We start from the raw sequence: 115,343 nt of genomic DNA on the forward strand, positions 1-115,343 counted from the left end.
CGCCACAGGGAACAAGAGGAACACGTCTTCCCCCCGGACCCCAAACGGGCGCCCAGGGGCGTGCCGTTTGACAGGGTTTTTATCGGGGGCCGCGGCGGCTCGGGCGCGCCCCCGCGCCAGGAATTGGAACGGCTGGTCGCATCTGTAGCTCGTGCCGGTAGCTTTCGCGCTGTGCGCTACGCATTCTTGGAGCAGGGCAAGCCGGCGCTGTCGGCCGTGCTCGAACAGTGTCTCGCCGCAGGGGCCCGCCGCCTCCTGGTGGTGCCGGGTCTCGTGCCCATGGATCGCACGCTGCGCTGGTGGCTGCCCCTCGCGCTGCGCGACTGGCTGCGCGAACATGCGGATGCTGACGTGGAGGTCGCGCTCGCACCGCCGTTAGGCGATAGCGCCCACCTGGCAGACGCCTTTAGCGCTGCCGTCATGGATGCTCGCTCCTTTACGGATGTGCGTGAGGATCCCACGATAGAGGAGCGGCGGCGCTCCTGGAATCACTTACCCTCCCATCGGCATCATGTGCTCCTCTGCAGCGGACCGCGCTGCACGCTGGAGAATGCCCCGGCGCTGTGGGAGTATTTCGAGGCGAAGGTCAGGGAATGCCGGTTGCGAGGCAAGCAGCGCGTGATGATGGTCCGCACCGGCTGTCTTTATCCCTGTGATCTCGGTCCGATGATGGTGGTGCATCCCGACGGCACATGGTACGGCGGCGTGGACGAGACTGCCGTGGACCGCATCGTGGCGGAACACATCGTGGATGGCGAAGTGGTGCAGGAGTATGCGTGCACTCCCGGTGCACGCCAGCGCACCAAGACGAGCTTTGAAAGCGGCTAGGTCTTCACCGCGCGCGCGCGTCCTATGCATTGCGAAACGCAGAGCTTACCCTTTCTTTGCGCCTTGGCGACTGCTGCGCTTTCCTCTACCGTGATGGTTTCCGGCAGCGGAGGTGGAGGGAGCAGGCGATAACGCGGGTGGCGGCGAGGCTGGGATAGATTGCGATGGACTCGTCACTGGCGTACGGCTCGGCGCTCTCTTCGATGACGAGACCGGCTGTGGCTAGCATGTTCAGCCATGTGCTCAAGGTGTGGAAGTAGCGCGGGATGCGGAATTTCTTGTAACGCTCCTTCAATTCGTCAGGCGCCGAGCCGAAGATCCACTCCTCGATGGTGCCTTGCTCCGTCTTGAAATAGTCTCCGCACTCCATAGCGACGCGTCGCCCCTCTTCATCGAGCACCCACTTGAAGCGGGGTGTCATGAAGCAAGGGTGAAGAATCGAGAACTGGAAGAAGCCGCCCGGCTTCAAGACGCGCGCCACTTCCCGGATAGCGCGGTCCTGGTCCGGCACGTCCATCATGCTCATGGTGGCCATGACAAAGTCGAAGCCGGCGTCGGCCAGAGGCAAATCCACTGCGCTGGCGCGCAGATAGGTGATATCTAATGGCTCTTCCGTCTCTTGCTCCTGGGCATAGTCCACGAAGCGGCTGGAAATATCCAAGGCGGTAAGATGCGCGCCGCGTTGTGCGACCAAGCGGGTGTTGTGTCCCTCGCCGCAGCCGACGTCAAGCCCCTGCAGCCCCTCTACGTCAGGCAGCATCTCCATGTAGGCCGGCGTGTTGATGTGGTCGCGGTACTTGTCGTAGCCGAGGCGGGTGAGCGTGGTCCAGGCTTCGGCGTTGTCATCCCAGAGGTCGCCGACTGCGCGGTGGTCGAGGACTCTCTCGTTCTCGGACGTCATGGATTCTCCTCCAGGGCCGTGCCTCCACTGCGGTCAAGAAACACAGCGCGCGTTGAGCGCCGCTCTGCTCCGGTAGCGCAGGATTGAAACCTGCGTGAACCTGGTTGAGAGACACCTCAAGGTTGTGCCTTACTCTTGTGCGACCAGGCGGGGGACAAGCCCCCGCGCTACGCTGGATATTCTGTGGCAGGTAGGGGCGGTTCGCGAACCGCCTCTACTCGGTGCGCCGTCGGTAAGAACTGCGGTGGATGCTCTTGTGACAGGTGGGGACGGTTCGCGAACCGCCCCTACACGCTGCACCGTTGGTAAGAACAAGACTATTCAGACCAGCTGTCGGGAGCGCTCTATTTCTGAGAACGGCATCTTATACATGCAGCGAGGCGCGTCTTACGAGCATATCACAGGCGGGACACGACAGCCGGGCAAGAGCGTAAGAGCCGGAGGAAGCGAGATACTTATTCTCCATTCACGTAGGGAAGGACTGCGGAGATTCCTTTAGGACTTCTCGTTCTGATGCGGGGGGCAAGTCCCCGCGCTGCGGTGGATGCTCTTGCGGCAGGTAAGGTTGGTACGCGGCCTCTACTCGGTGCGCCGTGGGTAAGAGCTGCGGTGGATGCCCTTGCGGCAGTTAAGGGCGGTTCGCGAACCGCCCCTACACGCTGCGCCGTCGGTAAGAACGAGACTCTTCTAAGTTCGCGCGCCACGCAGGGCACTCCAGAAGCGTGCGATGTCTTCGCGCGGCAGGGCCCCGAGAGCGATTACCAGGCCAAGATAAACGAATCCCGCTAACGCCATGCTCGGCAGTGCAGGGAGAGAACTCGTGAACCACGCAACAGCAAACATGCCAACGCCGGCCAGCAACGGTCGCCATCCAGTGCTGAGAATTGGGATTATGATCTCCCTGCGGCGCGCGATGACGAAAAAGGGCGCCAGGAGTACCAGCTCGGAGAGCACCGTCGTCACCGCCGCGGCCGCGTAACCGTACTGCGGCACGAAGATGATGTTTGTTACCAGGTTGAATGCGGTGGCGAGCGCAAAGGCGATAGCGATCCATTTCTGTTGGTCAAGGGCAATGAGGACGTACTGTGTGATTGCATTGACATAACTCAGCGGAAGGAACCAGATGAGTATGGCAAGGGCGGTGGCCCCATGGGGCAGGAACTTGTCGCCGCCGATCACCCAGATAAAGGAAGTGGCGTACCAGCTAAAGCAGACTGTGCTGCCGACGGCGAGGACGAGCATGAATTGCAACGCCTTGGTAAAGATACTCTGGAGAGCAGCACGGTCGGTGGGGGCGATCCGTGAGAGCGCCGGGAAGAGCGCAAACACGAGCGCCGAGGGCAGCAGGGCAAAGGCTTCAACATACTTATACGCCGCTCCGTAGTACCCAACTTCCGTAATATCCCGTGTCATCGTCAACACCTGTATGTCGATGCGGAAGAAAACGATGTTGAGCAACGCATTGAGCATCAGCGGCACGGACGCCAGCATGAGCGTGCGCGCCAGTTGCCCGTCCCAGGGCGCGCGGGAGGTGCCTTCGTGAGGGAGCGCCCGGAGCAGCACGAAAGCGGTGACGACGTTGGCGATGAGCGCTGTTACGGCTAGTCCCACGTAACCCCAACCGAGAGCGATTGCCACTATGCCCAAGCCCACCGTGAAGAGTACCGTAGCGATCTGCACGAGCGCTGTGTAGTCCATGCGCTCGCGGGCGGCAAAGAGGGAACTGGCCGTACCGGCGGCGTTTGCCGGGATGAGCGCTACCGCGAGGAGACCCGCCGTCAGGATGGTGTTTGCCGGCGCGATGTCCACATACCAGATGCCCGCCATGATGAGGATCACGACAGGGATAGCGGCAATTGAGAGCAACAAACGGATGCGCTGCACAACCACAACATATGCCGAGGCAGCATCGGGGCGGCGGCTTACTTCCCGCGTCAGCAGCACGCCCAAGCCGAAGTCTGTGAGCGGGCCGAAAAAGCCGATCAGGTTGACGGCATGGGCATAGTAGCCGTAGTTTTCCAGACCAAGCACACGGAGGTAGTACGCGGCGAATACCCACATAAGGCCGCGCGCAATGACCATGGCCAGCAACGGTACGAGCGCGTTGCGGGCTATGCGGCGGAGAAATACCGGCCCCGCGTGGACTGCGGTTTCTGCCGAGACGGTACGTCCGGCCAGCCACCAGAACATGAGCAGCGCCAGCGACGTCAATGCCGCGCCACTGCCGAGAATGACCGCGAGGGGGATTTGCTGGATCATGAACCTGCAGGGTTCATCACTGTAAGAGCGCGTTGATCTTGCCTAGGACCTCGCTAACGACTTGTGGAGAAGCCTGGCAGGCAAATTGAGCGCGTATTACCCGCCAGTCGAGGCTCTTGACCTGGTCGGCGAGCACGACACCGGTGATTTCGCCGGTAGGAGGAAGCATGACCTCAAAGGGGTAGCCCTTGACTGTAGACGTAATTGGGCAAAATAACCCTAGGCCGGTCTTCTCGTTGTAGGCCAAAGGACTCAAAACCAGGGCGGGACGGTGACCGGCCTGTTCGCGCCCGGATTGAGGAGTGAAGCGCAGCCAGACAATCTCCCCTCTGGCAGGAACATAGTCAGCACCTACCATTCCTCATTGCCTTGGATCGGGCCGGTATCCTGTTCGGAGTGGAGATTGTCGTCCGTCACCTGATCCAGCATGTCGGCAAGGTTATAGGTCTCCTTGCGCAGGACAACGTGATCGCCACGCGAGATGATCTCGATTGCAGATCCCTCTCGAACGCCCCACTGTTGCGCAATTGCCTTAGGAATGCGAATGGCTAGACTGGTACCCCATTTGGATATGTGCGAGTTTCTGCCCACGGGTGCACCTCCCCTCATATATATATAATATATATCCAAGCCAGCGAATCGTCAACAGAAAGACTTTTGTAGATGGCAGACTTGCTGTGGGCCTACCCACTTCTCAAATGGGAATTGCCACCCCAAGCAGAGGAATTACAACAGAGGCTCAACCCCCTTGAGGGAGGCCTTCCTCGAGCGGATAGCCGTCTTGCTGCCAGCCAACGATGCCGGGTCCAAGGTTGTAGAGGTCCTCCAAACCCATGGCGGCGGCGATCTCGCAAGCAACCTGGCTACTCTGGCCGACTTCGCAGACGAAGATGATCTTGTCTTCGGCAAGGAACTCCCACGGCTTTTGCAGGAGTTCGGGCAACGGCGCCAAGGTGGAATCAGGAATGTGCGCTTTGGCGAACTGGTTGGGCATGCGCACGTCGATTACCTGGTAGTCGCCGCTATCGATCATCTGTTTGGCTTCCGCACTGTCGACTGTGCCAAAGGGAATGTCGCTATCAATTTGCTGCGCCATCGAGAGCCTCCGGAAAGTGAAACGCTACCGCATACATTCTATACGAACCGGTGTAGTTTGACATCGGTTTCGCACTATGCTACTTAGTTAATATATTATCTAAATAAAGTTACTTAGTAAAGTTTAGATTGCACGTATACATTCGTGGTTGTTGCAGCGAGAGCGGGGCTTTTTCGTGGCGAGATTAGTAGCGCAAGACGTGGGCGACGTTTCCTCCCCAGAAGCACGGATCGTGCTCGAGGGAGCCTCAAAAGTGTTTGGCTCGCGGCACGGCGACACGGTGGCATTCCAGGACGTGAGCCTCTCTGTGCATGAGGGCGAGTTGCTCTGTGTGTTGGGGCCGAGCGGGTGTGGCAAGTCGACGCTCCTTAACATTGTTGCGGGACTAGATCAGCTTTCCCACGGGAGCGTCACTGTAGCGGGCGAACCGGTAGCAGGCCCACATTACACACGAGGCATGGTCTTTCAAGACTATGCGCTCTTTCCTTGGTTGACGGTTGAGGAGAACATCCGTTTCGGTCTCGACGCGCGCAGGTTCAAGGGCGACAAGCAGACGATTGTTGCGGACCTCGTGGCACTCACCCGCTTGCAGGGATTCGAACGGGCGCGGCCGGCGCAGCTCTCCGGTGGCATGGCGCAGCGCGTCGCATTGGCGCGCGCGCTCGCCAATCAGGTGGAGATCTTACTTATGGATGAGCCCTTCGGCGCGCTCGACGCTTTCACGCGCATGGAAATGCAAGAGGAAATCGTGCGCATCGTAAAGGCGCAACGCGTCACCACGGTTTTCGTGACGCATGACATTGACGAAGCGTTATATGTTGGCGATCGTGTGGCAATCATGTCCGCGCATCCCGGCGAGTTGCGGCGGATCATCCCGGTGCCCATTGCTCACCCGCGCGATCGTGTTGACCCGCAGCTCGTGCGCTTGCGTGAGGAAGTCTTTACCGAGTTCAATCTCGCGCACACCCGCGAACAGTACTATCACATCTAGGGACTTTCAAATAATGCCGTACGTACCTCAGCCTACTCGCAAGCTCTATCAGGGAGTTGTCCAGGAACTCTGTTGTAAGTCTACTATTGCGGTCATGCACCGGGGGGCACGTCCGTTGGGGAGCAGGCGACGCAATGAAGTCCTGCTCTTGGGGGTTGCGAGTTCACTGCTCGCGGCTACCGGAGCGATCCCAAGTACGAGGTTATCTTGCAGAACAGTAGAAATAGACCCACTCTAAGGGAGAACTGAAAGTGTCAATGCAGATTACGCGGGCGCAGTTTCTGAAAACGCTTGGCGCAGTGGCTCTCGGCGCTGTTGCCAGTCCGCTGCTCGGCGCCTGCGGCGGTGACGAAGAAGAAAGCGCGAGTGGCGGGCCGGTGAGCCCCTCAAAGGTCGCGGACATACCCGTGAAAATTGGCTACTTGCCGATTACGGACTCCACGCCGCTCACGCTTGGATATGCTGGCGACTACTTTGCCAATGAGGGCTTGAATGCTGAAAAACCCGCGCTCTTCCGCGGCTGGTCGCAGCTTGCCGAAGCGTTCATGGCGGACCAGGTGAATGTGGCGCACTTTCTGATGCCGATGACGGTATGGATGCGCTACGGCATAGGCTTTCCCGTCAAAGTGGTTGCTTGGGACCACATCAATGGCTCGGCGCTGACCGTGCATCAAGAGGGCGGTATTGATAGCATCAAGGACTTGGGTGGCAAGCAAATTGCCGTGCCGTTCTGGTATTCGATCCACAATGTCGTCTTGCAGATGGCACTGCGCCACCACAACCTAGAGGCCGTCATTCAAGACCGCAATCGAGAGCTCGCCAGCAATCAGGTGAATCTCTTCGTGATGGCGCCGCCGGACATGCCGACTGCACTTGGTAACCGATCGATAGACGGCTATATCGTGGCGGAGCCATTCAACGCTGCCGGTGAGTTGCTCGCAAACGGGAAGATTATCCGGTTTACGGGTGACATTTGGAAGGACCATGCGTGCTGCGTGGCGGTGCTGAGCGAGAAATACATCGATGAGAACCCAGAGTGGGCGCAGCGTGTGCTGAACAGCATTGCCAAAGCTCAGCTTGGGGCGCTCAAGGACATTCCCGGTACGGCGCAGCTTCTGTCGAAGGACGGCAGTGGACTCCTGCCGCAGGCCGCCAATGTAATCGAACGTGCCATGAGCAAGTACGATTTAGAGACCTATGGCCCGCAGGGCACGAATGCCATTCACCATCCGGAGTGGGGCGCGTCACGGATTGGCTTCCAGCCGTGGCCGTATCCGACCTATACCATAGAGCTCGTGAATCAAATCAAGCAGACGAAGGTGGAAGGCGACACTAGTTTCTTGGGCGATCTCTCAGGCGATCACGCGGCGGAGGATTTGGTAGAGTATACGTTGGTTAGAGAAGCCTATAACGCCGCTGGCGGCCCTGCCGCGTTCAACGTTGCGGAAGAGCAAGCGTTCGAGCGCAAGGAGATCATCGGCATTGAGTGAGGCCATGCGCACGGAAGGACGGCTGGCCGAACCCGCTTGCGACGATAAGCGCTCCGGCTCAGCGACGGCGAGGAGCGTTTCGGAGCCGGCCGCGAGCCGTTGGTGGGTGCAAGTACGCAGCATAGGCCTACCAGTCATAGGCTTCCTCGTCATCCTGCTCTTCTGGCAGGTGCTTACGGGCGGTCTGCTGACTGACTCCGGCATCGTGATGGCGTTCCAACCTCGCAACGCCTTTCGCGAGCTCGTGGGCTTCTTTGTCAGCGGTGTCATTTACTCCCACATCGTTGCAAGCTTAGAGCGCATTGGGTTGGGATTGGCCCTAGCGGTTGCAATTGGGGTGCCGATTGGCGTCATCATCGGCCATTACCGGACTGCCGAACGCGCATCTTCGCTCGCTTTCCAGTTCATCCGCATGATTTCGCCGTTGTCTTGGATGCCGATTGCGATCATCGCGTTTGGTGTAGGGAGCAATCCCGTCATCTTCTTGATTGCAATTGCCGCGGTGTGGCCGATGATCATCAATACGGCTCATGGTGTGAGCAGTCTGGACCAGCGTTGGATTCGGGCAGCGCGCACCCTGGGCGCCAACGAGTGGAAGCTTGTGCGCATGGTCATCCTGCCTGCGATTGTCCCGGACATGCTAACGGGTCTCCGGTTAGCAGTGGGTCTTGCGTGGGTCGTCTTGGTGCCCGCGGAGATGTTGGGTGTTTCCGATGGCCTGGGCTACTACATTCTGGATACACGCGACCGCTTCAACTACGGTGAACTCATGGCCGTCATTCTCATTATTGGCGTTATCGGCTATGCGTTGGACCAGCTCATCCGCTCGCTCCGCGTGCACGTCTCTTGGGACCAGGAGGAGCGCTAAACGCATTGTCCGAGATGGTGCTTGATTGTTGCGCTAAAGAGCGGGGGACAAGCCCCCGCGCTACAGGTAGTCAATGAAGAATTCGCTGGCTCTGGCAAGCGAATTGCAATCAAGTCCGGTCGCGATTTGCCGTTTCCGGATGGTTCCGGCAAGTAACTAAGCTCTGAGATTGTCCCCTCTCCCTCTGGGAGAGGGCTAGGGTGAGGGTCGTCATGGAAGTGCCTTATGATGTTCACACCACCGATGTCCTCGTAATCGGCGGCGGGCTGGCGGGTTGCTGGGCTGCGATTGCGGCCACGCGGCAGGGCAGCCGGGCGTTGGTAGTGGACAAGGGATTCGTGGGAGGGTCCGGCTGTAGCGTCTTCGCGGGTGGCGTGGTGCTCTACCTAACGCCGGATGACGATCCCGCAGACTTTGTGCGTGAACATTGCCGCGAGAGTGAGCTTCTCATAGACCCGGCGTGGGTGGAATGGTTGGTGCAGGCCAACTACGAGCGAATTTCGGAATTAGATGGCTGGGGTGCCCCTTTTGACCGCCATGAAGACGGATCCCTTCACCGCCGCCTCATCTACGTAGGTTCGCGCGAGACGGTCTGGCGGCTTGGCTTGGACAGCGTCGAGTTGATGAAACTCATGCGCAAGCAGGTCTTGCGCACCAAGCAGGCGAAAATCCTCGATCATGCCGCAATCGTGAAGCTTCTCGTCCAGGACGGTCGAGTTGTCGGCGCGGTGGGCATCCGGCGGCAGGATGAGCGGCTCTGCCTGATTCAGGCAAAGTCCGTGGTGCTGGCAGCGGGAGGCTGTGCGTGGAAAGGGACGCACTTCGGCCACGACATGCTCTGTGGCGAGGCATATAAGCTCGCATGGGACGCTGGCGCGTCCCTAATGAATATGGAGTATGCCAACGGCTACATTGCCACCAACACTCGCTTTGATAGCCATGGACAGTGCATTCTCGCTGCCATAGGCGGCAAGTACTTGAATGGAGAGGGTGAACCGTTTCTCGGCAAGTATTCGGATAAGGTTCCCCCGGCAATTCACGTCATCGCCCGCGGTATGGCATCCGAAATTCGAGCTGGGCGCGGGCCGATTCAGCTTGACCTCTCCGCAGTTCCCGGCACAGATCGAGAAATGTGGTTGCACGCTTTCAAGCACATCGCGGAACTCGCCCGTCGTAGCGGGCAGGACCTTTTTGCTGAGCGCACGCAATGGCATCCGGGATTCAACGGTTCCGTGTCGGGCTCTGCGGGAATCCATATAACTGATACCTCAATGGCTACTCGCGTGCCCGGTCTGTACGTTGCGGGAGATGCGGCCACACGCGGCTACGTGGTAGGCGCATCCAGCGGCATCACGTTTCTCAATCTCGCTTGGGCGAACGCGAGCGGCTTTGCCGCGGGTGAGGGCGCGGGGAAGTTTGCACAGGGCGTTGCTGGGGATGAGATTTCTGCTGCGAAAGCGGAGGATGCCCTGGCGGAGGCGCAGCGACCCATGGAGCGCGAGAACGGCCTGCTCCCCGATGTTGTTTACGGTCACCTGCAGACCCAGGCCATGCCAACGGAAGTAAATATCTTCCGTGAAGGAGAGCGCATGCAACGGGCACTTGCGCACGTGCGGACTCTGCAGCGGGAGGCCGTGCCACGCCTCTTCGCGCCGGACTTCCACGAACTCGTCAAGTGCTATGAGGTCGAGGCAACCGCCCTGACAACGGCGCTCATGTACGAGGCAGCGCTCAAGCGGACGGAGAGCCGGGGGTGGCACTACCGTGAAGACTATCCTCAGCGAGACGATAGTGGCTGGTTACGGTGGATAATCGCGGAGCCGAATGCGAGTAGTGAGCCGATCTTTCGCTACACTCCCGTACCTCGAGACCGGCTAGAGAGGTTGGGAATTCTTGAACCAGCGGCGGCGGTGTAGTTTTTTATGCGCCCACAGCGCCTCCAGGACGGTTTGTCAACCGGTGTGACACCGCACAAGGCGCCATGTGGTTTGAGAATGCTGATTAATGTATTTTGGATAACAGGCTATGTGCCTTGCCAAGATGGTGTGGGCCTATCTCGCCAAGAAGCGGGGGACAAGCCCCCGCGCTACGGCTTGTTGGAGGGGGATTAGGCGTACTATCGGCAAGACAATGCTAATCGAACCCAGATGCTTGGTGGAATGTGGGGTCTGGGCACGCGGCTCAGGTCGCTTCGCGGCCCAATACTGTACGTAGTGGAGATCTCTAGTAGTGGCAATTGAAAAAGTGTACGAAGACCTCTGTATCGGCTGCACCCTTTGCGTAAAAGTCTGCCCGTTAGACGTTCTGCGTATGGATGATAAGAAGAAAGCCTATATCAGGTACCAAGATGACTGCCAGTCTTGCTTGTTGTGCGAGATCTATTGCCCAACGGATGCCATCTACGTTGGACCGGAGAATCCCCGCGAGGTGCCATTCACCATTGTGGAATTAGCACAGGTAACCTAACGGCTCTGTGGCGCCGCCGGCATTTTTCATTGCGCAGAGGCGGGTATTGCTCCCTCTCCCTGGGGAGAGGGCCGGGGTGAGGGGGAAGTGTAACGTCCCAGCAGGAGAACGCAGACGCAGGTTTGCAACCTGCGTCATTTCCCTATAATGTATGGCAATTGCGCGGATGTGGCTTGATTTTCAAGCAAACGTGTAGAATCATTGAGCTTGGCGCATAGCTCTATCGGTTTGAAAAGGAGAACACGCTCGTGAGTGAAGCATTCGATTTCGATACGTACATCATGGCGCACTACGAGAAACACCCCCCGCTGCTGCACTTTGCCGGCGAGAGTCGTGAGGAGTGGTACGTGTGGCAGCAGCAATTGCGGGCGCGGCTGCTTGACCTCATGGAGCCGTTTCCGGAGCAGGTACCGCTGGAGGCACGCGTCGTCGAGCATCGGGAGCAGTTTGGCGTCCATTACGAGAAAGTGGTGTACACTACTGCCGAAGACGTCCAGGTTCCGGCGTGGCTCTTGATTCCGGAGGATGTCGCGCAGCCGGCTCCCGGCATCATCTGCTTACACGGACACGGAATATACGGCAAGGATAACGTGGCGCATGTGGACTACGGTGAGGAAGATAGGGCCCGCGCGATCGAACGCGCTAACTATGACTACGGCCTGCAGCTTGCCAGGCGCGGTTTTGTGACCCTGTGCCCCGACGCGCGGGGCTTTGGCGAGCGCAGTGAAGACTTCCGGCGCTACGGCAACCGCGACGGCTGCAACGTGAACGGCATCAAGACCTTCCTCTTCGGCATGAACCTGATGGCGCTCAACACCTGGGACGACATGCGGGGACTTGACTACTTGGCGAGCCGCCCGGAAGTAGACGCGGACCGGCTTGGTTGCATCGGCCTCTCGTTTGGCGGCACACGCGCAATGTACCTTGCGGCAGTGGATGAGCGGGTGAAAGCGGCTGACGTGGTGTGCTATTTGACGACCTTCAAGCAGTATGCGCTCACCCAGGGCAACTTCTGCGGATCGCAGTTCGTACCCGGCATCCTCAAGTACGCGGAAGTGGCCGATGTTTGCGGCTTAGTAGCGCCGCGGGCGCTCCTCATCGAGTCCGGCATACAAGACGGAGGCTTTCCGATTGCGGCCGCGCGTGAGGCGTATGCACACTTGGAAACCATCTACGCGGCGGCGCAGGTATCGGAAAGCCTCTGGCTCGACGAATTCGACGGCGGGCACGAGTTCAGCGGTGCCAAAGCCTTCGACTTCTTCAACGCCTACCTTTGAGACGTAGGCCGCGTGAGACGTAGGCCGCGCGCGTTGTGGTGCAGCCGGTCACGGCGTACAAGCTGGCGCCGGTTCCCCAACCCCAGAATGCTAGGAGACGCGATTTCAGCGTAGACCGTCTCGTTGGTCTCCGTGTCTACGACAACGGCGCGCACTTTGCCCATTACGCGGTTGCACCGGTCGTAGACGCGCAACCCGCGCAGATCTTGAAACTGCGTATCCGGCCTGTCTGCTAACTCGCGCTCGAGGCGACGGAGGGGCATATATTGCCTTCCTTTCATCTGCTTCACTTTCTTCTCATATCCAGTATCTCCGAGGAAGATTAGAGCAACATGAAAGGAAGGTTGTCGTGAGATTAAGGCCGGTGATCAGAGCAGTCGGTGTGGCCGCGCAGCCGCGCGGACGGCAAGCGTTGGTTGAGGGAGCGCGCGCATACGCCCGCTGCGGCCGGGCCGATCCATTAGTGGTGAGAATGGCTTAGAGGGTGTGTGAAAAGGACGTCCGCTCACCCTTCGACAGGCTCAGGGCGAACGGATGGTGTGGTTAAGAGCTTCTCGCACATCTTCTTTAGACGGCTTGCGGAGTCTTGTCTGTGGGAGCAGTCTGTTCCGTCGTGTCGTCCACACGGAAGATGAACCAAGCGGCAATCGCCATCATGGGTAGGAAAGCTGCAACCGCCACTGGGCGGCCCCAATCCAGACCGTTGACGATTAATGCCCAGATGAGCGGGCCGATAATGGCGGCAAAGCGTCCCACCATGGCATAGAGGCCGTAAAACTGGCCGATGTGCTCTGCTGGGGCGAGACGCAGCATCAGGGGCCGGTCGGCGGCCCACGTGGAACCGAGCGCATATCCCCCGAGCGGCGCAATTGCCCAGAATAAGACTGGGGCGAGGCTGAAGAGAGGTATGGAGAATGTCAGGGTGATGACGAAAGACCACAGCCCGATCACCATCAGCAAGGACGGCTTTGGGCCAATCCAATCTACGACAAAGCCCCACGACAACCCGCCCAAAGTGGCCCCGAGGATGCCTAGCAGCAAGGCTATCTGCACCTCTGACTCGCTAAAGCCCACCTCATTGGTCAAGTAGATACCCATGAAAATGATGAAGGTATTCGCGGCGTCAGTATAGAAGACGCGACCAATGAGAAAACGTCGCAGGTTCGGTAGTTCACCCAAGCGGGCGAGCGTCTGGCGGAGATCTTTGAGCGCGCGACCGGCAGCCTGTTTCCCCAGTATGACGCTGCCGACTCGTGGCTGCTCACGCACCCAAAGAAAGCAGGGCACGGCAAATATCAGGAAGAGTACCGCAGTCAACTTGAAAACGAGCGGTTTTGCGTCGGGATTGTTCTCCAAGACGATGAGGCCCATGATAATGCCGATGAACGACCCCATGTAGCCTATACCGACACCAATGCCGCCCACGCGCCCCCGGTTCTCCGGCGTGCTAACGACCGGGAGCAGCGCGTCGTAGAAGATTAGTCCGGATTGATAGAAGACGTTGGCAACGATGAATATCAGGAGCGCAATGAATATGCCCGTGATGCCCAGCAGGAACGTCGCAAGGCAACACACAAGCGTCGTCGCAATGAGAAACGGCATCCTGCGAGGCGTCTGGTCCGAGAGCGCGCCCAAGAACGGTGCCACCAGGAAGACAACGAACATGGAGAAGCTATTGGCGAGTGCGTAATCGCTGTCCTTCCCGCCCATGTCGTTGACGATCCACAGTGAGAAATAGAGCGAAACGATATTAAAGGAGAATATCGTGTTGGCAAGGTCGTAGAGCACCCAACTTCCGACTGCGAGGAGCTTGGGACGTTCGGGCGCGGCGGCGGTCGCGGTGGCTGCCATAGACACCTGTTCTAATAGCTAGCTCTGCGGGAGAGCGGCGAAGCGTTTGAGAATACGTGTGGTGATCATCGTGCCGGCTTGGCGCTGGTTAGTTGCAAAGGCCTCTTAGCGCCGAAGCCGGATTGCTGTACTTCCGAAATCAGCCTTGGAGAATTCTTTGGCAACAATCTGTTTCTCATCTTCGGTCTTTGAATGCCAAGTTGATAGGAGTATAGCAGTTGCGTGGACGAGAGTCATTGCGCCGCCACGTAGGACAATGGCTAATCGATTGAAACCTCAAGTCCTGCAAGCAGTCTCTCTGCCAAGGCGGCCATCGTCTTCACGTGGCTAACATGCTTGGCGTAAGCGTCAAGCCCGACCCGGGTATCGATGTATTCCACGGCAAGAGGTCCCGAGTAACCGACCTGCACCAGCCCGCGGAGAAGTGCGGAAAAGTCCACGCATCCCTCGCCGGGCGGCACAAGGATTCTGTCAGGAGATGTGCCCGCGTCGCGAAGGTGGACGATGCGTGTATGGGGAAACGTAGCTGAGAAGTCGCGGCCCTGCCACGGGCCGGCGTAGAAATGCGAGGGGTCGAGGGCGAGGCCGAGATTCGGCGCCGACTCGCCCAGCCGCACCGCTACGGCCGGTAGTTCGGTGAGGCAACCGATGTGCGTCTCGAGACAGAGCGTGACGCCGTAGCGATCGGCGAGAGCGGCAAGTAGTCGCAATTCTTCTATCGCTGTTCCCAAAGGCGTGCCGTTTGCAGGCGCATTGATGCAGATTGCTGGGAGATCGTGGGAGGCGGCGAGCGCAGCAACGGCTGCAGTCTGTTCTTCCAACGAGACGCTGGCAGCCCGCTCGAGACCCACATTCATCGCGCTGAGCGCCACGCCGGCTTGCTCCAATCCCCGCTGCAGCGTGTCGCCAAAACTTTCACCGGAATGCACCAGATCCGATGCGCTCACGTGCGCCCAGGCCTGCACACCCAAATCGACATAACGAAAGCCTAATTGTGCAATGCGCCTTAGCGCTTCATCAAGCGGCAACTGTGTGAAGCAAAGCGTCGAACACGCGACGTGCAGCATGGTTGATCTTGCATCTCCCTAGGCAGGGCCTATGTTTTTTCTTCTCAATCGATCTACTGAAGACTACCGCTCAAGAGTTTAGCAGCGTAGCAGTGATCTTCTGTGGTATGCAATCTAAGATACCTAATCCTTGTGGATGGTAACAGGCCGCCCGGCGGGCACAGGTTGCAAATCTATGCTATTCACTTGTCCGTGTGATTGCGAGCATCTCGTTAGCGCCTTTGAGAAACTCGTACGGCACCGTCCGCACCGTAGCAAAGAAACCTTCGTGGCGGAGGGCATTGAGCGCCAGAGCGAGGTGGGGCGAGACCCGGCCATCCAGATCGAGTAGAGGAAAGACGCGGACTTCAGTTGCGACGCGGCAGAATTCGCGCAGGGCCGCAACATGAAAGGCTCCACTCAAGTGCTCGGAGTACAGAAAGAGAAAATTGGAACAGAGCGCAAGATCGAAGGCCTTGTCGGCAAAGGCGAGGCGGGGGAGCGCAGAGGCGACATAGCGGTTGCCTCGCTGGCTGCACCCAAAATCGCGGATGAAAACTCCCATGGCGGTCTGCCGCATTGCGCCGAGCGCCTCGATAGACGGTATGGTATCCCATACGAAATTGTCGCGCTTCGCAGGCATCTGGGCCATCATCATCGCGTACGTTTCGTCGAAGCCCAGCCGAAGATCCTGAGCGCTAAAGACATAGATGGGATCGCAGGACACGACCTGATGGCCGCGCGCTGTCATCTCCGCGTTGAAGCTTGCGGGGCCGTCCGCGCAGCCCAGGATGCGCTTCCCCAGGTCTTGCTGGCTAAGTGCAAACATGCCCACATACTCAGCCAGCGAGCGACCCCAGGGCACAACACGAGACAATTGCACGCCCATGCGTGCCCCTTTACGGTTAGTGTGTGTGGGCAGTAGCCTCGCGCATGGCGCTTACGAGTTCCGTCAGGGCCGCAAAACGTCGATTTGCGGGGGTCTCGTCCAGCACATTTATCAGGGCGCTCGCGCTCACCACACCCTCGGCGATCTGCGCTATCGTGGCAACGTGCTCGGGCCGCGACACCCCAAAGCCCACGGCCAGGGGCAGGTCGGTGTGCTGGCGCACGCGGCCGAGAAAGTCTGGCAGCGTGGCGGAGAGTTGCTCGCGGGCACCGGTGACGCCGGTGAGCGATACGCAGTAGACGAAGCCACTGCCGGCGTTGACGTTGGCCGCGATGCGGGATTCCGTACTCGTAGGTGCCAGCAGCGGGATGAGGTCGAGTCCATGCGCCTGGGCAAGGCCCCCAAACTCCTGTCCCTCTTCCGGCGGCAAGTCCGGTACGATGAAGCCGTCGAGACCGATCTCGGCGGCTGCGTCCACAACGCGCTCCAAACCGAAATGGAGGAAGGGGTTGTTGTACCCCATGAAGACAAGGGGGGTTGTGACTCCTTCCGCCCGCAGCTCGCGTACGAGGTCAAGCGACATGCGAAGCGTGGTGCCCTGTTCGAGAGCGACTTGCGATGCGTGTTGGATTGTTGCTCCGTCGGCAAGGGGGTCGGAGAAGGGAATGCCGAGCTCGACGATGTCCGAGCCACCGGCAAGCAGTGCGCGCACGACGTCCGCAGAATGGGAAGGTGTGGGATACCCGACGGTAGCGTAGGTGATGAGCGCGGCTCGATTCTCTGCCTTCGCTTGGGCGAACGCTGCACTAATGCGACTCACAGCGCCACCCCCAGTCCTTCGGCGACGATGGTCATGTCTTTGTCCCCGCGGCCGGAGAGATTGACCAAGACTATGTTGTCCGTGGGCAGTTCACTCGCCATTTGCGCGGCGTGGTACATGGCATGCGCAGGTTCCAACGCGGGAATGATGCCTTCGGCCCGGCAGAGGTGCTGAAAGCCCTCCAGCGCCTGCTCGTCCGTCACACCGACGTACTCCGCGCGCCCCAGGTCTTTCAAGTAGCTGTGCTCGGGGCCGACCCCGGGGTAATCCAGACCGGCGGAGATGCTATGGGGTTCGTAGATCTGGCCCTCGTCGTCCTGCAGCAGGTAGCTCTTGGCGCCGTGGAGCGTGCCGGGCGTGCCGGCCACAAGCGTGGCGGCGTGCTCGCCGCTTTCGATGCCGTGCCCGGCGGCTTCCACACCAACCAAACGCACGTCGGTATCATCCATAAAGGAATGAAAGATGCCTATGGCGTTGCTGCCGCCGCCCACGCACGCTACCACGACGTCAGGCAAGCGCCCAAACTGTTGCAAGCACTGTTCCCGCGCTTCGCTGCCGATGACGCTCTGCAGGTCGCGCACGATCGTGGGATATGGATGCGGACCCACCACGGAGCCGATGATGTAGTGGGTGGTCTCCACGTTGGTCACCCAGTCACGAATGGTCTCGTTGATAGCGTCCTTGAGCGTGCGGCTGCCGGACATGACCGGCACGACGGTCGCGCCGAGCAGTTTCATGCGGAAGACGTTGAGCGTTTGGCGGTGCACGTCAACCTCGCCCATGTAGACGATGCACTCGAGTCCGAGCATGGCGCACGCGGCGGCCGTGGCGACGCCATGCTGTCCGGCGCCGGTCTCGGCGATAATGCGGGTCCGCCCGATGCGCTTGGCGAGGAGCGCTTGGCCGAGAGCATTGTTGATCTTGTGGGCGCCCGTGTGCGCCAGGTCCTCGCGCTTGAGGTATATCTGCGCGCCGCCGATTTCCGCGGTCAGGCGGGCGGCATGGTAGATCGGCGTGGGGCGTCCGACGTAGCGGTCCAGCAAGGCATTGAGTTCCTGCTGGAAATCAGCGTCGTCATGTATGTCAGCGTAGGCTTCCTCCAATTCTTCCAAGGCCGGTATTACGGTTTCGGGAACGTAACGGCCCCCATAGGGGCCAAACTGTCCCCGCACGGTGAGTGGTGGTGATGTTGCCACTTGATCGCTCCTATTGTTTCGTGCCGTCGAGCGCACGAGGCGCGTCGGGGCATTGCGTGCTTGCCGGTTCTCGATTTGCCGCGTCTAACTGGTCACGGTCTGTGTAGCCAGCAGATTTGCGTAGTCTATATACATGGCGGCGCGGACGTGCTCCATAGTCTCCCCGCCCACGGCGCGTGTCTGCGCGATGCCGCCCTGCAGCACCTCTTGAACGATTTCGGGGTCATTTGCAAAGGCCTTGCGGCGTTCTCGAATGGGATCAAGCATCGCGTTGAGTGCCGCAACGAGCTTGCGTTTTACTTCCACGTCGCCGACGCGGCCCTTGCGATAACGGTCTTTGAGTTCGTCTACTTCGGCAACGTCCGGATTGAAAGCATCGTGGTACATGAAGACCGGGTTGCCTTCCACGTGGCCGGGGTCAGTGGCCCGCAGCCGCGTGGGGTCGGTATACATGCTCATGACCTTCTTCTGCACGGTCTCCGTATTGTCGCTGAGCAGAATCACGTTGCCCAAGCTCTTGCTCATCTTGGCCTGGCCGTCGGTGCCCATGAGGCGCGGCACCTCGCTCAGGCGGTGCGTGCACTCCAAGAAGACCCGGTCGTAGGTGCGGTTGAACCACCCCGCGATGTCGTTGGTGAGTTCGAGCAGCGGCAATTGGTCTTCGCCCACCGGCACGCAGAGTTCATCCCCGTCGGTATGGGGTGGCGGCGGCGTGAAGAGCAGTACGTCGGCGGCTTGCGAGACCGGATAGTTGTAGAAGCCGAGATTTCCCGCGCGCTCGCCGTACTGCGCCCGCTCACTCTTGATAGTGGGGTTGCGCTCTACGTATGCCATGGGCGTGAGCATGGAAAAGTAGGTGGTAAGTTCAGTCAGGTCTTGAATCTGACTCTGCAAGACAAAGAAGATATTCGACTGCCTGGTGGGATCGAGCCCAACGGCGAGCCAGTCGAGCACCATTTCGTGGACGGATTCGACAATACGCTGCGGATCGTCGAAGTGCGTGCTAAAAGCTTGCACGTCAGCGAGCAGGAAGTAACACTCATATTCGCCCTGCATGTCGACCCAGTTGCGCAGCGCGCCGGCGTAATGGCCGAGATGCGCGGCGCCGGTGGTGCGCATGCCGGTAAGAATGCGTTTTTGGGGTGGTCTTGGCACAGTTCTCTTTCCTCCTGGTTTAGAATCCTGTGATGATTTGCTTAGGAGTCTTTCTTCCACGTTCTGTTCGATCAAAATCCGAATCGAAACTTACGAGCATGAAGCCGTGTTTCTCAGCGGCTAGATACTGATAAGCGTCGTCAAAATCAAGTCGAAACTGTTGTCCCACGGCCAGCAAGTCTCGCATGTCAGACGTGTTTAGCCGGAGACTGGTGACTTCTCCCTGTTCAAGCGTGTCTGCGGTAAAGTCAGAGAATAGCTGGTCTTTACCAAGTCGCGTTAGTATGATGCCGATCGAGAAAATAGTGAAGTCTGTCAATGCGAGTAGGCTCGGCTCAATTGTGCTAAGAAAGTCCCGGACTTCCTCCGCTCTTTCCTGTTCCAGGAGAAGCTCTAGCCATACATTTGTATCGACAAGGAACACTAGTCCCCCCACCATTCAAGCGCTTTACGCTGGAGATCAAGTGAGGTATAGCGGTCGCGATATTCACGTAGTCCTCCAGCCCAGTTGAGACGGAGCTTGCCCTTGCGGCGCGGTTTGGCTTTCGTTTCTAGCAGAAAGCGCGCAAAGTCGTAGACTTCCTGCTGCAACTCTGGGGGCAACTCCTGAACCAACTCTTCAAGCCGTTTCATTGTGATTCCTCTCACGGTAACGAGGCGTCTCTTGCTTGGTGGATGAATGCGGCGATCCTGTCGGGGTCTTTGGCTCCATTGGTTTCAACGCCGCTGCTGACATCCACGCCCCAGGGCTGCGCCCGCGCGATGGCTTCTCCGACGTTTTCAGGGTTTAGCCCGCCTGCGATCAGAGTGGGGCGGTCGCGCGGCGCCGCGCTGGCAAGACCCCAATCCCAGGTTTGGCCGGTGCCGCCCGGCCCGTTGTCGGCGCCTTCCAGCAGAAAGGCTGTGGCGTCGACGTATCGATTCAACCGCTCGAAGTCCCCGACCGAGTGCAGATTGATGACCTTCCAATAGGGGACGCCCACTTCCGCGCAGTAGGCCGGGGACTCCTGACCACAGAACTGCACGTACTGGAGGCCGATTGCGGCGACTATGTCGCGCACCACGGTGGGCTTTTCATCGAGGAAGAGTCCAACGGTTGGCGGGCACGCGGATCCGAGCGACTGGATAATGTCCCGTGCCTTGTCCAATGTTAAGCACCGGCGTCTTCCCGTTACGAAGTTCAAGCCGAGGAAGTCCGCGCCGTGCGCTGCGGCCGCTTCCGCGTCGGCCGGCGCCATGATGCCGCAGATTTTAACTTTGGGCGAAAGGGAATTTTCCGAATCGCTTTGGGTTTCAGACTCTCGTAAGACTGTCATGCGCGATGCCCCTTCTGGATTCCGGCTTTCGCCGGAATGACGGCGGGTGAATCGCTAGACGGAGAAGTAACGCGCGGCGGTCTCGCGGCCTCAACAAGCGATGCAACTTTGGCAGCCGTGTCGGGAGCGGTAACGAGCGCTTCTCCAATGAGCATGGCGTCTACGTTCCAGCCGTGCAGTTGTGCCACGTCAGCGGGTGTATGGATGCCGCTTTCGCTGACCACTATGCGGTCGTTGGAAATGAGCGCGCGGAGTTCGGCCGTGGTTTCCAGGCTTGTCTCGAATGTGTGCAGGTTGCGGTTGTTGATGCCGATGATTGCCGCGCCGACAGCTAAGGCTTGCTCGGTTTCTGCCGCCGTGTGCACTTCCACGATGGCGGCCATCCCCCACTCCTTCGCGCAGCGAAGCAGCGTCCGCAGGCGTGGCTGCGGGAGGGCGGCGACAATGAGCAGCACGGCGTCGGCGCCCGCGGCACGGGCTTCTACGATGTGGTATTCGTTAGTCGTAAAGTCCTTGCGCAATGCGGGAATGTCCACGGTAGATCGCGCGGCCGTGAGATCGCTTAACGAACCTTGGAAAAACCGCTCGTCGGTGAGAACGGATAGCGCGCTCGCGCCGCCGGATTCATAGGTCTGCGCCAGTGCTGCTGGATCGAGATCAGGCGCAAACACGCCTTTGGAGGGCGAAGCGCGCTTTATCTCGGCGATCAAACGAATGCCGTCTTGGCGCAGCGCAGCCGTGAAGTCACGCGGCGGTTGCGTCGCTTCGGCCCTTTTCTCCAGAACATTGAGAGGCACGGCCGCTTGGCGCTCTGCCAGCTCGCGTTCTTTGTGCTGCAGGATGGTATCGAGAATCATGTGCCTGGCCCTAAGTACCTTTTCAACCGCAGACTTACTCTGACGTTTCACCCTCACCCTAACCCTCTCCCTCAGGGAGAGGGGATAACCGCGGAGCCTTGTTTACTAGTGATTCCACATTCGCATACGGTATCAGGCGAGACTTTGACTGAGGCTCGCAAAAGCTTCCAGTTTGGCGGCGGCCTGGCCGTTGTCGATAGCGGCGGCGGCCTGCTCGGCGCCTGCTTTCCAGTCACTCGCTTTACCACTTACGACAAGACCGGCGGCGGCATTCATGACCACCACGTCGCGGCGCGGGCCCGGTTTGCCGGCCAGCACGTTGCGCACGTGCTGCGCATTTTCTTCCACGGAGCCGCCGGCAATTTCGCTGACCGGAGCCGAGGCGAGTCCGAATTCCTCCGGCGCCAAGCGGTAGCTATTCACGCTGCTCCCATCCCATTCGGTCACTAACGTGGGACCGCTGATAGAGATTTCGTCAACACCGTCGGCCTCACCGTGCACAACGAGCGCGCGGCGCACGCCGAGAGCGCTCAGCGAATGCGCGATGTCTGTGGCTAAGCTTGGGTCGGCGACTCCAAACACTCTGTAGCTTGCCCCGGCAGGGGTCGTCAGCGGTCCGAGAATGTTGAAAATCGTGCGGATGCCGATTTCGCGGCGCAGCGGCGCGGCGAACTTCATCGCCGGATGGTACGCCTGCGCGAACATGAAGCCGATGCCGACCTGCTCGATGCACTGCGCCACCGAGTCCGGTCCCAACTCAATGTGCACGCCCAGGGCTTCTAAGACATCTGCGCTGCCGCAGGCGCTGCTCATGGCGCGGTTGCCGTGCTTTGCTACAGGCTGTCCGGCCGCCGCCAATACGATGGCGTTTGCCGTGGAAATGTTGAAGGTACCTGTGCCGTCGCCGCCGGTGCCGCAAGTGTCGGCAACCGGCTGGCTGACGGTAACCGGCAGCGCTCTCTCGCGCATCACCGCGAGGCAACCGGCAATCTCGTCGGCGGTCTCGCCCTTGGCACGGAGTGCCGTGACAAAAGCGCCGAATTGCGCCGGCGTGCAGGCCGCATCCATGATCTCGGTCATTACCTCAGCCGCTTCGTCGCGGGTGAGCGGCGCACCATCAGTGGCTTTGATCGTAGCTTCAACTATCATCCCTCTGCCCCCTTTTGCGCGGAAGCCGCTTGCGTTTTCCGCGAGTGGTGCCGCTCGACAATGTTGAGGAAATTCTGCAGGAGTTTCTTGCCTTCTGTGGTGAGAATTGACTCGGGATGAAACTGGACCCCGTAAATTGGGTATTCCCGGTGACGCACACTCATTATCGTCCCATCGTCTGCTCGTGCCGTCACGTCGAGGGCAGATGGAAATTGCGCGGGATCCACAATCAGGGAATGGTAGCGCGTCGCGACAAAGGGGTTATCCAGGTCTGCAAACAGGTCTCTACCGTGGTGGTGGATCATCGAGGTCTTGCCGTGCATCAGCGTGTCTGCGCGAATCACGTTGCCGCCAAAGACCTGGCCGATGCACTGGTGTCCAAGGCAGACACCAAGCAGCGGTATCTTGCCCGCAGCCTGCGTGATAAGGTCGTTTGAGATGCCGGCTTCATGGGGCGTGCACGGGCCCGGCGAGATGACAATGCCATCCGGCCGGCGCGCCATCACTGCTTTCACAGTGGTCTTGTCGTTGCGCGCCACTTCCAGATCGGCGCCGAGTTCGCCCATGTATTGCACCAGATTGTAGGTAAACGAATCGTAGTTATCCAGCATGAAGATCACGTTCCATCTCCTCCGCGACGTCAATCGCCCGCATGGTCGAGGCGGCCTTGTTGCACACCTCTTGGTACTCCTCTTCGGGATCGGAATCCGCCACGATACCGCCGCCGGCTTGGATGTAGGCCGTGTTGTCTTTCACGGTCATCGTGCGAATGGTGATTGCCATATCCATATTGCCGGAGTAGTCGAAATAGCCGACAGCACCGCCGTAAGGTCCCCGTGTCGTGCCTTCGAGTTCTGAGATTATCTCCATGGCGCGCACTTTGGGAGCGCCGGAGAGCGTGCCCGCCGGAAAACACGAGCGCAGGGCGTCAAAGGCCGTCTTGCCCGGCAAGAGCTCTCCTTCCACTTGTGAGACGATGTGCATAACGTGGGAAAACTCTTCCACCACCATGAGCGTCGGGACATGCACCGAGCCGGGGCGGCAGACCCGTCCGAGGTCGTTGCGGCCCAGGTCCACGAGCATGATGTGTTCAGCGCGCTCCTTGTCGCTCGCGAGCAACTCTTCAGACAGTGCCGCGTCTTCTTCCGGCGTGCTTCCCCGTCGTCGGGTACCGGCGATGGGGCGCGTCGTGACGTGAGATCCTTCTACCCGCACCAGCATCTCCGGTGAGGCGCCGACGATCTGCATGTCATCAAGCTGCAAGTAGTACATGTACGGCGACGGATTGATCATGCGCAACGCGCGATACACCGAGTATGGATGCACGCCCAACTGACGCGTCCAGCGCAAACCTAGTACAGCCTGAATAATGTCGCCCGCTGCGATGTACTCTTTCGCGGCGCGCACCATGGCATGATGCTGCGCTTCGCTTTTTGTGGGCACGGCTGCGCCGGAGCTCGTCGTGTCGCGCACGAACGGCACGGTACGTTGCAGGCGCGCGTGGATGGTTTCGACTCTTTCTACCGCGTCCTGGTAGTTCGCGGCGACATCTCCATGGGGTGGGACGTAGGAGATGATCGTGAGGCTGTGCTTGAAGTGGTCGAACATCACTAAACTATCCGTGAACATGAAGACCGCCTCGGGCACAGGCAAGGCATTCTCCGCCGGCAGAGGCACCCTGGGCTCGAAATAGCGTACGCTCTCATAGCCGAGATAGCCGACGGCGCCGCCTTGAAAACGCGGCAGGCCGGGCATAGCGGCGAAATTGGTCTTGGCAAGCTCTTCTTGAAGCAACGCTAATGGGTCCGAATACGTGCGAGTTTCGCTTTCCCCGCCCTGCTTGCAGGTTGCCATGCCGTTGTCCATGCGCAGGACGGTAGACGGATTGGTTCCGATGAACGAATACCGGCCCAGGCTCTCGCTGCCCTGGACACTCTCGAGCAGAAATGAGTAGTCGCCCTGGGCAATCTTAAGGTAGGCAGAGACCGGCGTTTCCAAATCCGCGGGAATAGTGAGTGAAATGGGCACTGTCAGCCCCTCTGCCGCGAGTGCGCGCACTGCGGCAAGGTCCGGCTGAATGCCGGCAAAAACCATACCCGGTGCGGTTTGCATGACTGCCATGGCATTCCCTTGTTCAGGCTGTTGCTTAAAAAAAGAAATCTCGTCCCTTTGAGGGACGAGAAGTATCTCGCGGTGCCACCCTTATTGGCTGCGTGCGCAGCCCGCTTCATTCACTCAAGCACTCCTCGCCTGCGCGGTTGCATGCTTGCCCCAAAGTCTACGGTAGGGGTTCCGTTGACGCCTAGTCGGCAACTAAACCGGCCACACTTCGCTTGGACGCGTTTCCGGATCAGCTATCTTTCAGGTCACAGCTCCCAGGCCCATTCCGCTGGCCGCGCACCGCCGGGATCCCACCATTCCCCGGCTCTCTGAAGGCCGCCTTAGCAGCGTACTCTTCCTGATCATCGCCTTTTTCATATTCAATTGTGAATCGTATTCTATGGTAGGTTCAGGCCTCTGTCAAGGGCTGGAGAGTACGATGGTTGGGGAAGGCTTCACAATAATCGTGGGCGTTGGATTCACAATGGGGGTCGCAATGGCCGGTGGCGGATACAAGAGTTCAGAGACTTTTACGACTCGGTAACCCTGCTCCTTTAGTTCAGTCAAAATGTCTGGGAGCGCCTCCAGCGTATGCTTGCTGCCGAGATGAGCGAGGATGATGACGCCATTCTGGAGGCGGTCGCGGATGCGCTGCTTGACCAAGGCAGGCGTCGCGTCATCCCGCCAGTCAATCGTATCGATAGTCCAGTAGATGCTCTGATAGCCTTCACGGGCTACCACGCGGCGGACATGGTGATTGCGTGCGCCGTAGGGGAAGCGGAACCAGGGCTTGGTGCTTACTCCCCCTACGTCCTTTATGATTTCCTCTGTGCGGGTGAGCTCCGCGCGGATGGCATCATCGTTCAGCTCGGTAAAGTCGGGGTGCGCATAGGAGTGGTTCCCAATTTCATGCCCATCGGCGATCATCTCGAGGACGAGTTCAGGGTGGCGTTCGGCGAACTGTCCGGTGATGAAGATTGTAATGCGCACCCCGTGCTCGCGCAGAATTTGCAATATTTCAGGAGTGTAGTCGGCAATTGCCCCACCGTCGAGCGTGAACGCGACGGCAGGGATGTCCGGGCCGCCGCGCACAATCTCTTGGGCGAGAACCTCATAGGGAAGCCCGGTGAGGTCCGGTGTGGGGTAAGGGACTGCCGTGGACATGACAATTGCTGGCTCAGCGCCCGCGGTTGGTATGGGCGCCGGCACAGATGGCGTCGGCACTGCCGTTGCGGGCGGAATCGTGCGCCCAAACGTCATTTGATCGGAATCGGTTTGCGCACAGGCGGCAAAGAGGAAGACACACAAGACCGTCCATTGCAAGCCCATGGGTGTCGGAATCCGCGACAGCAAGGCGGAGCATGACGGAAAGGCGAGAGAGTTGATTGAAAGCTGTAGGAGTTCTCGAAGTGTCATTCTTGAGGAGTGGCGAATAGGAAAAGCGCAAAGAGGCGCTGTAGAACGCAGCCAGAACCAATAAATGGGTCAAGACCGCAGACGCATGTTTAGCGTCTGCTCTAGTGTAATGCTAGACTGATTCTAAGCTCAAGAGGAGGTTTACAGTTACGATTATACTACATGAAGCGTTCTTGTAATGCAGTTCTTGTCTGCCTTTCGGATTGAGGGCAACTATATCTGGGCAGGGTAAGACCGTGCAAAGGAGTATGCAATGAGTCGTGCGGCGCTGCTTAGCGATCTGTGCGAGGCCAAGATAACCGCCGTGGTGCGCACCAAGTCCACCGAGGAGGCGGTGCGTATCGCGCAGGCGCTGTATGCTGCCGGTATTCGGCTCGTTGAGATTACGTTTACGGTTCCGGACGCCGCCGCCGTGATTGAAGTGGTTGCGAGGGAGAAACCCGCCGGTTGTCTGGTAGGCGCCGGTACGGTGACAACCGAGACCCAGGCAAGGGAGGCGCTGGCAGCCGGCGCGCAGTTTGTGGTTGGGCCCGTGAACCGGCCTGCGCTCGTGTCTCTGGCGCACGAGGCTGATGTGCCTTGCATCATGGCCGGTCTGACACCCACCGAGATTCTCGACGTGCATGAATCGGGTTCTGACATGGTGAAGGTCTTTCCAGTCGATAGCGTCGGCGGGCCGGGGTACGTCAAGTCGGTGCTCGGACCGCTCCCCGGGATCCCCATCGTCGCCTCCGGGGGCATCGGCTTCGACAACTATCGCGCTTACCTGGAGGCGGGAGCGGCTAACGTGGCGCTGGGCTCGGGACTCATGCCGCCGTCGCTCATAGCTGATGGTGACTACGCGGGGCTAACGGCATTTGCCCGGCGCTTCATGGAGTATTTGGACTCCGCGTAATTGCGCTCAGGCCAGAGGATGGGTGCACTGCATGTCACTCCTGTAAATGATGAGTAATTCGTTGGCAAGTTTGAGAACAGAAGCAACCTAACGCAGTACTAGACATGGCTAATTCACATGTCATTCCGAGCGGAGCGAGGAATCTAGGGTACATGCAACATGTCGCCAAATAGGCTCAACATCTTAGATTCCCCTCTTCGACGCGCTCCGATCAGAACGATATGTGTACTATTCATGTAGAGTATTGCGTTCACTTGCTATCATTCTCAAGTCTGTCAACGAATTACCTGACATTTACAATTCCAAACGAAGCCTAGCGAAGAGTAACTCGGGGTGCGGAACCTGGAGCGTGCGGCCGGTATTCCCCTTGGTCGAGATCACTAGACTGGCAGCGTCAGTGTAGCGCGGGGGCTTGTCCCCCGCTTCTGTAGGTGCGATAGAGGACCGACGGCATTGTCGCCGCTTGACGACGATTGCTGTCTTACTTTCCAATAGGTCGAACATGCCTGATATTCTCTCCCTCGGCGAGTGCATGGTGGAGTTCTTTGCAGAGGAGCCGTTAGCAGAGGCGCACAAACTGCAGAAGGCCTTCGCCGGCGATGCGCTCAATCTCCTGGCGGCGGCGTCGCGTATGGGAAGCTCGTGCGGCTTTCTCTCGCGGGTCGGCAACGATCCCTTTCAACCGTTCTTGCTCGATGGCTGGGAGTCTTTGGGAATTGATACCTCACACGTGAAGCGCGTGGAGGGTCGCAACGGCATATACTTTATCTCCATCTACGGTCAGGGCGAACGGGAGTTTACCTACTACCGGGCCGGCAGCGCGCCCAGCACCATGACCCCTGAGGACCTGGATCCCGATTACATCGCGCAGGCCAGGGTGCTTCACATCAGCGGCATCACACAGGCAATCTCAGAGTCGGCGCAGGCGACCGCGCTAGCGGCGGCGCGCGTGGCGAATGAGGCACATGTGTGCGTTTCGTTCGACCCCAATTTTCGGCCCGCGCTGTGGTCGGCGGCGGAGGCGCGGACCGCGGCGGAAGAGCTCCTGTCGCATGTGGACATCGCCCTGCCGAGCGGGCCTGAGGAGTCAGAGCAATTATTCGGCTGCGCGTCCCCCCAGGAAACGGCAGAATACCTGCATGGATTTGGTGCCTATGCGGTGGCGGTCAAGCTAGGCGATGCCGGTGTATACGTGAGCGCAGAAGGCGGAACGGGGACGGTACCTGCTTTCGCTGTCCCGCAGGTGGTCGACACGACCGGCGCCGGTGACGCCTTCGACGGCGCGTTCCTGCACGGGCTGGTGGAGAACAAGGATCCGCTGGAAGCAGCGCGATTGGGCGTGGTCACGGCCGGACTCAAGGTGCGCGGCAGAGGCGCGATCGCCAGCTTGCCGAGTCGGGAGGAAGTGAACCGAGCATTGCGCAGGGGCTCGGCGCGTCTTGGCGGAGACCGCTAATCAAAAGGAATCCACTGCGGAGGACGAGTTGCCGTGAGATAGTTCGTGCCGTGTATTTGCATCGTCACGTCGGCCTATAAATGTGATGCACCCGGATTCTTTGGAGTGCGGCTTCAGCGGGACGCTTCTGATTAGTGATGTAGTTCGTTGTGTCTGCGAAAACGCTAGGTTGTGTTAGCTTTTCATGTCAAGCGTAAGCGCGAGGTTATGATTGCAAGAAGGGCTACAATTCAAGCTGCTCGAGCAGTTCTGAGACGCTCAGGCCGTGATGGGCCGCGATGCCTTTGAGAATGTTCGATAGTGTCTTGGCCTCTTGATGGGCGTATGTTGGGGGATCACCTCATGATGTTCGCCATTCGTCTGCGTCGTGATCCGCACGTGAGAACCGCGTTGCCGGGTAGCCCTATACCCCAAACGCCGCAGCGCTTTCACTAAGCCCGCCCCGCTTACGTTGCGCGGCAATTTCATAGGGCAAGAACTTCGTCGCGGACGAAGTGGAGACGAATCAAGCCAGGTTGCTTCATGGATTCGTCGAAGTAGCAGTCGACGGCTTCTTTGACATTGTGGCGGAGCTCCTCAATCGTTTCGCCAGCCGTGTGGATGCCATATCCTAACGCGCTGGCCGAATATCCACCGTCGATTTCATCCTCGTTGACTTCAAAAATGATTTCGGAAATGATGTCGGCCATGATCATCTTCTCCTTCTGGGTACGTGAGTATCTACCGCTTTGGCTTCCTCCCGTCTTCCCCCAGCGATCTTCCACTTCTCAATCCAATCTTAGTATATCAGCCCAATTCTCCCCTGGCGGGAGCGTCGCGTGAAGCTCCGGAACGGCAAGCGCGATGCTTAGAGTATCGGCAAGTCGGCAAGTGTGAGAGTTTGCCACCAATGTCCGGCATCGAGCACGTGCAGCATGAACCTGGGCGTGCCCAGCGGCGCGATGGTGAGAGATGGGTCAGGCGGTGGAGACTTCGGATTGACAAAGAGCTCCGCGCCCGCCTGCAATAGGTGTTCCAGGGTAAGAGCTTGCTGCTCCACTGCCACGAGCAACGGCTGGCCGAGGGCAATGAGCGCGGCAACATCTTCTCCAGGCCGTGGCGTGCCCCGCACGTGCGCGAAGTATTCTGCGCCGTAGACAGTTTGCAAGTCGCCGTAGGGGTTGTCCGGGGGTCGGTATGCGGCGGCATAGAGCAGGGCGGGCGCCGGTACGTCTTCAACGTCTACGCCAAAGATGTCGCTCTTCACATTGAGGTAGTACGTCTCGCGGCTGGAGAAGAGCCGCACCTCGCAGCCGGTCTCGGCTTCGCCATGACGCTGAGCGGCGGCTTGCCACGACTCGCCCGCCGCGCACATGCCGCCGATACCCCAAAGAGGAAGAACGTGCGCGCCATTCTCCCCTTCCTGTGCATAGCTGGGATCGGGCAGCGTGAAGAGCAGCTTGTTGCGGCGCAAGCCAACAATTCCGGCAAAGCGTTGGCCGTCCGCGCCAAAGTCACGGAGTCGCATGGTCCCCATCTATGGGATTGTTCACTTACTGTGAGACTTTTCCACTTTAGCCCACTAATCGACCTCGAGCCACACTGCATGGGGACCTTTAACGTAGCGAATCACGCTAAAGGCTACTTGCTGTCCTTCACGTAGATTCGCCCATTCACTGGGATGAACTAAGGATTTGCGATTCATGTGTACTTCGCCTAATGAGTTACTCCTGACAAAGCCAAATGTACCTAGTATCCTAGATACAACACCTTTGAACCGTTGCGTGCGGTCTGAACTTAGGGCAGCTTTATAAGCATTTGGAATTATATGAATTAGATCCGCATTTCTATTGAGGCAAGCTAGAGTCTTTCTAAAGTCCCTACACTTCTCAACGAATTCACGATCAGAATCCCAACCCTCAGAAACCTGGGTGAAGCGAGAAATTGCTGACGAATAACCGTCGTACAGTCTGAGTACTTCTGCCAGTATTCTCACACTCACGCTTGCCAACTGTTGATCCCAACCGTAGGCACTTGCAGCTTCATCCGCTACGTGGACACCCTTGATGGCCAGTTCCTCTGCTGACTCAAAGTCGCCTTGTGAGATAAAGTGTTCTACACTCCGCCGGAGTGCGTCTGCATATTGAGTGCTGCGAATTCTCATTACATGATCTGGCGCATTCAAGTCTTCATAGTTCCAGACACATTCCAAGTCAACTAGCGCATCAGGTAATCTGCTGAGTCTTAAGTTTGCAAGCCCTCGAATGCTTTTCAATGAAACTTCATGTGCAGCTTCACTGTCCAACGCACTCTCCACTTCCTCCAGTGCCTTCTCATACTGACCATTATTTAGCAAGTAAGTGGCATAGTGATACCGATTAATGTCAGTGGCTTTGTATCGGATAGATGTCTCGAATGCATCTTCAATTTCATACATTGGCCGTTGCTCAGACTCCAACAAGTGTGCCTTTACCCGATGGACTTCCCACCAATTAGGAGTTAATTCTTCTGCCTTGCGTAATGACCTCATCGCAGCGTCTGGATTCTGACGGATAGTATTGAGTGCAAATCGAAGGTACGGAGCAGCGACCAGTTGATCGCTTGTTTCAAAGTCAATATGGTAACGATCATACCGATAATTGAGTTTCTGTTTCGCGCTCTTCTCTTTTTCAACCTGCCACTGACGAATCTTTTCCCGTGTCTTCTTTACAGTCGAATTGTTTGGCGGATGGTAGCGGGACAAATAATCAAAAACAAGGCTACCAATCTGATAAATTGCGCTCCCTTCATTGAATTTCCCTTCCAGAATGCTGGACTGCTGTAGCTCTTGTAGTGCTTCCAGGAAGGGGATATGCTTGGCATCTAGTAGTTCCTGAACTTCAGTCTGGCTAAGTTCCCTTCTTGCCGCCAACAGGGTGGAGATGATATTCCGAGCAAGCGGAGACAAGCCAGCATAGACGTTCTCCCAGCAAAAGCGCAGCGCTTGATTAAAGTCCTCATGTGCAAGCACGTCTTCTGGACTTGCCCCTTTGCCAACAGCTTGAACAAACCACTTGATGAGCAACGGACTATAGTGTAGTCGGTTGCAGTATTTTCTAAGCAAGTCCTCGCTAAGCGTTTGAAAGATTGTATAGTTGTATGCGTTCGCCAAACTTCTCAATAATGCGATTGAATCTCTTGTAGAGAGCCCAGGCATCGGGTAGCGAATTTCAATCTCCCCAAGACCGACCCTTGACGTTAGCAGTAGCTTAGAGTCGTGAGGGATTCCTATGGCTAGATCCCTGATCGCCGAGCCGAGTGTCTCTAGATTGTCAACTACTAAAAGGGTTCGGCTTCCTTGCAATTGCTCGAGTACCTTATCCCAGTTTGGCTCTGCTTGTCTCCGGATTGCTGTGTCTAAATCTACTAGCAAGTGATCCACTAGGTCGCTTGTCGTGTCAACAGCGTCTGTAACCTCGCGAATTCCGTCGGCCGTGAGATGCTGCGTCTTGAGTGACACCCAGACTATTCTATCCAAACCGAATTCAGGTTGATCCAGAATATCATGGCAAACGCGAAGTGCTAGGGCAGTCTTTCCTATACCGCCAGCACCTACTATAGTTATGACATTATGGTCGGATTTCAAGAGATTCGTCAGTTGTCGGATTTCCTTTTGGCGGCCTATGAATCCGGTGTCGCCGAATTCTGCCACTGGTAAATCGTGAAGAATAGCTGTCTCTTCGGTCCAAAAGTGTGGTATTGAGAAGCTCAGAATGTGTGCAGAATCTTGGGTTAAGTCGATGCTCTCGAAGAGTGGCTCCCAGATCAGACTCTGTGAATTCACTGGTAGCTCTTTGGCGATAGACATTAGTTTGGGCAGGTCTTCTAAGTCCAAAGTGCGAACTGGATGCATTACTCTATTGCGTATTTTGAGCACCTCTTGCTCAATAATTGTGGCCGCAGCAGCCTGGATGTCGGTCTGGTTAGCAGTTGGGAAACTGTGCTTGTGCCGGTTCAGCAAATCAACAAAGTCGCCGAGATCCAAGTAAATCAGCAAGTCCTCAGCCGTCACATCCTCTAGTTCCCATTCGGATTGCCCCATGTCCGCTCTTAGACGAGTCAATGCTCGCCTCTGCTCATCTGGCGACAAAAACCCAGGGGTATTGATGTCTAGACTCCGGACGAGATTCTCAAGGATTGACCGCTCCAATCCGACGATGATCTGATAACATTGGTTCCTTCGCACATCACTCAAACTTGGCATTGTCCAACACCTGTCGATATCAACTACGGGGTTTATCTGGCGTTTAAGGGAATAATGTAGGAAGCCAACAACTATTGCGTGACGATGGCGCGGATGCGTGCTGCGACGAGCTGCGGTTTGTCACCATCCAGGTTGAGCGGGTTGATGGTGATGCTGCCTTCCAGGGAGCCGTACTGACTCACGGCAATGGCCGGATCGTCGTCAAACAAGCGATTCACCAAGTCGATGGCCGATACGCCGTGCACGCCGTCGTCCAGTGAGACTCGCAGCGTGGGATAGGAAGCGCCGTCGCGTCCAACCACCTCGGTGGCGATTCCTGATACGCTGCTGAGATCGGCAGCGATGGATTCGAGGCGGCAGAGCCACTCTGCCCGCGCGGCGGCATGGTCGCGGTTGACGTAATTCTTCACGGCTGCGAGTAGGCCTGCGATCTCCTCCTTGCCCACTTTCATCGGGCGGCCGATGCCTTGGAGCGGCGGGCCGAGCAGGCGGCCGCTTCCCAGCAGTTGCTCGCGTAGGGTCCACGTCTCCACCATCACGTCCATGTCCTGGTGCTGTAGTGCCACGGATTGGATGAGGTCGCGCCGACCGACCAGGATGCCGGAGGCTTGCGGGCCCTGTATCGCCTTGCCGCCGGAGAAAGAGACGAGGTCGGCGCCCGTGGCGATGTAGCCGCGCAGGTTTTCGGCGGGCGGCAAGCCACCGGCCGCGTCCACGATGACGGGAACGTCATGTTTGTGCGCGACGGCGACCGTGTCTTCCAAGCTCACAACCCCTTCCACGGGCATGGCGACCCAGTGAACGGCGACCGTGCGCTCGTTTATTGCAGTCTCGATATGCCACGGCTCGGTGTAACCTCCAGTCGGGTGACCGATGTGTCCGACCTCAACAAACTTCGCGCCCGCCGTGCGCAAAGCGTGGTCGTACGCATTCCGGTGGAGGCGTTGGATGACTACCTCGTTCGGTATGTTCGCTGTTTCAGGCAGGAGGTTCATCTTGTGGATATCTAAGCCCGCGATGCAGGCGGCGGTACCAACCAGCAGGCCTGCCGCCGCGCCGGCGGTAACGTAGCCGGCTTCCGCCCCGGTGACTTCGGCGAGGTAGTTCCCCGCTGCCTCCTGGAGTTCCTCGATGCGCACGCTCCATTGCGCTGCCTCGCGCATGGCGTCGAGCACGTCATCGTCCATCGGTGTGCCGCCTAGACGGGTTAAGGTGCCGGCAGCATTGATCACACGCTTGACACCGAGATCTTGATAGAATTCACCCGCTGAAGGTTGCACATCGGACTTGCTGCCGCACGTCTCGCTGCGAAGACTACGGAGCTTTGCCACGTCTTCAGGGGTGAACCTCCAGAGAGAGTCCACTCTGTGACCGCCCTTACCCTCATATACCATGTAATTCACCCACCCAGGACCAACGTCGAGTTGAGCCGCGACCTGCAAGGTCGAGAACATCCCATCCTCTCCGGGTTCGTCGGCGGTAATTGACCAAATGGATTCCAACTTGTCCCGGTGATTGATGGCCTTAACATCATCATCGTCGAATGTCCATCGACCGGATTTGGGGTCTTGGCGGCCAATCCCTTTATGGTTCGCAATCTCATTGATCCGCTGTACAGTAAGGCTGAATTTCTCGGCCACTTGTCCAGTCGTATAGTTAGACATGGTAACTTCCCTTTGTAGCGATTCTCTCCAAAGTTTGGTGGCTCTCCTAACGCGGCGGTGTGGCGTCAGGCGAGAGCGGGCCAAGGGTGGCGTCGCTGCCGCGGTCGAAGTAGCCGCGCACCGGATTGTTGTGTAACTCGTTGCAGGCCAAGGTAAGGCGCTCGACAGCCAGATTGAAGATGCGTTCGCCCTTCTCCGCGCTGGCCACAAATGGATCGCCCATCACGCCCTCATCGGCTTCGCGGCGGCGTTCCGGCCACTTGGCGAATTTGCCCACCACCGGGTCGCGGAACATGGGCGCAAGGCCGTTAGGTGTGCGTTTGTCCAGGTCGACCATGTGGCCCCGCAAGTAGAGTTGCAGAGATGTCTCCCATTCGCCGCCGTGCCCGATGGTGTCGTCGCTGTCGCCCCACTCCTTGAGCTCGTCCTCCACCATGTGGAAGTACGTAATGTGCAGAGACCAGATGTCCTCCTGGGCGAGCTTGACGGAAGTCGTTTGCGTGGGAGCCACGTTGCCGCCGTGCCCATTGAGCATGATCATGCGCTCGAAGCCATTCGCCTTGATGCTGCGGCAAACGTCGCAGAGCACGGCAATGTATGTCTCAAGCGCCACCGTGATCGTGCCGATGTGCCCCATGTTGAAGTGCGTAAAGCCCGTCCAAACCGGCGGTGCCACGATGATGGGATAGTCGTCCGTACGGGTCGCGGCTTCAGCAGCGAGGTAGTAGGGGATGCTGATGTCGATGTCGGTGGGGCTGTGGGGGCCGTGCTGCTCGATGGATCCTACGGGGATAATAACGACGGGGTCATGTTTCAAGGCTTCGTAGAGCTCGTGCCGCCACATCTCTTGCCAAAAGACTTTCTTGTTCGTGCCGTTATAGGACCTGGTATACATCCATCGAGCCTCCCTGAATTGATGACAAAGCTACTACTTCAAGTGTGATCGTAGTTAGAGTACCATTCTGTGCCGGTGTCGGTGAGCCCTGCCGAGCGCAGGGTCGTTGCCTAGGCGATGGCCTCTTCCTGCGAAAGACAAAGAAACTGTTCGTACTCCGTCTACGCTGACGTTCTGTTCAAGGAAAGTATTCTGTTGGGGAAACAAGAATCTGCCACTGGCGCGAGCGCTCCGTTCGTGCTGAGCCTGTCGAAGTATGAACGGAGCGCTGCGTGTCGAATTGCCTATACGACACTATTCGGGAATGACCAGCATTCGTTGACACCCGACGCTACTCCGGCGCCGCCACGTCCACCCAGCCGCGGTCTTGCACCGACGTTCCGACCGCTTCCATGATCTCCTGCACGCGCAGACCGTCAACAAAGTCGGGACTCATGGTTTCACCGCTGCCCAGCGCTTCCAGGAAGTCCTTGACGATGTGAATAAAGGCTTCGCCATAGCCGATGCTGTGGGCGGCGGCCGGCCAGTAGCCGTGCATATAGTCGTGCTGGACAGAGTCCGAGGCATGGATGGTGCGGAACCCCGTAAGCGGTCCCGGATCGTCACCGCAGTAGTACTGCAATTCATTCAAGCGCTCGAAGTAGAAACGGATCGACCCCTTGCTCCCGTTCACTTCAAAGCCGAAGTTATTCTTGTTGCCACGTGCCAGCTTGGTTACTTCCAGCATGCCTTGTGCGCCGTTGGTAAACTGCATGAGGACCTGCGCGCAGTCGTCAACGGTCACCGCGCCGCTGCCGCCCTCAGGCGTGGGACGCTCCTTAATGTAGGTTGCAAAGTTGCCGCAAACGCTGCGCACGTCGCCGAGCAAATAACGTGCAATGTCGAGCACGTGCGAACCAAGGTCACCGAAGACACCAAAACCGGCGTATTCCTGCTGCATGCGCCAGCCGAGCGGCGTAGCCGGATCGGCGAAGCGTTCAGCCAGGAACCACCCGCGAAAGTGGTAGATGTCGCCGAGTTCGCCATCCTCGATGAGTTTTCTCGCGAGACGCACTGCCGGATAGCGCCGAAAGTGAAAGCAAATGGTGTTGCGTACGCCTGCCTTCTTCACGGCTTCCACCATAGAGCGCGCTTCCGGTACGGTCACGGCAAGCGGCTTCTCGCAGATCACCTGCTTGCCGGCTTCCGCGGCGGCAATGGCCACGTCAGCGTGCAGGTGGTTTGGCGTAGCGACGTCCACGAGGTCAATGTCATCACGTGTGACGACCTCTTGCCAGTCTGTGGATGATTCTTCCCAACCTAGTAGGTCCGCGGCATCTTGCACCGATTTGGCGTCGCGCCCCGCTATCACTTTGAGGCGAGGCCGGTACGGCACCGACGGAAAAAAGAGGTTTACGTCACGATATGCATGGGTGTGTGCTTTGCCCATAAAGCGATGGCCCACCAGGGCAACATTGATATCTTGCACAGGCTCATCCTTTCGTCAATTGGCGTTCGATTATGGTGCGGGGATTCAGCTTAGATTCTGTCGTCTGTATTGATTTCGTTGCTGCGTGTTCGGGCAGTGTCGTCTTGGTTTTTCATAGTGAAACAAAGGGGACGCCGGAGTGCCTGAATCTCTGGGAGCTAACCCGTTTGGGAGACACCCTTCATTGACGGGTGAAAGACAGTTTTCGCCGCTTTGCTACGGCATTGAGCGTAACCGACACGGCGGCGAATGGTCAAGGAGAGCTGAAGGATGACCCGCCGGATACCCCTGCATAGCTCGAAAGGATAAGGGAGATTGGGTTCAATTGACGAGATTGCCTCTTCGTACCGGCCTTCTCTCCAGGAGACCACTAAATGACTCCGTCATTCCGGCGAAAGCCGGAATCCAGTAGTTAGAGGGTAGCTTGCGATTGCTAGCTATGAAGCCAAAATTCACCCCTCCCCGCCTGGACTACCCCATCGCGGGGGAAAGGGGATTGCAGAGGCTCCCCAGGGAGTGCAGCCGGTCTGGAATTGCCGACCGAATTCAACCAAGGGTCTCCTCATTTCAGAGAGACCCTGGCTCAGCTGCTTCGGCAATGCGAGCGGTCCTCCAAGGGAAAAGCGTCATTAGTCACCACTATGTGCTTGTTACAGGATTGGGCGTATGGTCTAATGGGCTTAGTTACTGACGTAACGCCTCATGCGAGGAGTAATCGTTATGGCGAGTATCACCATCCAATTGAGCGCGCCGAATCTCGAACTTGCCTCCGTGCTCAAGGACGTGACGGGGGGTGTACTGCACCAGAATGGTCCGTGGCTTACGATCGAGGGCAAGAGGCTTGAAATCACGCGCTCTCAGGTCGAGCAGGCGTGGGGACGACCGCTGACTGAAGAGAAGTGGCGTTCGCTCACGCAGAGTCGCCGCGGGCATGTGGTTGAGGCTACCGATCAGGTGATTGTGGTTCAGGATCAGCCGGTAGCTCCACAGGCTACTGCCTCCACAGAGCGGTCGCTCAGTTTGACCCTGGAAGACGCTTGGCTGATGCAGCGGCTCGAGCAAGAAGCGAAACGCCGCGGCGTTAAGGTGAATCAGCTTGCTGCCCAAGCGATCGAGCGTTTCTTGCGTGGCGTGGAGACTAACGGATAGAGTATTCCGGGTAGGCCGCATAAGGCAGACGGATGCCCCATGCCGATGGTACCGCGTCGGAGAAGTCGCCATACTGTGCTGGCGAGGAATGACCGCACTCGGTACTGTCATTTCAGCGAAAGCTCGCCCCCGCCCGGGGGCGCGGAATCCACCTCTTCCGCGTGCCCTGGACTCCGGCGAAAGCTGGAGTGACGAGGAACGCGCGCCCTGGACTCCAAGGCCGTTCCATGCGCGGGCCTGCATTGCGCCAGCTTGTTGGCAGACTGGCCGGAGTGACAGAGAGTCTTGGACAGCTTCTAAGTACTTTGTCCGAGAGGATACTTGCTTCTTTTGCCAAGAGGCGGGGGACAAGCCCCCGCGCTACGACTTGCCAACGAGGAGCGAGCGAACGTTGGCAAGAGAACAACAAGCAAGCCCACGTACCTAGAAGCTGTCGCATAAGAGGGACTCGACATGGTGTTTCGTGCTTCGACCACTCGGCAAGCTCAGGATAGCCAAGGGCTTCGCGCAGCATTCAGCATGGTTGGATTGTTGTTCTTCCCGTTCGCCCTCGTATCAAGTGCGAGGCAGGCTCTGAGCCTGTCGCAGGGCGGATCTGCGCAGAGCTGAATATCTATGAGATGAGTACGAGCAAGGAGCCGTAGCCGTGTCCCAAGAAGCCAATGTAGCCTCCCCGAACGCGGTAGAGTCCGTGCGCTGGGACCAGGCGGCGCAACTGGAGCGATACCTCGATACCCTTGCCGTCCAGGCGTATGAGTGGCGGAGGGCAAAGTGGCACCGGGACTTTTCAAGCCTCCGGGCGTACGCGGAAGCCGTAGCGCCGAATCGTGAACACTGGCGCGATATGCTCGGTATATGGCCGGCGGCGGAAGAGCGCGTGTCCCTCGAGCCGGACCTCCATGTCGTGGCAGAGCGCAGCGATCATACCGTCTATGCGGTTACGTTTGGCACGCTGCCGGGCGTCCGCTCTTTTGCCCACCTCTTGGTACCTAAGCGCATCGAGGCGCCACGACCGGCAGTCATTTGCCAGCACGGCATGGGCGGCACACCACATTCCATCGCGGGTTTGGTGGATGAGGATGACGCCTATCATAAGTACGGCCAGCGGTTGGCGGAACGCGGGTACGTGGTGCTGGCCCCGCATTGCATCAACTTTGTCGATTGGCGCAATCGCCTGCACAACAAGGCGTTACTCGTTGGGCGCACCCTAATGGGTTTGGAGATTTGGCGGGAGATGCGGGCAGTCGACTTGCTGGAGACATTGCCCGAAGTAGACAGCGAGCGCATCGGTTTCTACGGGCTTTCCCAAGGCGGCAAGATGGCGCTGTGGTTTCCGCCGCTCGAACCGCGCATCCGCGCTACCATCATTTCGGCTTTCTACAACGAGCGCACCAAGAAGCAGCTCGTAGCATCGCCTCACTATCGACCCTTCATAAACACCAGCGAACAGTCGTACTTCGAGCCGGACTTCCTCACCGAGTTTTCGGACTACGATCTGGCATCGCTCATCTGCCCCCGTCCGGTGATGATCGAACACGGGCAGACGGATAGCTCCTACTACATCGAGAGCGCGCGCGAGGAGTTCTACCCGCTCAAGGAGATTTACGAGCGCTTGGGCATCGGTGAGCGTTGCGAGTGGGGTGAGTTTGACGGCCCTCACGAGATTCACGGTGTGGAGGCTTTTGACTTTCTCGATCGCTGGTTGAACGATGGGCAACCACCCAAGGGGCACGCCGCGCCTGATGACAAGGCGGCCACACCCCCGCCGCCGGTGTTTGTCAACGATGCTGCCCTGCAAGCCATGCGCGACGATACGAACGGGCAGCACGATCGGTACCTGGACGGCCTGGCCGATCAGGCATACGGGGTGCGGGAAGAGCGTTGGCAGCGGGACTATGCCAGCGCGGAGGCCTACACGGAGTCCGTAGCGGCGAACCGCGAGGCGTGGCTGGCGATGATGGGCGGGTTGCCGCCGGTAGAGGAACAGGTGCCGCTTGCCCCCGAACGCCGCGTGGTAGTGGAGCGTCCGGACCATACGGTCTATGCCGTAACGCTGGGCATGCTGCCGGGGGTGCGACTATTCGGCTATTTGTTGGTGCCCAAGTGCATTACCGCGCCGCGCGCTGCGGTGGTGACTCAACACGGGCTCGGTGGGGCGGTGCAAGCTGTCGCCGGCTTGCTGGAACAAGACGATGCCTACCACCGCTACGGCCAGCGCCTGGCGGAACGGGGCTACGTGGTCTTCGCGCCGCACTGCATCAATGGCACGCCGCGGCGCGTGCGTTTACATAACAAAGCTATCGTCGTTGGCAGGCGTTTGATGGGACTGGAGATCTGGCGCGAGATGAAGGTGATCGACTATCTGCAATCGCTGCCGGAGGTCGATCCGGAACGCATCGGCTTCTACGGTCTCTCCCAGGGCGGGACCATGACGCTCTGGCTGACGCCGCTGGAACCCCGCATCAAGGTCGCGGTGGTCTCTGCTTACTTCAATGAACGCACCCGCAAACTCAATGTGGAGTCCGAGCACTACCGCGCGTACGTCACGACGGACGAATTCCATCAATACTATCTCGGCCAGCTCTTGGAGTTCTCCGACGCTGATCTCGGGTCTCTCATCTGCCCGCGCCCCCTGTTCATCGAACAGGGCACGCAAGACCGGGCGGTCTACTACAAAGAGGCGGAGGTAGAGTTCGTGAGGCTTCATTCCCACTACGCACGGCTGGGTCTCGGCGACCGTTGTGTGCTGGGAGTCTTTAAAGGCAAGCACGAGATTTACGCCAAGGATTCGTTTCCGTTCCTCGACAAGTGGCTGGAGCACACGCCTAGTGGTCCAACAACATTGTATTGATGGGTAGGTGTAAGCAATAGCGAGAGGAAACTGCGCAGGTTGCAAACCTACGCTACCAATCAATACAAAAAATGCCGAACCACTAGGGCTTAGGGCAATAATCAGTTTAACCGCGATTGCAAACGAATGCTCTGGAAAGTCCGGCTAAGAATTCTGGAATCCTCAAATGGCGAGCGCGGACTATTCAGAATTCTAGTCAGTGAGAAATCCGACGGACCGCAGATGTTCCACGCTGCGGACGACGCGCTCCTGGCGCTGCTCCAGAGTCGGTTCCGGCTCGCCCTCAATGCCCTCGATCTCCAGGCTATACGGTCCGAAGAATCCCGCATTGTTGGTAATCTCACTTATGCGCGCGAAGTCAACGGCGCCGCCGTCTCCCATAGCCGTGAAGTACCAGTCCCGGTAGCCGCCGCGGCTGTCCTTGAGATGCATGTGCACCACGTAGTCCATGACCTGTTCGAGTTGCTTGTAAACATCCGCGCCTTCGTTGTAGAAGAGGATGTTGCCCGTGTCGAAATTGATGCGGATGGCGTCATGCTGTAGGGCCTGCATCGTGTCTAAGATTGCATCCGCGTTTTGGGTAATACCCGGGTGGGTTTCGAGGGCAATGGTGAGCCCGTGACTGGCCGCCACGTCGCCAATAGCCCCCATCTTGTCAAAGAAGTCTTTCCGGTCTTCTTCAGCCGGTTCGCCGCCCAAGCCGACAAAGTACTTGGCGCCAATGCCAGCCGCGAGGCGCATCCGTTCCGCAATACGGGCAAATCCATCCGGGTCCATGAGGTTATCGGACCCGTTCGCGCTGATCACGGTGAGACCGTTCGCGTCGAGCTCGCGCTTAAGGTTCTGAATCCCCTCGTCGCCGAGCTTTTCGCTGGCGACGACATCCTCCGGGATCTCCAAGACACCGCCGTGCTGTTTCATGGCGAGTTCGAGGTGAGTGATGCCGGCTTGCGGCGCGAGATCAATCGCCGCGCGTACGCCGTAGCGGCCGTAACAATTCGTAAAGACTTCCAGTAAGTTGCTGGGCATGATGTGCTCCTTTGCGAGAACTTACGTATGAGTGCATTTGCTCCGTGCTGACCTGCCCTTCGACAGGCTCAGGGCGAACGGAGAGGGAGTGAGTCCGCTAGAACAAGATACCCGCTGGAGCGAGTAGCCCGCTGGAGCGAGTAGCCCGCTGGAGCGAGAATCCTCCAAGAGCGAGATATCCGCTAGAGCAAGATGTCCGCCAAGGCATAGAGCCCGCCAAAGTAAGGAATCCGTTCGTGCTGAGCCTGTCGAAGCACAATTTGGCACGTTGAACCGGAATCTTGGCAACCACTCCAGCCACTTTGACTACTCCCTGTATCTACTTGTTGCGCGACGCCCTTTCGCGTACAGGGCTATTGTACCCGTCTGGCGCCACTCTCGCCGACAAGACTACGTTGCTGACCCTTCAATGTCCAGGCCGTCGCTGCTACGAGCAACGGGCGCATGGTCCGTCATTCAGTAAAGAGCGGACCGCCGCCGTCATTTGCGGCGAAAGCCGGAATCCATCCTCACCCCAATCCTTGCATGCCGTCCCAAGCGGGGGACAAGCCCCCGCGCTACGTTTCAGACTGCGCGTAATTGACGGATTCGGCGAGCCCTGTTCGATGCTTGCGCTCGGCATGACGCGGAATGTTTACATTGCCTAGTGGCGCACGTCAACGTTACTGTATTCAGTGCGGAATCCGGCGTGATTGGTCGCGGTATTGCGGCGGTCGGCAGTGGTCTCGACCTGTGGGTCTCGCACCGGCAGGTTGCCGTCTTCAAGGTAGGCTGAATCTCGTAATTGGTGCCTTTCCACGAGCTCGCTTTGCAGGTGCTGCTTCTTGGCTTGACAGCGTGTTTCGTGGGCGAGATTGTGCAACTCCGCCGGGTCTTCAGCGAGATTGAAGAGGTGTTCCGTTGGACCTTCGGGGTACCAAATGTACTTCCACTGCCCATCCGTAATCGCCAGGTAGATGCACGGGATGCGCTCCGCCTGCGGCCAACGGGGCCCGCTCATGCCTTCCAAATAGCAGCGCGGGTTCTCAAGTTTGCCGCGTGCCAGCGCGACCAAATCCTGGCCGTCCGTATCGTCCGGCGACTTACCGCCTGCCACGGCAACCAGCGTTGGCAAGATGTCGGCATGGGTGATCGGCGTTTCCACCATCGTGCCATGGCGTCGATTATCCCAATTCTGCGGCATACGCAAAATGAAGGGCACGTGCGCTGACGGTTCGTAGAAGAAGGTCTTGGCTCCGTTGCGGTGATCGCCGAGCATCTCGCCGTGGTCGGAGGCAAACATGATGAAGGTGTCATTGAAGAGTCCGCAGTCCTCCAAGGCGCTGATGAGGCGGCCGATGACGTGGTCGATCTGCGTGATCAGCCCGTAATAGACGGCGCGCGCCGCGTGAATGGTCTCGTCTGGGATGGAGTCAAATGCGCGCCGCTGTGCTTGCCGGTCGAACGAAATGGGGCAGTCCGCGTTGTCGCGCCACGCCCCAACCGCCGGTTCAGGTATTGGCGAATTCTGATACATCGAGTAGTACGGCTCAGGCGCGTCGAGCGGCGGGTGTGGTTTGGCGAACGAACACCAGAGGAAGAACGGGAGGGTGGGATCGCGGCGGACGCGGATGTACTCCACGCACTGTTCGGCGATCCAGGAGGTGAGTGTCATGCTTTCCGGTACGGTTGCGAGCGTTGGGTACAACTCATTCTGACCGATCCCGTGGTGCATCGGCTGCCGCGCGCTGCCGGAATGGCGCATGTCACGGTAGTAGTCATCCGGCAGAATCATCTCTTCAAAGCCATGCCGCACCCGCTGTGGGCCAAAGTGCATCTTGCCAATGGCGGCAGTCTGATAGCCACACGCCCGCAGATGTGTCGGGAGCGTCCCCTCCCTTCCCATCACATTCGAGGTCTGGTCGTTGTTGGCCACGCCGTGGGTGAATACCTGCGTGCCCGTCATGATGCCGACGCGCGCCGGTACGCAGAGCGGACAGTCGGCATAGGCGCGCGTGAACTGCACGCCTTGGTAGCCAAGGAGGTCTAAGTGAGGTGTCCGGAGAAAGGCAGGTTTGGTGTCACCAATAGTATCGAAACGTTGCTGGTCAGTGGTAATAAGCAGGATGTTGGGTTGAGTAGCGGACATGCGATCTTGTCCCCTCTTCTTCACGGTGTAGCAGTGGGCACTATCAACACAGTTTCACGGAACTACGTATGCACAATCGGCTAGAACTCATCCCTTAAGTGTCTCGCTCTGTGCAAATATGCCCTTCGACAGGCTCAGGGCGAACGGAAAAGGAAACAATCCGTTCGTGCTGAGTGCTGCGCGAAGCCTGCTGCGCGAAGCCTGCTGCGCGAAGCCCTTGTCGAAGCACGAAACGGCATGACGAATCTGTCTATGAGATAGCTTCTAGTCCTACTTTACAGGATTCGGCCCTGCAGTTTGCGGATGTGCCTGCTCGTTTGGTCGCAAGGGTACTCGAATTGAAGAATCCCAGCGAAACGGTAGCGGGGTCGGCATTTGCCGACCCCGCTACCCAGTCTCTTTTCTGCTACTGGTTTGCTATGCCGCTATCCTCCGCCCGAGAAGTAGGCGCTCATCTCGTCGGTGATGAGCTTCTGGAACCAATCCGCATATTCGCGGGTATCGATTTGACCAAGCTGGTATTGCTCGCGATAGCGCGGCCTGGCCTCATTGCGGATCTTCTCCCAGGCACTGTATTTCAACATGCCCCAACCGTGTGGCCGGGTCTGCTGTGCCTGGAGGAAGTACGCCCTGGGATCGATGCCAAGCTGGTTGCGGAACACTTCTTGGGAGACTTCTGAGTACGCTGGGTCTATGAACGGCGAGACGACGTGGCCGGCGGTGCGCGGGAAGCGTCCAGCATTCTCCGGCGTCATGAACCACGTGAACACTGTCCACACGGCTTCTTCCGTCCCCGCATTGCCGATCTGCAGACCGTGGTTTGAAATGCGCGCTGACCTGCTGGGACCGTCACCGTCGTAGGGCAACGTGCCGGCTGCCCAGTTGAAGTTCGTGTCCTGGTTGATGAAGGACACTTGCATACCGATCTTGCCGGTGACGAAGGTATTCATGCGCTGGCCGCCCTTCAGCTCGTTGGCTTCGTCCGGGTTGGGCTGCACGTGGTACTTGACCTCGGTCACGTCCCGCCAGAATTCAAGCCCCTGCATGATGCCGGGTGAGTTGATGAAGGCCACTTTCTTGTCATCGTCCCACGGGCCCTGGCCAAAGTAGGTTCCGGTGGTCTCGCCCGCCGCGTTGCCGCCGCCCAAGCTGCCGCCAAAGCCGAACTGCCCGTCGCCGGTCAACTTCTGCGCGTAATCGAGGAACGTGTCCATGTTCCACCACTTGGCACTCGTGTCCACCGGCGGCTCTTCCAGTCCGGCCTCGGCAAACATGTCCTTGTTGTAGGCCATGGCATCGGAGGACGTACTTATGGGCATGCCGCCCAACACGCCGTCGAGCACCCACTCGAACAGTGACGACTCAATGTACAGGTCTGCCGGCACGAGCTTGTCAGCCTTGAAGAACTCGGTCAGATCGAGAATGGCGCCTGCCTGGAACATGCGGTCCCACGTCAACCAGCCGTTGTGCACGAAGTCTAAGGTTACGCCGCCGGCGTGGGCGGTCATGAACTTCTCATATACGCCGCGCCAGCCACCGGCCTGACCTGCAACCTCAACCTGAATGTTGGCATGCTGCGCGTTAAAGTCGTCAAAGATGGCGATTTCTTTTTCCTGGCGCGCTGGGCTTTCCGGCGAGGCATAGACAATGTTCACTACTTCCATGGTTTCAGGTTGCGCGGCCTCCGTGGATGTCTCTCCATCCGCGGGCGCTGCCTCACCTCCGGTCATCTGTGCCGTTCCGCACGCAGCGAGGAGACCGACTGCCCCAATCGTGGCGCCGGTACCCATGAGACGTCGTCGCGTTACATGTAAGTCCGCCATCGCTCCACCTCCTGATAGCACTTCAGCCGTGGACTCTTTACAGCAATAGAGTTGTAAATGCAATCACATCGCTGTTGTGGGCAGTATAGTCTTTCAGCCAAACTCTTGTCAATAACAGAATTGTGAAATCTTTGTGAAGGAGCGGGTCAGGTCAAGATGTTTTACTCAGCCAGTCAAGGCGCCCTTGCCACAATTGGAAAGAAAGCGGCTATGGCGATTTCCCGGTTCCTATGTCGCCTTCCAGGAAGTCCACAAACTGGCGCGCCGTGCGGCCGGAGAAGCCGTTCTGCTGCTGTGCCCACGTGATGGCGCGGGCGCGGAGATCCGCCTCCTGAATCTGGAGGCCACGTTGCTCGGTGAGGGCCGCCACGATTGCAAGGTAGTGCGCTTGCGTAGGTGAGACAAAGCTGATGCGGATGCCGAAACGATCGCTAAGGGAAAAAGTCTCTTGCAAGGTCTCTTTGGGATGTACTTCATCCTCGAGGATGCCGGCGCGATCGGAAAAGTTCTCACGAATGAGGTGGCTGCGGTTGGACGTAGCGTAGATAACTACGTTTCGCGGCTGCGCCGCCACGCTGCCTTCCAGGATGGCTTTCAAGGCTTTGTAGTCAGTCTCATGGGGCTCAAATGAGAGATCGTCCACGAAGACAACAAAGGACTGCGGCCGCACCTGGAGTTCCATCAAGATGTCGGGAAACTCGTTGAGATGCTCCTTGGCAACTTCAATGAGGCGGAGCCCACGGTCACCGTAGCGGTGCAACAGCGCCTTGATGGAAGAGGACTTTCCGGTGCCGCGATCGCCGCTGAGCAACACGTTGTTGGCGCGGTACCCCGCGAGCAGGTGCTCAGTGTTTTGCATGAGAAGCCGGCGCTGGCGGTCGTCGCCGATGAGTTCCTCCAGACGAATGGGGTCTGGGTGCGGCACGCCCTGCAAGTTGCCGCCATGCGTTGAGCGCACCCAGCGAAAGGCACGGTAGCGGGCGAAGTCGCCGGTGCCATGCCGGCGGTAGTGTGCCGCAAGCAGAGGGACGGCTTCCCGCCAGTCTTGCAATGCCATGAGCTTCTCGCGGATGTCTAGCTCATGCCGTTCGCTATCGGTCGCGCCTGGCGACGTAAACTCATCCCACGCCAGATAGGGCGGATTTTCATCGGCTGCGAGAAGACCCGCTAGCGTCCGCCAGGCAACGGCGTTGAGATTGAACAACCGTTGGAGGATGGCAAGATCTTCTTCCGCGAGCGACCTCAGAGCAGTACTCAAGCCGGTAGGGCCAGCCAATGCGGCCCTTTGCGTGAATGCGTTCTCGGCCTCGAGTATGTGCTGTACGAGGAAGTCTTGCCAGGCATCGCCATGCCCCCCCGCCGATTTGCGTTCACTGTGCTGCGCGAGCAAACCGCTCAGCTTGGCGGCGGTCGCCGCAAACCGATGTGGCGGGTCTCCCGCCGCCACGCAGCGTAGCATGGCGCAATAGCACTGAAATATGTCGTCATGTAGGACATGGGTATACAGCGCGAGCCGGTCGAGGCTGTCGAGTACGGACTGTGCTTCCTGTACGGAAATGGGAGTGCTTGCGGCAATATCCACGTTGGATGGTCTCGACCTCATAGTGCTACGTGAACGTGCAGTAATCCTGAACTCGCCCCGCGCCGCACGTCGTCATGCTCTTGTCTCGAAGCCAATTCCAGGCCCGAGTCCTTTGGGCGCGTAGCTACAGAGTACTACGAAAGCGGCAGCCATTTCTCCGCCCAGCGCCACCAGGGATCCTGGGTCTCGACCATCCACACCATGAGACGCCGCAGGAGTTCGTGGCGGATGTCCTGGTACGCCGGGTCGTCGCAGAGATTTTCCAGCTCGTAGGGATCGCGCTCCAAGTCATAGAGCTCATCTATGGCGTGCGGATTGTACACGAACTTGAACTGCCTATAGCGGATCAAGCGCGAGGTGAAGAGTCCGACTTCGTCGCCGTGGAATTCGCAGCCCAACATGTCGCGCCAGGCGTCGAGAGTCGGGTCCTGCCAAAGCGGCTGCAGAGCTTCACCGTGCAGATTGTCGGGCACGGGGAGATCGGCGGCCTGCAAGATGGTGGGCATGATGTCGATGAGGCTGGTGAACTTTGTGGTGGTGACGCCGGCAGGAATGCACGCGGACCAGCGCATGATCAGCGGAATGTGATAGACCTCCTGGTAGAGCAACGGTCCTTTGTTGAATTGTCCGTGGCTGCCGGTAAAGTCGCCGTGGTCGGTATTGAAGATGATGAGGGTGTCGTCGCGAAGGCCGAGGTCGTCGAGCGTCTGCAAGAGTTTGGCAAAAAGAGAATCGAGAAAGCTGACGTAGCCGAAGTACTTAGCGACGGCGGGCTGCCAGTCTTCCCATGTGAAGTCCTGCACGCCCCGATGGAATTTGTGCCTGCGGTGGACCTGCGGCTTATTCTCGAATGTGTCGTGGAAGTTCGGCCATGGTGGGATTGCCTGTGGGTCATAAAGCGAGGCCCAGGGCTCAGGCACCACGTAGGGATGGTGTGGGCCGTTGAAGTCCACGCGCAGGTAGAAAGGCTGATGGCCCTGGTATTCGCGGAGCAGGCGCATGCCCTCTTCGGCGAAGTAATACATGAGATTCCCCTCTTCCGGAAGCTGTTCCGTGCCGGAGATGAGAAACTCTTCGTTAGGGTACGTGGCGTAGACTGCATCGGGCGGCGTGGGCGGACGCAGGGGCAGGCCGAGCTGTCGCCGGTAGTCGGCGATGCCTTGCGCGCCCACGTCATGAAAGCCGCGGGTCTTCGGCCCGTTTTCACGTCCGATGTGCCATTTGCCCACGTGCCCCAGTCGGTAGCCGGCCTCGCTCAAGAGTTCGCTGTAAGTTACTTCCTCCGCCGGCAACTCTACGAGGATAGAGTCTTCCTGATGGCAGTTGTTGTAGATGCCGTGACTGTGGGAATAGCGCCCTGTGACCATAGATGCGCGGGCCGGCGAGCAGATGCCTGCCGGCGTGTAGGCCTCGGCATAGTTGATGCCGTCCTGGGCGAGATGATCCAGCGTTGGCGTGCGGCAAATCGGACTCCCGTTTATGCCCAACACGTCAAACCGCATCTGATCGACCATGATGTGCAAAATGTTTGGTTGGCGCGCGTCCGTCATGTTTCATTCCTCAATCCAGTTACCAGTTTTGCAAAAAAGTACGCTCCCAAACACCGCCAGCGAGCGGCATTCGATGTCTTGGCAATACAACTGTGGGGGATGGGTACTCACTGAACAACTAAGGCCGCAAGCGGACGCAGAGCCTGCACCGTACGTGATACGGGGTTGCAGTACTGCAGTACCGGGAGGAAACGTCTGAAGCGAATCGCACATGTGAATTATCTTGTGGTTCGACACTCTTTCATTGATGGGTTGGAGCGCCGGTAGATGGGTAAGAGTTCCGGTAGCACAGGTTTGTAACCTGTGCCCAGTCCCTCGATTTGATGTGCTCACTCCACGCTACGGTAAGATGGCGCAGGTTGCAAACCTACGCTACCCATCAATACAATCGTGTCGGACTATTAGGGTATGAAGGCTTTATCGGAATTGCGGTACCTCCAGCCACACACCCTCCTGCATGGCGGCGGCGTGGGCAACGATGCCGGGAGCGGTGAACTCTACTGCTCTTACGGCGTCTATGGGGGCCTTTGTGTTGTTGTCGATGGCGGCAATGAAGTCCTGCACCATGAAGTATTCAGACGTGCCGTGGCCGCCGTGCAGGGCTTCCGGCGGGGCATTGGGATCCACCAGAAGGCAGTCGATCTCTTCCGCCCCAGTCTGCTTGGACATGGTGTCTACATTGAAGTAGCGTCCGGTGGAAGCGCGGTCCTCGATGTGCCTACCGTTCTCGATGAAGCCTTTGGTGCCATACAGCGTGTAGTAGACCGAGTGCGGGTGCCGGTGCGCCACCTGGCTGCGCAGGATCTTGACCACGTTGCCTTTTTCGGTTTGGAACAGCCCCACTTCCATATCCAGGTGTCCCAAGTCCTTTTCTTCCGGATGCATGTTCCTGCCGGCGGACGCGCCGGTGGCTTTGACGATGCGATCGTCCATCAGTGTGAGCACCGGTCCGAGCGTGTGCGCGCAATACCAGATCGGCGCGCGGGGCAGCCGCCACTTGGGCGTGCCGGTTTCCGGATCGCGCAGGAGGTCGGCGATCTCGTGGACGTACTCCGCTTCCGCGTAGAAGAGCGTGCCGAGCGTGCCCTTGGCAACGAGATTGCGCCACTCCTTGATGTAGTGAAAGTAGCAGTAGTTCTCCGCCATCATATAGACGTTGCCGGTGCGTTCCTGAGCGGCAATGACAGCCTCGCATTCGTTTAGGGTGTAGGCGACGGTCTGTTCGCAGAGGACGTGTTTACCGCTTTCCAAAGCGGCGATGGATTGTGCAGCGTGGAACTCGATGGGTGTCGCTATGACTACGACATCCAGAGGGGCATTGACGAAGTCATCGAAAGCCGTGAACAGCGCCTTCTCGGGGAGACTAAAGTCCTTGCTCATGGAGGTAAGCGTGTCTTCGTTGAGATCGCACAGGGCGGCTACTTCCACCCTGGGATGCGCGGCCAACGCGCGCACCAATCCCCCGCCGCGGCGCAGTCCAACAAAGCCGACTCTAAGCTTTTCCATAAAGGCTTTCCTTTTGGCTACTTCACTTGTTGGCTACTTCACTTGGGTATCCCTTCGGTGCCTTTGTAGCACGCTAGGAAGGGCCTTGAATCTCACAGGATTTCCCCTCAACCCCGTATCGAGTACGGGGCAGGTCCGCACAGTGCAGTGTACCTAATGTGATGAGTTCTAGTAATTCGCTAACGGAACTGCGGCACGTCGAGCCAGACGCCGCCTTGCATGGCAGCCTCGTGGGCGACAATGCCGGGGGCTGTGAATTCCACGGCGCGCACGGCGTCGATGGGGGCCTTTGTGTCGTTGTCGATTGCGGCGATGAAGTCCTGCACCAGGAAGTACTCAGACGTACCATGGCCGCCAAGAAGAGCCTCCGGCGGTGCGTTGGGATCCACCAATGGGCAGTGAATCTCTTGCGCCCCGGTCTGTTTGGACATCGTATCCACATTAAAGTACCGTCCGGTTGAATACCGTCCGGTTGCAGCGCGGTTTTCAACGTAGCGACCGTTCTCGATGAACCCCTTGGTGCCGTAGAGCGAGGAAAAGGCCAACTGCGGACGCCGGAGCGCTACCTGGCTACGCTGAATCTTGATGACGCTGCCCTTCTCGGTGTGAAAGAGCCCAACTTCCATATCCAGGAAACCCAAACCCTCTTCAGCGGGATTTATGTTTCTGCCGGAAGACGCGCCGGTCGCCTTCACGATGCGGTCGTCCATGAGCGTGAGTAACGGCCCGAGCGGGTGCGCGCAATACCAAATCGGCGGGCGCGTCAGCCGCCACTTGGGCGCGTCGGTGTCCGGGTCACGCAGCAGGTGAGCGATCTCGTGAATATAATCCGCCTCCGCATAGAAGAGCGTGCCGAGGTCCCCGCGCGCGATGAGCTTGCGCCACTCGCGGATGTAATGAAAATAGCAGTGATTCTCCACCATCATGTAGACATTGCCGGTGCGCTCTTGGGCGGCAATAACTGCCTCACACTCGTCCAAAGTGTAGGCTACAGTCTGTTCACAGAGCACGTGCTTGCCGCTCTCCAAGGCGGCGATAGTCTGCGCCGCGTGAAACTCGATGGGTGTGGCGATCACGACGATATCCAGCGCAGCGTTGACGAATTCGTCGAATGCCGTGTAGAGGGCCTTATCGGGCAGGTTGAAGTCTCCGGCCAGAGTAGCGAGAGTCTCTTCCTTTAGATCACAGAGAGCTGCAACGTCAACGCGTGGATGCGCGGCCATGGCGCGCAAGAGCGCGCCGCCGCGGTGGAGACCTACGAAGCCGGCTTGCAGATTCTCCATCGCATCCGGCCCTGCTCTCTTCTCTTGCAGGTAGTTCGATACTACGCAGGCGGATTCCCGTTGGACCTGCCGTTCGCCTTGGCGTTGCGCAGCGCCATCACGATGCGTTCCGGTGTCATTGGCATGTTGTGCAAGGGAATGCCGAGGGCATCGCTGATTGCGCTGGTGATGGCTGCTCCCGGCGGGACGATGCTGGGCTCCCCAACGATGCGGGTGCCTTTCCAGCCGTATTGGTTGTGCTTCTCTACGATGACGGCGTCCACGTCGGGCACATCTGCCGCAGTGGGGAGCCGGTAGTCCAGGAGGCCAGGATTGCGCACGCGGCCGTCTTCGTCATAGACAATCTCTTCCAGCAAGGCGTAGCCGACACCCTGGATGGTGCCGCCCTGGATTTGGCCCTTCACCGAGAGCGGGTTGATGGCGAAACCGGCATCCTGCACGCCTACGAGATTGAGGATGGTGACGAGACCGGTCTCGGTATCAACCTCAACATCGGCAATCGTTCCGGCAAAGCCGGGGTTGCCGCGCGCGGGCTTGCCGTGTCCGGTGCCGATGATGGGACCGTTGGCTGAGCCAACTGCCTCATCCGCAATGCGGCGATAGGTGACGTAGCGGTCAGGATCGCTCTGCGCCCACATCTTGCCTTCGTCAAATTCAATGTCGTCAGCATCCGCACCCAGACGCTGGGCCGCAACAGCCTTCATCTGACGGAGCACGTCGTGGGCGGCGGCAGCAGTCGAGAGGCTCATAGTGTAGGTGACCTGACTGCCACCAGCCACGGGGCCAAACGGCGCTTCATTTGTATCGCCCTGGGTTACGCTCACGTATTCCATGGGCACGCGCAATTCCTCCGCGGCAACTTGCGCGATAGACGTTGTATTGCCGGTGAGGTTGATTGTACCCACAAGAACGCTGAACGAGCCGTCCGCTTCAAGCTTCATCGTTGCCGCGGACCCGCCCGCGCCGCCGGACCAGCAGCCGATAGCTGCACCGCGACCACGCGGCTTGCCGTTGGCTCCTTGTTCCAGCGGTGTTCTCCAAACCGCATGGTCCTTCATGGCTTCCAGCACTTCCACCGCACCGACGTCGGGCAGCGGTTGTCCGTTCGGCCAGCGGCCGCCCTCTTCAATCACATTCTTGAGGCGGAAATCCACCGGGTCCATGCCGATTTCCTGCGCCACCCAATTCATCACGTTCTCCACGGCATGCGCGGAATTCGGTGCGCCCGGCGCGCGGTATGCGCCCACGCTTACCTTATTTGTAAGCACCTCGAAGCCTTCGAGTTCCATGTTGGGAATCTCGTAGCAGCTTCCCAAGAGCATCGTAGCCGTTGACATGGGCGAGCCGGGATAGGCGCCGGTATCCATGACAACGCGTCCCTGCAATGCCGTAAGTGTGCCGTCTTGTTTTGCGCCAACCTTCACGTCGATGACAGAACCCGGCGCTGGGTTGGCCGCCACCAGTTCTTCGCTTCTGCTCCACACGACCTTGACGGGCCGGCGGGCCTTCTTCGAAAGGATCGCGGGGATGGGTGCGAGTAGCGTCATCTTACCGCCAAAGCCGCCGCCGATGGCGGTGCCTTGGACGATAACTTTGTGGGCCGGCAGCTTGAGCAGCCGCGCCACCGTATCCCGCACATAGAACTGGCCCTGAGAAGTCACCCACATGCGGAGATCACCGGCTGGCGAGTAGTCGGCCAGAGCGGCATGGGGCTCGAGATAGGTCTGGTGTACCATGGCCGCCGTAAAGCGGCCTTCCTTTATTACGTCCGCTTGCGCGAAGCCTTCTGCAATATCTCCGCGCCCAAACTGGACCTGAGAAGAGACATTTCCGGACTCATCCAGGTCCTCGGCGGATGAGGCAACGGAAGAGTGGAACGACATCTCGGTGCGATCAACCTCGCCGCCTTCGCCGTGGCGGATGACAGGCGAATCGGGTTCCATGGCTTTCAACGGGTCGAGGACATGGGGCAAGGGTTCGTAGTCAACCTCGATAAGTTTCAGCGCTGCTTCGGCGTCCTCTTGCGTGACGGCGGCCACGGCAGCTACGGCCTCTCCGAGGTAGAGTGCAACTTCACCGGCAAACACATTATGCGGCCGTGAGGTCGGTTCCACCACGTCTTCGTCAAAGTCGGCAGCGGTAGCAACAGTTACAACGCCGGGCGCGTCCAGCGCCTTGGCATAGTCGATGTGCCTAATGCGGGCGTGAGCGTGGGGGCTGCGCAAAATCGCACCCCACAACATGCCGGGCATCGAGAAATCCGCGCCAAATTTCGTGGCCCCCGTAACATTCTCGATACCGTCGATGCGAATGACCGGTTTGTTGGCAACACGCAACGCGGTCTTTTCTTGTGGACGTTCGACCACTTTTGCCATGATCTCTCCTCCTCGCGAATTTTCTGTATACAGAGTGTGGAAGGTGTTTGGCCGCTTTGGGCCGCTCTTATTCCCCTTCGGGCTCCGGCACAAGTTCCTGAGGCTCCGGAGCCACCTCGATCAATTCCACTTTGCCGTCAATCACGGAATGCAATGCCGTCATGATGGTCTCGTAGCCGGTGCAGCGGCAGAGATTGCCCGCAACACCCATGCGCAACTCATCGTCCGTTGGTTTGGGATTGTCGCGCAGATAGGCGGTAGCCATGACGACGAAACCGGGAGTGCAGATGCCGCACTGGGTCGCGCCGGCCGAGACAAAGGCGGACTGGACTTCATTGAGCATATCACCGCTCGCCATTCCCTCGACGGTCGTAACCTCGGCGCCCTCGGCTTCAACGGTAAGAGTGAGGCAGGAGTGTTGGGGCTGGTCATCTATCAACACGGTGCAGGCACCGCAGTCGCCGGTGCCACACCCCTCTTTAGTGCCCGTGAGGCCCAGGTCCTCGCGCAGAAAGTCGAGAAGCCGAACCTGGGGCTCCACGACGCGCTTCACCGGTATGCCGTTTACCGTCAGTTGCAACGGATAGTCCATCGCTTGTGCTGCCTCCAAAGTACATTTCTTGCTGACTAATGTAATTAACTCGCCGCCCTGGCACGCTCAATAGCCGTGGTAAGGGCACGCCTGGTGTAAACGTCTACCATCATGCGCCGGTACGCTGCTGAAGCCCGCACGTCAGATATCGGCTGGGAGTCATTTGCCGCGGCTTCACCGGCATGGGCGAGCAGTTGCTCTGAAACCGGTTGGCCGCGCAGAACTTCCTCCGCAGTAATCGCATGGGGCCACGTGGGCGCTACGGCGGAAAGCACCACGCTGGCATCTTTGATTGTCTCCAAGTCGTCTTCCAAGGTTACAAGTGCCGCAATGCCTACAACGGCAATATCCATCTCTCGCCTCGGCACGTGGCGCACGTAGCGCGAACCAGTGTGCGCCTGCGGGGCGGGAACATTGAATGACTGAATTAACTCACCGGGTTCCAGCGCAAGCTGCCCCGGGCCGGTCATGAGATCACCAACCAAAACGTCGCGCGTGCCTTTGGTACCCACAATGCAGGCAGTGGCATGGGCGGCGACCAGAGGCGGCGCGGCGTCGGCGCTCGGCGCCGCATTGCCGACATTGCCGCCTAGCGTGCCGCGGTTGCGAATCTGAATTGAACCGAGCAACTCCGCACCCTCACTGATAAAGAGGGCTTGGCTTTGCACGAGTGGACTGTGGTTCACCTCATCACCGGTAGCCATCGCGCCGATTGTGAGTGAACCGTCCGCATTCTGGGCGATTCCCTTAAAACCATCAAGATTGCGTAAGCTAACGACGAGGGGAACCCTGCGGTCGCGCTCCCTCATCTGCACAATGAGGTCTGTGCCGCCTGCTAAAGCACGCGCATCGTCGCCGCGGTCGGCCAGCAATGCACAGGCCTCAAAGACTTCGGTTGGTGCAGCATAGTCAAATCTTCTCACGCGTCGTGTCTCCTCCAGATTAATGGTCTGACAAGGCACCTGAGGTACTACAAACCAGTGTATTCGGTTGAATTACGTAGATACCATACCATAGTGGGTGTGCAGCGTAAACGAGTTTGCGCATGGCCATGGCGAGCCCAACATTCGCGTAGAATTCTCGTGTGCTTCGCCAAGAGTTTGGCAAGAACGGTGCCATTGGCGAAAATCTTGGAGGTTTTGTATTATGTTCCCTAGCACAGTGTTGTGGATAGTGGTGAATTCTCACCGCTTGGTTGGAGTATCAATGGGAGGATTTGATGGGCTATTACAAGGCGGAATACATTTGGGTGGACGGGTCGGAGCCAACAGCCAAGCTGCGCTCAAAAGGGAAAGTCATCCCGGTAGGTGAAGAGCCGCCAATTTGGGGTTTCGACGGTTCCAGCACGAATCAAGCGACCGGCGATGACTCGGACTGTGTCCTGAATCCGGTCTATTCCGTACCCGATCCCATTCGCGGCGGCAACAGTAGGTTGGTCATGTGTGAAGTTCTGTTGCCGGACTTATCCCCACACCCTACGAACACCAGAGCTGCTTGCGCGGAAGCCGCTGAAAAATACGCGGACTTCGACATGTGGTTCGGCATCGAGCAAGAATACACCTTCTTTGCCGGAGTCAGGCCACTGGGATGGCCCCAAAACGGTTTTCCGGCGCCTCAGGGAGGGTATTACTGCGGCGTAGGCTCTGACGAAGTGTTCGGGCGGCCGGTAGTTGAGGAACACATGGATGCGTGCATAGCAGCGGGGTTCGACTTTTCCGGTATCAATGCCGAAGTGATGCCGGCGCAATGGGAGTTTCAGATTGGCCCGGTCGGTGCGCCCGAGGTTGCCGACCAGGTGTGGCTCGCCCGCTGGTTGCTCTACCGCATTGGTGAGAAATACGACGTAAGCGCACGGTTGGATCCCAAGCCCGTTCTCGGCGACTGGAATGGCGCGGGCGCCCACACAAACTTCTCCACCCGGCAAATGCGGGAAAACTATGACGCATGCATAGCGGCCGCTGAAGCGCTGGGCCGCAATCATGATGAGCATATTGTCAACTATGGCGATCGCATTGAATTGCGCCTGACCGGTCTGCACGAAACGTGCTCCTACAAGGAATTCCGCTACGGGGTTTCCGATAGAGGCGCCTCGGTGCGCATTCCTTGGCAGGTAGATGTTGATCAGAAGGGCTATATCGAGGACCGTCGCCCGAACGCCAATATGGATCCGTATTTGGTAACGGGGTTGATCCTGAACACGGTCTGTGGAGACGCTTCCTAATTCGGATGAACCGGATGGAAGAACTCGTGTATTCAGGTTAGGTTGCCTCCTTACGATGGAAACCAAGAACGGGTGGGCCAAGCAGCGGTCCACCCGTTCATTGAACACAGGGCAGGTGTCGATAGTGATTCTTAAGGCGCCTGCAGGCTCTTTCCGCACGGCAGACCATGGTATTCGTGAGAGAAGGAAGTCGTATGCCAATCTATGAATACCAATGCCAAGACTGCAAGCAACCTTCGACACACTTCTTTCGCAGTTTCTCTCAAGTGGAGGATCCTGCGTGCCCCCACTGTGCTTCAATGTCCTTGGAGCGCCTGATTTCGCGGGTGGCCGTGCACGGGGGCGGTGTATCGTTCGACGATCCTGCATCCATGGATGGCTTTGATGAGAGCGACCCGCGTGCACTGGGACGCCTGGCGCGCGCGATGGGTGAGGAGACCGGTGAAGACCTGCCCGGGGAATATGAAGACATGGTGCGCGATTTGGAATCGGGGAAGATTCCCGATGATGACGATGGAGCCGGCGCCGGTGCTGACGAATTTCTACCGCATTGACGGTGCATGATGTACGCCAATATGAAGACTCCCAACCCAAGCACAACCCCGTATCGTCTGATCGCCCTCGACGTGGATGGTACCTTGCTCGACAAGCAGGGCGGCGTGACGCCAGACACGAAAGCAACGCTGCAGCGCTTGGCCGGGCAGGGCGTTCACGTGGCGTTAGCGACCGGCAGGCGCTACATCATCGCGAATTTCCTTCCCAAACTGCTGGATATTTCTCTCTATATGATTCTGAGCAACGGCGCCGTTATCCGCGACCATACCGGCGAGATTACCTACGAGAGCTATCTGCCGAGCGACTGGGCATGGCGCGCGGTGGAAGAAGCGCGCCGTCTAAACTTGCGCTCGACTGTCTATGAAAATGCCGCAGCAGGAGACCGCATGTTATTCGATGGTGACTGGCATGCCCATCGGGGTCCGCAGGGACAGCTCAAGCGGCGTCCCGAACTTGAATCGCTCTTTGTCGACCTCAATACGGTGACCGACCTCCCCGATCCAATTGAAATAGTGCTCTGGGGTGAAGAGGAGGAGCTGCGGGAATTGGCCGATGCGCTGGTGTCAACCGGACACGATTACACGCTGGTATTCTGGCGAGGCCGCGAGTCCAGTTCCTTCGTGCGTGACGGGCAGAGCGCCTTGGAAATTCTCGGTCCCAATACCTCCAAGGCTACGGCTCTCACGTGGCTCTGCGCGCATCTGGCAATTGAACCGGCCCAGGTTGTAGCCTTCGGCGATGATGTAAATGACATTGAAATGCTGCAATTTGCGGGACTGGGCGTAGCCGTGGGTAACGCGACGCAAGCTGCCCGCGATGCCGCCGATGAGTATACCCACAATGACGACCATGAGGCTGTTGCGAGGACGTTGCAGCGGCTCTATCTCGATGACTAGCGTTCCAGGACGGCGTGCCTTGAGCCAGGGTCGGTGTGTGCCGGCGGTTGCATCGGCGCGGGATAGTCTCAATTAGCCGCAGTCCGAAGCCATCGGCGCTCTGCCAGACTTTCATATCATGACGTAAGGAAGATTGGCGGTCTCTTGCGTCACATGTTGTTGGATGATTTAGTAGCAAGCTCGAGTGCTTGCCAAAGGAGTGCGAGACCGTGGAACCGATTCGCGTTGCGCAAATGGGATTGGGGGCAGTGGGGTGCGGCATTGTGCAAACTGCTTTGGGGCGTTCCCAGTTGCACGTGGTCGGGGCGGTCGACGTAGATCCCGCGAAGGTCGGCAGAGATCTGGGGGAGATTCTCGGCGCAGGTGAGACGCTGGAAATTCCGGTTATGGCCTCACTCGGCGACGTGCTGAATTCACAGTCAGTTGACGTTGTATTGCAGGCGACAGGATCGCACATTCCGGACGTAGTCGGTCAGCTCACGGAAATTGCGGCGGCCGGCTGCAATGTAGTGAGTACGTGCGAAGAGCTGGCATTCCCTTGGCTGCGCCACCCTGCGTTGGCCAGGGAAATCGACGCCAAGGCCCGAGAATGCGGGGTAACCATCCTTGGCACCGGCGTCAATCCGGGCTTTGTCATGGATACGCTGGTGCTCGTGGCAACGGCGGTGTGCAGTGATATCCGGCGCGTTGTTTCCACTCGGGTCGTTGCTGCCCGGGAGCGGCGCTTGGCGCTCCAGCAGAAGATCGGTTCCGGCATGGAAGAGGCTAACTTTCTTCAATTGGCGTCCCAGGGAGGAATTGGACACGTGGGGTTGCGGGAGTCCTTCCATTTAATTGCCGCCGGTTTGGGCTGGGAGATTGCGGATGCGCGTGAGTCTATCGACCCAGTGTGCGCAGAGGATAGCATTACGACCGAACAGTTCGACATTGCTGCCGGACAAGTAGCCGGCATTCATCAAACAATCGAAGGCAGCAGTCACGGCCGCGAACTCGTCTTGGATCTCACCATGAGCATGGCCGCCGCAGCAGGCAGGGACAGCATCAGCATTGAAGCCAACCCGCCGATGCACTTGGAAGTAGTGGGCGGCACCCACGGCGACCAGGCGACGTGGTCCATGATTGCGAACATGGCGCCGCGCGTGGCAGAGGCACCAGCGGGACTGTTGACAATGCTGGACGTGGGATTACCCCGCGCAATTGGATAGGATTGGACGATGGCACGCCCGTTGCGCCGATTGTCTCCGAGTAGTATCCGCACGTATGAGCGGTGCCCGTATATGTACCATTTGCGGTACACGGAACGGGTTCGTGTCACGAGCACGGCTGCGCAGTTGCTTGGCCGCGCCGTCCACACGGTCATCGAGTTGTTCTATAAGCAGAAACGAGATGGAAGGATACTCGACACAGAAGCGGCGTTCGACGTTCTCGATGACGCTCTCGACGCCACCTTGCACGAGTTGGATGATGAGGGGCGCGCCGAAGTAGAAGAATTACGCGAGCTGGGGTATGACCTGGTCGAATACTACGTCGAAGAGGTTGCCCCGCACATCCGACCGCATCTGATCGAAGAACGGTTCGACTTCAGTGTGCCGGGAGTGGACGTGCCCATAGTTGGCTATGTTGACCTAGTCGACCAGGAAGGCACGGTCATCGACCATAAGACGGCAGCTTCGCCCTTTCCCGCCGATTACTTGGCACACGACATACAGTTATTAACGTATAGTCTTGGCTACAATGCTTTGCGGCTGGGGGCGCGCCAGCGCCCCGGACAACTGCCACTTGTCAGCATGCTGCCTCCCGTTCGCCTCGATGTCCTGGTGAAAGGCGAGGAAATCACGTATCAGCGGCTCGACTTTCGTTATCAGCAGGAGCACCTCGAGCACTACGTGGCGCGTGTGAACGCCGTTGCCGCAGGTATCCGGTCTGCGGACTTCCGTCCATTCTGGCAGTTGCGGCAACCTGATCCGAAAGTTTGCAGCTATTGTGATTTCAATAGTGTCTGTACGTACCGGTTACCTTCCCCTCCAGAGTCGTCTCCCGAGGGTGACACGACAGATTCGGCATCCACAGAAGTCGATTAGTTACACTTCTGTCTGCTTATGCCATCCGTCAGAATGTCGCGCACTGTACAGGGACGCTTTCTTGCTAGGCCGCTTAATGTATCCCCAGGGACGGCGCAGTTAGAGTGATGAACCATGCCATAAAACGAAGCAGCACCGAGATTGCTACTCCAGAGCTAAACGCGGGTAGCAACCATGTTCCCATGTATCTCCAGATGGATTGCCCCATTCCAGTTGAGTTGATTGCCGATTTGAAGGGAACTCTCTAGGACAGGTACAATGCAATTCTAGAACGCCATTGATGCACTTGATCATTGCCCTGCTATGGCTGTGGAATCAGTAAGTGGAGGAGAGTACATGGGGAATGTTAGGTGGTCGCCGATAGAGCCTCTAAGAGAAGAGACTGTAAACGTAGACTTCGCCGAAATTGATGCGCTCAAGAGGCAGTGGTTGGATGTAAAGAGTAACGTTGAAGCCTCCAACCCTACGGCATACGAGAAGTTCAACGAAGAGCTCTATCGAAGTTGGGCGATTGAAACAGGGATTATTGAAGGACTATATGAACTTGATCGTGGTATAACACAGACCCTGATCGAACGAGGTTTTGTAACCAACTACATCGAAAGAAACTCCTCCAACAGGACACCGGGGGACCTAATCGCTACCCTTCGCGACCACAGAGCAGCGATTGACCACATTTATGGCTGGATTGCAGATTCCCGCCCGCTTACCATTTGGTTCATAAAGAGCCTGCACGAGGCGATTGCTAGGAACCAAACGACTTATGCAGGTGTAGATCAGTTTGGAAATGCTGTAACTACAGAGTTGCACCGCGGACGATTCAAGCAGTGGCCAAACAATCCGACTAGACCAGATGGAGTAGTACATGAGTATTGTCCGCCCGAACATGTCGAATCTGAACTAGATAGGCTGAAGGAATGTTATCAGTCCTATGACGGCAAGCAGCACCCCTTAGCAATTGCCGCGTGGCTGCATCACAGGTTCACTCAAATCCATCCATTTGAAGATGGCAATGGACGTGTGGTTCGTGCCTTGCTGACCTGGCACTTGGTGAGGGGTAAGTTCTTGCCGATTGTGGTAACTCGTGATACGCGGCCCGAATACATTGCTACGCTTGAAGCAGCGGATTCCGGCGAGCTTTCTCCACATGTTCGCCTTTTGGTAAAGCTTGAGAGACAAACACTTCTCGATGCCCTAAAGGTCGAACACGGCCATGTTACAAGCATAGATACCGTAAGTGAAGTTGTAGGGTTTATTTCTGACAGATTTAGGAAAAAACAGAAGGAACGTGAGGCCAAGCTCCGCTCGGTACAGGACATTGCTCTTGAAATTCGGAATTACACGAATGAATTGCTTCAGGAGGAAACTTTCCAAACTGCCCAGCAACTAAATGAGAGCATCGGATGGAATATTTTTCCGGAGGTCTCGTTAGGTGGTCCGGAAGAAGAAAATGAATACTACTATAGAAGAGAAGTACTCGAGACCGCTAACTCGGCAGGACACTGGGTCAATTTCCAGGAGCCTCGGTATTTTGTCCGTGTGACCATGCGTGTGAGTTCAATATCGCGCAGTCCCACGATGGTGTTTGTAGTCTCTTTACACAGTGTTGGGCGATACATTACTGGTGTAATGGCAGCTACGAACTTTGTAATGTATCGCTATCCGTCGACTCCCGACGAAGGAGAGGGTGAGGGTGAATCGCTTGCTCCTGAGTTTGATATATGTAGCATTGATCCCTTCTTTCTTACCGTTGGGGATCAATTTGAGCAGTTAAGATTGCGTTTTGAGACGTGGTTAAGGCAAGGGTATAGCTTAGCTCTTCAAAGATGGGGTGAGAGGGTAGTTGAGCAAGCTTGACCCAAGACCACTTTCGAAGAATTACCTTGATTGCGATGGTCACATCAGTAAGTGCGAAGGGCAGCACAGAATTGTGGCAGCTTGGTTCTGCGCTCCGAATGATTTCTTGGGGCACAGTGCCTGAAAGATATTGCTCAGAGACTACACTAATTCTTAGAACGAGATAAGAATTGATCGTCAGCTTCTTGCCATTGGCGCGTACCGTGAGTACTATGTGGCTAAGGTGCGAGCGGTGTGCGCTGAGGCATTTGCCGAAGCCGGCACGCCGCAGTCATGGGGGAAGCAACAATTCAGGCAGATGCGGAATCTCTTCCGTTGTTGGCCTGAGGATATGAGAGGCCCCGGCTGAGGGGTTCCTGTCGTGCTTACGCAACGCATGCGGTTGCGTTATTCCCTCTTGGCGATGAAGTGCGCCTGATGCGAGTTTAAGCAGAGTGCGCTAGGCGTGGTGCTTAGTCATATCCAGGAACAGGGAAGCTAGTGCGATGCAGGTATTTAGGTCGCGTCCAGAGAATCGACCGATGTTGCCGCATTCGTTGCGAAGACAGATGCACGGACTCAGCGGCCGCCTTCCCGGTTACGTCCTCCTTATTGGCACTATCCTGCGCCGTCGGAGCATGCCTGTAGCATATTCTCAGGCACTGGCACAAGAGGCCGGCTTTGGGCGGCTGCCGGTACGCGTTCCGGGCAGGATGCTGCCGGGATTTCGCCGTCTTGGCAGCGTTGCCATTCTGGGCGTGATCTTGCACCTTCTATTGCGACAGAAAGGCTCGGGAGATGGCAAGGGCGGGCTGATTGCTACCGGAATTGACGTGAACGAGGTTCGCGACGACGCCGCGGCGATAGTAGCCTTTGCTCGATGGGTGCTTGCCGGTGTGACGGGAAGGCGTGCGCGACTGCGGTCTGAAGTTTAGGCAGTAGCGACCCCGCAGCAATGCACTGACGCCTAATTCTGTATACATTAAAGACGCGGCAATCTTGCTCGATAGATTAGTTAGGTAAGTGGGAGACACAACTCGTGGCCATAGCAGAGGAACGTCTCGGCCAGGAAATCTGGTCCGACCTGCAAAGTAATGTGCAAGAGCGAATTCATGGCGCGATCTTGATGTTGAGTGAGCGCGAGAAGCAAATTGCGCTGACTGATTTGGCGCGCATGGTCGCCACGCCAAATCAATATAGCGTGGCGGAGCGTGTCTCGGTGGGGAAAGCCCTCTCTTTTCTTGGTGACCCGAGAATTCACTCGCGAGAACCCAAGATGGCGCGCATTCCGGCTGGCGCCTTCACAATGGGTACAGCGAGCGATTCAGTAGACCAGATTCTGGAAGGAGCCCCCGCAGGCACCGAGGATGATGGGGATTCTCACCGTACGCAGCGGGGTGCGTTGCTCATGGAAACGCCGGCGCGATCGGTTGAGCTCCCAACATTCTTCATTGGGAGATATCTTGTCACGAATATGGAATTTCGCTCTTTTGTGCTTGCCGGCGGCGCGCCGCCTCGCGACTATTGGGATGGCACTACCGTTGATCCCTGGATCCTGAACCAGCCGGTAAGGGACGTGAATTGGGAAGAAGCGGTAGGGTACTGCGATTGGCTGGCGGGAGAGACAGGGAATGCCTATCGTTTACCTACGGAGGAGGAGTGGGAGAAAGCGGCACGCGGCACGGATGGTAGGGTGTTTCCTTGGGGAGAGACGTTTTACTACACTTGTGGCAATGTTTGGGAAGGCGGTGTCGCGGCGCCCACGCCCGTTGGGGTCTATCCGGATGGCACCAGTCCCTATGGTGTCTTGGATATGGCCGGGAATGTTGCGGAATGGACGGCATCTTTCATAGGCAACTATCCCGAATCCGAGGGCGGTGACGTGATCGCGTCCCAAGTAGCAGAATACGGTCGGTACCGTGTAGTGCGCGGCGGCTGCTGGCAGGATCCCACGCAATTTTCGCGGTGTGCTAGCCGGGGGAGTCCAGAAAGACGAGACCCGCAAGCCATCGGTTTCCGAGTTGCTCTCGACGCCAAGAATTAGGCAAGGAAAACTGTCAGTTGTGAAGCCTATTAGGTAACTTCCATTACTTGACGATGGTGAAAATCGTGTGCTAGGGTACACTGTAATATGGTGCGTGGGGTGGCTGGGTGAGTTGACAATGGTGAAACAGGAACGTAATTCGATAACTCCAAGCCCTGTGGCTTTTGGTAAATCGCTCGTAGCGTGAAGGTGGAATTTGATGAGCATCCTGGAGAGAACAATTAGTAGGCTTCAGGCAGCAGGTAGAGTGCCGAGCGCATTGCGCAATCTGCGAGTTTGGTCTGTCTGGATCAATATTGGTCTCGCGGTGATGCTGCTGACCATCTCTATTCCCACCGCCACGTCTGCTGCAGTCTATACCCAGCAGAGCCAGCAGCAAGACAATGCGGAGGAAGAGGACGCAGAGGAGGGGGAGGGCACTTTTATCACACACGCCACTGGTGTGATCGAAGTGAAGCTAGAAGACAACTACGCAGAGACGCTTGAGCAATATGCAAAAGACGGCTACGAGTGGGTTGAGGACATCGAGATCCCAATCGACCACACGGACATTATTCGCTTCCGCGGACAGGACCCGGAAATCCTAAGTGAGCTCGGGGGCAAGACGGGCGAGATAATCAACTGGCAGGAAGAGACCGAGTGGATGGAGTGGAGATTTACGGTGCCCAAGACCGGTCTCTACAACATTGAGCTTGAGTACTTTCCCTTGGCTGGCAAGCGCGCCTCCATCCAACGGCGTATACAAATTGATGGAGAGTATCCATTCCAGGAGGCCCGGCGGCTCGTCTTTGTGCGCTTCTGGCAAGACAAGGGGTTGCCGACCACTGACAATCAGGGCAACGACCGACGTCCCGGTCAACTGGAAGACCCGCGATGGGAGACGGTGCGCATCATCGATGGCGATGGCATGTATCCCTGGCCCTTTGACTTTTACTTGACGGAAGGCGAGCACGTGCTGCGCATGATAACGGTGCGTGAACCGATAGCTATTCGCAGCCTGCGTCTTGTGTCGCCGTCACGGCCGCCGACATATGCTGAAGTCTTGAAGATGTACGAAGAGAAGGGCTACCAGAGTGCAGGCGAGACCTTGATTCGCCACCAGGCAGAACTGCCGGTTGAACGGACTGAGGCCACGATTCGCATGGAATACACGTCCGGTCCTTTGGTAGACCCATTTTCTGCCGGCTACGTGCGCCTGAATGCTTACGGCTCGTTCCGCTGGCGCCGCGCGTTGCAGGCGGCGACGTGGGATTTTGAGGTACCGGAAGACGGTCTATACAAGATTGCCTGGCGACGCTGGCAGGCGTATGCAAGCTTCTTGCCCTCTGCCCGGCGCATTCTGATAGACGGCAAGGTTCCGTTCCAGGAACTCAATAGTTTCTTATTTACGCCGGACAACGACCGAGATTGGCGTATTGTGACCTTTGGAGAAAATGCAGGCGAGGGAGAACCCTACCTATTCTATCTCACGAAAGGGAGGCATACCCTTACGATGGAGGTCACCGTCGGCCCCTCTGCCGAGACGATTCGGGCCATCAACAAGGTTGTGACCGACCTATCGATTATGGTGCGTGAGATTACGATGATTACGGGTGTTAATCCCGACCCATACATGGAATTCGATCTCACCTCCCGTATTCCGACTCTCGTGCCCCGCTTGGTGACGAATTACACGTTGCTGAGAGAGCAAGTCGGCCATATGACCATGGTCAACAACGGCGTGAAGCCGAACGTGGCCAATGTTTTGGGCGAAGTCGCCTTCCAGTTGGAAGACATGGCAAGTGACCCCGAAAGTATGTCCCGTCGCTTGAGCGACCTTAGTGCAAGTCAGGGGCGGCTTTCGCAGTGGCTTCTCTATCTGCGCGAACACCCGCTCTGGCTCGACTACCTTTTGATCACCAATCCTGAGATGGAATTACCGCGCGGCAAAGCTAACATCTTCCAAAAGGGTTGGACCGGATTTATGAACTTCCTAAGTTCGTTTGTCCGGAACTATTACGGCATCGGCTCGATTTACGGCGATGATGACAACACCATTACCGTGTGGGTGGCCCGTGGCCGCGAGTGGGGCATGATCATGAAGGACATGACCGAGGATGACTTTACGCCGGCGACCGGCATCGCCGTTAACCTCCAAGTATTCCCACCGGCACAATTGAGTGCGGGCTCGGTAAACGTGTTGCTCCTCTCGGTAGCGAGTGGTGTGACTCCTGACGTGGCGACCGGTGTTCTGCCGGACGTTCCCGTGGAGTTTGCCATCCGCAACGGCGTTGCCAACATGAATAAGTTCTTGGACTATCAGGAGGTGGCAACGCGATTCCGTCCTGGGGCGCTCTTGCCCTTCCGTTGGGAAGGCGGAGACTACGCAATACCGGAAACGCAGGACTTCTTGATGATGTTCTACCGTACGGACATCTTCAATGAGTTGGGTCTGAATCCGCCCGACACGTGGCAGGACTTATATAACATGATCTGGCTGCTTCAGCAGCGCGGCATGGACTTCTTCTTCCCGCCGGTTGGCGTGTCCGCGGGTGGGGGCATCTACGGTTTGGCTGAGTCCCTTGTGCCGGGGTTCCTGCCTTTCCTCTACCAAAACGGGGGAGACTTCTATACTGAAAAAGGTTTGAGCGCTCTGGACTCTCCCGAAGCACTGGCCGGCTTCCGCGAGTGGACGGAACTCTATACGAACTATAAGATTACGCAACAGGCTGACTTCTATAACCGCATGCGGACCGGCGAGATGCCGATTGGCGTCTCCGGCTTCTTTACCTACGTTCTCTTGTCCGTTGCGGCGCCGGAGCTTGAAGGCCGCTGGGAAATGCGCCCGCTTCCCGGAAAACGCCGACCAGACGGACAAGTAGACCGGACCTCAGGCGGCTATGGTCAAGCCGTGGTGATCATGGATAATTCAGATAAACAAGACAAGGCCTGGGAGTGGGCGAAATGGTGGACGTCGGTGGGTGCCCAGGCGCGCTTCGGTGAAGAGCTTGAGGCGTTGATTGGCACAGAGGCGCGATGGAATACTGCCAATGTTAAGGCCTTGAACCAACTTCCCTTCCCGCAGAAAGATATCGAGTCAATCCAAGAACAGTGGCGTTGGTTCAAGGAGCAACCGGTTACGTTGGGCGGTTACTTTACGCCTCGCCACATTATAAATGCTTGGAACCGCGTGGTGCTTCAGGGGTGGAACGCACGTGAAGCCCTGGAAGAAGCAGTAAAGCAGATCGACCGCGAACTGCTTCGCAAGCGCGAGGAATTCGGGCTTGACGTTGATCTCAGTAAGACGAAAGGGGGTCTGGAGTAATGGCCGAAGTAAAGAGTAGCGGCCCGGGAGCAGATACCACGGCACAGCCGCGAGCGGTTGCAGCACCAAAAACGGGCTTGCAAAGAATTTTTGCCCAATATGGTGTGTCGTACGCGTTCTTGCTGCCCTACATGATCTTCTTCTTTGCTTTCCTTATCATCCCTGTAGGGGTGGCAATCTGGCTTAGCTTTACGTATTTCAATATGCTGGAACCGCCTCGGGTGATCGGCTGGTCCAATTATCGCTTGCTGTTCCTTGAGGACGACATCTTTGTGCTGTCGATTCGTAATACGCTTTTCTTCGCAGTTATTACGGGACCGGTCAGCCTTACTGCATCTTTCCTTCTTGCTTGGTTCATTAACCAAATTCGTGTGCGCACAATCTACGCGTTGGCCTTCTATGCGCCTTCGCTCACGAGTGCAATTGCCATGGCGGTTGTATGGCGGATCGTCTTTTCCGGCGACCGTTACGGGTACATGAATTACTTCCTTATGCGCATGGGTTTCATTCAGGAACCATTCCTGTGGCTCATCGACCAGCGGACAATGTTGCCGGTAATCATGTTCGTCATGCTATGGATGAGCATGGGCAACAATTTCTTGGTCTTCCTTGCCGGTTTGCAGACGGTGAATACCGAATTGTATGAGGCAGGGAAAGTGGACGGCATCTCACATCCGCTTCAAGAGATGTGGTACATTACGCTGCCCTCCATGAAACCGCAGGTGCTGTTTGGTGTTATCAATGCGGTGGTTCTTATGTTCTCGGCCGGGTTCGAGATTTCCCTCTCATTGGCCGGCCTCCCGAGCCCGCTCTATGCGGCGCATATGATACTCTCGCACCTGTACGACTATGCATTTATCCGGTTTGAAATGGGTTATGCGGCTGCAATTGCCGTGATACTCTTCATCATTACCTTTGGTGTCGGGCAGGGTGCGTTGCGCCTGCTCTCCACCAAGGATGAGTAAACAAGGAAGGGGAAGCGGTAAATGGTAATTCGAGTTGGACGATTCAAGATGACGAGCGGTGAGTTTACGACCATCGCGGCGTTGACTATTCTCGCTGCGTTTATGTCGTTGCCACTGATCTTCGTCGTATCACACGCACTGAAGCCGATCGATGAGCTCTTTCTCTTTCCGCCCCGCTTCATCGTGCGAAATCCCACCCTGCGAAACTTTCAGGATCTCTTGATTGCTACATACTCACTCAACGTCCCGTTTATTCGGTACATCTTTAATAGTGTGTTTGTGGCCTTCTGTACGGTAGTTGGCGGGGTGTTGCTGGCGAGTTTGGCAGCTTATCCCTTGGCGAAGCATAACTTCCCGGGACGCCATGCGATGTTTATCGTGGTCATTGCGGCGCTGATGTTTACACCGCAAGTGACGGCGATTCCTAGATACCTGGTTGTCTACCAGCTCGGTATCATCGACACGTACTTTGCACTGGTTCTGCCCAATCTTGCTATTCCGTATGCACTCTTCCTGATGAAGCAGTTTATGGAGCAGATCCCCGCGGCACTCATTGAATCGGCCAAGATAGACGGGGCAACGGAGTGGACAGTCTTCTGGCGTGTTGTCATGCCCTTGGTAACTCCGGCATGGGCCACGCTGGTGATCATTATCTTCGTAGGAACGTGGAACGATATCTGGGCGCCTCTGGTATTCACGCGGACGGAATCGATGCGGACCTTGCCTATCGCTTTGCAGACCTTGATCAGCCAGGGCTCAGTGGCCCGGCAAGGTGCATATGCGGCGGCAACATTTATCATGATCACGCCGCCAGTGGTACTATTCACGTTAGTGCAACGGCGCGTGATTGCCACCATGGCACACTCGGGAATCAAGGCATAAAATAGTATCGCAGCGTGATGGTTCCGATTAGCGGGTAAGGGAATGGGAAAAATGTTTGGACACAAAGGATCAAGAATAAAGGCGGCGCTGGCGGGCCTTGCGGCGGTTTGGCTAATCCTGACGTCTGCCGGCACGGCGTCTGCTTTGGAGCTTGATCCAAAGCTGTCTTATACCATTGACCCCCGCAACCAACGGGTGCCATCGCCACTCCCCTACATCTTTGAGAAAGAAATCAACGGCATTCATCTACCGACTGGCGCTTTCAAGGAGCCGTCGGACCTCTTCCTCGACCACGAGGAAAACCTTTGGCTGGCTGACACAGGCAACGACCGGGTGCTCAAATTCTCTCAGGATGGCGATTACCTGATGGAGATTAGCAACCTGAGTAAGCCGGAGGGAGTCTATGTTGATCCGGACGGTAATATCTTTGTGGCAGATACCGGCAATAACCGAATTCTGCGGCTGGATCCGGAGGGGAACTTTGTCGATGAGTTTTTCAAGCCTTCAACAACGCTAATCCCTATCGACCATACGTTCGCTCCCAGTAAGCTTGTGGTGGACCGGAGTGGGCGTATCTACACCTTGGAGGCTGGCAGCAATCTCGGCATCATTGTGCTGGATGGCGAGGGTAACTTCCGTGGCTTCTTTGGGGCTACTCGATTAGATTTCAGTCTGCGCAGACTGATTGTGAGTATGTTTGCGACGCAGGAACAGCGGCGTAAGATCTTCTTGCCCCAGCCCACGCCGCACTCCAATCTGTATCTCTCCGAAGATGGTTTCCTCTACACGGTCGTGGCGACTGCGGTCAAGGACCAGCTTCAGAAGCTGAGTCCGGTGGGTGTAAATGTCTATCCGCATTCGACGTCTGTAGCCATTTACATGCGCTTCTTCAAATCGGATTCGCTGAAGTTCTATGGCGAGCGAGAAGGAGCCGGTAGGCGGACCCAATTCCCACGCTTCTCCGATGTAAACGTCAATGAAGCGGGAATTATTACGGTTGTTGATGCCAATTCGGCAAAAGTCTATCAATATGATCAGGATGGTGAGCCGTTGCTGGCGTTCGGCGGCCGAGGAGTGCAGCAAGGCCAACTTGGCTACCCAACGAGTGTGGTGACGGATGCGGCAGGGTCGCTTTATATCCTGGATGCCATTCGCAACAACATTCAGGTGTATCGGCCTACGCTCTTTGCCAGATTGGTCCACTCTGCGAGCAAGTTCTATTGGGACGGACGCTACGATGAGGCGGCCAACCTGTGGCAGCAAGTTCTCAAGCTTGACGCGAACATGTACCTTGCGCATAGCGCCCTTGGCAAAGCGCTTTACCGCCAAGAACGCTACCAAGACGCGATGGTTGAGTACTTTAGAGGCTACGACAAGGATGAGTATGCAAAGGCTTACTCAGAAGCGCGCTACCTCTGGATGCGTGCGAATTTCGGTCTCTTCATGCTCTACCTGTTCTTGGGGATAGGCGCCATCATCGTAATTCCGCGAGGCACGCGCCGCGTGTTTGCGTATGGCTTCCAGCGGGGCATCCTCAAACAGGAGAGTACGTGGTACAAGATCTATCGTCAGGCCGTTGGCGTCTTGCGTGACCCGATGGAGACCTTCTGGGCTTTGCGTGAGGACTCTACATGGTGGACTGTATGGACGATTCTCGGTCTTGCCATCCTCGTGCGAATGCTCACGCTGAATACAGTGAGCTTTCACTACTCTGCAATTGATCCCGAGGATATTAACTTTGTCCTTGAGGTCTCGCGGATCATCGTGCCCTTCATGGTCTGGGTGATTGCCAATTACGGCGTGAGTGCGATCTTCTATGGTGAAGGGTCGCCGAAAGTAGTGGCAGCTACGACTGCATACTGTCTGCAACCGTACATCATTATCGCGTTACCGCTAGCGCTCGTGTCGAACGTGCTCACGAAGGATGAGAGTGCGCTCTATGGCTTCGCGCAGGGCTTTATGTATTGGTGGATGGGTGCACTCATTTACCTGCAAGTCAAGGTGGTACACGACTTTGAGTTCAAGCGGGCTGCAGGTGTGAGCTTCCTCAATATAATGGGCATGGTTGCAATCTTTGGTATTTCGGCTCTTAGTTATTTCATGTCTTCGCGGGTGATCCGCTTCCTCTGGGAGGTTGTTTATGAAGTTGTCACTCGCTAGAGGGTGGCGAATCGCACGGTATTTTGTGCCGCTGATCCTACTATTAACTATTCTACCCATCGCGCCGGCTACGGCCGCGCCTGCCTTTGATGCGGCTAAAGAGCTGGGTCCGGAATTCGAGCAAGTTAGTCAGGTGGAGCATCTGTCGCTCTTCCTGAATAAGACGAATTCACAGCTTGCGGTGTTCGACGACCGCGAAGATGGTCGGCTGTGGCGCAGTTCACCAATCCTTGAAAACCCCGAGGCCGTCTCGGACTCTATCAAGGCGCGGCTGAATTCGGTGGTTATCGTTGAGTATACCGATAAAGTGCGCACTCAGACCCGCGTTGCCGACATTATCTCAGACCAGCCTTCGATGACGTTCGACCCCATCGATGGCGGTATTCGGGTGGACTATCTATTCGACGAGCTGAATATTGGATTCGCAATCAGATATTGGTTGGAAGATGACCGGTTGGTTGTTGGTGTCGATGAGGATAGCATTCGGGAAACTGAGGAACGCTTGCTGGTTACATTGGACATAATGCCGTTCCTCGGCGCTGCTACTAACGAAGAGACGGGTTATCTGTTTGTGCCGGACGGTCCCGGGGCAATTGTGCACTTCCGGCCCGAGCAGCCTGAATACCGGCACAATTTCCTGGCGGAGGTATACGGCCCGGCGCTCTTCTCATTTGAACCGGAGCAGCAGCAGGGGCCAATTCCTGTGCCGGTCTTTGGATTGGTGCGCGGGAGTACGGCGTTCTCCGGCATCGTCACTAAAGGTGACATGGACGTGAACATCAGTGCGGCGCTCAGCTACACCGCATTGGGCTATAATCGGATTTCCGGCCAATTTATCTTCCGGCGCAAGGCGCCATTCCCGCTGCGACGGGCATCATTTGTCACGCGGTTTGAACAAGAACGCGTAGAAGGAGACCGCGAGGTCAAGTATGCTTTCCTGCGTGGCTACGATGCCACGTACGTCGGTATGGCTAAGAACTATCGCGAATTCCTGATGAGTGAGCGTGGCCTGCAGCAGCTTGAAGAGGCAAATCCATTCTTGCATCTTCGTATTTTCATGGCTATGCAACGTCAAGCTTTTCCGCGCGATCAGTTCATTACCATGACTACGTTCGATGAGGCGCTGGATATGCTCAAGTCGCTCAAGGAAGAGCGAGGTCTGGATAATCTGCGCGTAACGCTAGTGGGCTGGAGCCAGGACGGTTATGACTGGTCTTTGCCAAAGCGGCTGCCTCCCGAAGGGAAACTTGGTGGGGATGAAGGACTGCGGGCGGTCTCAAACTACGCCAATGCCAATAATATCCCCGTCTACCTAGAGGACAACTACCTGTTCGGCTTCAGGAATATTGATTCCTTCTTCCGGTTCAACCCATTGACGGATGTAATTCGTGGAGCAAACCGGTTGCCGATTACAACCAATTATGTGGGCTTCAAGCGTAAGGAAGATGAGCCGCACACTGAGGTCCAGCTCATTCGACCGGAGATAGCACGAGACCGGTACGCGGCAGGCGATATCGCGAAGATGGGTGAATATGGAATTTCCGGCGTAGAGTTCAGATTCTTTGGCAAGGTGGCACTAAACCACTATCCCATTCTCTTTTCCGGTCGGTCAGGATTTACCACAGGCCTCAGGTTCCTGGGCTTGGGGGGGATTGTGTTCTTAGGACTCTATATAGTCCTGGTCGGAACGCGCCGAGCTGGTGATTCAATGTTTGGCCAATTTATCGGCGGCCCTCTGTGGCGGCCAATCGCCACGGGTGCGCTATTGATCGTGCTGGCAGCGGGCCTAGTAAATGAAGTTCGGACCGCCCGTCAGCCCGTCGACACTGAACAGGGCGGCACAAAGCTGAGTCGACAGGAATTTGTGGGCGTGTGGAAAGACATTATAGACATTAGTAAGCAGGAAACGGGTACGGCTGTCGTACAAGGTGCGAATGCCTACATGCTCGATACCACAGACTTCTTCACGCGGATTCCTCTGGATCGCTACAACTATGTGTTTAGCGAAGAGACAGTGCCATTCTTCCCGTTGGCAGTCCACGGTCTTATTCGCTACACAGGGGATGAGAGTAATCTTCGCAGCGACCGCGATGAATTCCTGCGGGCCATTGAGTACGGCGCGTTACCTACGTTTGAACTTACTTCCAATCCAAGCGTGCTCCTTACCCGGACTCAGTACAATCGTCTCTATTCATCTCGCTTTGCTGACTGGGAACCCCAGATTGTTGATGAATACGAGCTATTTGTCAAACAGTTGGGCTATACGGTGAATCAGCTTATGGAGGACCATCGACAAATTGCTGACGGTGTCTATGAGACCGTGTATGAAGACGGCACACGGGTAATAGTCAACTACAAGACGCGTCGCTATACTGACGGCGAAAACGCGGTCGAGGGTCAGAACTATCTCATTATACCGCCGCGGAGGTAACTGCCATGCAATTTGAAGATAATTTTACATGGGTCGCATTGCTCACGGGGCTAGCGTTTGTGGTTCCCGCGTGCATCTTGTCAATCCGCGTCGTCCTGTCGGCGGTCGGAGTGCGACTTACGTACAAATTCCAACGTGCTATGGATGGGTATTTCTATATCAGCACGTGGATCACTGGCTTCTTGATCTTTTTGGCATGGCCGTTGTTTCAGTCGCTTTACGTCAGTTTTCACAATGTCAAGATTACGAGCTCTGAGCTCAAATTGACGTTCATCGGCTGGGAGAATTACGCAGAACCCTTCTTAGAAGACATTCACTTCCTGCCCTTATTCACCAAGACGGTGGCGAACCTCTTATCGGACCTGCCCATCATCCTCGTCTTCTCACTCTTTGTTTCCATTCTTGTGGTGCAAGAGATGCCTGGTCGAGGCGTGTTCCGCATGCTTCTCTTTATGCCGGTAGTGATTGGCTCCGCGATTGTTATTCGCCGTCTTTTCGGTGAGGGAGTAAGCACGGAAGCTATCGGAGTGAGCGTACAGACGTTGAGCGAGGTTGTCTTTACTTACCTTCAGGGGACGATTGCGGACTGGGTGCTTGACCTGGTGAATCGGGTTACTTTAGTGCTCTGGCGCACCGGTGTGCAGATCCTCATCTTTGTGGCAGGCTTGCACAGTGTCCCGCTTACGATGCGTGAGGCCGCAAAGACCGATGGCGCTTCCGGTTGGCAGATTTTCTGGCGCATTACACTGCCAATGCTTTCCCCGGTGATCTTGGTCAATGTGGTCTACACCATTGTTGACTCGTTCACCGATCCATTCAATGAAGTTCTTACCTACATTCAGACCGTGGGCCTGACCCGAGATTTCCGGCTTGGCTATGCGGCGGCTTTGGGCTGGATGTATTTTGCCTCGATTTTCCTATTTATGGCGCTTGCCTTGGTGATTTCAAGCCGCTTTGTATTCTACGCTGGTGAACGGTAGGGAGTACCTGGCATGGCTGATTCGGTATTTGTCATTAGACAGCGCCAAGGTGTACTGGGTGCAATAACCTCGCGCAAATGGTGGGAGAAATTCTTCCTGCGCATTGCCACCTATATCATCTTGATCAATGTATGCTTTGTATTCCTCTTTCCGGTCATCTACATGTTCTCGACGTCGCTGAAGACGGTTGCGGACTTGGCTGACCTTACGGTGTTGTGGATCCCACGAACGATCTTCTGGAGAAATTACGAGCTTGCGATTAGTGGCATGCTTTACTGGCAAGCGGCGCGCAATAGCATTATCATCTCTCTCGGTTCAGGTATATTGCAGACCGTAGCCTGCTCGTTTGTTGCATACGGCTTCGCCCGCATTCCCTTTCCGGGACGCGATGTCCTCTTCTTGCTTGTCCTCTTTACTTTCTTGGTGCCGCCACAGACCATTATCGTGCCTCTCTTCATTCTTTACCGAAACCTTGGTTTCATGGACACGTATTTCCCCTTCCTGATCCCTGCGCTGTTTGGGCACGGTCTCAGAGGGGCACTATTCATCTTGGTGTTTCGCCAGTTCTTCAGAAACCTACCGTATGAGTTGGAGGATGCGGCCCGTATTGACGGCGCTGGGCCCTTCAGTGTGTATTGGCGTATTATGCTTCCTTTGGCGACACCGGCGATTATTGTTGTATTTCTCTTTTCTCTGGTGTGGCATTGGAACGACTTCTTCGAACCGACAATCTATCTCTTCGACCAGAATAACTTCACTTTGCCATTACGGCTCTCCATTCTAAGTGCGGCGTTGCTGCAGATGTTAGCCGGGCAAGGCGCGGGAGATGAGTTCAATGAAGCGGTTATTATGGCTGCGTCATTCCTTGTGGTCATGCCGCCACTCATCGTCTATCTGTTTACGCAACGCTATTTTGTGGAGAGTGTGGACCGCACGGGCCTTGTTGAATAGCCCGGCCTGGGGCAAGGGGCTCTTGGGAATCCATTGAGACCCTGGTTACGGCTGTGTAGGCGAGTGTGGCCTGAGTTGGCTAGTCTGGGCTCCTGAGGTCTCTATGCAAGCAAATGCAGACTCTCATTGTCTGCGTCTTGCCTGAGCGATCTTGGCGCCATGTCTGCTAATGTCTCCCTAATGTGGGGGGTCAAGTCTGGTAATTCGATTTGTAAGAATTTGTTGCCGCTGTGCAAGTGCTGCAGCGGCAGCAATTCAGTGCTGAGGTGCGTGCCTTCCTAACCTTAAGGCATGCGGCAATACAGTCTTGCAGTTGCACACTGTCTGGGTGGTACGTTGCGGGTGGACTTAGAGTTGCCTTGGCTACTCTGTCAACGGATAGCTCATGCATGCCGGCCGGGCCTTTACGCGCGATCAAGCAGAGAGTGTGACGTTCTGGACTGAGAACGTAGATCGACTCGGATGGAACCGTATAGGTATCAACCGCCGACCCCACGGTCCCCTCGGCGACCCGCTTTCCGCATTTGGATTATTGCCATGGTGGTGGTCTTGGGGGGCGTGGCGCTGCTCTCGCGTCTTACCCCGGAGCCAGCGGGGCCGATTATCACTGAGGCCGTAAGTACCCCCATCGCCGCTGCAAAGATTGTGGCGACGATTTCTCCGCTTCGTCCCCATTTCTCCTACGCGTGGCTGGAAGAGAATCCTGCACCGGCACTCAGCAACTTCACGGCAGTGTCTGCCATTCTTGTTGATCTCTCGAACAATTCTGTCGTGTACGCGAGAAATGAACACGAACAGCGGGCGCCCGCAAGCACCACGAAGATTCTTACGGCAATAATCGCCTTGGAACACAGCGAGCCGGGCCTTAAGGTATTGGTGTCAGAACGGGCGGGGAGTGCTGAACCAAACGTAATGGGACTGAGAACCGGCGAAGTGGTAACCCTGGAAATACTGTTATACGGGATGATGTTGGATTCCGGCAACGACGCCGCGATCGCCGTTGCTGAGGGTACACTCGGCTATGATGAGTTCGTTCAAGCCATGAACGCTAAAGTTCAGGAGCTAGGATTGCAGAACACAAAGTTTAGCAATCCCACCGGCTTTGATGAAGATACACTGCCTCATTATTCGTCTGCCCACGATTTGGCGGCGTTGGCTGATTACGCGCTTGACCGGACGCCTGGGATCATAGAGTATGCCAGCGAAGTGCACATCCAATTTACGGCTACGGAAGAGCACGGGTGGTACGGGCCGCAAAATCTCAATAAGCTGCTATCGACGTATGCCGGCACGTATGGCCTCAAGCCCGGCTGGACTCCGGATGCGGGATACTGCTTGGTGGCCGTTGCGGAACGTAATGGGCGTCACTTGCTGGCAGTCGTCCTGGGGTCTACACAGCACTTTACGGATGCAGCCATCCTGTTGGACTATGGATTCGCCCAGGTGGTGCCTTAGCGGAGAGGACGCGCCTGCCGGCAGGGTACCCAAGACAGGATCTTCTCGATTGTTTGCGTGGAGTTGCTTTGGCCCCGGCTGATCCTTTGCCAAGCTGATTTACGCAGCGGAAGGCAAGAAGCTGCGTAGAGCAACAGGAAGTAAGCTAGAGTGAGGCGCTTCACTGACTGCTCATTGTCCTCCGTAGCAGGAACACCTCAGGAAGAGGCGCTCTCTTCAGAGAAGTGAATGCGGATGCTGCCGCCACTACTGCGCAGTTGTAAGCTGGCGGTACCCGCGCCCAAGGTCCCAGTGTACTGACCCGTGCCATACCGGTTTCGGGCCTCGCCAGATGCACCGGGAAGATTAGCATCGACGCCTCCACCAGAGGCCGCAGCCTCAATGGAGACTGCAGAGGCAGGATCCAGCACCAAGATTACGCCACCTCCGGCGCTCTCAACATGATGGTCTCCGTCGCTGAGCAGGGCGTGGTTGATGCTCACACTGCCACCGGCAGACTTAACATCGAGCTGCTGTGCCTTGCCCAGCAGCGAGACTGCCCCGCCGGCGGTAACTGCTTGGAGGGATGGGACATCGCCTAAGACACCAATGGACCCTCCGGCGGCATTCAACTTCAGTTCTCCGGCAACGTCTGTAAGCTGGATTGACCCCCCAGCGATTGAAGAATCCAGAGGCGACGTGAGGTTGCGTCCGGACATGCTGCTGCCGGATACCCGGCAGGTCAGGGATTGCACGGGCGGAACGCGGAGAGAGACATTCGGCACGCCGGCCCAAACGGCGTTCGCATAGACGGATAGCACGAAGGTGTCCCCCAGCCTCAGTACAGACCATTCCCAATCGTGGCCTTCCCGATCGAAGCTCACTTGGGCGTCTCCCGGGGCTTCCTCAAGGGTGAGACCGCTGCCTTCAATGTCAACCTCCACGTGAGCATCGGGGGGAAGGGCGAATGACTGGTCGTGCAGTTCAACGGGCATGTAGCCCTGTTCTTCTCGTTGTCGTTTCCGCTTGAGACCGCGCAGGGGCACGCGGATACTTCCCCGTGGTAGGTCCGTGACCGCACGTGAGATGCGGTCCTCTACTTTGGAGAGTGTTTCGCCAAGTGAGCGTTCAACTTCCTCCCACCAGTTGCTCTCCAGAATAGAAGAGACTCCGCGATCGGATCTCTCACTCCCGTTCCGGACCGCACCGAGCAGGCGCTCCGCATCTTCTACGGAGATTTTCCCTTCGCGCAGCATTTCAAGTATCAATCGTTCTTCTGCGCCCATCTTGCTACTCCCTGTTTGCCAACCGGCGTAAGGCCTCTTCAACGCTGAGTGATCCGCTTTCCACTTCTTGAAGCGTGCCGAGACGTTCGGCCTGTATGGCGGCTTCTTCGGAAGCCGGCTCGTGGCCAAGTTGGCTGATAATTTCCTCTAGGCGCGCCCGCACTGTGGGGTATGAGACGCCCAATTCCTTCTGCACCTCACTCATGTTGCCGCGGGCGACAAGAAATTTCTCGACGAAGCGTTGCTGTTCCGCGGAGAGACGATTGAATGGATTTAGGTGAAACTCCCCCTCTAGAGCGACACTGCACGAAGAACAACTCAGACGCTGTACGGTGAGCTCACTTTCACATACGGGGCAGCGCCCAAGCACTTCTGGCGTTTGGGAACTACCCAAGATGTTCCGCATGGAATGCCTCCCCGTCTAAAGTTAAGGTATTCTAATCTTCACCTTTAGAAAATATATCAGAATGATCAGAAGTTGTCAACGGAAAGAGGAATATGACAGAAAAATGTATAGTGCGGTTGCGCATGGAGGCCGCAAGGATTAGAATTCTGCACGCCATGTTGAGAGAGAACGCCACGTACCGCACTCTCTCCGGTCGTAGCCTGTCCCTCGACATCGCGAAGGTGCAGTCGATGAGAAGGTCGACCGACCAATCAGCCGGCGGGAACTTACTTGTCAGCAGGAGGACTCGGACCGCACCAATGCCCTTCGGGGAGTCGCACTCAGGGTGATCTGGGAGATCGCGTACATCCAGTGCCGGTAGGCGAGAAGAACGCCCTCTTCCTGAGAGACTCTCGCGAAGGCTCTGCCGGAGCCGCTCGAGCTTGCTTTCTCGCCCTGGGAAGTGGGCCCGGTGTGAGGGGTAGCCGGCTCGTTAACAGCCCAATGCCAACTGCACTGGAGAGTTGCCCAAGGACTTCAAGCGGGGACTGCATCGACGATGGCGGTGCAAGCTTGGCTGCAATGGAGGGGACTAGCCGCCGATCTGAGACATCGTTCGGTTCGCGCGTTGAAAGAACTCACCCTCGTTGATGCGGTGCTTGAGTTCCTTCTGCCAGATGGCGGCGCGAATGATGTGCTCGAGCTCGTCGTCACTGGCGCCATCGCGCAGCGGCAGGCGCAAATCGGTCTCACGCACGGAGAAGAGGCACGTGCGCAACATGCCCTCTGCCGTGAGGCGAATGCGGTTGCAGGAGGCGCAGAATGGTTCGCTCACGGGATTAATGAAGCCTACTTCACCATTGCCGTCGGCAAACTGATAAACGCGGGATGTTGACGAAGGATCGGTGGGAATGGGCACGAGCGGTACGGGCATCGCATCGTTGATAATGTCCAAGATCTCACCGCCGGTGAGCACCTTCTCTTCACGCCAGATTCCATCTGCGTCTAGTGGCATGAATTCGATAAAGCGGACGACATAGGGCTTGCGGCGCGCGAGCTCCGCAAACGCCACGACCTCGCTCTCCGTGAAGCCACGTATGCCCACACAGTTTAGCTTGATTGGGCTAATGGAAGGATGCTTTTCAAGCTCCTCCAGGCCTTCCATCACGGCATTGAGCGCATTCCGACGCGTAATGTACGTAAATTGCTCAGGCACGAGGGTATCCAGACTCACGTTGATGCGGGTAAGTCCCGCCTCGGCCAGTGGTTCAGCCAGCGACTTGAGGCGAAAGCCGTTGGTGGTGATCGAGAGGCTCTCCAGGTGTTCAATCAGCCGTAAGCGGCTAATGAGATAGGGGAGGTCCTTGCGCACGGTGGGCTCGCCGCCGGTGATGCGAATGTCCCGAATTCCCAGTCGGACGAAGAGCTTTGAGAGCCGCTCGATTTCCTCGTAGGTAAGGATTTCATCACGCGGCACCCACTGCATCATCTCTTCGGGCATGCAGTAGCGGCAACGAAAGTTGCAACGGTCAGTAATCGAGATGCGTAGGTTCTCGATCTGCCGGCCGAAACTGTCGATCAGCGGCTGCATTCAGTACTACCTCTATCGCGTCACTATCCGTTAGCCAGGCGTACGCTCGTGGTTCCACCGGCAAGAAGACCGCTCTAATTGCCAATCCATGTGCGAGCCAAGGACTCCCTTAACAGGTTGGGAGACTCGCTAAGCATACCGCACTGTGTCTTCCCGCCTTAATTCTCATTATAGCGCAGCACCGCCGCTCACGTGGAGAGCGTTGCCAGAGCCCGCCGAACGGCCTGGTCTTCTTTGGATAAGACGGTGCGGGGATCAAGCACTACGGCATCGTCTTCGATGCGAACTACGAGGGCCGGTGTCTGAGAGCGGAGCTGTTTGGCTAGCCAGTCGGGAGAGTTCTCGGATGAAGAGATACGAAGCACCCACGTTGGCAGCATTTCACCGGGGAGAGCGCCGCCTCCAATAGCGGATTCGCCGACCGCTACTGTGGTCGTGAGCGTTTGTCCGGAAGCTGTGGAGGCCGCGCGTTGCCACGCGCGCGCTCGCCGTCTGAGCTGGTTGGGTCGCGCGGAAATCATCTGCCAGACCGGAATGTGGGTAGACGCCTCCTGCTTGCGGTAGTGGTCCAGAGTGGCTTCTAGTCCTGCAATGGTCGTTTTGTCCAGTCGGAGGGCACGAGCGAGCGGATGTCGCTTCATCTCGCCAATTATAGGGCTTTGGCCGACAATCAGCCCTCCTTGCGGTCCCCCCAGCAGTTTGTCTCCGGAGAAACTCACGACGGCACAGCCTGCGGCAACAGTCTCTTGCACTGTTGGCTCCCGGTGCAGGCCGTACGTTGCTGTGTCAAGCAATGAACCACTCCCAAGGTCATAGATCACGGGAATGTCGTGCTGCCGAGCCTCTGCCACAAGAGCGTCCAGTGCCGGCTCATGGGTAAAGCCGACTACCCTGAAGTTGCTTGAATGGACGCGTAAGATGGCGGCGGTTGCCGGCGTGATTGCGCGAATATAGTCTTCCACGTACGTGCGATTGGTCGTGCCAACTTCCACGAGATGCGCACCGCTTTGCGCGAGGACATCGGGTATGCGGAAACCGCCGCCAATTTCCACCGACTCGCCACGAGAGATGATGACCTCCCTTCCGGCTGCGACAGTGCTCAGCACGAGGAAGATCGCAGCGGCGTTGTTGTTTACGGCCAGCGCGTCTTCCGCACCGCTGAGGTCTGTGAGCGCGTTAACGAGATGCGTGTAGCGCGATCCGCGCATGCCGGCATCGAGATCGAATTCAAGGTTGCTATAGCCGGCACTTGCCGCCAGCATGGCCTGGATCGCATACTCGCTCAGAGGTGCGCGCCCCAGGTTGGTGTGAAGGATAACGCCAGTTGCGTTGATTACCGGGCGCAGAGAGGGAAGGAAGCGGTGCCCAGCGGCACCTTGCATGCTCTGTGCAAGCTCGTCGAGAGACGGCACAACTCCGCCTTTGAGAATGCCCGCTCGCGCCTCTTTCAGCACATCCCGCGCAAGTTCCACCTGCATGTGATGTGGAAGGTCAAGTTTCAGGGACTGGACGGAAGGCGCCAGGAGCAAGCGGTCTACACTTGGTAGTTGGCGGAGACTATCCCTACGCGCCGTACTTGGCGAGCTTTTGCGCATGGCCCATTGCAAGCTGCATCGCGTCTTGTGCTGGGAAGCGGCCGAGGCTGCCTCGCACAAGCGCGCGTTCTGTGAACTCGGAGATGTCGTCGCTAATGCACGTATTGCTATAGAGGGCAAATGGCACGGGATGCCAAGAGTGCCCACTGAGAGCCGAGGGCGAGGAGTGGTCTCCGGTGATGACGAAGACGTCCGGCTGCAGGCGAAGCAGGGCGGGAATCAGACTGTCTATCTCCTCAAGAACCTGCACCTTCCGGTTGAAGTCTCCGTCTTCACCTGCGGTGTCCGTGGCCTTAACATGGAAGTAGAAGAAGTCGTACTCTTCCCAGTTCTGCTGCAGCGTTTCAAATTCGTCCCAGATTGAGTCTCCGGTATCCAACACCTCCATGCCAACCAGCTTCGCAAGGCCGCGGTACATGGGGTAGGTGGCAATCGCTGCCGGGGAGAGCTTGTAGACCTGCGGCATCGTTGGAATATCGGGGAGGCTTGCCGCACCGCGCAGAAGAAGCGCATTGGCGGGCTCTTGTCCCTGCAGCACCATGGCGGCCTCGGCGAGAAAGGTGTTGACTATCTGCGCCATAGGCACTGCTTCCTCTTGGGTTGGCGCGGCGGAGCTGGGTGGGACGCCGGTGTGTTGCGGGTCCGTGTCCGTTACATAGTCAGAGAGTCCCTCGCCGCGGAATACCACCAAAGCGCGGTGCCCGGACTCTGTCTCGACGAAAATCTCAACTTCGGGCAGATGTATGTGCCGCAACAACGCACAGAGTTCGCGATTTATCTCAGTTGCCAGCCGGCCGGCGCGGCGGTCGGTGATATTGCCGTCTGCATCGACTGTGGCAAAGTTTGCCCGGAAGCAGACGTCGTTCGGGCCGATCGGGAAGTCTATGCCAAGCGCAGAGAGCACACCCCTGCCAATATCGAATCTAATCGGGTCGTAACCAAAGAGTGCCAGATGTGACGGCCCGCTACCCGGCGTTATCCCGGGTGCAATGGGGTCGGTGACGCCGCAGATAGAAAGTCTAGCAAAGCGGTCCAGGTTTGGGATACGGGCACCCTCAAGTTCAGATTTCCCAACCTCCGGGTGCGGCATACCGCCCAAGCCGTCAAGGACGAGAAAGAGTATCTTAGACGGGGTCTGCTCTGATAGGTTTTCGATTAGGGCTAAGGGTACCAAGGGCGTTACCTACCTGACGATTTGCTATGCTTCAACGGCAATGCTATCAGGTAGGGACAGCGCTGTCCATTGGTGAGATGAAGCTCCGCAGACACTATGCGACGTGTGCGCATTGCCAGCCAAGTACTGCCAAACCGGGCCATGCGCTGAAATCTCGAGAGAATGGTCGCCGAGTGTGTGCAGAAGGGCCTCTACCGAGTTGGCTGCCGGTTCACAACGGGCAAAAGCTTTCCATCAGAAATACAGCGGTACTTCCAAGAACCGCCAGATCCCCGCTCCCAAGAGGTGGGGGACAAACCCCAGCGTGCCAGAGGCGGGGGACAAGCCCCCGTGTGCCAGAGGCGGGGGACAAGCCCCCGCGCTACAGTAAGAGGTCATTCCAAGCGACTAATGCAGCCAGCCTCGTGAGACCTCAGGGATGCCTACCTATGCGAGTGAGGGATCTTGAGGAATTGCGTTACGAGCACTGCTGCAGGGCAGCGAAATTGTCTTTCTCGTCACGCGGATCGAGCGGCTCGTTGACGGTCTTGCCTTGGATCACGCCGTTCTTATCGATAATGAAAGTGCCGCGTGTGGCAACGCCTAGCGGATCAAAGAAGACGCCGTACTGCTGAGCCACGGCGCCATGCGGCCAGAAATCGGCAAGGAATGTAGCGGGAAAGCCGTTTGCCTCTTTGTACTGCTTGAGCGTCCACTTGGTATCCGTGGATACACCAATCACCGCCGCGTCGCTGGCGTCGTAACGACCGGCATTCGCGGTCAAGCCACGAAACTCGCCGTCGCAGATACTGCTAAACGCGCCAACATAGAAGACGAGCACGACGTTCTGCTTGCCGCGATAGTCGGACAGGCTGACCTGATCACCTTCTTGGTTTTCTAAGGTAAAGTCCGGCGCTTCTTGGCCGACTTCAGTTCCTACTGTTGCCATGAACCACAACTCCTCTGTAAGCTAGCCTCTTGGCTATTTACCCCCATTACTCTACTCGCAAGTCTCACTATATTGAGTCGTACTTGTCGTTGGTGACTTCGATTGGTTGAACTGGCACTGATTTTCGGAAGATTTGAGGCTTTCTGCGGGGCGTATACTCTTGTGCCTCGTACGAGAGTGCACACACAAGCACTACTAACCACCCAAAGACTGTCCATCCCAGGAACAGGTTTACGTAGAACAAGACCCGCAACTGAGGGTGTCCGCGCTTTGCTGCAATTCCAAAAGGAAAGAGGTACAGCTTTATCCACCCTATAACGAAAATGAGTAGGAGGATGCCCCCTAAGATCAAGCTAATCGGCTCCATTGCCTTACCCTATGCCACACAAGAGTGCCCATTACACAACTCTGTTCTCATACAGTATACACACTTTGGGTTTCGAGAAGAGCTAGACCATTTCTATTGCCATGCTGACTGTAAATTAGCGAACTTGAAGATTGTCAAGCTTTCGACACGTTTGACGGAGCTTAGCAGTTCGATGTCAATGCAATTGATATCGAGCAAATGATCGCATCTGCAAGAAGCCTTTGTATGGCTGCTAACAAATCTGGGTTTACCGGTACTTCACCTATCCACTTGCAAAGTCAACGAACACCGGGCTCGACCACGCCATTTCCATATCGGTTTGAATGACACGCACCCAATACGGATTCACGCCCGGTTGCGGGGTGGGGTCGGTGAACGTGAACGAAGCACTCTCCGGTCCGGATTCGCTTGGCGCGAGGGAGACGGTCACCTTGCGGTCGAGAGGCCCCAGAGCGAACTCTCGAGGCCCTTCTGTGAGGTCTTGCACAGGGACGCTAAGGGCGAGAGATTCCGCGGGGGCGTGCGCGAGAATCTGCGGCCCGGACGAGCCGTACGCACTGAAGCGCGGACGGCTAATGAGCGACGAGTTGACGGCAAGATCGAGGATAGCGTTCGTGCTGTCGTCCAGGGTCAAAACGATGCCGCTGCGGTAGCCGCACGTCACCGAATGCCATCGCAGGCTGCGGTCGGTAACATCCAAGAGATGGGATCGGGGACTATCGAATCGGATCGTCTCGACTGCGGTTGCCTTGCTCCCAGTGAGCGTCGCGGTGCCGTCCCACACGACGCCGGAATAGCTGGACTTGCGGCTCGCGCCTTGCCAAAGGATTCGCACACGTCCGGGGTCTTGCGCGTCCTCAATGTAATGGGAGTATATCCGCTCGAGACCGCGGAAAAGCTCTATGCTCTCAAGCGGAGCCGTGCCGGTGACGGAAACACCAATGGCAGGCGGAGCGGGCGTGCCATAGGCTGCACCCATGGGCCGGCCGTCCGCGGCTACGTGCATGACAATTCTTGCGCCGGTCGTCGCATAGCATCTGCGTGCCTTGAGCGCCTCAAAAAAAGCTTCTAGAGTGAGATCGGCCGCATAGATGCCAGTGAGACCGGCGCGCGCATAACGCCGCGGCTGGAAGCCGGGAGCGTCCGTGCCGGGCCTGCCGGTGTGGCTGTCGCTGCCGCCGACGAAGCCAACGGTGTAACGATTCTGCAGCGCTTCTTCGAGAAACCACTCAAATGAACCGTGGGTAGACGTAATCTCGATGGCGGGCTCAATTGAGGGTTCATGATAGTCCAAGTCTGCGTGTGCGCCGCCGACGTGGGGCGTGATGAGCACGTCGCTGTGGCGATACGCCGCGTAGAGATCGCGCACGTGGGGGAGATCGGTAGCGACGTCCGACTTGTCGGCAACTTGCGCGTGGCTGTTGCGCCGGATGGGTTGATTGTGCCGGCGGAAATAGACGTTGTGATGACCGCCCCGCGCTGTTTCCGGCGACCATTCGAATCCCGGTAACGGGACAAAGCGACCGGGGTCTGAGAAGGCGGCTTCGGCTTCCTGCTGCAGCCGCCAGTCTTCTGCAGAGACCATGTGATCATTGCGTTGATAGCCGACAAAGTCCAAGGCGGCAACGTCACGGGCAAAGCGGAAGAAGCCGGGTATCTTCGCCGCCAGGGCGACTTGGCCGCCGTGGGGATCGGCCCAGTAGAGATTGTGCCCCGGCTGTCGTTCGGTGGCGAGAATTGGATTGCTGCGTGCAACGAGATTGCAATGCGAGTCTTTGACGTGAATGCGCTGCGTGCCGGCATGGGAGGCAGAACACTCCTCAATCGCCCGCACACCGTGATCGCTAGGAAGAAACGTCAGATTTCGATCCTGCTCCGAAAGCTCTATGCCCTCCGCAATGATCGCGATTGTGCCCGCGTACGCGTTGGCGGGATTACCCCACGCATCTTCGGCGCGTATGAGTGTGCGGAATGGTTCGCCTACGACGACTGTCGATGGCGCGACAACTGCCAGCTTCACGGCTTGGCCGCCCACGACGGAAAGGTACGGCGAGTTTGGCAAGGTGGTGAAGTCGCCGTTCCCGCTGGCATCAACTGCCACCCAGAAGTATCGCCTTTCCTCCAGGAAGGTCTGAGCGCGTGATCCGGGCCCGCCTCCGGCTTGATCACCGTATGTCACCACGACAGATTCTCCTGCCCGCAGGTCGCGCCCCTGGACACGAAGTTTTATTGACTTAATATCCTCAACCAGAACGTCAAGGCCTGCATCCAATGGGGCAGCCACGGTCATGTACTCAGCTTGGGTAGGGTTGGTTAGCTGTGGTACTCCCCAGTCAGTGTCCGAATCCGTATAGATCCTGATGGCGCCACCGGTAGCGATACCTCGGGCGCCAACCGTGAAGCGGAGCCGCCAGGAGCCATAGGCGCCCGCAATGGCGTAGCCGGCCGGTTCAAGCGTCGCGGTCCCATAGTGCTCGTGCGTTTCTTCCGCGGACATGGCTGCCAAAGTGCTCCTATCGTTATAAAGTGCTGGGGAAGATGCCTATTTCGAAGTGCGGCGATTTGGCATCAACATTTCATCCAATTGCCGCTGGTAGTGTACACCGAATTGAACCACCGTGTCAGGAAAGTTCAATTAGTTTTTGGACCCATCGCACTCTCCAACCTAACACGTGGCAAGTCCATTGAGGCAGGCCAGGGAACGCAAAGTTGCCTGGAGGCCGGCGCCGTGCAAGGGCAGTTTTGTAGTCTGCCCTACTGCAAGCTGTCGGCCCTAGCGGCTACTTTACATAGTGGAGAAAGTGCGTTCAGTCTATGTGCTGCCGCTGTGACCATGCACCGGTCTGGCTTCGGCATAGAGACTAATCTCTAAGTCAATGGAAGAGGAGGTGGCGCAGGGCTGCGGCATTTGAAGATTCGGTGGGTGTTGGATAGACTGAGAATAAAGCGGGGTAAACGTAAACACACGTGTCGCAAGGCTTCTCGGAGCCTTGCAAGTTAGACATGAAGGGAGCCAGTATGGCCCGGGAGATGCCTTGGTACGATCAGTTCATTCGCTTTGGACAGGTAGTGCTCCATGAGGCTGATCCACAACACGTGGACGTTGATTGGTGGCAGGAGCGTTGGCGTGAGAATGGGTTCGGCGGCGTAGCACTGAGCGCGGGTGGTATTTTGGCGTTCTATCCTACGGAAGTACCCTTCCATCGCCGCAGCCACTCGCTCGGCGAGCGCGATGTATTCGGGGAGTTGGTGGAGGCGGCAAAGGACCAAGACCTGGTTGTGCTCGCTCGCATCGACCCCAGTATGGGCCACGAGGACCTCTACTACGCCCATGCCGACTGGTTCATGGTGGACCACGAAGGTAAGCCGCGCCGCGCAAACGGCCTCTACTACACTTGCATCAACTCACCGTATTACCGGGAATACTTGCCTGCGATTGTCCGTGAGATCGCTGGTCGATACCCCGTGGATGGCTTTCTCGGGCATAACTGGCAAGGAAACCGCCAGATTTGCTACTGCACTTACTGCGAGAAACGGTACGCTCGGGAAGCAGAGATGCGGCTTCCCAGACCAGTTCGCCGGTCGCCGGCGAGTTTGGAAGAGGAACGTTCACATCGGAGTTGGCAACGCTGGCGGCGAGAAGTAGATGAAGAACTCTGGAGCTTCCTGGACCGGATTACCAAGGAGGCACGCGCCAATACCTTGTGGGTTGGGGACACGACCCAGGGCCGGGTAGCTTCGCTGGCGGAATTCGTCGTGGGCCAGCATGAAGCCGGTGGGGGGCAGCACCCACTCTGGACGGCAGGCTTGGTGAGCCGCAAGGCGAGGGGCGTTGCAGGCAGAGGAAAAGCGGCCTATGTCACGGTCAACGTGGGCAGCGGCGCTTCGGACGCGATTTCTCCGGCAACAATCCCGGTAACGTTGGCTGAAATTCTTGCACATGGCGCCTGGCCCTGGACCAGTATCGCGGCAGTGCCGCGCGATCGCAGAATATTCCAGCAGATGGCTCCGGCTCTTTCATGGCAGAGTCAGCATGAACAGATTCTGGGAGGACGCATTCCCGGCGCGACAGTGGGAGTGCTCTATGCCAACAGCACGGATGCCGATGCCATATGTGGCTTCAACAGTCATGTAATGGGCGCATGCTTAGCCCTGTTGCGGGCGCGCATTCCATTCGATTTGGTGGAGCTAGATCGCATCCAAGCAGGGGCGCTGCAGGACTATCAGTTGATCCTGCTCCCGAACATCAGTGAACTTTCGGATAGCCACTCCCAGCAGATTAGGAGTTTCGTGAGCAGCGGCCGCAGCCTGGTGGCGACGTTTGAGACCTCGCGGCGGGACACCTCAGGGGAATACCGCACCGACTTTGCACTGGCAGACGTGCTGGGCGTTACCGCTTCAGGCCGCGAGCCGATTGCAGGTCTGGACCATGCGCAGTATCAGATCGGCGGTGATCATCCGATCGTTCAGCCGTATACCGATACAATCGTCCTGCCGGCGGCCACGCGGCTTAGCCTTGTGCAGCCTTTGGCGAGGACGGATACGCCCTTAGTGCTGGTGCCGCCGGCGCCTGCGGAACCGGTCGAATTCGCATTGTCGGAGCTACCTCATATCTCCCGTCCGGTCCTGTTCGCGCGCGAACAGGAACAGAGCCGGATCGTTTACTTCCCAGGAGACATCGCCCACGCCATTTGGGAACAGAATAATTCTGATCTCGCCGGCCTGCTCGCACATGCGGTGCGCTGGGCCCATGGCAGCGAATTGCCGGTAACCGTGGAGGGACCGGGCCTGGTAGACATTGGCGTGCTTGTCCTTGGCAACATGCTCCAGGTGCACCTCGTGAATCTCACCAGCGTGGATGCGTGGCGAGGGTCGGTGGAAGAAGTCGTGAATGTCGGCGCCCAGGAAGTGCGGGTCGTGTTGCAACCTGGCAGTGCAGTGCAAGATGCGCAGCTCATGGTAAGTGGAACCGATGCCGAATATAGCGTCAGCGACAATGTGCTGAGTGTGACAGTACCGCAACTTGGCACTCACGAACTCGTTACTGTCCGCTTTGTAGCGGAATCTACCTAGCCTACGTAGCATCGATAGGTGGCAGGTAGCTACTCATATGTGAAGAGATCCGCGTATCGCTCAGCTAGGGGAGGGACGCGGCCATAGGCTCCTCAGACAACGGACCCACTGAAGGGGACGGCACGCAGCAAGGAGAGCGCCAGCACGCTCCCAAAGTAGTGCTGGTGACGCCACCTCCCAATCCCAAGGGGTACGAGCGACGGCGGAAATTCGGCTCTTCATTCGTCCTTGCGGGAGGATTTGCAGCCCTCATCGCCTTGGGAACGTTGCTGCTTATGTTGCCCGCGGCCACTAAGCCCGGCAATAGCACCTCTCTGATCGATGCCCTTTTCACTGCCACGTCAGCCGTGTGCGTAACCGGGTTGGTAGTGGTTGATACCGGAGACCACTGGACGACGTTCGGCCACGTCGTGATTCTTGCGCTCATACAGTTGGGCGGCTTTGGTTTCATGACTAGCTCAATCCTCTTGTTCATGGTGCTTGGACAAAGGATTCGGCTGCGCCAGCAGGTTCTCATGCGCGAGGCGCTCAACCTATCCGGAATTGGGGGCATCGTTAGTATCGCCCGAAACATCGCAATCTGGACGATCATGGTCCAGGCTGTTGGTGTCCTGGCGTTGTCGCTCTACTTTGCGCAGAGCAATGAGCCGTCCAGGGCGTTTTGGATGGGATTGTTCCACGGCATATCGGCATTTAACAACGCTGGGTTCGATCTCATGGGAGGCTTTACCAGCTTGACAGACTTCCGCCGGGAGGAGTTTTTGCTTGTCGTAATTGGGGCGCTGGTCGTGTTTGGCAGTACGGGATACGTGCTGTTTCACGATGTTGCAATGTCACGGCGCTGGGTGCGCTTTAGCCTGGAAACCAAGCTGATATTGATCGTCACGAGCTCACTGTGGCTAATTGGCGGGTTGGCATTCTTCTGGCGGGAACGCACCAATCCGCTTACACTGGCCGGAGAAGTGTGGCACGTGCAACTGGTAGACACGTTCTTCCATAGCATCGCTGCCCGCACGGCCGGCTTTGTGACGCTTCCTGTCGGTAATATGACGGAGGACACTACCTTCCTGACGATGGTGCTCATGCTCATAGGCGGCGCGCCAGGTTCGACTGCAGGTGGAATAAAGGTGACCACATTTGCTATTCTCTGTGTCACAATCTTGGCCGTGATGCGCGGGCGGACGCGAACTTCGATACTGCGCCGGCGAATTCCGCAGGGAGTGGTATTCCGGTCACTCGCCATTGTCTCGTTGGCTACCTTGCTGCTCATTGCGGTGAGCTGGCTGCTTGCTGACTTCGAGCCCGTAGGCTTCCTTCCGGTTCTCTTCGAGGCTGCGTCGGCGCTTGGCACGGTTGGCATGTCCTATGGCATTACGCCACAGTTGCACGACGCGAGCCGCCTCCTCTTGGTACTTGCGATGTTTGTCGGGCGACTCGGCCCGCTCACCCTCGTGCTGCTGCTTGCGCAGAAGAGTCATCGCGAGTTCTTGGAGTATCCTAGTGAATCGGTACGCGTGGGATAGGAGATAGCGAATGCAAAACCAGCAGATTGCCGTCATTGGTCTGGGGCGCTTTGGTAGAAGCGCCGCAATTCAGCTTGCCAGCCTGGGGTACGATGTGTTGGGCGTGGACAAAAATGAAGACCTTGTGGAAAACATGTCGGATGACCTCACCCACGTAGTGCGGGCTGATACGTCAAATGAAGGAGCCTTGGAGGAGCTGGGCATTCGCAATTTCGACGTGGTGGTTGTCGGTATTAGTTCGGACGTTCAGAGCAGCATTGTCACCACTCTGATTCTCAAACATCTTGACGTGCCATATGTGATTGCAAAGGCACGTGATGAACTTCATGGCGAGATACTGGATCGCATTGGCGCCGATAAGGTGATCTATCCTGAACATGAAGCCGGCCTGCGCATTTCACATACGTTCATTTCGCGTGCCATACTGGACTATGTGGAGGTGGTCCCAGGCTATGGTGTCAGCAAGATCCGCGTTCCCGATCGTTTTGTCGGCCGGTCGCTGCAAGTCTTGGGTTTTGATGAAGAGAGCGGACTTCGAGTCCTGATGATTGGACGCAATAAGAGTGTCATCTATGATCCGTACCCCAGCGAGCGCCTACAAGACGGCGACGTCTTGATGCTGGTGGGAGAAGACCGCTACTTGAGTGAGATGGAGCTGTAGAGCCGGTGTGCCGCGGTTTCTGGCGTCCACGTATCGATGGAGCGGATCAGAATAGTGTACGTGTAAGCCGCCGGCGTGCGGCAGCGCCAAGGGTGTTCTCTTCCTCCAAGACTAATCAATTCATTCTGCAGCAAATCGGTTCCGAACGCTTGACAAATTCTATGCATTGTGGTTAATTTGAAGTAAGGAGGGTGCGAACCCTCGGTACTGCACGAAAGGAGGGAGGTGAGCCATGAAAGGAATGCGCTTGCCGCTCGATAATCCGAGAGTGCTGTATTGTGTTTGGCAAGTGGACAGGTAACCCTCCATCCGCGGGATTGAAAACTACGACTGATGCGGGTGGGGGGCCACAAAACAGGGTGTTGGGTTCCGCCTCTTGACGGGTAGTTTCGGCGACGCGCTGGTGTGAGCGAGCCAAACTAGAGCCAGTGCCCGAGGTTAGGGCGATGAATAGGCGGAACTACTGCCCGACCCAGCAATGGAAGTGAACGCACCCCGACAACGTCGGGGTGCGTTCTTGATTGCCTGGCGAGAGCGCGATTGGGTGCGGTTGAAATCTCGAAGCACCGTGCCAATCCATACGTGGCATTCCGGAACCAGGTGTCTTTCGGACTATTCAGCGCAGGATGGAACACGTAGTAACGGAAGTATTCACATGCGGAGCAAGAAATGAGAGACATTCGGGCACGAACGCCCGCGATGATATCACGCGGCGAGGACAGCCGCGAACTCAGAGTCGAGTGGCGAGATGGGCACATTAGCCGCTACGATTGGGAGGACTTGCGCCGCTCGTGTCCGTGTGCTCTTTGCGCCGGTGAAATGGACATTCCCGGGTCGATGCATGCCGGCATAATTCTGACGGCAGCTCAGACGTTCCTGGAGTCAATTGAGCAAGTGGGGAGCTATGCGGTCCGGATGCATTGGGAAGACGGCCACAACACGGGCATTTACACGTTCGATGGATTGCGCGAAGGTTGTCCCTGTTGTGTGGAGAAAGAGTAGCTGGGCAAGCATTTGAAACTGGCACCTAATTGTTGTGTGTGCTTAGATGCCATAGATCCCGCTTGGCCCGCCAACTGTGGGGTAGAGGGTGGCCACATCCAATCTAACCGTCGAGGTAGAGTGCCGCGCTTGGGCAAAGGTCCTGTAACGGGCATTCGCCACAGGCAGGCTTGCGAGCGGTGCAGAGCGCCCGGCCGTGGTGAATTAGCAGGTGTCCAATGTCTATCCAATCGGACTGAGGCACTATCTGCATTAAATCTCGCTCGATCTTGGTGGGCTCTTTTTCGCGGGTCAGCCGCAGGCGCTGAGAGAGGCGCGAGACGTGGGTGTCGACCACAACCCCGTCAGCAACCTGAAAAGCCACGCCGAGCACAACATTGGCGGTCTTCCGCGCTACGCCGGGCAACTCGAGGAGTTCCGCCATCGTATTAGGCACAGCGCCCCCGAATTTCTCCAGCAGCACGTGCGCGGCGCCCTGAATATTCTTGGCTTTATTGCGAAAGAAGCCGGTTGTCCTTATGGCTGTTTCCAGTTCTTCTCGCGGCGCCGCTGCAAAGGCTTCCACCGTTGGAAAGCGCTCAAAGAGGGCCGGAGTGACCATGTTTACTCGCTTGTCCGTGCACTGCGCGGAGAGGATGGTGGCAACCAATAGTTCCCACGCACTACGATATTCAAGAGCGCATTCGGCTTCAGGATAGGTTGCGCGGAGGCCGGAGACGATCTCTCCTAGACGCTCGCGGAGAGCGCGTTTAGACTCTCGGCCTCGCTTGCGTTTTGGCGGGCTTGCGGACTTCTGTGCAGGCATGACAGTGGCAGCGGCAGGGCTAGGAGGATTGGTCGGCGCCGACGAGGTCACCACGCCCGCGCAGGCTCTCTAAATTCTGCGTGTGCACGTGATTGCCCGGCGCAATGTCTTGCGTGGCAGCCCCAATCGATTCGCCGTACTTGATGACGTGTTCGCCGTTGCCGATGGCTTTCACGGCCACCTTGTGACCGAAGGGAATGTCGTCGAGAATCGTGATTTCCTGCGCGCCGTCTGGTCCTGTGAAAGAGACCTTGGCGCCTGGGGTAAGGTCAGCCAGCGCGATTGCGGTGTTGTCCTTGTCGTCGATAATGTGGAGCACCTGTTTCATGTGCGTTTTCCTCAGCAGCGGGTGTGGGCTCTTGCTCAAGTCTCCCGTAAGCATGCGGGCCGGCTGGCCGCACGGTAGATATCAGCATACCGTAAGGTGATGACATTTGCCACCGCAGGTTACACCAGGTCGAATGCCTGTTCTTGGTCTATCTCAGCACGTTGTCACTAGCTTGCGGCTACAGAGTCTGGGGAGTGTTTGACCGAGTCCAGTGCCTATGATTTAATCAACGGGCATCGAACAGGCTACAACGACTTCGCTCGGCTCGGCATCCTTGGTTGCAGGCGGTGCAGGGACTCATGATTCTGCATCGTTGAGGAGTGAGAGCGGAATAACGGTTGTGGCTCCCAATATTGTATCTCGACATAACGTAAAAACTCTGTCTTAGCACCGTGAGGAAAACCTCGAGAGAGCGAAGAATATGATCAATGAGAGAATAGCCGCCCTAAGCGCTCGTGCAGACGAACTTCGGAGGCGCCTTTGACCTGGCATCATGGGACGTAGAGATTGCCGAACTGGAGGAAAAGTCGCTTGACCCGGGACTGTGGGATACGCCGGTTGACGCACAGCGTGTGATGCAGCGGCTCGCGGCGGTGCGCCGCATGGCGGATGATTGGAATGGGTTCTTCGCGGAAGTCGAGGCGTTGCAGGAGTTTGCCGCGCTCGACGACCCAGCGCTGGAGACAGAGCTTGACTCCGAGGTGGGCCGGCTGGAAGCTGATGGCGAGAAGCGTGAGATACAGACGCTCTTTCAAGGCACGTACGATGAGCGTGACGCGCTTCTTTCCCTGCATGCGGGCGCAGGCGGAACTGATTCGCAGGACTGGGTCGAGATGCTCCTTCGCATGTATATCCGCTGGGCGGAGACGCACGAGCACAGGCCGGAGATTTTGGATAGCACCCCCGGTGAAGAGGCCGGCATCAAGAGCGTGACGTTGCAGGTAAGCGGGCCATTTGCCTACGGCCGGCTTAAGTCCGAACATGGCGTGCACCGTCTCGTGCGGTTGTCGCCGTTTGATGCCAACCACCGCCGGCACACGTCATTCGCACTCGTAGAGGCGCTTCCCGTGATCGATGATGACGTCACGGTTGAGATCAACCCCGACGACGTGCGTCTCGATACGTTTCGCGCCAGTGGGGCGGGCGGGCAGCATGTAAACAAGACCAACTCGGCGGTGCGTATTACACATGCGCCCAGCGGCATTGTCGTCTCCTGCCAAAATGAGCGCTCGCAACTGCAAAACCGCGAGGCAGCCATGCGCATTCTGCGCGCACGCCTCTTGGAGCGGAAGCTGCAAGAGCAGCAGGCCGAACAGGCGGCTCTCAAGGGTGAGCATACGAGCGCTGAATGGGGCAACCAAATTCGTTCGTATGTGTTGCATCCCTACACCATGGTCAAAGACCTCCGCACCGGAGTTGAAACCGGGAATACGCGCGCCGTGATGGATGGTGCTATCGATGACTTCGTTGAGGCCTTTCTCAGGCAGCAAGCTGAGAACCGCCGGCAGGGAGCACGAGGAAAAACTTAGAGCGTACGTGAAGAGGGTATCCGTACATCCTTCAATCCTGCGACATGCTCACGACAGGCATACCCAAGACAGGTAGACACAGGATGAACGAACACCGACTTTACTAACGAAATTCTACTGACGAATTCTCGTTTCTTCCGTTCGTGGTGAGCACTTCGACAAGCTCAGTACAGGCTTTTCGAACCATGAACGTTGCTCTGCTGACAACTTCACCCGCACCCACTTAGGAAACAGGAATTGCATGACTTGCTTGGGTATAGCGACCAAGGCACTCTTGCTTGGCTTTGCTCATTCCATCGTGCCGCTGCCGGATGCAGAGGCAGACCGGCGCAGGCAACGAGCTAGGGAGTCCGTGTCGTGATCCCCGTGGTATGCATAGTCGGAAAGCATAATGCGGGGAAGACGACGCTCCTGGAAAAACTCATCCCGTGCCTGCAGGAGCGTGGACGGCGGGTCGCGGTGATTAAACATGCCGCGCATGGCTTTACGTTGGACCGAGAGGGCAGCGACTCCTGGCGTCTGGCACATTCTGGCGCAGAAGCGGTGGTGCTCAGCGGGCCTGGGGACGCCGTCATCTTCTGCAAAGTGTCTCATGACGCTTCACTACCGCAGCTCGTGGGATTGCTGCCAATGTTGGGGTATGACTTCGTATTGGTCGAAGGCTACAAGCGGTCGAAATTCCCAAAGATAGAGGTGCACCGTAGCGATCTAGGGCCGGACCTGCTGCTTGCGGAAGAGCAACTTGCGGCCGTCGTGAGCGACGGCGAAATGACACTCTCTATTCCTACGTACCGGTCTAACGACTCGCATGGTTTAGCGGCATTCCTGGTCGAGCGCTATGCGCGTCCGGACCCGGAGCGCGACGCGATTCGGCTCACGGTCGATGGTGAGGAGGTACCGATTAATGCCTTTGCCAGCGCGGTAATATCCGGCGGCATATTGGGAATGCTGTCTGCGCTCAAGGGGGTAGAAAAGCCGGGAGACATTCGCATCGAAATTCGCCGGGGGCGCGGGCGAGACGGCACATAGCGCTTTAGATCGTCGCGCGCATGATTCATGACGTGACAACATTTGGCCGAAGGCAGACACGGTCAAGAAGAGATCGGAAGTAGTTGATATAGGATTGTAGATTTTGCAGGCAGCGTTCGCGTCATGCCGAACGCTGCGTCGAACAGGGTTCGCGGACTCGAGAAATACTCCCAATTCTAGATTCTTCGTCGCTGCTCTCCTCAGAACTGTAAATGTCAGGTAATTCGTTGACAGATTTGGTAGAAGAAACATGGGAGCAGAACTCTGTGCTCGCCTACATACATGTCATTCCGAACGGAGCGTAGCAGAGTGAGGAATCTAGAGTGCTGAGGCCGTGGAAGTGCGTTGAGCTGGGACCCTAGATTCCTCGCTATGCTCGGAATGACAAGGCCTTGTAGCGCATTCTACGGGAAAGCGAATTCTGTCAACGAATTACTCAACACTTACAAGAATGACAGTTGGTAGTTGGCTCATACCTGCAGAAGATCACACGTCTTGCTTCTTTCCAACCGAAGCCTCGAGCTACTAATTGCTGAAAAGATGTCTGAAAGAGAGAGCGGAGGCGTGATCTTCTAGATACGCCTCCGCTTTGGCTGTAGAGCTATATGGCGACGCCCCGTCGTTCGCTCAAACGAACGGCTGGCTTACGAGTGTGACCCGGCAGCAGCCACCGGCGTCGCGTCTGCGTGCGCTTCAGCGACGCTTTGCGCAGAGATATGCTTGTTGAGGGCATTCATGTATGCCTTGGCGCTGGCGACAATGATGTCCGTATCAGCGCCGTAGCCGGTCACAGACACACCCTCGCTTTCAAGACGAATGCTCACCTCACCTTGCGCATCGATACCTTCGGTAACGGCCTGAACACGGAATTCAGTGAGTTCCGCCGGCACATTGACGATGCGATTGATGGCCTTGCAGACGGCATCCACCGGTCCATCGCCCAATGCCGCATCTTCCAAGACACGGTCCTCTTCATCGATGATGCGTACGGTTGCGGTCGGGATGCTCTTATCGCCGCAACTCACCTGAATGTGATCAAGGTGAAAGTACTCCTTAGCGTGCAGCACATCGCTTGAGAGCAGCGCCTCGATATCTCGCTCCGTGACGTTGCGGCGCTTGTCGGCCAGGTCCTTGAAGCGATCAAAGGCTTCCTGAAACTCCTCTTCACTGAGGTGATAGCCCATCTTGGCAAGCTGGTCGCGGAAGGCGTGCCGACCGCTGGTCTTGCCGAGGACAATCCGGCTACCGCCCATGCCCACGCTCTGGGGTGTCATAATCTCATACGTTTGCCGGTCCTTCAGCATGCCGTCCTGATGCAGGCCGGAGGAGTGCGCGAATGCGTTCGCGCCCACGACAGCCTTGTTGGGCTGCACCGGCATGTTCATCAAGTCGCTCACCATCCGGCTCGTGCGGTAGATTTCCTCTGTGTTTATGCCGTGCGTTACTTTGAAAAAGTCTTTGCGCACGGTGGTATTCATCACTACCTCTTCAAGTGACGCATTTCCGGCGCGTTCCCCAACGCCATTGATCGTGCATTCGATTTGATCCACACCGTTGATGATGGCGATCAGCGAATTGGAGTTGGCCTGTCCGAGGTCGTTATGGCAATGGACGGAGATTGTTACGTTGTCGATACCGGGTGTATTCGCTCGCAGGTATTGCAGGAGCTCAGCAAACTCATCCGGCTGGGTGTACCCCATCGTATCGGGCACGTTTACGACCTTAGCGCCGGCTGCAATAGCATCGCCAAAAAGCTGACATAAGTAGTCCCAATCGCTGCGCGTGGCATCCATCGCCGAGAATTCGACATTGGAGCAATATCCCACCGCCTGTTCGACGCACGCGATTGCTGCCTCTCTGACTTCCTGGCGAGTCATGCGCAATTGTCGTTCCAGGTGGATATCGCTCGATGAGATAAAGACATGGATGCGGGGCGCTTCACCTTCTTTGATAGCGCCCCAAGCGGCCTCGACCTGGTCCGGCTTAAAGCCGGATAGGGCGCAAATCTGGACGTCGCGCAGTTTCTTTGCCAAGAGTTGCACGGCCTGGAAGTCGCCGGGAGAAGTGCGGGGAAAGCCGGCCTCGAGAATGTCAACACCAAGTCGTTCCAATTGCTGGCCGAGGTACAGCTTTTCATCTACCGTCAAAGACCCGCCCGCTGCTTGCTCACCATCACGCAGCGTAGTATCGAATATCTGTAGTGTTCGCATGCTGGATAAAGTCCTCTAATTCACGAAAGTACACAGTGTGCCAAAAGCACGTCGATGCGAGGCGGCGGCGGGTGTGGCAAGTGAGCAGGCCCGCCAGCTTACCAGGGCAGCTATGCCTTGGCGCCGGGTGGGCCTGAGACCACGCTCCTTCTTGACTAGAGATGGCAGAGGGAAGACTGACGGATACAGCGGGATTCCCATTGAATGCGTATCCTCGAAGGGACCTACTTGGGATCGAGCCACGGCATCATGGCCCGCAGGTTCTTGCCGACGGTTTCAATCTGGTGCGTCTTGTCCATTTCACGGTAGGCGTTGAACGCCGGGCGCCCGGCCATGTTCTCAAGAATCCACTCACGGGCGAATTCTCCGGTCTGGATTTCATGTAGGATCTCGTGCATTTTCTCCTTGACGTGGTCGTCAACCACACGGGGTCCGCGGCTGTAGTCGCCGTATTCGGCGGTTTCACTCACCGAGTACCGCATATAGTTGAGGCCGCCCTGGTAGAAGAGGTCCACAATGAGCTTGAGCTCGTGCATGCACTCAAAATAGGCGACTTCCGGTTGGTAACCGGCATCTACCAGGATTTCGAAGGCCGCCTTCACCAATGCGCTCACACCGCCGCAGAGGACGGTCTGTTCGCCGAAGAGATCGGTCTCCGTCTCTTCCTTGAATGTCGTATTCAGCACACCAGCGCGGGTGCAGCCAATGCCACGGGCATAGGCCAGCGTTAGTTCCCGGGCGTTGCCACTGGCATCCTGCTGGATAGCCAGCAATCCAGGCACGCCGTTGCCTTCTTCGAATGTGGCGCGCATGCGGTGGCCTGGAGCTTTAGGGGCAACCATGCTCACATCTACGATGGCGGGGGGAACGATTTGCTGAAAGTGGATGTTAAAACCATGAGCGAAGAGGAGCACCTGACTGGAGCGCAAGTGGGGGGCAATTGACTCCTGATAGAGGCTGGGCTGCACCGTATCCGGCGTGAGCATCATGATGAGGTCGGCCTGCTGCGCCACCTCGTCAGTGGTGCCAACTTGAAGACCGTCGCTCTCGACTTTGGACCACGAGCGACTGCCTTCGTACAGTCCCACCATGACATTGCAACCGCTGTCGCGCAGGTTGAGCGCGTGGGCGTGCCCCTGGCTGCCGTAGCCAATGATGCCAATTGTCTTGTCATTGAGCAGATCGATGTTTGCGTCTTCGTCGTAGTAGACCTGAACCACAGTACCCTCTCTTCGCTCCCAATACTTGTTTGATCTCTTCAAGCAGTGGGCCGCCTCGCAATTATGAGGCGGCCCACATGTAGGCTAAGCCAGTGCTACGCCGCCGGGCCCTCTTCCGCCACAACTGTCGGCGCGGGCATAGCGCGCCCCCGTACCATGGCGACCTCCCCGGTGCGGCTCAATTCAAGAATGCCGTACGGGCGAATGATCTCCACGAACGAGTCGATCTTGTCTTCGTCACCCGTAATCTCGAGTATGATGCTGCCGGGCGACACGTCTACCACTTGGGCGCGATAGACATTGGCAAGCTGCAAGATCTCCGTGCGCTTCATCTCTGGAGCGGCTATCTTGGCCAGAGCCATTTCACGGGAAACGTGGCGTTGCTCCGTAACATCGATGACCGAAAGCACCTCGATCAGTTTGTCCAGTTGCTTGGCCACTTGAATTGCTTCTTTGTGTTCTTCCGCCACGACAATTGTCATGCGAGAGATGCCTGGCCGGTGCGAGTGGCCGACGGCCAGGCTCTCGATGTTGTATGCGCGTTTACGGAAGAGGCTGGCGATGCGGTTGAGAACGCCGGGATGGTCTTCGACGTCTGCGATTAGGACGTGTCTCATGCGTACCTCGCCTCTTCCACTTCGTCTCCCTCGATCGTCTCGGCGAGGCTCGAACCTGCCGGCACCATCGGGTAGACTTTCTCGACTTCGTCCACAACCAGATCGAGCACCACCGGCCCGGGGATCTCTTCCGCCTCTTTCAGCACTTTGACCACGTCGCTCTTCGTAGAAGCGCGAAGGCCGGGCAGGCCGTAGGCCTCGGCCAGCTTCACGAAGTCCGGGTTCTCCAACTTGGCGCTCATAAAGCGGCTATCGTAGAAGAGGGTCTGCCATTGCCGGATCATGCCGAGATGGTTGTTGTTGATGATGGCAATCTTCACGTCGATGTTGTGCTCTTTGACGACGGCAAGGTCTTGCAGCGTCATCTGGAAGCCGCCGTCACCGATAATGCACCAGACCTGCTCATTAGGACGTGCATACTTGACGCCGATTGATGCGGGGAAGGCGTATCCCATTGCGCCGAGGCCGCCCGACGAGAAGAAAGTATTGCGCCGGTCGTACCAGAAGTGCTGCGCGGCCCACATTTGCGCTTGCCCGACGTCGGTGACTACCACGGCCTCGCCATTAGTGATGTGGTAGATCTGGCGAATAACCCACTGCGGCAGCACGATCTCGGTCTCGCGGATTGCGAGGCTGGGGTGGTCCTCACGCCACTGGCAGATCTGCTTAACCCAAGGGCTGTGGTCGAGTTGGTCGATTTCATCAATGAGCGCGCGAATGGTGGGCTTGAGATCGGCCACGATGCCAACGTCTGTGTTCACGTTCTTGCCGATTTCCGCCGGGTCGATGTCCACGTGGATGATGCGCGCCTCTGTCGCAAAGTCCTCAAGGCGGCCTGTTACGCGGTCATCGAAGCGCATACCCAAGGAGATGAGGAGGTCTGCGCGGTCCACGGCCCAGTTGGCATAGATATTGCCGTGCATGCCAACCATGCCAAACGAAAGATCATGGCTTTCCGGGAATGACGAGACGCCGTGGAGTGTCGTGATGACGGGAATATTTGCTTTCTCGGCAAACGCCAGCAATTCTTCGTAGGCGCCAGAATAGTGTATGCCGTGGCCCGCCAGGATGATCGGCTTCTCTGACCCGTGGATCACCTCCGCTGCTTCGCGCACAAGTGTTGGATCAGGTTGCATGCCCTCATCCGGGTTGTAACCGGGAATGTTGGGCGGCGGAAAGTTGTCAAACTCAACTTCCTCCAGGAAGACGTCCTTGGGAACGTCCACCTGCACCGGGCCCTTGCGACCTGTGTTGGCAATATGGAACGCCTCTTCCATTACGCGGGGAAGCTCTTCGGCATTCATAACAAGCCAGTTGTGCTTTGTAATCGGTAGCATGACGCCGGTCGCGTCGGTTTCCTGGAAGCCGTCCGTGCCGAGCAGATTGCGCGGTACCTGGCCGGTGAGGGCAACCACAGGCACGGAATCCATGTGGGCTCCCGCGATACCGGTAACGAGATTGGTAACACCCGGTCCGCTGGTTGCGATACACACGCCGACATCGGCACTGGCGCGGGCGTAGCCGTCGGCTGCGAAGGCGGCGCCTTGCTCATGGCGCACCAGGATGTGGTTAATTCTGTCCTGGTAATGGTAGAGGGCATCATACAAAGGCAGGCACGCGCCTCCGGGATACCCAAATACGGTGTGCACGCCGTGTGCCACCAAGCTATCCAAGATGATCTCTGCACCTGTCCGTTTCATTTGCTCCCGACCTCTTTCTTCAATCTTTTTACTCGTCTTGGTTTTACGGTTGACCTACTGGCCGTATCAACGTTGCTCGTGCCGCTCTGGCGCCGAACGGTGAGATACTGCCCCGCACGACGTCGTCCGCCCCAGAGGCCTGGAGCGCGACGTCCTGCAGTTGAATGCCTCCATTGCTGATAGCATATCGATCCACTTCATGATTCTAGCTAAGTCACCTATTGTCAAGCAATTGCTTTTGCTCTTTAGTATCTACTTACACTGCGGCTGCGCCGAATTTCGCTAACACACGGCGCAAGATGAGAAACAGCGCCACGAGCACCCAAGCTATCGCAAGTTCTGCGGCAAGCAAGATTGGACTGATGCGCCATAATTGCGTGAGCGCCCGTTCGGTTGCTTGCCAGCTCCCTTCCATCAACCCAGTGATCAGCGCAATTGGAATTCCTAAGAGCAATAGCGCGAAAACTCCAAGGATAAGAATCGCAGCGGAAAAAGCGAGGAATCCCGCGATTACGGCCCACCTACCCCAGCGATACCCTATAGAGAGCCGGTCCGGCTCAAATTGCATGTCTGCGGAAGTTTCTGGAAACTCACCTAGCATTATTGTGCGTATCCGCTTGTCTTTGACTCTGGGCTAACAAAAAACCCGTCCCTTGGTTGGGGACGGGCATCCTGACTTCGCACTTCAACTCGAACAATAGGTCTCGCTTTGTCGCTCCGGGAGCACGGTCGGCGCCAGGATTTCTGGTTCACTATTCCGGCGACCGCGTTCTCGCTCGTGCATCACATCTCTTTGTTCGGTACTGGGGAATGCTGCCGTCCCACTGGTAATGGTATATGTGTGTTCAATCTTGCGCCGCCTAAGCGGCTACAAGGAATACTAACACTGGCGGCCACAACACATTCGTGTGACCGCCGCGAAGCGCAAGGCTATTGGGGTTCGCAGCGTGGCTCATGGATGCTCAAATTGTCTCTTAATTCGGTACGAGTCAGCGCTCTACTTGTATCTTATATCATGAATTCCGCGGCGTCGTCAAGAGGGTCAGTTGGATTTAGTTGACAACTATTCGCAGTTTCTGATAGCTTGAATGTAGATCGCTGCTCTTTGGTTGCGGCTGTCGCATGTCCTTAACTGGCCTTTGTAGGTGGTCGCGCAGTCGTTGGCGAATAGTTTGTAACCGTAAGCTACATAACGAGAGTCCGAAGCTTTAACAGAGGACTAGGTAATGAGGGATTTTCGCAGTCGTCCCGATCTAAAGATGGTGCCCACGTTGGAAGGTGGCCAGGAACTTCTGCAAATGATGGCCGGCGTGCTCTTTGTGTGCGAAGCCTGCTGCTGCGGTAATGGATATACTCACCCCCGACTTGAAAAGGCCCACTATTTGCGCGAGGCACGTCGCCGGGGGATCTCAGAGCACGTGAACATCGTGTTCACGGCTGATGACGGCGGCGGCTGCCTGGGTCCGTGCGGTCTGGGAAACAATGTCTTCATGTACCTCTTTGGCAGCGGGCTGTGGTTCCAGCGGATGAATTCCAGGACAGACATTGACGCGCTCTTCAGCTACGTTGAAGAGAGCATCCGCCTCGGTGAGCCGGCGCCGATTGAGGGCAGCCTGACTGAGCGCGTTTACACCAGGGTGCAAGGCGAAAAGGTACCGGTCGCTGCCACGTAGGCACGTATCTCCGGTCACGCAGCATGCTGTTTCGGTTGCTGCCGGTGCATTGAGCCGGTCGGATGATTCACAGCGTTGCCTAGAGTCCAAGGCTGTTCATGCCAGTCGCTTGAACGGCCGCACCCGAGCATCTTCCCGCCGCCGAATATGCACGTCGCGAGTCTGATTCCCACACCCTTCCAAAGTGCCGTCAGGGTCGAGGATGGTTGCGCCATTCTCGAAGAGCAGTCGAACGCTGTCTTCCCGTGGGAACATCCCACAAAAACAGCCCCACTTTGGATGCCGGAACCCAGGGCCGTGCCAGCCGGGATAGGCAATCTCTGTGGCGTCCGGTACAGTTTCACGCACCAGACTGCGTAAACGAGCGGCCAACTCTTGCACGAGGGGGCTGTGCCTGATCAGGATGTGTTCCGGAGAGACTGTGCCACTCTTGCGGGTTTGATTACTCTATATCCGCAAGAGAACTAACCTGCGGCGGGATCCGGCTGCATCATCCCAAAGATGTTGCCCTCCGTGTCTTTGGCGTATCCAACCCAGCCAACCCCGGGCACTGGGGACTTCGGCAGTGCAATAAGGCCCCCCTCCGCCGTGATCTTCTCTAGGGTCGCGTCGAGGTCTTCGACTTGGACGACACAGGCGTAACTATTGAGGGCAGCGGATTCCTCCGGCGGGTCACCCCTCCGCCTGGCCAGGCCGCCATTGATGCCGGGCTCGTCATCAGACCCGGTAACGATGAGCCAATAGTCCGCGTCTCCGCCTTCCCATTGATGAAACTGCCACCCAAAGACGCCGGCATAGAAGCCTATGGCGCGCTCCGGGTCAGAGGCTTGAATCTCGAAGTGTACGATTCGTGACATAGGAACTCCCCTTCATTCACCTATCGGTTGCCAATAAAGTGTGTGCATGCACATTAGTGTAGCCTAGTTCAGCGATCAGGGGATTCCAAGAACCAGCTCATTCTGGTGATTAGCCTAATCGCAAGATGAGCCTGGCCACATCCGCTTCTGAGGCGAGGCTGGTGGGACGACAGCTCTGCGAAATCAGACCACCTATGCGCTTGCAGCTACTTTGGTTGCCACTTCTCTGGCAGCAACTGCGCGGCAAAGCCTGCAGCGGGTCTGGAGTGACTGACGCTAGGATGCGTTCAATAGCCGCGTCACCGTGTTCCACGTTCGCGTTGTAATATCTTTGCCGAACTGTTTCTCAAGGTGGGCCATGAGATCAATTGTGCTGCGCCCTTGGGCTAGCGTGAGAACGCTGCAGACTTCCCTTGCGGTAGCGCGCACGATAGCGTAACCGTCAGGAAGAGCGGTTGAGGCGCCATTGCGGCTGTTACCTCTCTCGGGGAGAAATGTGACATAAAGTTTTATTTGTGCAGTGGTCGCCAATGCTTCGAAGGGGTTAGTGTCGAGCAGCGCCTGCAATTCCGTAAGTGGCCGGACAATCACACCGATACTGTGCCCGAAGTCCTGCAATAGGCGTTGTTCAATTGCCGTGCGGGCTTCAGTTTCATCGGCTCCCGGCGCGTCGAAGCGGACGTTGCCGCTGGCGAGCACCGTTTTGACGTTGACAAAGCTCAACGCGGTGAACGACGCTCTCAAATCGGCCATTTTGATTTTCCGGCGCCCTCCCACGTTGATGCCCCGGAGGAATGCCGCGTAGGAAAGTGGCTGCTTGTCAGGGTCTAGGGCGTTTGCCATTGCATTGTGCCTCCAAGTTTATCGGGCAGATTTTAGGAACCCCTACATTACATAACACTGTGCACGCTAGTCGTTGGATGGGTTGATTTCAATGTCCGGCCGGTCAATGACGGTGGGCCCATGGGGCGAGGATGAGCCCCTTTGTTGGCACCCTGGTCTTGGTAGTCTTAGTCTGGTTTCCTTTGCCGGCGACCTATGCCTTGAGGGGGCTAGCGTGCCTGTGACAGATCGCTTGAGCCTACTTGCTCAGCTATGCGCAGAGGAATCCTCATGGACAGCATCCATGCCCCATCCCGTCCACTTTGATTGAGACGCGTCAAGCAGTTTGCACTGCAAGGCTGTAGTCGAGCGATTCCATGCGCTGCATGCCGAGCCAATCACGACTGCTACTCATCCTAGAGTCTGGGGGAGATGCAGAAACTGCGGCGTCGGCAGGGTCTGAGACGGTGATCAGGCTAATCTGCTCTAGGTCGGCGAGGGCCGGTAGTTGCCAAAGCTCCACTCGTGTCCTTCCGGATCAAGCGCGCGGTATCTGCGGGAACCCCATTCCGTGTCTTCAGGAGGGAAGACAATGTTTGCTCCGGCAGCCGCGGCGCATCGATAGTAGGCATCCACGTCAGCCACGTACACATAAATGCCTTGTTCCGCCGCTGCGTGTCGGTTGCTCCCCGCGGACTGTGCGGCGATTGTGGTCCCGAGCATGATTGCGCCGTTGCCGAGACTCATTTCCGCATGCACAACGTTGCCATCCGGGTCGCGGAAGTCGATGATCGTGGTGAAACCAAAGGCATCGCTAAGCCATTTGAGGGCTGCTGCCGCGTCGCGGTAGCTGAAATACGGGAAGAGTGTTGGCAGTGATGCGTTGGACTCCAGATCCATGACTTCAGACTCCTAAATGTTGGATGGATGCCTGGGAGAGGGAATCTGTGAGCCGGAGAGGTCAAGCGGGCACACAGGGGGCATGCAGATGGCACAACATGAGCAGGAGCAGACCACAAGTGCGTTCCGGCTAGATACGCAAGCGCTGACAGGGCTAATTGCAAATTAGTGGAACCAACTGAGCGCAAATTCCGTTTTGGCGGGCCGAGAAAAACTGCTCGAGTGCTGGGCGCCAAACTGGAAACATCTACTACTCATGTCCAAGTGTCTCAATATTCAAGGTGTATCCATTTGGCGTGTGAACTTGCATTTCCCAGGCGTCTCTCTCTTCCCAATACTGGCGAGGCTTGGAGTGCTTGATGTTTCGTGCCTGACATATGGCTATGATTTTGTTGAGGTTGTCGGCTTCCATTTGCCAGGAAAAGCTATCGTTGACTTTCGATGCATCGACGTTAGCTCGCTCTTCCAAACCGAATTCAACACCACCGTTTCTTAGAGCTACAAACCCTGGAAATTCGTCGCCTTGATATGAAATCTCAAAGCCCAAGCTCATATAGAATTCTGTCTCTGACTCAATGTCCTTCACGGAGAGAATTGGAATCAGACGAACGAACTCAGGCTTAGAGTTTTCCATGTTTTCTCGCATGCCTGCCGTACAATCCTGATACACCCAGGCTGGCCGGCCGTATTTCTTGCTTTAGAGAACGTGGCGGAGAGGGTGGGATTCGAACCCACGACGCCCTTTTGGGGCGTAATCGTTTTCGAGACGATCTCCTTCGACCACTCGGACACCTCTCCAAGGGTGGATAATTAATACGATAGCGAAACCAAGCCCGCCGTACAACTAGCTGATGAAAGGCTGGAGCATGGCTTGCTAGGCCGGCGCAACCGGACCCATGCGATCCACACCGTGCCAGGGGCTGTGGGAGAGGGTTGAGCGCAGGCATTGTCTCGGCACTCTCAACGCACTCAATTAGGCCGCGAACTGGCTTGAATCCTCAATTGCAGTCTTCCCATGGCGTGTGATCGCTGCTCCGTCCAGGCATGCTGTTGCCAATGTCTGATTGTATTGAGGGCAGAATGCAGCTTGTAGGCCAAGTGTTGACGGACGTTGCTTGAATGGCAGAGCGTTACTGTTGAGGCACTGCCTAACGCGGTCTCAGTTGATGGGACTACGGCACAAGAGGCCAAGTTTCAGCGGGTCATCATGTCGTGGGGGGGCTAGCTACCGGAGTAAGGCTGCTGGGGTGGCTGCTCTTGTGATTGCTGCCACTCGCCCGACTCGGCCTGGCGCATGAGGGTGCTGATCGTCTCGTCGGGTTCATCTTGTGAAGGGTGCCAGCGAGAGAGCACGCCATCGCTCATCGTGAATGTCTCGTCGGCGATGTCACGGACCGAGAGGTCATGGGTTGCCATGACTACCGTAACGCCTTCCTGGCGCACAATACGCGAAAAGAGGAGCATCATCTGAAGTCCGGTCACGCTATCCAGGTCGCCCGTTGGCTCGTCGGCGAGGAGCAGCGCCGGTTGGTTGGCAAGGGCACGGGCAATGGCCACACGGCCTTGCTCGCCGCCGGAGAGCTCGAAAGGGCGGTGACTGGCGCGCTTGGTCAGCCCCACCAGGTCTAGGAGTTCTAACGCGCGCTGATGGCGTTTCCGTGCTCCCATGCCCGCAATACGCATCGGCAATTCAACATTCTCGTACGCAGAAAGCACGGGCAGGAGGGCAAAAGCTTGGAAGATGAAGCCGATCTTGTGTCGCCGCAGCATCGTGAGTTCACGGTCGCTCATCTGCCGGGTATCGTTGTCCATTATGCGTATCATGCCGGCTGACGGACGATCCAATCCTCCGACAAGGTTGAGGAGGGTGGTCTTGCCGCTGCCGGAGCGTCCTTGCAGCGCGATAAGGCGGCCGGGGACGATTTGCCAGTTCGCCTGCCGCACGGCGTACACATCCTCACGGCCGACATGGTAGACGCGAGATACCTCTTCGGCAATTGCAATGGGTTGTGCCATGTCTTTCATCTACCTCTACTGGTCTCTGAATGGTTTGCACTATCGCGAGGAGGGCCGAAAAGGCGGCGATCTACCGGCGCAATAGGCCGCGTAGCCCCTTTTTCTCTTCCTCCTCATCGGAGGAAGAATACGCCGGTTTCACGACAATGCCGTCGTCTGACATTTCCACTATGGCGCGGTCGCGAATGCCAAATTGCTCTAGGTACTCTTGCGGAATCTGAAGACGACCGGCGGAATCAAGCACGACGTACTCATCGTGGCTGATGGCTTCTTGGCCTTCCTCCAGGCTAATGCGGCGCACCGTCTCGGTACTGGTGCGGCCATCGCGAATGGCAACGACCCGGTCTACGCGATAGGCCACGTTTGGGTCGTGGCTAACGATAATAATCGTGGTGCCGAATTCCTCGTTGATACGGCGAAACGTGTCATAGATCGTGCTAGCGGTCTGGGTATCAACCTCACCTGTGGGTTCATCTGCAAGCAGAAGCGGCGGAGAGAGCGCCAGCGAGATGGAGATGGCGACACGCTGCTGCTCGCCGCCGGACAGTTGTCCCACGCGATGCCGCAACCGGTGCCCTAAACCCACGGCCTCAAGCAACTCAGTCGCTCTCGCTTCGCGCTTCTTGGTTGGCATGCCTGAAATAATCAAAGGCATTTGGACGTTCTCTAGCGCCGTGAGATATGAGATTAGGTTGCGGGAGCTCTGCTGCCACACGAAGCCCACCATATGCCGCTTATACCAGACGAGGTCGTTGTCCGACATCTTGATGAGGTTGAGGCTACCGATTGTGAGGCTGCCGGCGCTTGGCCGGTCAAGTCCTCCCAGTGTATTGAGGAGCGTTGATTTGCCGCTACCGGAGTTGCCAATGATCGCCATGATTTCGCCGCGGCCCACTTCCAAATCAAGGCCCTGCAAGGCAACGACCTCCAGGTCCGCGACTTTATAGATCTTGACCAGATTGTCACAGATGATGAACGGCTCGCCACGTTCGGGTAGCGGCGGTATCTTTTTCATCCCTGTTCTTCCCCAAACTTAATTGCTTCGTGAATGCGCATACGGGAGAGCATGGAGATGATCACAGGCACCGCGATGGCAAGTATGACCGCCAGAATTAGGTAGATCTTCGCAATGTCGGCCCAAGCAGTGATCACGACAAATGATGGGATATTGGCATGTTCGCCGGTCTTGATCTGAAGGAAGGGTATAAAGATGCGTCCCGCTGCCACCCCGAAAACTGTACCGATGGCAACTCCCATGACTATGAGGAAGCCCTGCTCAAAGATATACAGGCTGATCAATTGCCGTATGGAGAGTCCCATGGCGCGTAAAATGCCAAAGTCCTGCATTCGACGCTGGAACGAAAGCAACGAGTACGTAAGAAAGCCAAGAATAGTAAGCAGAATAGCGATCAAAAATCCCACGGTCAGCATACCAAACACGCCGGTTCGGCGGGGATCATCGCGCTGGGATATGACTCTCTCGCGGGTATCTTGCGTCCGCACGACAATGAAGTCCAGGTCGCGGAGCTTTTCTTCCATGGCCTCGATGTCGGCGCCCGCCTCAGTCTTCACCCAAGCGTCATATGGGCCAAGGCCGATATTGTCAAATATGTAGTCCAGGTTTGCAACGGCGAAGTAATCGGTGTCCGGGAACTGGGTGGGAAAGTAGTCTACCCAGTCAACAATCACAAAGTCGATCTGTTGCTGCCGCAAATTGATGCGGACCCGGTCGCCGACCTTAAGCTTATGGTCGATCATGAAGTTGGCGCTGGCCAGAAGTGCGTCCGGCTGCGCGGCAAGCTCATTCATTAATGTAACCAGCGACCGATGGGCAAAGTCAGGACGCCAGTACATTACGTTTACGGCATCCCATGGATCTATGGCGACAATTTGGATTTCAGGCGTGGCGCGGTCCGGCAGAATGGCGTTACCCTTGCTATCCCAAACGCGGGCGGCTGCCTTGATTTCATCGAGCTGCAAGTGATCGGAGAAGGGAGCAATATACCACTGTTCCAGCTCCTCGTCATAGTCGCCGGATTCATAGAATGCCATGTCGGCGCCAATGCGATAGTAGACGGAGTCGGAATGATTCCGCGTAAGGGTCGCTGCTACGGAAGCACTAAACGTCCCAATAGCCAACGTCAGCACCAGCAGCAAGAGCAAGCTGTTGTATTGACCCGCAGAGCGGGAGATGTGGCGCAACCCTAAGAGAATGGATACGCCCCACAGTCGATTCCCGATTCGCGTTACCAACTCGACGATATAGGGGAAGAGCCGCACGAACAATAGCGCCATCCCGAACATGAAGACCGAGGGCACGATGAGCAGAAGGGGATTTGAAAAGACGTTGCCCTCTTCACCTAGTACGACGACCTGGCGCTGATCTTGTAACAAGCGATAGCCGTAGACCGATAGCCCCAAGAGAAGGATATCCAAGAAGAAGCGTTGCCACCAAGGCCTGCGTAACTTGCGCGAGGCTTCTTGCTTAAATGTGACGATGCTGTGCCTTGCCGTGGCAGCTGCAGGCATGAGCGCCGCGCCAATGGAGAGCGCGATAGCGGCCAGCGCGTAATTGAAGGTACTGGTCGTGATGGTGATGGGCAATGGGTCGCGACCGATGAACGTGAGGAACGTGTATGTACGCGCGATGAGTTGGGCCAGATACACTCCCAAGACCGGTCCAACCACGAGCGCCAAGATTCCGATCATGCCGCCTTCGAGTAAATAAATGCCGATGATTTGCCAGGTGCTTGCGCCCCGGCTCTTGAGCACCGCAATTTCGTTTCGCTGGCGGTCAACGACCATCGAAGAGGCGATGCCTATGTAGTAGAGCACAATGCCAATCACGGGCGCGGAAAGAATGAAGAGCAGAATCTTAAGGAAGAAGAGGTCGCGTAAGTACCGCAACAGGATGTCTTCGGGGGAAATATCGATCTTCACTTTGCCGAGTATCGTGCCCAGGTTGGAGCGAATCTCGCTGATTCCGGTAATAATCGACCTGGCATTGCTCGCATTGATGGCATCGACATCAAAGACCGAAAACCAGGTGTACTCATAGCCGATCTCTTCCCAGTCGGTGAGGATCACGCCAACGAAGGTCTCGTCCGGAACCATGAGACCTTCCTTGAAGTACTGCGGGTGGTAGAACCAATAGATTTCGTTAGGATCGTTGGGAAACCACCGGCCCACAATCTTTATTTCAATTGGTTCCGGTTCACCTCCGGGGCCACGGTAGACGGTGATCAGATGGTCGCCAACTTCAGCGCCGATGGCATCCATCTTTTCCGTCATGATTATAGCTTCGATATACGGATCGCCGGACTGAGCAGGTTCTGCGTAGCGTCCTTCCAGAATGCGGATGTGCTTATCGAAGTCGGTGGCAAAGGCGATAAAGCCCCAATCGGCGAACTGGCGCGATGTCAAGTCAAGGTCATCGCCTTTGGTGAGGATGGGCATGTGCTCGGTCTGCCCATAGCGGGTTGAGAGAAGGAGCGGGATGCCCATCTCTGTAGGCGCCGTTACCCGCATGTACTCATCGGCCTGTTGGTATTGCAGGAGCGAGATGTTCGTCTCGTTCTTCTGCTCGAATTTGCGGATGAGAAGACTGGCCCGGGGTTGCGCCTGGCGCGACTCAGTATCGCGCAGCGCGCGGTGCAAGAGCATTTCGCTCATGCCTTCTGAGTAAAGCGGCACGCTCGACACCAGCGTCACCGTGACCACCAAGCCGAGAATGGTGGAGAAGACGATATTGATGTTATTGAGCAGACGCTTGGTGACTAGGACCAGGATAGAGTAGGTCAACTGGTTCCCCCTGGAATTGGAGAAATACTCGTCACTGAGGCATTCATAGGAATCATGGTTCGATCTCTTGCGCGCGTCTCAAATTGCATCCGAAACTCTCAAGCAGATACCCTGGAGCCTGAGGTCAGAGAATGGTGGTCTGAGCTCCTTGCAACTCTCGAAATCTACTGGCCTTGCAGGATTACGAAGCCCTCTTCGAGACCGCTAAGTATTTCCACCTCTGTCTCGGTCTGGATCCCAATCTCGACGTTCTTGGCGCGTTTGATGTCGCCATCCATGAATTCGACGAACGTACGTCTGCCGGAGCGCTTTACGGACTCTATTGGCACCTTGAGCACGTCGTCTTTATGTTGCACGGTGATTGTAACGCGCGCGAGCATGCCGATTTCCGCGCCTGCTTGCGGCCAATTCACATCCATGCGAATCGAGCGGTCCTGGATTACGCCCTGCGTGGTAACGAGGGACGTTGGGAGCTTGGTAATAATGCCTTTCAGCACCACGGATGGGAATGCATCCAAGGTGAGGTCTGCCACTTGGTCCAAGGCAACTTTCGGCGTGTCATCTTCCGATAGGTCTGCAGTGACGATGAGTATGGTCGGGTCTGCAAGCCCGATGATGGGACCGTAGGCGCTGACCGGCTCGCCCGCCTTCCCTGAGATGAATTGGATAACACCATCAAACGGCGCTACGAGCCGCGCATCCTCGAGCCGCTCGAGCAGCAACTCGTGATTTGCCCGGGCACGCTTGAGGTCATTCTCCAGCTTCGTAACGTTGCCGGCGTCTGAGGCATTGATCAAGGCTTGCTCATGGGCCGCCTGGGCCTTTATGAGGGCCGCTTCTTTGCTGGCAACGCTAATTTCGGCGTTTCGCACTTTTTCAGGATCAAGACCTGATTGCACAATGTCCCACGCCTCTTTGGCGATATCCAAGTCAGCCTTGGCCTTATTCACCGCAGCCTGCGCAGCATTGTAGTTCAGTTCTGCAGAAACAAAGAGGCTATCTAAGTCTTCATGGATGTTGTCTATTGCCGCCTGCGCTTGCTCCAACTCGAAGCGGGCCCTATCCAGCCCGGACTGCGCTACCGACACAGACTCGCTTGCTTGCGCTTTCCCTTGGTCTAAAGCAAGCTCCGCAGCCTGCAGATCAAGCCTGGCTCTTTCCTGGCTCTTCCACAGGATTGCCATCTCAGTGCCCGGCGGCGGAGGCGCGAATAGTTGCGCACTTAGTTCTTGAATCTTCACTTCGTCTTCGGCTCTTTGCTCAATGTACTCATCGAGTTTTTCCTGCGCCTCTTCGAGCCTGGCTCTGGTCGATGAAAGGCTGCTGCCGGCTGCCTTCGCCTGGAGGAGGGCCATCTGCACGATATCAAGGGCCTCGCGCGCGAGCGCGGCGCCTACAAGATCCTCTGCCAAGGTCTGCGCCTCCTCATCGGATTCACCCGGTTCGGCGTCAGATTCAAGCACGGCCGCAATGGCGCCGAGATTGAGTTGGTCCAAGAAAGCCTCAAGCCCACGTTGGTGTTCTGCACGCTGGCGTTCCGGCACGTCCAATTTCAGGTCCATTGCATCGCTGAAGTTATCCTGTGCCACATCGAGCTCTTTCAGCAATCTTTCGAATGCATCCCGGGCACCCGGAGCCTTTCTCCCCAGTTGCTTAATCGCATCGAAGACCTCATCGAGCTCTTCTTCGATTTCAACTACAATTTCGCTTAGATACTTTCGATAATTGTCGAGCACCTCAGTTATTCTAGCTTTTACTTTGTCCCTTTCAGCATTGATAGCCTGATTGGCTCTCTCTAACGCCTCCTGTCTCCCGCGGAGAGTCGATTCTTGCCCCAGGACCTGTGTTTCGGGATTTCCGGACTGAACCTGGTCGACCTGTGTCTGGGCGGTGCGAACGGCTTCCTCTGCCTGGCTCAGGGCGAGCTCCCGCTGCACTTTCAGGTCTACCGGGGCACCGCTTAAGAAGTCGATAAGGTCCTTCTCCGCTTGCTTAAAGGCTCTTTCCGCGATTTTCAACGCGTTCTCGGCGGCCATAACGTCTGCCGCCGCCTTGGTGTAGGTGGTCTGTGCCTGGGCGAACTCCAGGGCAGTGGGTCCTCCCTGGGCCTCGACGAGAGCTTCGCGAGCATCTTCGAGGTCACGTTCAGCCTGCTCTACGGCGATTTTGGCAAGCGTAACGTCCGCTTGGCCCGTTGCGGCTTGTGTACGCGCCGTGATGAGGTTGCGTTCCGTATCCTGCAAGGAGAGTTCTGAATTCTGAATTTGAGTCTCCAGGTCGCCGGTTTCCAAGTCCGCAAGTAACGTGCCCTGCACGACCTCCTGATTGTATTGGACATAAATGCCCTTCAGGCGACCGTTCTGTTTGAAGAAGAGGCTCTCTTCACTCTCGGCTACCACACGCCCGAGCACGCGAACCGCATCGATGATCGAGCCGCGCTCTACCTTGACCGTGGGTCGTTCCAGGCTTGTGACCGGTCGCGCGACAACTACCTCTTCCTCGCCATCACCCGAAATGAACGGCAGCGAAGGAACGCACGCCGTGAACAACAACATGCTGCTCAACAAAACTGCTAGTGTAGATCTGATTTTCACGCGGCTCATTCCTCATGTTGATTGCTACATAGCTGGCAAACTAAAAGAAGCCGCTATGCCCTGCGATACTTCACGCAGCCAATTGCAGCAGGAAGTTACATAATAGCAGTCTACTCACAACGTGCAACCCTTGTCCATCGCTGCATTAGCTGTCAAGAGAAATCTTATAGGATTCTTAGACATGTGGGAGGGACTTGAAAATCCCATGTGTAGCTACTGAGAGTCGGTTCGTATGCCATCGGAAAGCAAAGGTCAGCCCATTTACGTGTCCGCTTGCAACTTTTAGCGTCGACGAGGAGTTGTGCCAGCGGGAGCAGTTGGGAACTTGCTCCCCCACAAACAATGGTGATATTCTCTATCGAGTGTCCCAGGACACTTAGTGGACATGGTTGTTTAGTCTCATAGTGAAGCACTATGATTAGGCCAATACAGGTGCTTACTCTACAGCTGGAGGAACTGGAGATGACACAGAGCGACC

The 115,343-nt window shown here is 57.2% G+C and carries 94 protein-coding genes, 1 tRNA gene, 1 pseudogene and 1 other annotated feature (1 of these 97 running past the window's edge); of the genes and pseudogenes, 35 read left to right on the top strand and 61 right to left on the bottom strand.

Annotated elements, in window-relative coordinates; genetic code table 11:
- Positions 1–828, top strand: an 828-nt coding sequence (locus OXE05_13970) for an NAD(P)H-dependent oxidoreductase subunit E (protein ID MCY4438422.1), incomplete at its 5' end; no start/stop codon positions are given.
- 85 nt (positions 829–913) lie between these two features.
- Here the strand turns inward: OXE05_13970 and OXE05_13975 are convergent.
- The 5 genes from OXE05_13975 to OXE05_13995 all read right to left on the bottom strand — a co-directional run bounded on the left by OXE05_13975 (position 914) and on the right by OXE05_13995 (position 5,084).
- A complete protein-coding gene (locus OXE05_13975; GenBank protein ID MCY4438423.1) occupies positions 914–1,729 on the bottom strand; it encodes a class I SAM-dependent methyltransferase in 816 nt (271 codons plus the stop codon).
- 687 nt (positions 1,730–2,416) lie between these two features.
- Positions 2,417–3,988 carry a flippase gene (locus OXE05_13980; GenBank protein MCY4438424.1) on the bottom strand — a complete coding sequence of 524 codons (1,572 nt, stop codon included), beginning with the start codon at positions 3,986–3,988 and terminating at the stop codon, positions 2,417–2,419.
- A 16-nt stretch (positions 3,989–4,004) separates the two neighbouring features.
- Positions 4,005–4,346, bottom strand: a complete 342-nt coding sequence (gene mazF / locus OXE05_13985) for an endoribonuclease MazF (GenBank protein ID MCY4438425.1) — start codon at positions 4,344–4,346, stop codon at positions 4,005–4,007.
- The gene (locus OXE05_13990; protein MCY4438426.1) at positions 4,340–4,579 is read right to left on the bottom strand and encodes an AbrB/MazE/SpoVT family DNA-binding domain-containing protein; all 240 of its coding nucleotides are present in this window, start codon (positions 4,577–4,579) and stop codon (positions 4,340–4,342) included. Before OXE05_13990 ends, mazF begins: the two co-directional genes overlap by 7 nt.
- 148 nt (positions 4,580–4,727) lie before the next feature.
- On the bottom strand, positions 4,728–5,084 hold the full coding sequence (locus OXE05_13995; protein ID MCY4438427.1) for a rhodanese-like domain-containing protein: 357 nt from the start codon (positions 5,082–5,084) through the stop codon (positions 4,728–4,730).
- 175 nt (positions 5,085–5,259) lie between these two features.
- On the opposite strand from OXE05_13995, the gene OXE05_14000 reads away from it, so the two are divergent.
- The 6 genes from OXE05_14000 to OXE05_14025 all read left to right on the top strand — a co-directional run bounded on the left by OXE05_14000 (position 5,260) and on the right by OXE05_14025 (position 12,176).
- Entirely contained in the window at positions 5,260–6,075 is an 816-nt protein-coding gene (locus OXE05_14000) for an ABC transporter ATP-binding protein (protein ID MCY4438428.1), read from the top strand.
- A gap of 257 nt (positions 6,076–6,332) precedes the next feature.
- A complete protein-coding gene (locus OXE05_14005; GenBank protein MCY4438429.1) occupies positions 6,333–7,565 on the top strand; it encodes an ABC transporter substrate-binding protein in 1,233 nt (410 codons plus the stop codon).
- A complete protein-coding gene (locus OXE05_14010) occupies positions 7,558–8,433 on the top strand; it encodes an ABC transporter permease (protein MCY4438430.1) in 876 nt (291 codons plus the stop codon). Before OXE05_14005 ends, OXE05_14010 begins: the two co-directional genes overlap by 8 nt.
- A 212-nt stretch (positions 8,434–8,645) precedes the next feature.
- The gene (locus OXE05_14015) at positions 8,646–10,349 is read left to right on the top strand and encodes an FAD-binding protein (GenBank protein MCY4438431.1); all 1,704 of its coding nucleotides are present in this window, start codon (positions 8,646–8,648) and stop codon (positions 10,347–10,349) included.
- A gap of 313 nt (positions 10,350–10,662) precedes the next feature.
- A complete protein-coding gene (locus OXE05_14020) occupies positions 10,663–10,899 on the top strand; it encodes a 4Fe-4S binding protein (GenBank protein MCY4438432.1) in 237 nt (78 codons plus the stop codon).
- A 248-nt stretch (positions 10,900–11,147) separates the two neighbouring features.
- Positions 11,148–12,176: an acetylxylan esterase gene (locus OXE05_14025; protein MCY4438433.1), complete on the top strand. Its 1,029-nt coding sequence runs from the start codon at positions 11,148–11,150 to the stop codon at positions 12,174–12,176.
- Here the strand turns inward: OXE05_14025 and OXE05_14030 are convergent.
- The 15 genes from OXE05_14030 to OXE05_14100 form a co-directional block, all read right to left on the bottom strand.
- Positions 12,167–12,439: a PRC-barrel domain-containing protein gene (locus OXE05_14030; protein MCY4438434.1), complete on the bottom strand. Its 273-nt coding sequence runs from the start codon at positions 12,437–12,439 to the stop codon at positions 12,167–12,169. The two genes, OXE05_14025 and OXE05_14030, sit on opposite strands and share 10 nt — an antisense overlap.
- A gap of 304 nt (positions 12,440–12,743) precedes the next feature.
- Entirely contained in the window at positions 12,744–14,027 is a 1,284-nt protein-coding gene (locus tag OXE05_14035) for an MFS transporter (GenBank protein ID MCY4438435.1), read from the bottom strand.
- Positions 14,028–14,287: 260 nt separating this feature from the next.
- Complete coding sequence (locus OXE05_14040) at positions 14,288–15,094, bottom strand: sugar phosphate isomerase/epimerase (GenBank protein MCY4438436.1); 807 nt, start codon at positions 15,092–15,094, stop codon at positions 14,288–14,290.
- Between the two features lie 178 nt (positions 15,095–15,272).
- The gene (locus OXE05_14045; GenBank protein MCY4438437.1) at positions 15,273–15,962 is read right to left on the bottom strand and encodes an SAM-dependent methyltransferase; all 690 of its coding nucleotides are present in this window, start codon (positions 15,960–15,962) and stop codon (positions 15,273–15,275) included.
- Between the two features lie 16 nt (positions 15,963–15,978).
- On the bottom strand, positions 15,979–16,782 hold the full coding sequence (gene trpA / locus OXE05_14050) for a tryptophan synthase subunit alpha (GenBank protein MCY4438438.1): 804 nt from the start codon (positions 16,780–16,782) through the stop codon (positions 15,979–15,981).
- Positions 16,779–17,978, bottom strand: coding sequence for a tryptophan synthase subunit beta (gene trpB / locus OXE05_14055; GenBank protein MCY4438439.1), 1,200 nt, complete (start codon positions 17,976–17,978; stop codon positions 16,779–16,781). Before trpB ends, trpA begins: the two co-directional genes overlap by 4 nt.
- Before the next feature lie 84 nt (positions 17,979–18,062).
- Complete coding sequence (trpS, locus tag OXE05_14060; GenBank protein ID MCY4438440.1) at positions 18,063–19,133, bottom strand: tryptophan--tRNA ligase; 1,071 nt, start codon at positions 19,131–19,133, stop codon at positions 18,063–18,065.
- A 19-nt stretch (positions 19,134–19,152) separates the two neighbouring features.
- The gene (locus OXE05_14065) at positions 19,153–19,557 is read right to left on the bottom strand and encodes a PIN domain-containing protein (GenBank protein MCY4438441.1); all 405 of its coding nucleotides are present in this window, start codon (positions 19,555–19,557) and stop codon (positions 19,153–19,155) included.
- Entirely contained in the window at positions 19,557–19,766 is a 210-nt protein-coding gene (locus OXE05_14070) for a DUF2281 domain-containing protein (GenBank protein ID MCY4438442.1), read from the bottom strand. The genes OXE05_14065 and OXE05_14070 overlap by 1 nt, the downstream gene beginning before the upstream one ends.
- Positions 19,767–19,777: 11 nt before the next feature.
- A complete protein-coding gene (locus OXE05_14075; protein ID MCY4438443.1) occupies positions 19,778–20,449 on the bottom strand; it encodes a phosphoribosylanthranilate isomerase in 672 nt (223 codons plus the stop codon).
- On the bottom strand, positions 20,446–21,363 hold the full coding sequence (gene trpC, locus OXE05_14080; protein ID MCY4438444.1) for an indole-3-glycerol phosphate synthase TrpC: 918 nt from the start codon (positions 21,361–21,363) through the stop codon (positions 20,446–20,448). Before trpC ends, OXE05_14075 begins: the two co-directional genes overlap by 4 nt.
- A gap of 75 nt (positions 21,364–21,438) precedes the next feature.
- Positions 21,439–22,455, bottom strand: a complete 1,017-nt coding sequence (trpD, locus tag OXE05_14085; GenBank protein MCY4438445.1) for an anthranilate phosphoribosyltransferase — start codon at positions 22,453–22,455, stop codon at positions 21,439–21,441.
- Complete coding sequence (locus tag OXE05_14090) at positions 22,452–23,075, bottom strand: aminodeoxychorismate/anthranilate synthase component II (protein ID MCY4438446.1); 624 nt, start codon at positions 23,073–23,075, stop codon at positions 22,452–22,454. The genes trpD and OXE05_14090 overlap by 4 nt, the downstream gene beginning before the upstream one ends.
- Positions 23,056–24,567, bottom strand: a complete 1,512-nt coding sequence (trpE, locus tag OXE05_14095) for an anthranilate synthase component I (protein ID MCY4438447.1) — start codon at positions 24,565–24,567, stop codon at positions 23,056–23,058. Before trpE ends, OXE05_14090 begins: the two co-directional genes overlap by 20 nt.
- A gap of 57 nt (positions 24,568–24,624) precedes the next feature.
- Positions 24,625–24,930 (bottom strand) — a binding site (T-box leader).
- 45 nt (positions 24,931–24,975) lie between these two features.
- Positions 24,976–25,884 carry a polysaccharide deacetylase family protein gene (locus OXE05_14100; protein MCY4438448.1) on the bottom strand — a complete coding sequence of 303 codons (909 nt, stop codon included), beginning with the start codon at positions 25,882–25,884 and terminating at the stop codon, positions 24,976–24,978.
- Positions 25,885–26,224: 340 nt separating this feature from the next.
- Here OXE05_14100 and OXE05_14105 point away from each other — a divergent pair, with 340 nt between their 5' ends.
- Both OXE05_14105 and OXE05_14110 read left to right on the top strand, forming a co-directional pair.
- Positions 26,225–26,866 (top strand): bifunctional 4-hydroxy-2-oxoglutarate aldolase/2-dehydro-3-deoxy-phosphogluconate aldolase, encoded by a 642-nt coding sequence (locus OXE05_14105; protein MCY4438449.1) that lies wholly within the window; start codon positions 26,225–26,227, stop codon positions 26,864–26,866.
- A 502-nt stretch (positions 26,867–27,368) separates the two neighbouring features.
- Positions 27,369–28,322 (top strand): sugar kinase, encoded by a 954-nt coding sequence (locus OXE05_14110; protein ID MCY4438450.1) that lies wholly within the window; start codon positions 27,369–27,371, stop codon positions 28,320–28,322.
- Positions 28,323–28,545: 223 nt separating this feature from the next.
- On the opposite strand, the pseudogene OXE05_14115 reads toward OXE05_14110, so the two are convergent.
- From OXE05_14115 to OXE05_14145, 7 genes and pseudogenes are all read right to left on the bottom strand, one after another.
- Positions 28,546–28,790: pseudogene (locus OXE05_14115) on the bottom strand (type II toxin-antitoxin system HicA family toxin).
- Positions 28,787–29,011: a 2-oxoisovalerate dehydrogenase gene (locus OXE05_14120; protein MCY4438451.1), complete on the bottom strand. Its 225-nt coding sequence runs from the start codon at positions 29,009–29,011 to the stop codon at positions 28,787–28,789. Before OXE05_14120 ends, OXE05_14115 begins: the two are co-directional and overlap by 4 nt.
- Before the next feature lie 158 nt (positions 29,012–29,169).
- Positions 29,170–29,829, bottom strand: coding sequence for a hypothetical protein (locus tag OXE05_14125; protein MCY4438452.1), 660 nt, complete (start codon positions 29,827–29,829; stop codon positions 29,170–29,172).
- Between the two features lie 54 nt (positions 29,830–29,883).
- Complete coding sequence (locus OXE05_14130) at positions 29,884–32,382, bottom strand: NB-ARC domain-containing protein (GenBank protein ID MCY4438453.1); 2,499 nt, start codon at positions 32,380–32,382, stop codon at positions 29,884–29,886.
- Between the two features lie 233 nt (positions 32,383–32,615).
- Positions 32,616–34,208: an aminotransferase class V-fold PLP-dependent enzyme gene (locus OXE05_14135; protein MCY4438454.1), complete on the bottom strand. Its 1,593-nt coding sequence runs from the start codon at positions 34,206–34,208 to the stop codon at positions 32,616–32,618.
- Positions 34,209–34,254: 46 nt separating this feature from the next.
- Positions 34,255–35,103, bottom strand: a complete 849-nt coding sequence (locus OXE05_14140) for a creatininase family protein (protein ID MCY4438455.1) — start codon at positions 35,101–35,103, stop codon at positions 34,255–34,257.
- Positions 35,104–35,434: 331 nt separating this feature from the next.
- The gene (locus OXE05_14145; protein ID MCY4438456.1) at positions 35,435–36,571 is read right to left on the bottom strand and encodes a Gfo/Idh/MocA family oxidoreductase; all 1,137 of its coding nucleotides are present in this window, start codon (positions 36,569–36,571) and stop codon (positions 35,435–35,437) included.
- A gap of 720 nt (positions 36,572–37,291) precedes the next feature.
- Here OXE05_14145 and OXE05_14150 point away from each other — a divergent pair.
- Positions 37,292–37,720, top strand: a complete 429-nt coding sequence (locus OXE05_14150) for a hypothetical protein (protein MCY4438457.1) — start codon at positions 37,292–37,294, stop codon at positions 37,718–37,720.
- Between the two features lie 646 nt (positions 37,721–38,366).
- On the top strand, positions 38,367–40,571 hold the full coding sequence (locus tag OXE05_14155) for an acetylxylan esterase (protein ID MCY4438458.1): 2,205 nt from the start codon (positions 38,367–38,369) through the stop codon (positions 40,569–40,571).
- Positions 40,572–40,763: 192 nt separating this feature from the next.
- Here OXE05_14155 and OXE05_14160 read toward each other — a convergent pair whose 3' ends face one another.
- From OXE05_14160 to OXE05_14205, 10 genes are all read right to left on the bottom strand, one after another.
- A complete protein-coding gene (locus OXE05_14160) occupies positions 40,764–41,600 on the bottom strand; it encodes a sugar phosphate isomerase/epimerase (protein MCY4438459.1) in 837 nt (278 codons plus the stop codon).
- A 643-nt stretch (positions 41,601–42,243) separates the two neighbouring features.
- Positions 42,244–43,728, bottom strand: a complete 1,485-nt coding sequence (locus OXE05_14165) for a sulfatase-like hydrolase/transferase (GenBank protein ID MCY4438460.1) — start codon at positions 43,726–43,728, stop codon at positions 42,244–42,246.
- Positions 43,729–44,153: 425 nt separating this feature from the next.
- Positions 44,154–45,551 carry an extracellular solute-binding protein gene (locus tag OXE05_14170; GenBank protein ID MCY4438461.1) on the bottom strand — a complete coding sequence of 466 codons (1,398 nt, stop codon included), beginning with the start codon at positions 45,549–45,551 and terminating at the stop codon, positions 44,154–44,156.
- Between the two features lie 208 nt (positions 45,552–45,759).
- A complete protein-coding gene (locus OXE05_14175; GenBank protein MCY4438462.1) occupies positions 45,760–47,154 on the bottom strand; it encodes an ATP-binding protein in 1,395 nt (464 codons plus the stop codon).
- A gap of 113 nt (positions 47,155–47,267) precedes the next feature.
- Positions 47,268–48,683, bottom strand: coding sequence for a sulfatase-like hydrolase/transferase (locus OXE05_14180; GenBank protein MCY4438463.1), 1,416 nt, complete (start codon positions 48,681–48,683; stop codon positions 47,268–47,270).
- A gap of 417 nt (positions 48,684–49,100) precedes the next feature.
- Positions 49,101–50,189 carry a Gfo/Idh/MocA family oxidoreductase gene (locus OXE05_14185; GenBank protein ID MCY4438464.1) on the bottom strand — a complete coding sequence of 363 codons (1,089 nt, stop codon included), beginning with the start codon at positions 50,187–50,189 and terminating at the stop codon, positions 49,101–49,103.
- 179 nt (positions 50,190–50,368) lie between these two features.
- Positions 50,369–51,472, bottom strand: a complete 1,104-nt coding sequence (locus tag OXE05_14190) for a Gfo/Idh/MocA family oxidoreductase (protein ID MCY4438465.1) — start codon at positions 51,470–51,472, stop codon at positions 50,369–50,371.
- 41 nt (positions 51,473–51,513) lie between these two features.
- Entirely contained in the window at positions 51,514–53,847 is a 2,334-nt protein-coding gene (locus tag OXE05_14195) for a xanthine dehydrogenase family protein molybdopterin-binding subunit (GenBank protein ID MCY4438466.1), read from the bottom strand.
- A gap of 67 nt (positions 53,848–53,914) precedes the next feature.
- Entirely contained in the window at positions 53,915–54,439 is a 525-nt protein-coding gene (locus OXE05_14200; protein ID MCY4438467.1) for a (2Fe-2S)-binding protein, read from the bottom strand.
- Between the two features lie 44 nt (positions 54,440–54,483).
- Positions 54,484–55,362 carry an FAD binding domain-containing protein gene (locus tag OXE05_14205; protein MCY4438468.1) on the bottom strand — a complete coding sequence of 293 codons (879 nt, stop codon included), beginning with the start codon at positions 55,360–55,362 and terminating at the stop codon, positions 54,484–54,486.
- A 296-nt stretch (positions 55,363–55,658) separates the two neighbouring features.
- On the opposite strand from OXE05_14205, the gene OXE05_14210 reads away from it, so the two are divergent.
- From OXE05_14210 to OXE05_14285, 16 genes are all read left to right on the top strand, one after another.
- A complete protein-coding gene (locus tag OXE05_14210; protein MCY4438469.1) occupies positions 55,659–56,660 on the top strand; it encodes a glutamine synthetase beta-grasp domain-containing protein in 1,002 nt (333 codons plus the stop codon).
- Positions 56,661–56,854: 194 nt separating this feature from the next.
- Positions 56,855–57,214: a zinc ribbon domain-containing protein gene (locus OXE05_14215; protein ID MCY4438470.1), complete on the top strand. Its 360-nt coding sequence runs from the start codon at positions 56,855–56,857 to the stop codon at positions 57,212–57,214.
- 21 nt (positions 57,215–57,235) lie between these two features.
- On the top strand, positions 57,236–58,111 hold the full coding sequence (locus OXE05_14220; GenBank protein ID MCY4438471.1) for an HAD family hydrolase: 876 nt from the start codon (positions 57,236–57,238) through the stop codon (positions 58,109–58,111).
- Between the two features lie 209 nt (positions 58,112–58,320).
- Positions 58,321–59,316 (top strand): dihydrodipicolinate reductase, encoded by a 996-nt coding sequence (locus OXE05_14225; GenBank protein ID MCY4438472.1) that lies wholly within the window; start codon positions 58,321–58,323, stop codon positions 59,314–59,316.
- A gap of 9 nt (positions 59,317–59,325) precedes the next feature.
- Entirely contained in the window at positions 59,326–60,192 is an 867-nt protein-coding gene (locus OXE05_14230) for a PD-(D/E)XK nuclease family protein (protein ID MCY4438473.1), read from the top strand.
- Positions 60,193–60,495: 303 nt separating this feature from the next.
- On the top strand, positions 60,496–62,049 hold the full coding sequence (locus tag OXE05_14235; GenBank protein ID MCY4438474.1) for a Fic family protein: 1,554 nt from the start codon (positions 60,496–60,498) through the stop codon (positions 62,047–62,049).
- Between the two features lie 485 nt (positions 62,050–62,534).
- The gene (locus OXE05_14240) at positions 62,535–62,963 is read left to right on the top strand and encodes a hypothetical protein (GenBank protein ID MCY4438475.1); all 429 of its coding nucleotides are present in this window, start codon (positions 62,535–62,537) and stop codon (positions 62,961–62,963) included.
- A gap of 104 nt (positions 62,964–63,067) precedes the next feature.
- Positions 63,068–64,072: an SUMF1/EgtB/PvdO family nonheme iron enzyme gene (locus OXE05_14245; protein MCY4438476.1), complete on the top strand. Its 1,005-nt coding sequence runs from the start codon at positions 63,068–63,070 to the stop codon at positions 64,070–64,072.
- Positions 64,073–64,271: 199 nt separating this feature from the next.
- The gene (locus OXE05_14250) at positions 64,272–67,376 is read left to right on the top strand and encodes an extracellular solute-binding protein (GenBank protein ID MCY4438477.1); all 3,105 of its coding nucleotides are present in this window, start codon (positions 64,272–64,274) and stop codon (positions 67,374–67,376) included.
- Positions 67,376–68,341 (top strand): sugar ABC transporter permease, encoded by a 966-nt coding sequence (locus OXE05_14255; protein MCY4438478.1) that lies wholly within the window; start codon positions 67,376–67,378, stop codon positions 68,339–68,341. Before OXE05_14250 ends, OXE05_14255 begins: the two co-directional genes overlap by 1 nt.
- Positions 68,342–68,362: 21 nt before the next feature.
- Positions 68,363–69,223, top strand: coding sequence for a carbohydrate ABC transporter permease (locus OXE05_14260; protein MCY4438479.1), 861 nt, complete (start codon positions 68,363–68,365; stop codon positions 69,221–69,223).
- Positions 69,224–69,274: 51 nt separating this feature from the next.
- Complete coding sequence (locus OXE05_14265) at positions 69,275–71,383, top strand: tetratricopeptide repeat protein (protein MCY4438480.1); 2,109 nt, start codon at positions 69,275–69,277, stop codon at positions 71,381–71,383.
- Positions 71,364–73,814 carry a DUF5696 domain-containing protein gene (locus tag OXE05_14270; protein MCY4438481.1) on the top strand — a complete coding sequence of 817 codons (2,451 nt, stop codon included), beginning with the start codon at positions 71,364–71,366 and terminating at the stop codon, positions 73,812–73,814. The genes OXE05_14265 and OXE05_14270 overlap by 20 nt, the downstream gene beginning before the upstream one ends.
- A 5-nt stretch (positions 73,815–73,819) precedes the next feature.
- Positions 73,820–74,794 carry a sugar ABC transporter permease gene (locus OXE05_14275; protein MCY4438482.1) on the top strand — a complete coding sequence of 325 codons (975 nt, stop codon included), beginning with the start codon at positions 73,820–73,822 and terminating at the stop codon, positions 74,792–74,794.
- 12 nt (positions 74,795–74,806) lie between these two features.
- Positions 74,807–75,745 (top strand): carbohydrate ABC transporter permease, encoded by a 939-nt coding sequence (locus OXE05_14280; protein ID MCY4438483.1) that lies wholly within the window; start codon positions 74,807–74,809, stop codon positions 75,743–75,745.
- Positions 75,746–76,207: 462 nt separating this feature from the next.
- Positions 76,208–77,200: a D-alanyl-D-alanine carboxypeptidase gene (locus tag OXE05_14285; protein ID MCY4438484.1), complete on the top strand. Its 993-nt coding sequence runs from the start codon at positions 76,208–76,210 to the stop codon at positions 77,198–77,200.
- Between the two features lie 197 nt (positions 77,201–77,397).
- Here the strand turns inward: OXE05_14285 and OXE05_14290 are convergent, their stop codons facing one another.
- The 7 genes from OXE05_14290 to OXE05_14320 all read right to left on the bottom strand — a co-directional run bounded on the left by OXE05_14290 (position 77,398) and on the right by OXE05_14320 (position 87,002).
- Positions 77,398–78,465: a hypothetical protein gene (locus OXE05_14290; protein MCY4438485.1), complete on the bottom strand. Its 1,068-nt coding sequence runs from the start codon at positions 78,463–78,465 to the stop codon at positions 77,398–77,400.
- A 4-nt stretch (positions 78,466–78,469) separates the two neighbouring features.
- A complete protein-coding gene (locus tag OXE05_14295) occupies positions 78,470–78,871 on the bottom strand; it encodes a DUF2089 domain-containing protein (GenBank protein MCY4438486.1) in 402 nt (133 codons plus the stop codon).
- Positions 78,872–79,442: 571 nt separating this feature from the next.
- Entirely contained in the window at positions 79,443–80,441 is a 999-nt protein-coding gene (gene moaA / locus OXE05_14300; protein MCY4438487.1) for a GTP 3',8-cyclase MoaA, read from the bottom strand.
- 188 nt (positions 80,442–80,629) lie between these two features.
- Entirely contained in the window at positions 80,630–82,036 is a 1,407-nt protein-coding gene (gene selA, locus OXE05_14305; protein ID MCY4438488.1) for an L-seryl-tRNA(Sec) selenium transferase, read from the bottom strand.
- Positions 82,005–83,210, bottom strand: coding sequence for a 2,3-bisphosphoglycerate-independent phosphoglycerate mutase (locus OXE05_14310; GenBank protein MCY4438489.1), 1,206 nt, complete (start codon positions 83,208–83,210; stop codon positions 82,005–82,007). Before OXE05_14310 ends, selA begins: the two co-directional genes overlap by 32 nt.
- Positions 83,211–83,667: 457 nt before the next feature.
- Positions 83,668–84,138, bottom strand: coding sequence for a redoxin domain-containing protein (locus OXE05_14315; GenBank protein MCY4438490.1), 471 nt, complete (start codon positions 84,136–84,138; stop codon positions 83,668–83,670).
- Positions 84,139–84,767: 629 nt separating this feature from the next.
- Complete coding sequence (locus tag OXE05_14320; GenBank protein MCY4438491.1) at positions 84,768–87,002, bottom strand: DUF3604 domain-containing protein; 2,235 nt, start codon at positions 87,000–87,002, stop codon at positions 84,768–84,770.
- A gap of 521 nt (positions 87,003–87,523) precedes the next feature.
- Between OXE05_14320 and OXE05_14325 the strand changes: the two genes are divergently transcribed.
- The 4 genes from OXE05_14325 to OXE05_14340 all read left to right on the top strand — a co-directional run bounded on the left by OXE05_14325 (position 87,524) and on the right by OXE05_14340 (position 92,764).
- Positions 87,524–89,578 carry a beta-galactosidase gene (locus tag OXE05_14325; GenBank protein MCY4438492.1) on the top strand — a complete coding sequence of 685 codons (2,055 nt, stop codon included), beginning with the start codon at positions 87,524–87,526 and terminating at the stop codon, positions 89,576–89,578.
- Positions 89,579–89,742: 164 nt separating this feature from the next.
- Positions 89,743–91,101, top strand: coding sequence for a Trk family potassium uptake protein (locus OXE05_14330; protein MCY4438493.1), 1,359 nt, complete (start codon positions 89,743–89,745; stop codon positions 91,099–91,101).
- 10 nt (positions 91,102–91,111) lie between these two features.
- Entirely contained in the window at positions 91,112–91,762 is a 651-nt protein-coding gene (locus OXE05_14335) for a TrkA family potassium uptake protein (protein ID MCY4438494.1), read from the top strand.
- Positions 91,763–92,431: 669 nt separating this feature from the next.
- Positions 92,432–92,764, top strand: a complete 333-nt coding sequence (locus OXE05_14340; GenBank protein MCY4438495.1) for a DUF971 domain-containing protein — start codon at positions 92,432–92,434, stop codon at positions 92,762–92,764.
- 103 nt (positions 92,765–92,867) lie between these two features.
- Here OXE05_14340 and nth read toward each other — a convergent pair whose 3' ends face one another.
- Both nth and OXE05_14350 read right to left on the bottom strand, forming a co-directional pair.
- Entirely contained in the window at positions 92,868–93,569 is a 702-nt protein-coding gene (gene nth, locus OXE05_14345) for an endonuclease III (protein MCY4438496.1), read from the bottom strand.
- Positions 93,570–93,588: 19 nt separating this feature from the next.
- The gene (locus tag OXE05_14350; GenBank protein ID MCY4438497.1) at positions 93,589–93,897 is read right to left on the bottom strand and encodes a UxaA family hydrolase; all 309 of its coding nucleotides are present in this window, start codon (positions 93,895–93,897) and stop codon (positions 93,589–93,591) included.
- Positions 93,898–94,318: 421 nt separating this feature from the next.
- On the opposite strand from OXE05_14350, the gene prfB reads away from it, so the two are divergent.
- Together prfB and mobB are read left to right on the top strand one after the other, a co-directional pair.
- Positions 94,319–95,426, top strand: a protein-coding gene (gene prfB / locus OXE05_14355) for a peptide chain release factor 2 (GenBank protein MCY4438498.1) whose coding sequence is annotated in 2 segments (ribosomal slippage) — positions 94,319–94,378 and positions 94,380–95,426 — 1,107 coding nt in all. Because the reading frame shifts where the segments join, the coding sequence is not laid out codon by codon here.
- Between the two features lie 357 nt (positions 95,427–95,783).
- Positions 95,784–96,455, top strand: coding sequence for a molybdopterin-guanine dinucleotide biosynthesis protein B (gene mobB, locus OXE05_14360; protein ID MCY4438499.1), 672 nt, complete (start codon positions 95,784–95,786; stop codon positions 96,453–96,455).
- Positions 96,456–97,099: 644 nt separating this feature from the next.
- Here mobB and OXE05_14365 read toward each other — a convergent pair.
- The 5 genes from OXE05_14365 to OXE05_14385 form a co-directional block, all read right to left on the bottom strand.
- A complete protein-coding gene (locus tag OXE05_14365; protein ID MCY4438500.1) occupies positions 97,100–98,665 on the bottom strand; it encodes a 2-isopropylmalate synthase in 1,566 nt (521 codons plus the stop codon).
- 224 nt (positions 98,666–98,889) lie between these two features.
- A complete protein-coding gene (gene ilvC, locus OXE05_14370) occupies positions 98,890–99,885 on the bottom strand; it encodes a ketol-acid reductoisomerase (protein MCY4438501.1) in 996 nt (331 codons plus the stop codon).
- A gap of 95 nt (positions 99,886–99,980) precedes the next feature.
- Complete coding sequence (gene ilvN / locus OXE05_14375) at positions 99,981–100,502, bottom strand: acetolactate synthase small subunit (GenBank protein ID MCY4438502.1); 522 nt, start codon at positions 100,500–100,502, stop codon at positions 99,981–99,983.
- Positions 100,499–102,202, bottom strand: coding sequence for a biosynthetic-type acetolactate synthase large subunit (gene ilvB / locus OXE05_14380; protein MCY4438503.1), 1,704 nt, complete (start codon positions 102,200–102,202; stop codon positions 100,499–100,501). The genes ilvN and ilvB overlap by 4 nt, the downstream gene beginning before the upstream one ends.
- 256 nt (positions 102,203–102,458) lie before the next feature.
- Positions 102,459–102,770: a hypothetical protein gene (locus OXE05_14385; GenBank protein MCY4438504.1), complete on the bottom strand. Its 312-nt coding sequence runs from the start codon at positions 102,768–102,770 to the stop codon at positions 102,459–102,461.
- Positions 102,771–103,428: 658 nt separating this feature from the next.
- Here OXE05_14385 and OXE05_14390 point away from each other — a divergent pair.
- A complete protein-coding gene (locus tag OXE05_14390) occupies positions 103,429–103,875 on the top strand; it encodes a hypothetical protein (protein ID MCY4438505.1) in 447 nt (148 codons plus the stop codon).
- Positions 103,876–103,971: 96 nt separating this feature from the next.
- On the opposite strand, the gene OXE05_14395 is transcribed toward OXE05_14390, so the two are convergent.
- From OXE05_14395 to OXE05_14440, 10 genes are all read right to left on the bottom strand, one after another.
- Positions 103,972–104,256, bottom strand: a complete 285-nt coding sequence (locus OXE05_14395; protein MCY4438506.1) for a DUF1801 domain-containing protein — start codon at positions 104,254–104,256, stop codon at positions 103,972–103,974.
- Between the two features lie 83 nt (positions 104,257–104,339).
- Entirely contained in the window at positions 104,340–104,732 is a 393-nt protein-coding gene (locus tag OXE05_14400) for a VOC family protein (GenBank protein MCY4438507.1), read from the bottom strand.
- A 276-nt stretch (positions 104,733–105,008) separates the two neighbouring features.
- On the bottom strand, positions 105,009–105,575 hold the full coding sequence (locus tag OXE05_14405; protein MCY4438508.1) for a DUF1697 domain-containing protein: 567 nt from the start codon (positions 105,573–105,575) through the stop codon (positions 105,009–105,011).
- 465 nt (positions 105,576–106,040) lie between these two features.
- Positions 106,041–106,454: a VOC family protein gene (locus OXE05_14410; GenBank protein ID MCY4438509.1), complete on the bottom strand. Its 414-nt coding sequence runs from the start codon at positions 106,452–106,454 to the stop codon at positions 106,041–106,043.
- A gap of 250 nt (positions 106,455–106,704) precedes the next feature.
- Entirely contained in the window at positions 106,705–107,100 is a 396-nt protein-coding gene (locus tag OXE05_14415; GenBank protein MCY4438510.1) for a hypothetical protein, read from the bottom strand.
- 61 nt (positions 107,101–107,161) lie between these two features.
- Positions 107,162–107,252: transfer RNA gene (locus tag OXE05_14420), tRNA-Ser, on the bottom strand.
- 423 nt (positions 107,253–107,675) lie between these two features.
- Complete coding sequence (locus OXE05_14425) at positions 107,676–108,470, bottom strand: ABC transporter ATP-binding protein (protein MCY4438511.1); 795 nt, start codon at positions 108,468–108,470, stop codon at positions 107,676–107,678.
- Between the two features lie 70 nt (positions 108,471–108,540).
- On the bottom strand, positions 108,541–109,485 hold the full coding sequence (locus OXE05_14430; GenBank protein MCY4438512.1) for an ABC transporter ATP-binding protein: 945 nt from the start codon (positions 109,483–109,485) through the stop codon (positions 108,541–108,543).
- Positions 109,482–112,271 carry an FtsX-like permease family protein gene (locus tag OXE05_14435; protein MCY4438513.1) on the bottom strand — a complete coding sequence of 930 codons (2,790 nt, stop codon included), beginning with the start codon at positions 112,269–112,271 and terminating at the stop codon, positions 109,482–109,484. Before OXE05_14435 ends, OXE05_14430 begins: the two co-directional genes overlap by 4 nt.
- 164 nt (positions 112,272–112,435) lie before the next feature.
- Positions 112,436–114,865 (bottom strand): HlyD family efflux transporter periplasmic adaptor subunit, encoded by a 2,430-nt coding sequence (locus OXE05_14440; protein ID MCY4438514.1) that lies wholly within the window; start codon positions 114,863–114,865, stop codon positions 112,436–112,438.
- 462 nt (positions 114,866–115,327) lie between these two features.
- On the opposite strand from OXE05_14440, the gene OXE05_14445 reads away from it, so the two are divergent.
- On the top strand, positions 115,328–115,343 hold the 5' end (the start) of the coding sequence (locus OXE05_14445; protein MCY4438515.1) for an HU family DNA-binding protein. It continues 260 nt past the right edge of the window; 16 of the gene's 276 nt are visible here — the first part of the coding sequence; its start codon is at positions 115,328–115,330; the stop codon falls past the right edge of the window.

Source organism: Chloroflexota bacterium (genome assembly GCA_026710945.1).
Lineage (GTDB): Bacteria > Chloroflexota > UBA11872 > VXOZ01 > VXOZ01 > VXOZ01.

Coding starts and splice junctions, on each gene's coding strand:
- ilvN (MCY4438502.1), bottom strand. CDS start 100,502: ATGAGACACGTCCTAATCGCAGACGTCGAAGACCATCCCGGCGTTCTC.
- OXE05_14215 (MCY4438470.1), top strand. CDS start 56,855: ATGCCAATCTATGAATACCAATGCCAAGACTGCAAGCAACCTTCGACA.
- OXE05_14280 (MCY4438483.1), top strand. CDS start 74,807: ATGGCTGATTCGGTATTTGTCATTAGACAGCGCCAAGGTGTACTGGGT.
- OXE05_14265 (MCY4438480.1), top strand. CDS start 69,275: ATGTTTGGACACAAAGGATCAAGAATAAAGGCGGCGCTGGCGGGCCTT.
- OXE05_14200 (MCY4438467.1), bottom strand. CDS start 54,439: ATGGACTATCCGTTGCAACTGACGGTAAACGGCATACCGGTGAAGCGC.
- OXE05_14210 (MCY4438469.1), top strand. CDS start 55,659: ATGGGCTATTACAAGGCGGAATACATTTGGGTGGACGGGTCGGAGCCA.
- OXE05_14290 (MCY4438485.1), bottom strand. CDS start 78,465: ATGGGCGCAGAAGAACGATTGATACTTGAAATGCTGCGCGAAGGGAAA.
- mazF (MCY4438425.1), bottom strand. CDS start 4,346: ATGGTAGGTGCTGACTATGTTCCTGCCAGAGGGGAGATTGTCTGGCTG.
- OXE05_14405 (MCY4438508.1), bottom strand. CDS start 105,575: ATGGCAAACGCCCTAGACCCTGACAAGCAGCCACTTTCCTACGCGGCA.
- trpD (MCY4438445.1), bottom strand. CDS start 22,455: ATGATAGTTGAAGCTACGATCAAAGCCACTGATGGTGCGCCGCTCACC.
- OXE05_14410 (MCY4438509.1), bottom strand. CDS start 106,454: ATGGATCTGGAGTCCAACGCATCACTGCCAACACTCTTCCCGTATTTC.
- OXE05_14190 (MCY4438465.1), bottom strand. CDS start 51,472: ATGGAGAATCTGCAAGCCGGCTTCGTAGGTCTCCACCGCGGCGGCGCG.
- OXE05_14160 (MCY4438459.1), bottom strand. CDS start 41,600: ATGCCCAGCAACTTACTGGAAGTCTTTACGAATTGTTACGGCCGCTAC.
- OXE05_14030 (MCY4438434.1), bottom strand. CDS start 12,439: ATGCCCCTCCGTCGCCTCGAGCGCGAGTTAGCAGACAGGCCGGATACG.
- OXE05_14235 (MCY4438474.1), top strand. CDS start 60,496: ATGGCTGTGGAATCAGTAAGTGGAGGAGAGTACATGGGGAATGTTAGG.
- OXE05_14005 (MCY4438429.1), top strand. CDS start 6,333: ATGCAGATTACGCGGGCGCAGTTTCTGAAAACGCTTGGCGCAGTGGCT.
- OXE05_13980 (MCY4438424.1), bottom strand. CDS start 3,988: ATGATCCAGCAAATCCCCCTCGCGGTCATTCTCGGCAGTGGCGCGGCA.
- OXE05_14035 (MCY4438435.1), bottom strand. CDS start 14,027: ATGGCAGCCACCGCGACCGCCGCCGCGCCCGAACGTCCCAAGCTCCTC.
- OXE05_14230 (MCY4438473.1), top strand. CDS start 59,326: ATGGCACGCCCGTTGCGCCGATTGTCTCCGAGTAGTATCCGCACGTAT.
- OXE05_14015 (MCY4438431.1), top strand. CDS start 8,646: ATGGAAGTGCCTTATGATGTTCACACCACCGATGTCCTCGTAATCGGC.
- OXE05_14400 (MCY4438507.1), bottom strand. CDS start 104,732: ATGTCACGAATCGTACACTTCGAGATTCAAGCCTCTGACCCGGAGCGC.
- trpE (MCY4438447.1), bottom strand. CDS start 24,567: ATGCAAACCGCACCGGGTATGGTTTTTGCCGGCATTCAGCCGGACCTT.
- OXE05_14390 (MCY4438505.1), top strand. CDS start 103,429: ATGAGGGATTTTCGCAGTCGTCCCGATCTAAAGATGGTGCCCACGTTG.
- OXE05_14180 (MCY4438463.1), bottom strand. CDS start 48,683: ATGACGGACGCGCGCCAACCAAACATTTTGCACATCATGGTCGATCAG.
- OXE05_14250 (MCY4438477.1), top strand. CDS start 64,272: ATGAGCATCCTGGAGAGAACAATTAGTAGGCTTCAGGCAGCAGGTAGA.
- OXE05_14270 (MCY4438481.1), top strand. CDS start 71,364: ATGAAGTTGTCACTCGCTAGAGGGTGGCGAATCGCACGGTATTTTGTG.
- OXE05_14110 (MCY4438450.1), top strand. CDS start 27,369: ATGCCTGATATTCTCTCCCTCGGCGAGTGCATGGTGGAGTTCTTTGCA.
- OXE05_14340 (MCY4438495.1), top strand. CDS start 92,432: ATGAGAGACATTCGGGCACGAACGCCCGCGATGATATCACGCGGCGAG.
- OXE05_14175 (MCY4438462.1), bottom strand. CDS start 47,154: ATGAGGTCGAGACCATCCAACGTGGATATTGCCGCAAGCACTCCCATT.
- OXE05_14430 (MCY4438512.1), bottom strand. CDS start 109,485: ATGAAAAAGATACCGCCGCTACCCGAACGTGGCGAGCCGTTCATCATC.
- OXE05_14260 (MCY4438479.1), top strand. CDS start 68,363: ATGGTAATTCGAGTTGGACGATTCAAGATGACGAGCGGTGAGTTTACG.
- OXE05_14325 (MCY4438492.1), top strand. CDS start 87,524: ATGGCCCGGGAGATGCCTTGGTACGATCAGTTCATTCGCTTTGGACAG.
- OXE05_14425 (MCY4438511.1), bottom strand. CDS start 108,470: ATGGCACAACCCATTGCAATTGCCGAAGAGGTATCTCGCGTCTACCAT.
- OXE05_14140 (MCY4438455.1), bottom strand. CDS start 35,103: ATGTATACCAGGTCCTATAACGGCACGAACAAGAAAGTCTTTTGGCAA.
- moaA (MCY4438487.1), bottom strand. CDS start 80,441: ATGCAGCCGCTGATCGACAGTTTCGGCCGGCAGATCGAGAACCTACGC.
- OXE05_14335 (MCY4438494.1), top strand. CDS start 91,112: ATGCAAAACCAGCAGATTGCCGTCATTGGTCTGGGGCGCTTTGGTAGA.
- OXE05_14240 (MCY4438475.1), top strand. CDS start 62,535: ATGCAGGTATTTAGGTCGCGTCCAGAGAATCGACCGATGTTGCCGCAT.
- OXE05_14100 (MCY4438448.1), bottom strand. CDS start 25,884: ATGGGCTTGCAATGGACGGTCTTGTGTGTCTTCCTCTTTGCCGCCTGT.
- OXE05_13975 (MCY4438423.1), bottom strand. CDS start 1,729: ATGACGTCCGAGAACGAGAGAGTCCTCGACCACCGCGCAGTCGGCGAC.
- OXE05_14135 (MCY4438454.1), bottom strand. CDS start 34,208: ATGTCTAACTATACGACTGGACAAGTGGCCGAGAAATTCAGCCTTACT.
- OXE05_14150 (MCY4438457.1), top strand. CDS start 37,292: ATGGCGAGTATCACCATCCAATTGAGCGCGCCGAATCTCGAACTTGCC.
- OXE05_14170 (MCY4438461.1), bottom strand. CDS start 45,551: ATGGCGGACTTACATGTAACGCGACGACGTCTCATGGGTACCGGCGCC.
- OXE05_14045 (MCY4438437.1), bottom strand. CDS start 15,962: ATGGGCGTGCAATTGTCTCGTGTTGTGCCCTGGGGTCGCTCGCTGGCT.
- OXE05_14120 (MCY4438451.1), bottom strand. CDS start 29,011: ATGGCCGACATCATTTCCGAAATCATTTTTGAAGTCAACGAGGATGAA.
- ilvB (MCY4438503.1), bottom strand. CDS start 102,202: ATGAAACGGACAGGTGCAGAGATCATCTTGGATAGCTTGGTGGCACAC.
- OXE05_14350 (MCY4438497.1), bottom strand. CDS start 93,897: ATGAAACAGGTGCTCCACATTATCGACGACAAGGACAACACCGCAATC.
- OXE05_14255 (MCY4438478.1), top strand. CDS start 67,376: ATGGCCGAAGTAAAGAGTAGCGGCCCGGGAGCAGATACCACGGCACAG.
- OXE05_14220 (MCY4438471.1), top strand. CDS start 57,236: ATGAAGACTCCCAACCCAAGCACAACCCCGTATCGTCTGATCGCCCTC.
- OXE05_14295 (MCY4438486.1), bottom strand. CDS start 78,871: ATGCGGAACATCTTGGGTAGTTCCCAAACGCCAGAAGTGCTTGGGCGC.
- OXE05_14105 (MCY4438449.1), top strand. CDS start 26,225: ATGAGTCGTGCGGCGCTGCTTAGCGATCTGTGCGAGGCCAAGATAACC.
- OXE05_14075 (MCY4438443.1), bottom strand. CDS start 20,449: ATGACAGTCTTACGAGAGTCTGAAACCCAAAGCGATTCGGAAAATTCC.
- selA (MCY4438488.1), bottom strand. CDS start 82,036: ATGCGCAAAAGCTCGCCAAGTACGGCGCGTAGGGATAGTCTCCGCCAA.
- OXE05_14195 (MCY4438466.1), bottom strand. CDS start 53,847: ATGGCAAAAGTGGTCGAACGTCCACAAGAAAAGACCGCGTTGCGTGTT.
- OXE05_14415 (MCY4438510.1), bottom strand. CDS start 107,100: ATGCGAGAAAACATGGAAAACTCTAAGCCTGAGTTCGTTCGTCTGATT.
- OXE05_14320 (MCY4438491.1), bottom strand. CDS start 87,002: ATGTCCGCGGAAGAAACGCACGAGCACTATGGGACCGCGACGCTTGAA.
- OXE05_14185 (MCY4438464.1), bottom strand. CDS start 50,189: ATGGAAAAGCTTAGAGTCGGCTTTGTTGGACTGCGCCGCGGCGGGGGA.
- OXE05_14070 (MCY4438442.1), bottom strand. CDS start 19,766: ATGAAACGGCTTGAAGAGTTGGTTCAGGAGTTGCCCCCAGAGTTGCAG.
- OXE05_13995 (MCY4438427.1), bottom strand. CDS start 5,084: ATGGCGCAGCAAATTGATAGCGACATTCCCTTTGGCACAGTCGACAGT.
- OXE05_14125 (MCY4438452.1), bottom strand. CDS start 29,829: ATGCGACTCCGTGACTTTGGCGCGGACGGCCAACGCTTTGCCGGAATT.
- nth (MCY4438496.1), bottom strand. CDS start 93,569: ATGCCTGCACAGAAGTCCGCAAGCCCGCCAAAACGCAAGCGAGGCCGA.
- OXE05_14040 (MCY4438436.1), bottom strand. CDS start 15,094: ATGCTGCACGTCGCGTGTTCGACGCTTTGCTTCACACAGTTGCCGCTT.
- OXE05_14385 (MCY4438504.1), bottom strand. CDS start 102,770: ATGCAATTTGAGCCGGACCGGCTCTCTATAGGGTATCGCTGGGGTAGG.
- OXE05_14275 (MCY4438482.1), top strand. CDS start 73,820: ATGCAATTTGAAGATAATTTTACATGGGTCGCATTGCTCACGGGGCTA.
- OXE05_14165 (MCY4438460.1), bottom strand. CDS start 43,728: ATGTCCGCTACTCAACCCAACATCCTGCTTATTACCACTGACCAGCAA.
- OXE05_14365 (MCY4438500.1), bottom strand. CDS start 98,665: ATGCGAACACTACAGATATTCGATACTACGCTGCGTGATGGTGAGCAA.
- OXE05_14285 (MCY4438484.1), top strand. CDS start 76,208: ATGGAACCGTATAGGTATCAACCGCCGACCCCACGGTCCCCTCGGCGA.
- OXE05_14315 (MCY4438490.1), bottom strand. CDS start 84,138: ATGGCAACAGTAGGAACTGAAGTCGGCCAAGAAGCGCCGGACTTTACC.
- OXE05_14130 (MCY4438453.1), bottom strand. CDS start 32,382: ATGGGGCAATCCGAATGGGAACTAGAGGATGTGACGGCTGAGGACTTG.